The organism is Aeromonas sp. SG16 (assembly GCF_024436135.1).
GTDB lineage: Bacteria > Pseudomonadota > Gammaproteobacteria > Enterobacterales > Aeromonadaceae > Aeromonas > Aeromonas jandaei.
Window position 1 is genome coordinate 24,047 of record NZ_JANFNW010000006.1, and the last position, 113,431, is coordinate 137,477.

General features: G+C 60.4%; 105 protein-coding genes, 1 tRNA gene, 1 pseudogene and 1 riboswitch (1 of these 108 only partly in view). Of the genes and pseudogenes, 42 read left to right on the top strand and 65 right to left on the bottom strand.

The annotated features are described in order from the left end of the window. Window positions 1-107 precede the first annotated feature (107 nt). Window positions 108-183 (top strand) — tRNA-Ala (locus tag NOM67_RS14595). A 168-nt stretch (window positions 184-351) separates the two neighbouring features. Here the strand turns inward: NOM67_RS14595 and NOM67_RS14600 are convergent. Next, window positions 352-2,538: an ExeM/NucH family extracellular endonuclease gene (locus tag NOM67_RS14600; protein WP_255938239.1), complete on the bottom strand. Its 2,187-nt coding sequence runs from the start codon at window positions 2,536-2,538 to the stop codon at window positions 352-354. A 295-nt stretch (window positions 2,539-2,833) separates the two neighbouring features. Beyond that, window positions 2,834-2,922: riboswitch (cyclic di-GMP riboswitch) on the top strand. Between the two features lie 116 nt (window positions 2,923-3,038). Here NOM67_RS14600 and NOM67_RS14605 point away from each other — a divergent pair. Beyond that, on the top strand, window positions 3,039-6,065 hold the full coding sequence (locus NOM67_RS14605; RefSeq protein WP_255938240.1) for a glycosyl hydrolase family 18 protein: 3,027 nt from the start codon (window positions 3,039-3,041) through the stop codon (window positions 6,063-6,065). Window positions 6,066-6,205: 140 nt separating this feature from the next. Further along, the gene (locus NOM67_RS14610) at window positions 6,206-7,150 is read left to right on the top strand and encodes a chemotaxis protein CheV (protein WP_033112748.1); all 945 of its coding nucleotides are present in this window, start codon (window positions 6,206-6,208) and stop codon (window positions 7,148-7,150) included. Window positions 7,151-7,243: 93 nt separating this feature from the next. On the opposite strand, the gene NOM67_RS14615 is transcribed toward NOM67_RS14610, so the two are convergent. Beyond that, window positions 7,244-7,855 carry an arylesterase gene (locus NOM67_RS14615; RefSeq protein WP_156853050.1) on the bottom strand — a complete coding sequence of 204 codons (612 nt, stop codon included), beginning with the start codon at window positions 7,853-7,855 and terminating at the stop codon, window positions 7,244-7,246. Between the two features lie 56 nt (window positions 7,856-7,911). On the opposite strand from NOM67_RS14615, the gene NOM67_RS14620 reads away from it, so the two are divergent. Both NOM67_RS14620 and NOM67_RS14625 read left to right on the top strand, forming a co-directional pair. Then, a complete protein-coding gene (locus NOM67_RS14620; RefSeq protein ID WP_255938241.1) occupies window positions 7,912-8,607 on the top strand; it encodes an ABC transporter ATP-binding protein in 696 nt (231 codons plus the stop codon). Between the two features lie 36 nt (window positions 8,608-8,643). Continuing rightward, a complete protein-coding gene (locus NOM67_RS14625; RefSeq protein WP_255938242.1) occupies window positions 8,644-11,091 on the top strand; it encodes an ABC transporter permease in 2,448 nt (815 codons plus the stop codon). Between the two features lie 90 nt (window positions 11,092-11,181). Here the strand turns inward: NOM67_RS14625 and NOM67_RS14630 are convergent, their stop codons facing one another. Then, a complete protein-coding gene (locus tag NOM67_RS14630; RefSeq protein ID WP_104014027.1) occupies window positions 11,182-12,087 on the bottom strand; it encodes a TIGR01777 family oxidoreductase in 906 nt (301 codons plus the stop codon). A 266-nt stretch (window positions 12,088-12,353) separates the two neighbouring features. Between NOM67_RS14630 and NOM67_RS14635 the strand changes: the two genes are divergently transcribed. After that, window positions 12,354-13,883, top strand: a complete 1,530-nt coding sequence (locus NOM67_RS14635) for a cyclic diguanylate phosphodiesterase (protein ID WP_255938247.1) — start codon at window positions 12,354-12,356, stop codon at window positions 13,881-13,883. A gap of 74 nt (window positions 13,884-13,957) precedes the next feature. Here the strand turns inward: NOM67_RS14635 and NOM67_RS14640 are convergent, their stop codons facing one another. Further along, entirely contained in the window at window positions 13,958-15,139 is a 1,182-nt protein-coding gene (locus tag NOM67_RS14640) for a PLP-dependent aminotransferase family protein (protein ID WP_041209939.1), read from the bottom strand. Between the two features lie 350 nt (window positions 15,140-15,489). Between NOM67_RS14640 and trmB the strand changes: the two genes are divergently transcribed. The 6 genes from trmB to NOM67_RS14670 all read left to right on the top strand — a co-directional run bounded on the left by trmB (window position 15,490) and on the right by NOM67_RS14670 (window position 19,944). Next, the gene (trmB, locus tag NOM67_RS14645; protein ID WP_005335228.1) at window positions 15,490-16,203 is read left to right on the top strand and encodes a tRNA (guanosine(46)-N7)-methyltransferase TrmB; all 714 of its coding nucleotides are present in this window, start codon (window positions 15,490-15,492) and stop codon (window positions 16,201-16,203) included. Between the two features lie 48 nt (window positions 16,204-16,251). Then, entirely contained in the window at window positions 16,252-16,584 is a 333-nt protein-coding gene (locus NOM67_RS14650; protein WP_033112740.1) for a YggL family protein, read from the top strand. Between the two features lie 131 nt (window positions 16,585-16,715). Then, window positions 16,716-17,636: a glutaminase B gene (gene glsB, locus NOM67_RS14655; RefSeq protein ID WP_255938251.1), complete on the top strand. Its 921-nt coding sequence runs from the start codon at window positions 16,716-16,718 to the stop codon at window positions 17,634-17,636. 29 nt (window positions 17,637-17,665) lie between these two features. Beyond that, window positions 17,666-18,958: a sulfurtransferase gene (locus tag NOM67_RS14660; protein ID WP_255938253.1), complete on the top strand. Its 1,293-nt coding sequence runs from the start codon at window positions 17,666-17,668 to the stop codon at window positions 18,956-18,958. Between the two features lie 201 nt (window positions 18,959-19,159). Then, entirely contained in the window at window positions 19,160-19,369 is a 210-nt protein-coding gene (locus NOM67_RS14665; protein ID WP_033112737.1) for a YgdI/YgdR family lipoprotein, read from the top strand. Between the two features lie 173 nt (window positions 19,370-19,542). Beyond that, the gene (locus tag NOM67_RS14670; protein ID WP_033112736.1) at window positions 19,543-19,944 is read left to right on the top strand and encodes a DUF2541 family protein; all 402 of its coding nucleotides are present in this window, start codon (window positions 19,543-19,545) and stop codon (window positions 19,942-19,944) included. A gap of 89 nt (window positions 19,945-20,033) precedes the next feature. On the opposite strand, the gene mog is transcribed toward NOM67_RS14670, so the two are convergent. After that, window positions 20,034-20,564, bottom strand: a complete 531-nt coding sequence (mog, locus tag NOM67_RS14675) for a molybdopterin adenylyltransferase (RefSeq protein ID WP_255938256.1) — start codon at window positions 20,562-20,564, stop codon at window positions 20,034-20,036. A gap of 402 nt (window positions 20,565-20,966) precedes the next feature. Between mog and NOM67_RS14680 the strand changes: the two genes are divergently transcribed. From NOM67_RS14680 to folA, 4 genes are all read left to right on the top strand, one after another. Beyond that, window positions 20,967-21,302 carry a DUF3135 domain-containing protein gene (locus NOM67_RS14680; protein ID WP_198505853.1) on the top strand — a complete coding sequence of 112 codons (336 nt, stop codon included), beginning with the start codon at window positions 20,967-20,969 and terminating at the stop codon, window positions 21,300-21,302. Between the two features lie 233 nt (window positions 21,303-21,535). Beyond that, on the top strand, window positions 21,536-22,333 hold the full coding sequence (locus NOM67_RS14685) for a threonine/serine exporter family protein (RefSeq protein WP_042029862.1): 798 nt from the start codon (window positions 21,536-21,538) through the stop codon (window positions 22,331-22,333). After that, window positions 22,330-22,797 (top strand): threonine/serine exporter family protein, encoded by a 468-nt coding sequence (locus NOM67_RS14690; protein WP_156853061.1) that lies wholly within the window; start codon window positions 22,330-22,332, stop codon window positions 22,795-22,797. The genes NOM67_RS14685 and NOM67_RS14690 overlap by 4 nt, the downstream gene beginning before the upstream one ends. A gap of 18 nt (window positions 22,798-22,815) precedes the next feature. After that, window positions 22,816-23,307: a type 3 dihydrofolate reductase gene (folA, locus tag NOM67_RS14695; protein ID WP_215805465.1), complete on the top strand. Its 492-nt coding sequence runs from the start codon at window positions 22,816-22,818 to the stop codon at window positions 23,305-23,307. A gap of 54 nt (window positions 23,308-23,361) precedes the next feature. Here the strand turns inward: folA and NOM67_RS14700 are convergent, their stop codons facing one another. The 5 genes from NOM67_RS14700 to prfB form a co-directional block, all read right to left on the bottom strand. Beyond that, window positions 23,362-24,123: a phosphoadenylyl-sulfate reductase gene (locus NOM67_RS14700; RefSeq protein ID WP_370689169.1), complete on the bottom strand. Its 762-nt coding sequence runs from the start codon at window positions 24,121-24,123 to the stop codon at window positions 23,362-23,364. Window positions 24,124-24,130: 7 nt separating this feature from the next. Further along, window positions 24,131-25,855, bottom strand: coding sequence for an assimilatory sulfite reductase (NADPH) hemoprotein subunit (gene cysI / locus NOM67_RS14705; protein WP_255938265.1), 1,725 nt, complete (start codon window positions 25,853-25,855; stop codon window positions 24,131-24,133). Continuing rightward, entirely contained in the window at window positions 25,855-27,645 is a 1,791-nt protein-coding gene (locus NOM67_RS14710) for an assimilatory sulfite reductase (NADPH) flavoprotein subunit (RefSeq protein ID WP_255938496.1), read from the bottom strand. Before NOM67_RS14710 ends, cysI begins: the two co-directional genes overlap by 1 nt. Before the next feature lie 197 nt (window positions 27,646-27,842). Next, window positions 27,843-29,378 carry a lysine--tRNA ligase gene (lysS, locus tag NOM67_RS14715; RefSeq protein WP_033112728.1) on the bottom strand — a complete coding sequence of 512 codons (1,536 nt, stop codon included), beginning with the start codon at window positions 29,376-29,378 and terminating at the stop codon, window positions 27,843-27,845. Window positions 29,379-29,394: 16 nt separating this feature from the next. Continuing rightward, window positions 29,395-30,493 (bottom strand): peptide chain release factor 2 gene (gene prfB, locus NOM67_RS14720; RefSeq protein ID WP_104014039.1). Its coding sequence is split into 2 segments (ribosomal slippage): window positions 29,395-30,417 and window positions 30,419-30,493, totalling 1,098 coding nucleotides; the frame shifts between segments, so codons are not numbered across the junction. A gap of 255 nt (window positions 30,494-30,748) precedes the next feature. On the opposite strand from prfB, the gene NOM67_RS14725 reads away from it, so the two are divergent. Continuing rightward, window positions 30,749-32,620 (top strand): methyl-accepting chemotaxis protein, encoded by a 1,872-nt coding sequence (locus NOM67_RS14725; RefSeq protein WP_255938267.1) that lies wholly within the window; start codon window positions 30,749-30,751, stop codon window positions 32,618-32,620. A 198-nt stretch (window positions 32,621-32,818) separates the two neighbouring features. On the opposite strand, the gene gltS is transcribed toward NOM67_RS14725, so the two are convergent. Then, entirely contained in the window at window positions 32,819-34,018 is a 1,200-nt protein-coding gene (gene gltS, locus NOM67_RS14730) for a sodium/glutamate symporter (protein ID WP_042029850.1), read from the bottom strand. Window positions 34,019-34,459: 441 nt separating this feature from the next. On the opposite strand from gltS, the gene ansA reads away from it, so the two are divergent. Beyond that, entirely contained in the window at window positions 34,460-35,467 is a 1,008-nt protein-coding gene (ansA, locus tag NOM67_RS14735) for an asparaginase (RefSeq protein ID WP_005354141.1), read from the top strand. A 252-nt stretch (window positions 35,468-35,719) separates the two neighbouring features. On the opposite strand, the gene NOM67_RS14740 is transcribed toward ansA, so the two are convergent. Together NOM67_RS14740 and NOM67_RS14745 are read right to left on the bottom strand one after the other, a co-directional pair. Beyond that, complete coding sequence (locus NOM67_RS14740) at window positions 35,720-36,013, bottom strand: YeaC family protein (RefSeq protein ID WP_011707127.1); 294 nt, start codon at window positions 36,011-36,013, stop codon at window positions 35,720-35,722. Window positions 36,014-36,053: 40 nt separating this feature from the next. Next, window positions 36,054-37,487 (bottom strand): glyceraldehyde-3-phosphate dehydrogenase, encoded by a 1,434-nt coding sequence (locus tag NOM67_RS14745; RefSeq protein WP_255938311.1) that lies wholly within the window; start codon window positions 37,485-37,487, stop codon window positions 36,054-36,056. Window positions 37,488-37,698: 211 nt separating this feature from the next. On the opposite strand from NOM67_RS14745, the gene NOM67_RS14750 reads away from it, so the two are divergent. After that, window positions 37,699-38,499 (top strand): DUF2989 domain-containing protein, encoded by an 801-nt coding sequence (locus NOM67_RS14750; protein WP_255938313.1) that lies wholly within the window; start codon window positions 37,699-37,701, stop codon window positions 38,497-38,499. 7 nt (window positions 38,500-38,506) lie between these two features. Next, window positions 38,507-39,067 carry an NUDIX domain-containing protein gene (locus NOM67_RS14755; RefSeq protein ID WP_182927999.1) on the top strand — a complete coding sequence of 187 codons (561 nt, stop codon included), beginning with the start codon at window positions 38,507-38,509 and terminating at the stop codon, window positions 39,065-39,067. 392 nt (window positions 39,068-39,459) lie between these two features. On the opposite strand, the gene lipA is transcribed toward NOM67_RS14755, so the two are convergent. The 14 genes from lipA to leuS form a co-directional block, all read right to left on the bottom strand. Beyond that, window positions 39,460-40,425, bottom strand: a complete 966-nt coding sequence (lipA, locus tag NOM67_RS14760; protein ID WP_255938316.1) for a lipoyl synthase — start codon at window positions 40,423-40,425, stop codon at window positions 39,460-39,462. Next, window positions 40,422-41,099, bottom strand: coding sequence for a lipoyl(octanoyl) transferase LipB (lipB, locus tag NOM67_RS14765; RefSeq protein ID WP_033112719.1), 678 nt, complete (start codon window positions 41,097-41,099; stop codon window positions 40,422-40,424). Before lipB ends, lipA begins: the two co-directional genes overlap by 4 nt. A 63-nt stretch (window positions 41,100-41,162) precedes the next feature. After that, entirely contained in the window at window positions 41,163-41,426 is a 264-nt protein-coding gene (gene ybeD, locus NOM67_RS14770; RefSeq protein ID WP_005348100.1) for a DUF493 family protein YbeD, read from the bottom strand. 282 nt (window positions 41,427-41,708) lie between these two features. Beyond that, window positions 41,709-42,905: a D-alanyl-D-alanine carboxypeptidase family protein gene (locus NOM67_RS14775; protein ID WP_033112718.1), complete on the bottom strand. Its 1,197-nt coding sequence runs from the start codon at window positions 42,903-42,905 to the stop codon at window positions 41,709-41,711. Between the two features lie 187 nt (window positions 42,906-43,092). Continuing rightward, window positions 43,093-44,079 (bottom strand): septal ring lytic transglycosylase RlpA family protein, encoded by a 987-nt coding sequence (locus NOM67_RS14780; protein ID WP_255938320.1) that lies wholly within the window; start codon window positions 44,077-44,079, stop codon window positions 43,093-43,095. Beyond that, window positions 44,018-45,019: a lytic murein transglycosylase B gene (gene mltB, locus NOM67_RS14785; protein ID WP_255938322.1), complete on the bottom strand. Its 1,002-nt coding sequence runs from the start codon at window positions 45,017-45,019 to the stop codon at window positions 44,018-44,020. Before mltB ends, NOM67_RS14780 begins: the two co-directional genes overlap by 62 nt. Continuing rightward, window positions 45,019-46,122, bottom strand: a complete 1,104-nt coding sequence (rodA, locus tag NOM67_RS14790; RefSeq protein WP_041209958.1) for a rod shape-determining protein RodA — start codon at window positions 46,120-46,122, stop codon at window positions 45,019-45,021. The genes mltB and rodA overlap by 1 nt, the downstream gene beginning before the upstream one ends. Continuing rightward, window positions 46,115-48,037 carry a penicillin-binding protein 2 gene (gene mrdA / locus NOM67_RS14795; protein ID WP_041209959.1) on the bottom strand — a complete coding sequence of 641 codons (1,923 nt, stop codon included), beginning with the start codon at window positions 48,035-48,037 and terminating at the stop codon, window positions 46,115-46,117. Before mrdA ends, rodA begins: the two co-directional genes overlap by 8 nt. Before the next feature lie 99 nt (window positions 48,038-48,136). Then, the gene (gene rlmH, locus NOM67_RS14800) at window positions 48,137-48,604 is read right to left on the bottom strand and encodes a 23S rRNA (pseudouridine(1915)-N(3))-methyltransferase RlmH (protein ID WP_005335166.1); all 468 of its coding nucleotides are present in this window, start codon (window positions 48,602-48,604) and stop codon (window positions 48,137-48,139) included. Between the two features lie 21 nt (window positions 48,605-48,625). Then, window positions 48,626-48,967 (bottom strand): ribosome silencing factor, encoded by a 342-nt coding sequence (rsfS, locus tag NOM67_RS14805; RefSeq protein WP_033112713.1) that lies wholly within the window; start codon window positions 48,965-48,967, stop codon window positions 48,626-48,628. A gap of 97 nt (window positions 48,968-49,064) precedes the next feature. Continuing rightward, window positions 49,065-49,715, bottom strand: a complete 651-nt coding sequence (gene nadD / locus NOM67_RS14810) for a nicotinate-nucleotide adenylyltransferase (protein WP_156853070.1) — start codon at window positions 49,713-49,715, stop codon at window positions 49,065-49,067. Beyond that, complete coding sequence (gene holA, locus NOM67_RS14815; RefSeq protein WP_071913003.1) at window positions 49,709-50,746, bottom strand: DNA polymerase III subunit delta; 1,038 nt, start codon at window positions 50,744-50,746, stop codon at window positions 49,709-49,711. The genes nadD and holA overlap by 7 nt, the downstream gene beginning before the upstream one ends. After that, complete coding sequence (lptE, locus tag NOM67_RS14820) at window positions 50,746-51,228, bottom strand: LPS assembly lipoprotein LptE (RefSeq protein WP_156853071.1); 483 nt, start codon at window positions 51,226-51,228, stop codon at window positions 50,746-50,748. The genes holA and lptE overlap by 1 nt, the downstream gene beginning before the upstream one ends. A 97-nt stretch (window positions 51,229-51,325) precedes the next feature. After that, window positions 51,326-53,902 (bottom strand): leucine--tRNA ligase, encoded by a 2,577-nt coding sequence (leuS, locus tag NOM67_RS14825; RefSeq protein ID WP_156853072.1) that lies wholly within the window; start codon window positions 53,900-53,902, stop codon window positions 51,326-51,328. A gap of 145 nt (window positions 53,903-54,047) precedes the next feature. Here leuS and NOM67_RS14830 point away from each other — a divergent pair, with 145 nt between their 5' ends. The 3 genes from NOM67_RS14830 to NOM67_RS14840 all read left to right on the top strand — a co-directional run bounded on the left by NOM67_RS14830 (window position 54,048) and on the right by NOM67_RS14840 (window position 55,815). Next, on the top strand, window positions 54,048-54,536 hold the full coding sequence (locus NOM67_RS14830; protein ID WP_156853073.1) for a zinc ribbon-containing protein: 489 nt from the start codon (window positions 54,048-54,050) through the stop codon (window positions 54,534-54,536). 158 nt (window positions 54,537-54,694) lie between these two features. Next, on the top strand, window positions 54,695-55,093 hold the full coding sequence (locus tag NOM67_RS14835) for an AAA family ATPase (protein ID WP_255938327.1): 399 nt from the start codon (window positions 54,695-54,697) through the stop codon (window positions 55,091-55,093). Continuing rightward, window positions 55,054-55,815, top strand: coding sequence for an AAA family ATPase (locus NOM67_RS14840; RefSeq protein WP_255938329.1), 762 nt, complete (start codon window positions 55,054-55,056; stop codon window positions 55,813-55,815). Before NOM67_RS14835 ends, NOM67_RS14840 begins: the two co-directional genes overlap by 40 nt. An 83-nt stretch (window positions 55,816-55,898) precedes the next feature. Here the strand turns inward: NOM67_RS14840 and NOM67_RS14845 are convergent, their stop codons facing one another. From NOM67_RS14845 to fldB, 3 genes are all read right to left on the bottom strand, one after another. Continuing rightward, complete coding sequence (locus tag NOM67_RS14845; protein ID WP_156853075.1) at window positions 55,899-57,239, bottom strand: TldD/PmbA family protein; 1,341 nt, start codon at window positions 57,237-57,239, stop codon at window positions 55,899-55,901. Continuing rightward, window positions 57,239-58,639, bottom strand: a complete 1,401-nt coding sequence (locus tag NOM67_RS14850; protein WP_041209967.1) for a TldD/PmbA family protein — start codon at window positions 58,637-58,639, stop codon at window positions 57,239-57,241. The genes NOM67_RS14845 and NOM67_RS14850 overlap by 1 nt, the downstream gene beginning before the upstream one ends. Window positions 58,640-58,882: 243 nt before the next feature. Further along, window positions 58,883-59,401: a flavodoxin FldB gene (fldB, locus tag NOM67_RS14855; RefSeq protein ID WP_033112705.1), complete on the bottom strand. Its 519-nt coding sequence runs from the start codon at window positions 59,399-59,401 to the stop codon at window positions 58,883-58,885. A gap of 218 nt (window positions 59,402-59,619) precedes the next feature. Here fldB and xerD point away from each other — a divergent pair, with 218 nt between their 5' ends. Beyond that, a complete protein-coding gene (gene xerD / locus NOM67_RS14860) occupies window positions 59,620-60,519 on the top strand; it encodes a site-specific tyrosine recombinase XerD (RefSeq protein WP_156853076.1) in 900 nt (299 codons plus the stop codon). Between the two features lie 75 nt (window positions 60,520-60,594). On the opposite strand, the gene mscL is transcribed toward xerD, so the two are convergent. Beyond that, window positions 60,595-61,005, bottom strand: a complete 411-nt coding sequence (mscL, locus tag NOM67_RS14865; protein WP_041209969.1) for a large-conductance mechanosensitive channel protein MscL — start codon at window positions 61,003-61,005, stop codon at window positions 60,595-60,597. A 318-nt stretch (window positions 61,006-61,323) separates the two neighbouring features. Here mscL and NOM67_RS14870 point away from each other — a divergent pair, with 318 nt between their 5' ends. From NOM67_RS14870 to NOM67_RS14885, 4 genes are all read left to right on the top strand, one after another. After that, window positions 61,324-61,971, top strand: a complete 648-nt coding sequence (locus NOM67_RS14870; RefSeq protein ID WP_156853473.1) for a disulfide isomerase DsbC N-terminal domain-containing protein — start codon at window positions 61,324-61,326, stop codon at window positions 61,969-61,971. Continuing rightward, a complete protein-coding gene (gene recJ / locus NOM67_RS14875) occupies window positions 61,937-63,667 on the top strand; it encodes a single-stranded-DNA-specific exonuclease RecJ (protein WP_156853078.1) in 1,731 nt (576 codons plus the stop codon). Before NOM67_RS14870 ends, recJ begins: the two co-directional genes overlap by 35 nt. A 161-nt stretch (window positions 63,668-63,828) precedes the next feature. Further along, a complete protein-coding gene (locus NOM67_RS14880; protein ID WP_255938333.1) occupies window positions 63,829-65,010 on the top strand; it encodes a MerR family transcriptional regulator in 1,182 nt (393 codons plus the stop codon). 40 nt (window positions 65,011-65,050) lie between these two features. Further along, window positions 65,051-65,554: a GNAT family N-acetyltransferase gene (locus NOM67_RS14885; RefSeq protein WP_156853082.1), complete on the top strand. Its 504-nt coding sequence runs from the start codon at window positions 65,051-65,053 to the stop codon at window positions 65,552-65,554. 95 nt (window positions 65,555-65,649) lie between these two features. Here NOM67_RS14885 and lnt read toward each other — a convergent pair whose 3' ends face one another. The 5 genes from lnt to miaB form a co-directional block, all read right to left on the bottom strand. Then, window positions 65,650-67,194, bottom strand: coding sequence for an apolipoprotein N-acyltransferase (gene lnt / locus NOM67_RS14890; protein WP_255938336.1), 1,545 nt, complete (start codon window positions 67,192-67,194; stop codon window positions 65,650-65,652). 140 nt (window positions 67,195-67,334) lie between these two features. Next, window positions 67,335-68,219, bottom strand: coding sequence for a CNNM family magnesium/cobalt transport protein CorC (gene corC / locus NOM67_RS14895; protein WP_033112698.1), 885 nt, complete (start codon window positions 68,217-68,219; stop codon window positions 67,335-67,337). Between the two features lie 99 nt (window positions 68,220-68,318). After that, on the bottom strand, window positions 68,319-68,783 hold the full coding sequence (gene ybeY, locus NOM67_RS14900; RefSeq protein WP_041209973.1) for an rRNA maturation RNase YbeY: 465 nt from the start codon (window positions 68,781-68,783) through the stop codon (window positions 68,319-68,321). Next, a complete protein-coding gene (locus tag NOM67_RS14905; RefSeq protein WP_071913025.1) occupies window positions 68,780-69,829 on the bottom strand; it encodes a PhoH family protein in 1,050 nt (349 codons plus the stop codon). The genes ybeY and NOM67_RS14905 overlap by 4 nt, the downstream gene beginning before the upstream one ends. A 54-nt stretch (window positions 69,830-69,883) precedes the next feature. Then, on the bottom strand, window positions 69,884-71,317 hold the full coding sequence (gene miaB, locus NOM67_RS14910) for a tRNA (N6-isopentenyl adenosine(37)-C2)-methylthiotransferase MiaB (protein WP_033112695.1): 1,434 nt from the start codon (window positions 71,315-71,317) through the stop codon (window positions 69,884-69,886). Window positions 71,318-71,584: 267 nt separating this feature from the next. On the opposite strand from miaB, the gene NOM67_RS14915 reads away from it, so the two are divergent. The 5 genes and pseudogenes from NOM67_RS14915 (at window position 71,585) to NOM67_RS14935 (ending at window position 75,291) form a co-directional block, all read left to right on the top strand. Then, the gene (locus NOM67_RS14915) at window positions 71,585-72,748 is read left to right on the top strand and encodes an FAD-dependent oxidoreductase (RefSeq protein ID WP_156853084.1); all 1,164 of its coding nucleotides are present in this window, start codon (window positions 71,585-71,587) and stop codon (window positions 72,746-72,748) included. Between the two features lie 12 nt (window positions 72,749-72,760). Then, the gene (locus NOM67_RS14920) at window positions 72,761-73,162 is read left to right on the top strand and encodes a hypothetical protein (protein ID WP_156034031.1); all 402 of its coding nucleotides are present in this window, start codon (window positions 72,761-72,763) and stop codon (window positions 73,160-73,162) included. 100 nt (window positions 73,163-73,262) lie between these two features. Further along, entirely contained in the window at window positions 73,263-73,829 is a 567-nt protein-coding gene (locus NOM67_RS14925; protein ID WP_041209977.1) for an isochorismatase family cysteine hydrolase, read from the top strand. Window positions 73,830-74,017: 188 nt separating this feature from the next. Then, window positions 74,018-74,155 (top strand): annotated as a pseudogene (locus NOM67_RS14930) (excalibur calcium-binding domain-containing protein); the annotation flags it as partial. A 197-nt stretch (window positions 74,156-74,352) separates the two neighbouring features. Further along, window positions 74,353-75,291 (top strand): sensor domain-containing diguanylate cyclase, encoded by a 939-nt coding sequence (locus tag NOM67_RS14935; protein ID WP_255938345.1) that lies wholly within the window; start codon window positions 74,353-74,355, stop codon window positions 75,289-75,291. 87 nt (window positions 75,292-75,378) lie between these two features. Here NOM67_RS14935 and NOM67_RS14940 read toward each other — a convergent pair whose 3' ends face one another. Then, window positions 75,379-76,287, bottom strand: coding sequence for a LysR family transcriptional regulator (locus tag NOM67_RS14940; RefSeq protein ID WP_255938347.1), 909 nt, complete (start codon window positions 76,285-76,287; stop codon window positions 75,379-75,381). A gap of 115 nt (window positions 76,288-76,402) precedes the next feature. On the opposite strand from NOM67_RS14940, the gene NOM67_RS14945 reads away from it, so the two are divergent. After that, window positions 76,403-76,648: a hypothetical protein gene (locus NOM67_RS14945; protein ID WP_043850167.1), complete on the top strand. Its 246-nt coding sequence runs from the start codon at window positions 76,403-76,405 to the stop codon at window positions 76,646-76,648. After that, on the top strand, window positions 76,645-77,334 hold the full coding sequence (locus NOM67_RS14950) for an HAD-IA family hydrolase (RefSeq protein WP_370689168.1): 690 nt from the start codon (window positions 76,645-76,647) through the stop codon (window positions 77,332-77,334). Before NOM67_RS14945 ends, NOM67_RS14950 begins: the two co-directional genes overlap by 4 nt. Before the next feature lie 106 nt (window positions 77,335-77,440). Here NOM67_RS14950 and NOM67_RS14955 read toward each other — a convergent pair whose 3' ends face one another. The 4 genes from NOM67_RS14955 to NOM67_RS14970 all read right to left on the bottom strand — a co-directional run bounded on the left by NOM67_RS14955 (window position 77,441) and on the right by NOM67_RS14970 (window position 82,392). Then, the gene (locus tag NOM67_RS14955; RefSeq protein ID WP_005335120.1) at window positions 77,441-78,043 is read right to left on the bottom strand and encodes a nitroreductase family protein; all 603 of its coding nucleotides are present in this window, start codon (window positions 78,041-78,043) and stop codon (window positions 77,441-77,443) included. 184 nt (window positions 78,044-78,227) lie between these two features. Then, window positions 78,228-79,589 (bottom strand): C4-dicarboxylate transporter DcuC, encoded by a 1,362-nt coding sequence (dcuC, locus tag NOM67_RS14960; protein ID WP_255938351.1) that lies wholly within the window; start codon window positions 79,587-79,589, stop codon window positions 78,228-78,230. A 54-nt stretch (window positions 79,590-79,643) separates the two neighbouring features. After that, window positions 79,644-80,597 (bottom strand): ribonucleoside hydrolase RihC, encoded by a 954-nt coding sequence (gene rihC / locus NOM67_RS14965; RefSeq protein ID WP_305121682.1) that lies wholly within the window; start codon window positions 80,595-80,597, stop codon window positions 79,644-79,646. Further along, a complete protein-coding gene (locus NOM67_RS14970) occupies window positions 80,578-82,392 on the bottom strand; it encodes an adenine deaminase (protein ID WP_255938355.1) in 1,815 nt (604 codons plus the stop codon). The genes rihC and NOM67_RS14970 overlap by 20 nt, the downstream gene beginning before the upstream one ends. A 135-nt stretch (window positions 82,393-82,527) precedes the next feature. Between NOM67_RS14970 and NOM67_RS14975 the strand changes: the two genes are divergently transcribed. Both NOM67_RS14975 and NOM67_RS14980 read left to right on the top strand, forming a co-directional pair. Further along, entirely contained in the window at window positions 82,528-83,469 is a 942-nt protein-coding gene (locus tag NOM67_RS14975; protein ID WP_255938357.1) for a LysR family transcriptional regulator, read from the top strand. A gap of 268 nt (window positions 83,470-83,737) precedes the next feature. Then, window positions 83,738-84,214 (top strand): YMGG-like glycine zipper-containing protein, encoded by a 477-nt coding sequence (locus tag NOM67_RS14980; protein ID WP_255938359.1) that lies wholly within the window; start codon window positions 83,738-83,740, stop codon window positions 84,212-84,214. Window positions 84,215-84,280: 66 nt separating this feature from the next. Here the strand turns inward: NOM67_RS14980 and NOM67_RS14985 are convergent, their stop codons facing one another. The 5 genes from NOM67_RS14985 to NOM67_RS15005 all read right to left on the bottom strand — a co-directional run bounded on the left by NOM67_RS14985 (window position 84,281) and on the right by NOM67_RS15005 (window position 89,216). Next, complete coding sequence (locus NOM67_RS14985; RefSeq protein WP_255938361.1) at window positions 84,281-85,237, bottom strand: D-2-hydroxyacid dehydrogenase; 957 nt, start codon at window positions 85,235-85,237, stop codon at window positions 84,281-84,283. Window positions 85,238-85,368: 131 nt separating this feature from the next. After that, on the bottom strand, window positions 85,369-86,133 hold the full coding sequence (locus NOM67_RS14990) for a DUF3530 family protein (RefSeq protein WP_040066845.1): 765 nt from the start codon (window positions 86,131-86,133) through the stop codon (window positions 85,369-85,371). A gap of 134 nt (window positions 86,134-86,267) precedes the next feature. After that, complete coding sequence (gene efp / locus NOM67_RS14995; RefSeq protein WP_005335100.1) at window positions 86,268-86,834, bottom strand: elongation factor P; 567 nt, start codon at window positions 86,832-86,834, stop codon at window positions 86,268-86,270. Between the two features lie 45 nt (window positions 86,835-86,879). Next, window positions 86,880-88,076, bottom strand: a complete 1,197-nt coding sequence (gene earP / locus NOM67_RS15000; RefSeq protein WP_255938363.1) for an elongation factor P maturation arginine rhamnosyltransferase EarP — start codon at window positions 88,074-88,076, stop codon at window positions 86,880-86,882. 96 nt (window positions 88,077-88,172) lie between these two features. Then, window positions 88,173-89,216, bottom strand: coding sequence for a GMP reductase (locus NOM67_RS15005; protein WP_005348017.1), 1,044 nt, complete (start codon window positions 89,214-89,216; stop codon window positions 88,173-88,175). A gap of 395 nt (window positions 89,217-89,611) precedes the next feature. Between NOM67_RS15005 and NOM67_RS15010 the strand changes: the two genes are divergently transcribed. Beyond that, on the top strand, window positions 89,612-90,106 hold the full coding sequence (locus NOM67_RS15010; RefSeq protein WP_255938364.1) for a RimK/LysX family protein: 495 nt from the start codon (window positions 89,612-89,614) through the stop codon (window positions 90,104-90,106). A gap of 38 nt (window positions 90,107-90,144) precedes the next feature. On the opposite strand, the gene NOM67_RS15015 is transcribed toward NOM67_RS15010, so the two are convergent. The 7 genes from NOM67_RS15015 to NOM67_RS15045 form a co-directional block, all read right to left on the bottom strand. Further along, window positions 90,145-91,581 carry an ATP-binding protein gene (locus NOM67_RS15015; protein WP_255938365.1) on the bottom strand — a complete coding sequence of 479 codons (1,437 nt, stop codon included), beginning with the start codon at window positions 91,579-91,581 and terminating at the stop codon, window positions 90,145-90,147. Further along, a complete protein-coding gene (locus tag NOM67_RS15020) occupies window positions 91,578-92,264 on the bottom strand; it encodes a response regulator (RefSeq protein WP_071913053.1) in 687 nt (228 codons plus the stop codon). The genes NOM67_RS15015 and NOM67_RS15020 overlap by 4 nt, the downstream gene beginning before the upstream one ends. Before the next feature lie 83 nt (window positions 92,265-92,347). Then, window positions 92,348-92,980, bottom strand: a complete 633-nt coding sequence (locus NOM67_RS15025; RefSeq protein WP_104014076.1) for a tetratricopeptide repeat protein — start codon at window positions 92,978-92,980, stop codon at window positions 92,348-92,350. Between the two features lies 1 nt (window position 92,981). Continuing rightward, complete coding sequence (locus NOM67_RS15030; RefSeq protein WP_255938366.1) at window positions 92,982-93,842, bottom strand: SDR family oxidoreductase; 861 nt, start codon at window positions 93,840-93,842, stop codon at window positions 92,982-92,984. Between the two features lie 18 nt (window positions 93,843-93,860). After that, entirely contained in the window at window positions 93,861-94,514 is a 654-nt protein-coding gene (locus tag NOM67_RS15035) for a TenA family transcriptional regulator (RefSeq protein ID WP_255938367.1), read from the bottom strand. After that, complete coding sequence (locus tag NOM67_RS15040) at window positions 94,511-95,989, bottom strand: AMP-dependent synthetase/ligase (RefSeq protein WP_255938368.1); 1,479 nt, start codon at window positions 95,987-95,989, stop codon at window positions 94,511-94,513. The genes NOM67_RS15035 and NOM67_RS15040 overlap by 4 nt, the downstream gene beginning before the upstream one ends. Beyond that, window positions 95,986-96,657 carry a thermostable hemolysin gene (locus NOM67_RS15045; RefSeq protein WP_042029796.1) on the bottom strand — a complete coding sequence of 224 codons (672 nt, stop codon included), beginning with the start codon at window positions 96,655-96,657 and terminating at the stop codon, window positions 95,986-95,988. Before NOM67_RS15045 ends, NOM67_RS15040 begins: the two co-directional genes overlap by 4 nt. Before the next feature lie 133 nt (window positions 96,658-96,790). Here NOM67_RS15045 and NOM67_RS15050 point away from each other — a divergent pair, with 133 nt between their 5' ends. After that, a complete protein-coding gene (locus NOM67_RS15050) occupies window positions 96,791-97,438 on the top strand; it encodes a class I SAM-dependent methyltransferase (RefSeq protein WP_255938370.1) in 648 nt (215 codons plus the stop codon). 62 nt (window positions 97,439-97,500) lie between these two features. Here the strand turns inward: NOM67_RS15050 and NOM67_RS15055 are convergent, their stop codons facing one another. From NOM67_RS15055 to NOM67_RS15065, 3 genes are all read right to left on the bottom strand, one after another. Then, complete coding sequence (locus tag NOM67_RS15055) at window positions 97,501-98,856, bottom strand: FAD-binding oxidoreductase (RefSeq protein ID WP_255938372.1); 1,356 nt, start codon at window positions 98,854-98,856, stop codon at window positions 97,501-97,503. Between the two features lie 205 nt (window positions 98,857-99,061). Beyond that, on the bottom strand, window positions 99,062-100,453 hold the full coding sequence (locus NOM67_RS15060; protein WP_255938374.1) for an FAD-binding oxidoreductase: 1,392 nt from the start codon (window positions 100,451-100,453) through the stop codon (window positions 99,062-99,064). A 14-nt stretch (window positions 100,454-100,467) separates the two neighbouring features. Then, the gene (locus tag NOM67_RS15065) at window positions 100,468-101,403 is read right to left on the bottom strand and encodes an ABC transporter six-transmembrane domain-containing protein (RefSeq protein ID WP_104014082.1); all 936 of its coding nucleotides are present in this window, start codon (window positions 101,401-101,403) and stop codon (window positions 100,468-100,470) included. A 107-nt stretch (window positions 101,404-101,510) separates the two neighbouring features. Here NOM67_RS15065 and NOM67_RS15070 point away from each other — a divergent pair, with 107 nt between their 5' ends. The 3 genes from NOM67_RS15070 (at window position 101,511) to NOM67_RS15080 (ending at window position 104,279) form a co-directional block, all read left to right on the top strand. Then, entirely contained in the window at window positions 101,511-102,104 is a 594-nt protein-coding gene (locus NOM67_RS15070; RefSeq protein WP_041209997.1) for a TetR/AcrR family transcriptional regulator, read from the top strand. Window positions 102,105-102,190: 86 nt separating this feature from the next. Next, window positions 102,191-103,411, top strand: a complete 1,221-nt coding sequence (locus NOM67_RS15075; RefSeq protein WP_156853112.1) for a winged helix-turn-helix domain-containing protein — start codon at window positions 102,191-102,193, stop codon at window positions 103,409-103,411. Window positions 103,412-103,487: 76 nt separating this feature from the next. Next, the gene (locus NOM67_RS15080) at window positions 103,488-104,279 is read left to right on the top strand and encodes an ABC transporter substrate-binding protein (RefSeq protein WP_156853113.1); all 792 of its coding nucleotides are present in this window, start codon (window positions 103,488-103,490) and stop codon (window positions 104,277-104,279) included. A gap of 90 nt (window positions 104,280-104,369) precedes the next feature. Here the strand turns inward: NOM67_RS15080 and NOM67_RS15085 are convergent, their stop codons facing one another. From NOM67_RS15085 to NOM67_RS15125, 9 genes are all read right to left on the bottom strand, one after another. After that, complete coding sequence (locus NOM67_RS15085) at window positions 104,370-105,494, bottom strand: M20 family metallopeptidase (RefSeq protein ID WP_156853115.1); 1,125 nt, start codon at window positions 105,492-105,494, stop codon at window positions 104,370-104,372. 26 nt (window positions 105,495-105,520) lie between these two features. Further along, a complete protein-coding gene (locus tag NOM67_RS15090) occupies window positions 105,521-105,988 on the bottom strand; it encodes a YjiG family protein (protein WP_041210001.1) in 468 nt (155 codons plus the stop codon). Continuing rightward, on the bottom strand, window positions 105,985-106,716 hold the full coding sequence (locus NOM67_RS15095) for a nucleoside recognition domain-containing protein (protein ID WP_255938381.1): 732 nt from the start codon (window positions 106,714-106,716) through the stop codon (window positions 105,985-105,987). The genes NOM67_RS15090 and NOM67_RS15095 overlap by 4 nt, the downstream gene beginning before the upstream one ends. Before the next feature lie 254 nt (window positions 106,717-106,970). Continuing rightward, window positions 106,971-107,327 (bottom strand): fumarate reductase subunit FrdD, encoded by a 357-nt coding sequence (gene frdD, locus NOM67_RS15100; RefSeq protein ID WP_033112665.1) that lies wholly within the window; start codon window positions 107,325-107,327, stop codon window positions 106,971-106,973. 10 nt (window positions 107,328-107,337) lie between these two features. Then, a complete protein-coding gene (locus tag NOM67_RS15105; RefSeq protein WP_033112664.1) occupies window positions 107,338-107,736 on the bottom strand; it encodes a fumarate reductase in 399 nt (132 codons plus the stop codon). Between the two features lie 16 nt (window positions 107,737-107,752). Next, a complete protein-coding gene (locus NOM67_RS15110) occupies window positions 107,753-108,487 on the bottom strand; it encodes a succinate dehydrogenase/fumarate reductase iron-sulfur subunit (protein ID WP_005347973.1) in 735 nt (244 codons plus the stop codon). After that, the gene (gene frdA / locus NOM67_RS15115) at window positions 108,480-110,264 is read right to left on the bottom strand and encodes a fumarate reductase (quinol) flavoprotein subunit (protein ID WP_041210004.1); all 1,785 of its coding nucleotides are present in this window, start codon (window positions 110,262-110,264) and stop codon (window positions 108,480-108,482) included. Before frdA ends, NOM67_RS15110 begins: the two co-directional genes overlap by 8 nt. Window positions 110,265-110,774: 510 nt before the next feature. Beyond that, window positions 110,775-112,652 carry a methyl-accepting chemotaxis protein gene (locus NOM67_RS15120; protein WP_041210005.1) on the bottom strand — a complete coding sequence of 626 codons (1,878 nt, stop codon included), beginning with the start codon at window positions 112,650-112,652 and terminating at the stop codon, window positions 110,775-110,777. 153 nt (window positions 112,653-112,805) lie between these two features. After that, window positions 112,806-113,431 carry the 3' portion of a glycerophosphodiester phosphodiesterase gene (locus tag NOM67_RS15125; protein ID WP_156853117.1) on the bottom strand. It continues 58 nt past the right edge of the window, so the window shows 626 of its 684 coding nt (coding positions 59-684); its start codon lies off the right edge, out of view; the stop codon is at window positions 112,806-112,808.

Genomic DNA, 113,431 nt, shown 5'->3' on the forward strand with positions numbered 1-113,431 from the left:
GGTTATAGCTCAGCTGGGAGAGCGCTTGCATGGCATGCAAGAGGTCCGCGGTTCGATCCCGCGTAGCTCCACCAAATTCAGAGTGACGTCAGTCATTCACACACATCGGGGTTATAGCTCAGCTGGGAGAGCGCTTGCATGGCATGCAAGAGGTCCGCGGTTCGATCCCGCGTAGCTCCACCATCTTTCGTAAAGAAAGTAGAAAAGGCCACCGCATTGCGGTGGCCTTTTTGTTTTCTCAGGCATTTATTTTCCCCATACTTTCCTGCCTTTCATTTGTAAATCAAATGACCAAAACAGAAAAGCCCGCGGGTATCGCGGGCTTTTGGCTACTTTAAAGCGGGTTGCCGGTTAGCGCCGACGGCGCCAGGCCAGCGGCAGCAGGGCCAGCAGGCCGAGCCCCAGTGCACCACCGCCACTTGAGCCGTGGTCCGGTTTGCCGGAATGACCCTTCATTTTCAGATCGACGATGATGGGGTCGTGGTCGGAGGCGCTGAACGGATTGTCCGATTTCAGCAGGGTGCCAGTGTACTGGTTGCCGTACTCGAACAGGTTGCTCTCGAAGGAGTTGATGTGCCAGTCGGCCACATTCACCACCTTGCTGGCCAGCGCCGGATTGGCGAGAGCATAGTCGAGGGTACCGAGTTCGCTGTCATAGCTGTAGGAGATGGCCTTCTCCTTGTTGAACTTGACGTTGAGATCGATCAGGCCATAGCTGCGAGTCACCTCGCGACCGAGCTGTTCATAGGACTGGTCACCGATAAAGGTATGGGAGGCCGAAACAATCTTGCGCTCGCTGGCAGCCGGGTTGTAATCGGTCAGCACCCGGATCGGATCTTCTTTGGCGTAGGAGTTGAAGTCACCCACCAGCAGCACCTGTCCCGGCAGCTTGCTGACCGCTTCACCCAGCACCTTGGCCGCGCTCACGCGGAACTCGGTACACTTGCCTTGCAGGTCGGCCGGTTCTGTCTTGCCATCGCCGTTTTCATAGCAGCCCGAGCCTTTGGACTTGAGGTGGTTGACTACCAGCGTCAGCGGATTTTTGTTGCCCGTGACGGTAAAGCTCTGCACCAGTGAATCGCGCTGGCCTGCGGTTTTGGCCACGTCCCCCGTGGTATAGCGCTGCTCCGGCATGCGGATGACACTCGCCTCGCTGGCCGGGGTGAGCAGGGCAGGGCGATAGATCATGGCTACCATGATGGCGTCGCCACCGAAGAATTTCTCGCTGGTGAGCAGGCTTGCTGGCAGGCGGATATAGGCGTAGCGCTTGCTCGCATCCTTCTGTTGTTCGTTGAGGCGGGTCACCAGATTGTTGATAGCGGAGTTATCGCCAAAACCATTGTTCTCCATCTCCATCAGGCCGAGCAGGTCGGCATCCATCTCGGTGATGGCGTTGACGATCTTGGTGCGCTGCTTCTCGAAGTCGACCTGGCTCTTGGCGCCACGGTTGCACCCCTTGGCGCTGTCGGCATCTGCCTGATCTTTGCACAGCACGTTGAGTGCGCCGCCAATGCTGGAGTGGCTGGTGAAGTAGTTGAGTACGTTGAAGCTGCCGATCCGCAGATTGCTGCCACGGGCCCGGGCGGGGGCCGGTTGGCGGTCATCTTCCGGTGTGCGCAGCAGGGCGCCGGCGCTCAGGGTGACATCGCTCGGCACTACCAGACGGAAGGCATCCTTGTTGTAGACAATGACCCCCTCCAGCCCGGTCAGTTGATCACCGATACGCAGATAGCCCTGATCGGCATCCCAGCCCGGGAACCAGGGCAGTACGCCATCCTGCGCCTTGTAATCAGACTCGACCACCAGCCGGTTGCTGCCATTTTTGGCGGCCAGAGCGACCGCTTCCGGGCTACTGGCAACATGGAGCTGGGTCGGCTTGAGCAGCGGCGCCTTGTGGGATAGCTCGACGTTGTTGCGATAAACCTTGTAGTCGAAACCGTAGTTGCGGGTCAGGTGGAGATCGCTGCTGCTGTCGAGCCGTACCCGCATCCCTTCGTGGCGATTGAGTGCCTGCGCCAGCGTCTCCCCTTCATTGACCTGCAATACGCTGGTCGGCACCGTCAACCCCTGTGCTGTGACCTGCAGGCGGGCTTTGTTGGCCTCGAAGGTGGGTTTGAGCTGGGTGCCGCCGTAGTACTCCTCGACCCTGGCTTCGAGGCAGACTTCAGCCCCCGGCTTGAGGGCCGGGTAGTTGGTCGCAAGTTTGCTGTCATTGAGATAGACGAAGATGCCATCCGAGGTGGCCGGGTTGCCATCTCCCGCTGGATCAGTCAGATAGAAGCCTTTGGTCAGGCTCTGGCCGAGGGTGGTGACGACACCGCGCACCATGAAGGTACCCGGACTGATTTTTCCCGTGATGTTGCCGTTTTTATCGGTCACCGTGTCGGTCGCGAACTGGCTCCCTGAGCCTGTTCCCTGAATGGTCGGAATGGGGGTGAGTTGCGCCGGATCGGCGGGGCAGACGAAGGCGGCGTGGGCGCCGGGGGCTGCGAGGGCCAGCCCCACGGCCAGAGACAGCAGGGTGCGAGTACCTTTCATATGTGTTCCTTTTTTATTTGTGCCAGTGTTTCCATAGTCCTGGTCGCTGACCAGGGGCGCGCATTGTCACATTTTCGGCATGTCACACCAGTGAGCCAACGCACATTATAGGGATACAAATGAGATTGCATGGGTGTTTTTTGATCTGGCTAACACTCTGAAATTAATGACAAAACAATTACCAACGGGCGTGGTGGGAAAGTGTGATCCCGCTGGCAACCACATATTTTTCTCCGAGAATGAAGATTGAGACTCGGCTGCATGCTTTCTATACTCGGCTTGTTCCTCACGGAACCCAGGTAAAGGGCAAACCGGTTGAAATGCCGGGACGCAATACCTCCGGTCTTCCGATCAGACGATGATCCAGATAGCGGGGTTTCCCCGGGTGAAGAGGCAGTGTGCGGCGAGTCCATGGCCGGTAGTCTCCCTCCCTTCACGCAGGTTGCGCTTGTGCTTTGCCTTGGTCACCAATGCCAAGACAAAACAAGGAAGATAACAATATGCAACAGTTCCTGAGGCCCAGCCGGCTTGCCGTGCTGGTGGCCATCGCTGCCATGCCCGCCTGGGCGCAGGCAGCCTATCCCGCCTACAAGGCCGGTACTGCCTACAAAGCCGGCGACATCGTCAGCAATGCCGGCGCTCTATATGAATGCAAAGAGTTCCCCTACTCGGGCTGGTGCGGGGCATCACCCTATCACTATGAACCCGGTGTCGGGGTGGTCTGGGCGGATGCCTGGAAGCTCTACGGCGGTGAAGTGCCGCCACCGGCGCTCGGCGTGGCCGTCAGCTCTCCGGCTGCCGGTGCCAGCTTCAACGAAGGTGCCAGCGTGGCGCTGGCGGTGACCCTGAGTGGCCCGGTGACGGCGCTGGTTCGGGTGGAATACCTTATCGACGGCAAGCTTGCTGCCACGGCCAGCGCCTCGCCCTGGGGCGCCAGCTGGAGTGCTGCGGGCGTTGGGGCGCACGCCCTGAAAGCGCGGGCGCTGGATAAGGATGGCAAGGTACTGAGCGAGGCGGATTCGAGCTTCAACGTTGCTGCCGTGGTGGCGCCAGAGGCGCCCAAGGTGAGCATCAGCAGCCCGGCCAGCGGTGCCAAGGTGACGCTGGGTCGTAGCGTGGCGGTGAACGGCAACGTCACCGATGCCAACAACGATGTGGCCAAAGTCGAGCTGTTTGTCGATGGCAAGAAGGTAGGGGAAGACAATGCCGCCCCCTGGCAGGTCAACTGGACACCCGATGCCAAGGGCAGTGCCGCCCTCAAGCTGGTGGCCACTGACAAGACCAATCTGGTTGGCGAGTCGGCGGCAGTGAACGTCACTGTCGAGGAGGCCGCGCTGCCACCGTCCGGTGGCAACCTCTCCTGCGATATCCGCCAGATCTATCGTCCTGATGGCTACGAGTGCATGGGGGATGACCATGCCCGCCGGGTCATCGGCTACTTCACCTCCTGGCGCACCGGCAAGAATGGCCTGCCCGCCTATCTGGTGAGCGACATTCCGTGGAGCAAGATCACCCACATCAACTACGCCTTCGCGGCGGTAGACGAGCAGAGCCACACCATCAAGGTGGATGACTCGGCGACCAAGATGACCTGGGATGGCGTGCCGGGTGCCGAGATGGATCCGGAGTTCGCCTACAAGGGGCACTTCAACCTGCTGTCGAAGTTCAAGAAGCAGTATCCGGACGTGAAAACCCTGATCTCGGTCGGGGGCTGGGCCGATACGCGCGGTTTCTACACCGCTACCACCAAGGGCGACTGCTCGGTCAACACCGATGGCATCAATGCGCTTGCCACGTCGGCGGTGAGTTTTATCCGTCAGTACGGTTTTGACGGGGTCGATATCGACTATGAATATCCCACCTCCATGAAGGATGCGGGCAACCCCAACGACTTCCCGCTCTCCAACCAGTGCCGCAGCAAGCTCTTTGCCAACTACAAGGTGATGATGCAGACCCTGCGCAGCAAGCTGGATACGGCGGGCAGCGAGGATGGCCGCAAGTACATGCTGACCATCGCCTCGCCAGCTTCCGCCTATCTGCTGCGCGGCATGGAGAACTTCCAGGTCACCCAGTATCTCGACTATGTCAACCTGATGACCTACGACTTCCATGGTGCCTGGAACCACTTTGTTGGCCACAACGCCGCCCTGTTTGACAACAAGGCTGACGCCGAGCTGGCGCAGTGGGGCGTCTACACCCAGAAAGAGTTTGGTGGAATCGGTTACCTCAACGCTGCCTGGTCTGCTCACTACTTCCGTGGTGCGCTGGCTGCCGGCAAGATCAACGTGGGTGTGCCCTATTACACTCGCGGTTGGCAGGGGGTCAGCGGTGGCACCCACGGTCTGGGCGGCAAGGCAGCACTGCCGAGCCAGAGTAATTGCCAGCCGGGTACCGGTGGCGGCACCATTCCGTGCGGTAACGGGGCGGTCGGCATCGACAACATCTGGCACGATCTGGACAAGAACGGCAAGGAGATTGGCGGGGGCGCCGTCCCCATGTGGCATGCCAAGAACCTGGAGCACGCAGCCGATTTGGGGATCATCACCATGCCGAGCTACGGTCAGGCCTGGGGTCTGGATCCCAACAACCCGGCCCATGTGATGCAGGGCAAGTATGTCCGTTACTACGACGACAAGGCTCATGCCCCCTGGCTGTGGAACGAGGAGAAAAAGGTGTTCCTCTCCACCGAGGATGAGGAGTCCATGGGTCACAAGCTCGACTACATCGTCAATCGTGGTCTGGGTGGCGTGATGTTCTGGGAGATGGCGGGTGACTACGCCTACGATCCGGTGAAAAAAGAGTACGGCATGGGGGATACCCTGACCACGCTCGCCTACGACAAGTTTGCCAAGGCGACCAAGTACAACACCAAGCAGAACGATCTGGTAGCTCCGGCGGCCCAGCTCGACATCGCGGTGAGCCTCTCCGGCTTCAAGGAGGGTGATTCCAACTATCCGATCAACCCGACCCTGAAGCTCACCAACAACTCGACCCAGACCATTCCGGGCGGTGCCCGCATCGAGTTCCTGGTGCCCACCTCTACCTCTGACACCATCACCGACCAGAGCGGGATGGGGCTGAAAGTGGTGGAGAGCGGAGGCAACCAGAACTCCGATGGCATTGCCAACGAGAAGGATTTCCACAAGGTGGCTCTGACGCTGCCGACCTGGAAAGCCTGGACGCCGGGCAGCGATGTGGAAGTGGCGATGACCTACTATCTGCCGGCCGCTGGCGTGCCGAGTGGCATCCGTATCATCAGCGGCAGCCAGACCGCGGGTCTCAAGGCCGAGTTCCCGACCTTGCCGGAGGCCGTACTGGGCTCGGGCGGTGGTGAGGGCGGTGCGACCTGCAGCAGCCAGAATATCAATCCGGCAGCCTATAAGGCTTACCCGACCTGGCCGCAAGGGGATCATGCCAACGCAGGCGATCGCATCACCCACAACAAGGTGGTGTGGCAGGCCAACTGGTGGACCAGCAGTGAACCCAAGACCACCGATGGCAGCTGGAAGTCTGTCTGTAGTTATTGATTTTTAAATCAAGGAGATAAGTGAGGCTTAGGCCTCACTTTTTTTATCTGCATGGTCGATCTGGTTGAAAATGCGTCTGCCTTTCCTGGCAGGCAGCCTCTATAATAGAAGTCGATTAATAATCAGATGGATGTCAGCATATGGCGAGTATATTGGATTCAGTTGATCAACGAACCCAGCTGGTAGGGGAAAACCGCCTGGAGCTGTTGATGTTCCGTCTCGGCACCCGCCAGATGTTTGCCATCAACGTCTTCAAGGTGCGAGAAGTGGTCAAGCTGCCGCACCTCAACAAGATGCCGGGCTCTCACCACAATATCAGCGGGGTAGCCAATATCCGCGGCACCTCGATCCCGGTCATCAATCTGCGCAGCGCCATCGGCATGCGTCCCATGCCGGTCGATAGCGAATCCAACCTCATCATCACCGAATACAACCGCACCATTCAGGGCTTTCTGGTGGGCCAGGTAGCCAACATCGTCAACATGACCTGGAAGGATATCCTGCCGCCGCCGCGCTCGGCCGGGCGCGCCAACTATCTCACCGCCATTACTCGCATTCCGGAAGACGGGGTGGATCAGATTGTCGAGATCATCGATGTGGAGAAGGTGCTGGCGGAGATCATCACCTACGACATCAGCATCTCCGAAGAGGTGCTGGATCGGGATATTCTGCCCGAGATGCATGGCCGCAAGGTGCTTATCGTCGATGACTCCAGCACTGCCCGCAATCAGGTACGCGAGACGCTGGGGCAGCTGGGGCTCGAGGTTATCGAGTGTCAGGACGGCTTGCAGGCACTGACCCTGCTCAAGGGGTGGTGCGATGCCGGCAAGAAGGTGACCAACGAGATCCTGTTGATGATCACCGATGCGGAGATGCCGGAGATGGATGGCTACCGCCTGACCCACGAAGTGCGCAGCGATCCGCGCATGGCCGATCTCTTCATCACCCTTAATACCTCCTTGAGCGGCAACTTCAACGAAGCCATGGTCAAGAAGGTGGGGTGTGACCGCTTTATCTCCAAATTCCAGCCGGACCTGCTGGTCGGCGTGGCGCAGGAGCGGCTGCGTCAGGTACTGGAAAAGTAACCCGCCATACCGTTAGCAATGCGAAACATCCCGCCTCGGCGGGATGTTTGCTTATCTGCCGTCGTATATATAACACCGCCTGTTGCCAAGGTGTCAGCGGCTCATCAGTGGTTCCATGAAGCGGGCCACCTTGTCGCGGATCTGCGGTTGCGCCGCCGGGGTAGGGTGAATGCCATCGTTCATCATAAGTTCAGGGCGCAGCGCAATATCATCCATGAAGAAGGGGAGCAGGGGCAGCTTGTTGGTCTCGGCGAGTTCCGGGAAGATCTGCTCGAACTGGCGCAGATAGCGGGCTCCGTAGTTGCGGGGCAGCTGGATCTGGGTCAGCGCGACCTGAATCTGTTTCTCTTTGGCAAGGGCAATCATGCTGGCCAGATTCTGGCGGGTAATGGCAGGGGCAAAGCCGCGCAGGCCATCGTTGCCCCCCAGTTCGATCAGCAGCCAGTCCGGTTGATGCTGTTCCAGCAGGGCAGGCAGGCGCGCCAGTCCGCCCTGGGTGGTCTCACCGCTGACGCTGGCATTGATGAGGGTGTGCTCGCCCCCCTCGTTCTGCCATTTTTGTTCAAGCAGGGCAGGCCAGCTCTGCTTCTCCTGCATCTGATAACCGGCGCTCAGGCTGTCGCCGAGCACCAGCAGAGTCTGGGCCTGAACCGACGAGAGCAGGCTGCCGAGGCCAACGAACAAGGCAAACAGAATACGCACCATCAATTCAACTCCCGCTATGGATTGCCATCAAGGGATTGGGACAAAGGATATCGAGCATGAGTTCAACCCCCATTATTGTCGTCAAGGGCCTCGGCAAATCGGTCAGCCTCGGCCAGGAAAGCCTCACCATCCTTGAAGGGATCGATCTGCAAGTCAATAGCGGCGAGACGGTGGCACTGGTCGGCGCCTCCGGGTCAGGCAAGTCTACTTTGCTCGGATTGCTGGCTGGGCTCGATCTGCCGAGTCTTGGCTCCATCGAAATTCTCGGCAAGTCACTCGGCGAGCTGGATGAGGAGGGGCGGGCCAGATTGCGCGCCGAGCAGATCGGCTTTGTCTTCCAGTCATTCCTGCTGCTCCCGACCATGACGGCGCTCGAGAACGTGATGCTCCCCGCCGAGCTGCGCGGTGAGCGGGATTGTGAGCCAAGAGCCCGTGAACTGCTGGCGGCGGTAGGGCTTGGCGAACGTCTGCATCATATGCCGCCACGGCTCTCCGGTGGCGAGCAGCAGCGGGTGGCCATTGCCCGCGCCTTCATGACCCGGCCCAGCCTGCTGCTGGCCGATGAACCGACCGGTAACCTCGACAGCAAGACTGGTGACAAGGTGATCGAGCTGCTGTTTGAACTCAACCGCAAGCACGGTACCACTCTGGTGGTGGTGACCCATGACCAAGAGCTGGCCAGTCGGTGCCAGCGTCAGCTGGTGATGGCGGCAGGCAGGCTGGAGCGCGAGGTGTGTCATGCCGTGGTGTAACGCAGGGGGCAGGCGAGTGAGCGGAGGTGGTCAGGGATGATGCAGTGGCGATTGGGATGGCGACTGCTGCGCCGGGAAGGATGGAGCGGCGAGCTGCGCTGGTTTGTGTTGGCGCTGGCCCTGAGTGTGGCCTGTGTGCTCAGCGTGGCGCTGGTGGCAGATCGGCTGGAGGCGGGACTCAAGGCATCGGGCCGCGACTTTATCGGGGCGGATCGGGTGCTGCGCACCGCCACTGCGGTTCCGGATGGCTGGTTGCTGCAGGCACAAAAAGATGGTCTGGCGTTGCAGACCACGGTCAGTTTCAACAGCATGCTGTTTCACGGCGATGCGCTGCAGCTCGCCTCCATCCGGGCGGTGCCCGACGGTTTTCCCTTCTACGGCAAGCTGGAACTGACCCCGGCCCGGACTCCTGCCCCCGGTGAAATCTGGCTCTCCGCCCGGGTAATGCAGTTGCTGACGGCCAAGGTGGGGGATGAGCTGGAGGTGGGCAATACGGTGCTCAAGGTGGCTGGTCTGCTTGGCGAGGAGCCCGATCAGGGCTTCAGCCCCTTCCTGCTGGCGCCGCGGGCGCTCATCCACAGCGCCGACATCGAGGCGACCGGCGCCCTGCTGCCGGGCAGTCGTCAGCAGTGGCGCTATCTCTTCAAAGGGTCGCGAGAGGCGCTGGCCCGCTATGAACGCTGGCTGGTTCCTCAGCTGCAGGCCGGGCAGAAGTGGATCACCCCCGATGACAGTGAATCCCAGGTGGGCCGCTCGCTGGTCAATGCCGAGCGCTTCTTCCGGCTGGCGTCCCTCTGCGGCGTGCTGCTGGGCGCGCTGGCGATGGGCATAGCGGTACGTCACTTTGCCGAGCGCCAGACCAATATGGTGGCGCTGCTCAAGACCTTGGGGGCATCGCGCACCAGTTTGTGGCAACTGATGAGCGGGCTGTTGCTGTCGCTGACTCTGATCGGCGCCCTGCTGGGGCTGGTGGCGGGCACCATCATGCAGTGGTTCACTCTGCAACTGCTGGGTGAGTTGCTGCCACCGGATCTGCCGCCTCCCTCCTGGCGCCCCTTTGCGCTGGGTGTGGCGGTTGCCCTCTTTATCACCCTGCTGCTCGCCTTTATCCCCTTCTTGCGGCTGCTGAAAGTGCCGCCGCTGCGGGTGTTGCGTCGCGAGCTGGAGGCGGGGATCCCCCCCTGGCTGGCGCTGCCGGTTGGTCTGCTCGGCCTGTTTGCGCTGGTGTGGGGCTTCACCGCCGATGTTCGATTGGCCTTTGGTTTGGTGGGTGGCATGGGCCTGCTGATGGGGCTGCTGGCTCTGCTGGCCTCCCTGATGTTGCGGCTGGGGGGGCGGGTGAGCGGTCCGCACGCCCTGCGGCTGGCGTTGGCCCATCTGTCGCGCGAGCGGCGCAGCGGTCTGTTCCAGCTGGCCGGTTTTGCGCTGGCGCTGATGTTGTTTGGCTTGCTCTGGGCGGTTCGCAACGATCTGCTGGAGGAGTTCTCCGCCCGTTTACCGGCCGATGCCCCCAACCGTTTTCTGGTCAATGTGGCCGAGAACGAGCGGGAAGGGATCCTGAGCGAACTGGCGGGAGCCGGCGCCGTTACCTCCGACTTCTATCCCATGGTGCGCGGGCGCCTGACTCATATCGCCGGTGATGCGGTGGGGGAAGGGGCTCGCAGTGGTCGCGAAGGGGTCGATCGGGAGCTCAACTTTACTACCACGACGACCCTGCCAGCCGACAACAAGCTGGTGGCAGGGAAATGGCTCTCCGGCCCCGGCGAGGTATCGGTCGACAGCGAACTGGCCAAACGACTCGATATCAAGCTGGGGGACATGCTCGCTTTTACCATCGAGGGGCGCAGCTTCGGGGCACGGGTCACCAGTTTGCGCAGTATCAAGTGGGACAACATGCGGCCCAACTTCTACATGATCTTCTCACCCGATCTGCTGGCCCCCTTCTCCCGCACCTGGATCGGCAGCTACCGGCTGCCGCCAGAGGGGCGTTCCGCCGAGGTAGGGCTGATCCGCCACCATCCCACGGTGAGCCTGATTGATGTGGATGATCTCATCGTGCGGCTGACCCGGGTTTCGGAGCAGGTGAGCCGGGCGCTGGCCCTGATGCTGGGGCTGGTGACGGTGGCGGCGCTGCTGGTGCTGCTGACCCAGACTCAGGCCAGCATGGCCCAGCGGCGGCGCGAACTGCTGTTGATGCGCACTCTGGGGGCTGGCAGCACGCTGCTTGGCAAGATGTTGCGCTGGGAACTGGTGGCGAGCGGCTTGCTGGCCGGACTCTGTGCCGCCATGGTGGTGGAGTTGTGTACCTATGCTTTGCAGTTCTGGTGGTTTGATGGTCAGTGGCAGTTCCACTGGCGCATCTGGCTCGGATTGCCAACCATGGGGGCGCTGCTGGTCACCCTGGCCGGTCAGGGAATGCGGCGCCAGCTGCTGGCGGGCACCCTCAGCGACCGGTTGCGTGGTCTGGGTCAGGGACTATTGTAATCAGGCCCTCGAGAGTGCAGGTGCTGGAGACAATCAGCCCGACCAGTGGTCGGGCTGATTGCTGTGCGAGTTTTGGCTGTTCGAGAAGTGTTAGCGAGTCTCTCGCAACAGATCGGTCAGTGCCTGCGGCAGCTGCGGGTAGGTAAAATGGAAGCCGGCCTGTTGCAGATGCGCGGGCAGTACGTTTTGCCCGGTCAGCAGCAGATCGGCTGCTTCTCCCATCACCAGTTGCAGCAGCGGCGCCGGGACGAAGAAGAGGTGCGGGCGATGGAGGGTGCGAGCCAGGGTCTGGCTGAACTCCCGGTTGCTGACAGGATGAGGCGCCGTGCCGTTGAAGATACCGTTGCACTCCTCGTGCTCCAGCAGAAACAGCATGGCGCGCACCAGATCCTGCACATGGATCCAGCTCATCATCTGATTGCCACTGCCCATTGGGCCGCCAAGACCGAGCCGATAGGGGGGCAGCATTTTTGGCAAGGCGCCACCATCCATGCCGAGCACCAGCCCGATCCGCACGATGCAGACCCGGGTCTGTTTGCTGCCGGCTTCCTGCGCCAAGGTTTCCCACTGCTGACAGAGCTGGTGGGTGAATTCCTGATGGGGTGAGCGGCACTGCTCGTCGAGGGGCTCTGCCCCCTGCCTGCCATACCAGCCGATGGCGGATGCGTTGATCAGTACCCTGGGGGGCGTTGTGGAGAGTTTGATAAGGTCGACCAGCTGCTCGGTCAGCAGCCAGCGGCTGTCGCAGAGTAGTTGCTTGCGCTGCTCGCTCCAGCGGCCTGCGGCTATGGGTTCGCCTGCCAGATTGATCACCGCATCCACATCGTTGAGGTCATCGAGGCTGTCGAGGCTATCGATGATCTGGACATCGTGGCCAAGCAGGGAGTAGGCGCGACTGCCTTGTCGGCTCAGGACGACCACGTCGTGATTGACCTTGAGGTGGGCCACCAGACGGCGGCCAATAAAACCGGTTCCTCCGGTAATCAGAATCTTCATCGTTGCGCGCTCCTGCGGTCGTTTGTTCTACTCTAATGGCCCTGATCCCGATGGACAAGTTGCGTGCCAACCTCGGGCTGGTGGAGCAAGATGGATGAGCCTTTTCCCTGCTGCCGGGCAATACATTTAATCCTTGGCCTTTGTTGATGGATTTTTGTGATGTGAGAGGCTGTTACTGAATCGTTATCATTGCTACTGCTTGTGGCCAAGGCCCGGGCTGCCATCTGCTACCTCTGTAGCTACCTCCTGTATACGAAGAGTAAGCCATGCCATTTCATCGTCTGAAAACAAGCAAGCTGCGTGCAAGGCTTTTTGCTGCCCTGCTCGCGGGTGGTGCGTTACTGGTACTGGGGGAACTGACAGTGGCCTGGCAAACCATGTCGGAAGTGAACAAGGATGCCCAGCAGCGGTTGCAATATTCGCTGACCCTGTTTGACCGGACCGTGGATCATGCCCGTCAGGCTGCGATCAATGTAGAGGATATGCTGGGTAAACCCTGCAGGGATACGGCGCAACTGCTGCGAGAACAGGCGGCTATCGTCCCCGATGTCCGTTCCGTCAATCTGGCGCTTGGCAGCCGTATCTACTGCTCATCCCTTTATGGCGATTACGACGGGGTGTTCGACGAAAACAGTTATGTTGCGGGTCGTTTGCAGTTGCTCAAAGGCAATGTGGTTACCCCAGATCACCCTCTGCTGATATTTCGCCATGCAGCAGGTGAGGGGAGTGTGCTGGTTGGTGTCGATGGTTACTACCTGCGCAATATCCTCGATATCTCCAGCAAGAACTCGCCGATGGCGCTTATCGTCGGCACCCGTGCCATGTTTGGTAGCGGACAAGTCGCAGGGGTACCGCCTGCAACTGAGCCGGGCTATCTGGCCTTCTCTTCGAGCCGCTATCCCTATCAGGTGGCGACCCGGGTGACACGAGAGGATTATCTTGAGCACGCCTGGCGCCACTCCTGGGGCCATATCCTGCTCTACCCTCTGCTGGGGTTGCTGGTTGGCGTGGGGACATTCCGGTTGATGGGGCGTAGCAGCTCACCATCGGAGGAGCTCAAACGGGCATTGATCGAGGAGGAGTTTATTCCCTACCTGCAGCCGGTGGTCTCCGGTGATGACGAGCAGTGGCGTGGCTGTGAGGTGCTGATGCGCTGGCAGCACCCCAAACAGGGGATGATTCCGCCGGATCGCTTTATCCCGCTGGCGGAAGATAGCGGGCTGATTGTTCCCATGACCAGTCTGTTGATGGCCGAGGTGCGCGACCACTTCTCCCCTCATGCCGGCAAGCTGCCAGCAAAGTTTCATTTTTGCTTCAATATCAGCGCCAAACACTTTCAGGATCTCGACCTGTTGGCTGACTGCAAGGCGTTTCTCGACGCCTTCAAGGAGAATCCTGTTGATTTGGGGTTGGAGCTGACGGAGCGGGAGTTGCTGGTGGCCGATGAGACAACCGCACGGATGTTTGCCGAATTGCGCAAGCTGGGCGTGTTGATCTCCATCGATGACTTTGGCACCGGTCACTCCAGTCTGACCTATCTGCAACAGTTTCAGGTCGATGCCATCAAGATTGACCGGAGCTTTGTGGAGATGATTGGCACGGATGCACTCTCCAGCCATATCGTCGAGAACGTGATTGATCTGGCGAAACGGCTTGAATTGATCCTGATCGCGGAGGGGGTCGAGAAGCAGTCGCAGGCGGACTATCTGCGGGATCGCCATGTCGACTATCTGCAAGGGTATCTCTATGGTCGCCCCATGCCGATGGCGCAGTTTTGCAAGAGCTTGTTTGGCTGATTGTGGTTAAGTGAAGGCATAAAAAAACCAGCGAACTGTTCGCTGGTTTTTTTGTTTCAGTGCGGTGGCTTGGGTCAGAGCATCCGCTGGAGGGCGCGAGCCAGCCGCTTGACCCCCTCCTCAATGGTCGCTTCATCGACGCAGGAGAAGCTCAGACGCAGGGTGTTCTGAATTTCGGGGCGCACATAGAAGGGGGCGCCCGGCACGAAGGCTACCTTCTCTTTGATCGCCTCGTCAAACAGGGCCATGGCGCTGATATGAGCCGGCAGGGTCAACCAGAGGAACATGCCCCCTTCCGGTCTGGTGTAGCTGACACCGGGCGGGCAGTGACGGGTCAGTGCGGCTTCCATGGCGGCGCGCTGACGGCCATAGACCTCCTTGATCTTCTCCAGATGGGCATCGAGGGAGTTATCCATCAGGAAGCGGTGCAGCACCTGCTGGCTGAAGGCGTTGCTGTGCAGGTCGGTCGCCTGCTTGGCGATGGTCACCTTCTTGCGCAGCCACTCAGGCACCAGCATCCAGCCCAGTCGGAAGGCGGGCACCACGGTTTTGGAGAAGGATCCGAGCAGCACGGTATTGTTTGGCGCCAGCTTGGCAATCGGGGGCAGATGTTCGCCCTCGAAGCGCAGCTCGCCGTAGGGATCATCTTCCACCATCAGGAGCTCGTGGCGCACCAGTCGCTCTGCCAGCGCCTCGCGGTTGGCACGGCTGTAGGAGACGCCACTCGGGTTCTGGAAATTGGGTACGCCGTAGAGCAGCTTGGCATTGGAGCCACTTGCCAGCAGCGCATCCAGCGCCGCCAGATCCAGCCCGGCTTCGCCGAGGGTGATTGGCTTGAAATTCGGTTGATAGACAGAGAAGGCCTGAATGGCGCCCAGATAGCCCGGCTCTTCGATGATGAGATCCTGCCCCTCGTCGATCAGCACCTTGCCCAGCAGATCCAGCGCCTGCTGGGAGCCGCTGGTGATCAGGATGTTGTCCGGATTGACCTGCATGCCGTGGCGGGCCAGATAGCGGTCGGCAATGTACTGGCGCAGCGGCGCATACCCTTCGGTCGCCGCATATTGCAGGGCGGCAGCCCCCTGTTCGCGCAGCACATCCTGACAAGCCTGATCGATGGCCTTGACCGGAAACAGGTGAGGATTGGGCAGGCCACCGGCAAAAGAGATGATCTCCGGATTGGCGGCAACTTTGAGGATTTCACGGATAAAGGAAGGCTCGACCTTCTCGAAGCGCTGGGCAAAAAACGGCTGCATAGGCAATTCTCTCGGCATGTGGGCGGTCGCTCCATTCGACCGCCAGGTTATCCGTTTGTATCAGATTTCAGAAATGAGGCAATGATTGTCACAAAAATCGCTAAAAAAGGGCTGGATTGGCTCTACTGCGGATTATATTGGGCGGTTAGTCGGAGTAGTGATGCCAGTGAGGGGGCTGGGGATCGGCTGGCTGGAATATTTGTTGCTCGAAACACTTGCGCCTTGGGCCCATCTTGGGATAATTCGCTCCCCTGTTTTTGCGGTGCGATGAAATAGCGGGCCGCAAGCGATCCCCCGGCGGGATCGGACACCAGATGTATTACCCGGATTGATGAAATAACGAGACCATTATGCCTGTGACCCAAGATGTATTTAACGAAGACGGCAAGTTCATGCGCAAGATCCGCAGCTTTGTCCGTCGCGAAGGCCGCCTGACCAAAGGGCAGGAGAAGGCCCTGGAAGAGCTCTGGCCGGTCATGGGCATCGATTTCGAGCCAAAGCAACTCGATCTGGTCGCACTGTTTGGCCGTGAAGCTCCTGTGGTGCTGGAGATCGGCTTTGGCATGGGCGCTTCTTTGGTCGAGATGGCCAAGAATGCCCCCGAGAAGAACTTCATCGGCATCGAAGTGCACTCCCCGGGCGTGGGCGCCTGTCTGGGTACCGCTCAGGAAGCGGGGGTCACCAATCTGAAGGTGATTTGCCACGATGCGGTCGAGGTGCTGGAGCACATGATCCCGAACGGTTCACTCTCCTGCCTGCAGCTGTTCTTCCCGGATCCCTGGCACAAGAGCCGTCACCACAAGCGCCGCATCGTGCAGCCGGCCTTTGCCCAGGACATTCGCCAGAAGCTGGCCATCGGTGGCGTGTTCCACATGGCCACCGACTGGGAAAACTACGCCGAGCACATGCTGGAAGTGATGAGTGCCGCCGAGGGTTACGAGAACACCTCAGCGACCGGCAACTGGGTGCCGCGCCCTGACTGGCGCCCGCTGACCAAATTCGAGCAACGTGGCCATCGTCTGGGGCACGGGGTTTGGGATCTGATTTTCAAGCGTGTCAGCTGAGCTGGCACGTCAACACACCTAGCGTATCAACTAACTTGAGGAGCTATCATGGCCAATCGTAGCCGCCGCCTGCGCAAGAAACTGCGCGTCGATGAATTCCAGGAAATGGGTTTCGACATCAGTTTCAACTTCCCGGTCGGCACTGCCGAAGAGACCATCGATGCCGTAGTCGATGCGATGATCGATGAAGTGATCGAGCCCCGCAAACTGGCTTTCGCCGGTTCCGGCCACCTGGCCTGGGAAGGGATGATCTGCACCCAGCAGCTGGGCAAGTGCAGCGAAGAAGACCGTGCCGCCGTCAAATCCTGGCTGGAAGGCAAGGGGATGGAAGCTGTCGTGGTCACCGAACTGTTCGACCTCTGGTACGGCGAACCCGCCTGATACCAGACTCGCTGTGGCAGGCGAGCCGGTGTCGACTGCCTGCCGCAGTCAGATAGACAAATCCCGCCACCGGCGGGATTTTTGTCAGTGGGGATGGGATCTCCACACCCGCTTTAGTCATGGAATTGCTTATGGTGTTGTCATCCGAATTACTGGCCAGCATTCTGGAAGAGGTGCGCCCGTTGCTGGGGCACGGCAAGGTGGCCGACTATATTCCTGCGCTGGCGCAGGTGCCGGCCGACCGGCTGGGCATTGCGGTCTGTACCGTGGAAGGGGAGTTGTTCTCGGCCGGTGATGCCTTCGAACCCTTCTCCATCCAGAGTATCTCCAAGGCCCTGAGCCTGACGCTGGCCCTCACCCTCTATCAGGAGGAGGAGATCTGGGCCCGGGTCGGCAAAGAGCCCTCCGGCCAACCGTTCAACTCGCTGGTTCAGCTCGAGTTCGAGCAGGGGATACCCCGCAACCCCTTTATCAATGCCGGCGCTCTGGTGGTCAACGATCTGCTGGAGACCCGCCTCACTGCACCGCGTCAGCGTACTCTGGAGCTGGCTCGCCGCCTCTCCGGCAATCCGGCCATCATGGCGGATCAGGTCGTCGCCCGCTCCGAATATCAACACTCGGCCCGCAACGCCGCCATCGCCTATCTGATGAAGGCGTATGGCAACTTCGAAAACGAAGTGGACAAGGTGCTGCAGAGCTATTTCAATGCCTGCGCCATCCGCATGAGTTGTGTCGATCTGGCGCGAACCTTTATCTATCTGGCCAACCGCGGCTTGCCGCTTGGCGAAGCAACCCCGCTGCTGCCGGCGCGCACCACCAAGCAGGTCAACGCCCTGCTCGCGACCTGCGGCCTCTATGACGAGGCGGGAGATTTTGCCTACCGGGTTGGCATGCCGGGCAAGTCCGGGGTCGGCGGTGGTATCGTGGCCCTGATCCCGGGAGAATTGTGCGTCTGTGTCTGGTCGCCCGAGCTTAACAAAGCGGGCAATTCGCTGGCAGGGACGGCAGCGCTGGAGTTATTGGCCGAGCGTCTGGGCCGCTCCATTTTTTAACCTTGTTCACTATGAATCGAGAAATCACCATGAAACGACATCTTCGCTTCTTGCAGGCCGCGCTGGCGACCTTGCTGCTCTGGTGTGCCCTGCCCACCTTTGCAGCCGAGTTGCCACCGCTTTCGCTGGCTGATGCCAAGGCCAAACAGGCGGTCATCCTGGATACTCGCGCCAGCTACTTCTATCAGGGGTGGCCCATGGAGGGCGAGACGCAGGGGGGCCATGTGGCTGGCGCCGAGAACCTCTCTGCCGAGTGGAAATACCGCGATGCGGATTGGCCTGCCGCCCTTGCCACCAAGGGGCTGAAAGCCGATCGCCCGGTCGCACTGTATGGTGCGCCGCGCGAAGTGGCTGAAGTGGCGCGCATGCTGCGCATGCAGGGCATCAAGCAGCTGTTCGAGCTGCAGGGCTGGCAAAGCGCCCCGCGCGAACACCTGGCTCGCTGGCAACAGCTGGTCTATCCGCGCTGGTTGCTCGACCTGCAGGAAGGCCGGCCGGTAGCTGCAGCGCCCAAGGGGGACTGGAAGCTGTTTGAAGTGGATTGGGGTTCACCCAAGGCCTATCTGCTGAGCCACATTCCGGGGGCGGGTTATATCGATACCAACCGTCTGGAAGAAGAGCCGCTGTGGAACAAGGTCTCTGATGAGGCGCTCAAGGCGCTGCTGCTGGAGAACGGCATCCGCCACGACACCACCGTGATCCTCTACGGTCGCAACACCATGGCGGCTGCCCGTGCTGCGCATCTGATGATGTATGCCGGCGTGGAAGATGTCCGCCTGCTGGATGGCGGCCTGGATGCCTGGTTTATCCAGCACCTGCGCACCGAAACCGGCCTGCCCAACAAATATGAGCTGGTGAAGGATTTTGGCGTGGCCATTCCGGCTCACCCCGAGTACTACACCACGCTAAGTCAGGCGAAAGAACTGCTCAAGCAGCCCGATAGTGCGCTGGTCAGCGTGCGTACCTGGGACGAGTTTGTCGGCAACACCTCTGGCTACAGCTACATCAAGCCGAAGGGCGATATCCCGGGGGCCAAGTGGGGTCATGGTGGTGTCGATGCCAACAGCATGAGCGACTTCCACAACCCGGACGGTACCATGAAGCCGGCCCGCGAGATCCTCGCCATGTGGGATGAGTGGAACATCGAGCCGACCCAGCAGACCGCCTTCTACTGCGGTACCGGCTGGCGTGCCTCCGAAGCCTTCTTCTACGCCTGGCTGATGGACTGGAAGCGGATCAGCGTCTACGACGGCGGCTGGTATGAGTGGAGTTCCGATCCCAAGAACCCGACCGTGACCGGCGAGCGCAAGCCGACCAAGTAACGGGTAGAGATCGCAGAACAGGCCGGACAGTTGTCCGGCCTTTTTTATTCCGGCGCCTGACTCATCGCCGTCATAAAGGCTAACTCACTGATTTTTGATGCAGATCCCGTTCCCGAAATCGATGCAAACGGGGCCATGATGTTGAGCTAGGCTTCACTCATCATCCTCGTGGTGAGGGTGCAGAGGGAGGCAAAAGCGGCGATGAAACAACTGATGATGATCCTGATCTGTGCGCTGGGGCTGGTGGCATGCAGCTCCCAATACATCATGAGCACCAAAGATGGCAAGATGATCACCACCGATAGCAAACCCAAGCTGGACGAGAGCACCGGCATGTATCGCTACTACGATACCGAAGGGCGCGAAGTGATGATCAAAAAGGATGACGTTACCCAGATCATGGAGCGTTGAGCCAGCCATGAGATGACAAGGGCTGCCAGTGGCAGCCCTTGTTGTTTTTAAATTCATGCAAATTGCCGACATTCGCAGCAAATCACTATCAATTCGCTGCTTTTGGCCGCGGGGTACAGCTTCCGTTATGGTTGTTTCACTATCATGACGCTCCATTTTTTATTGGAGGTGTTATGTCCCTGCTCGCTCTCTGGCGTTCCCGTTTTTCCGTTCGTGCCCTGCTGGGAACTGTCCTGCTGGTTGTCGCTACTGCCAGCCATGCCGGTGAAGATCAATTCACCCTCGGCCGCACCATTTTGCTGGGGGCCGGTGATCATGGTGCCACCATTCCCATGGTGATTTGCCGCCAGACCAAATATATCAAGGTGAAGGCAGAGCGTGATTTGACCCTGGATCGAGTCGTCGTCACATATGGCGGTGATCGCACCAAGACGATCTATTTCGATCAGGATATGCGTGGTGATACCGAGACCGGCTGGAAATCCCTTGGCTCGCGCCGCTGTGTAAAGAAAATCGAAGTGTACGGTAATTCCGAGCGCAGCAAGGCCGGCGTGAAAGTATTTGGCCGTAAATAAGCGAAGCGATTTGTCGGTGTGAAAAACCGGATAAAAATAGTGGTGAGCAATGCTCGCCACTATTTTTTTATGGCCTTTTCGGGAGTGAGTTATTTCTTCGGCCGAAATGGCTTGATGACGGTTTCGTCGCACTCCAGATAGGGCCCTTCCATCAGATCGATGCAGTAGGGAATGGCGGGGAAGACTGCATCCAGACACTCGCGGATCGACTTGGGTTTGCCCGGCAGGTTGACGATCAGGGTATCGTCGCGCAGGCCCGCAGTCTGGCGCGACAGAATGGCGGTCGGTACAAACTTGAGGGATTCGGCCCGCATCAACTCGCCAAAGCCGGGCATCATGCGATCGCATACCGCTTCGGTCGCTTCCGGGGTGACGTCCCGTTTGGCCGGGCCGGTGCCGCCAGTGGTGACGATGAGGCAGCACTGCTCCTCGTCCGCCAGCCGGATCAGGGTCGCTTCAATCTGATCCTGCTCATCGGGGATCACCTGATAGACGGGCTCCCACTCCGATGTCAGATAGGCGTTCAGGGTGTCGATGATAGCCTTGCCGGAGAGGTCATCGTAGATGCCGGCACTGGCGCGATCGCTGACGGTAACGATACCGATTTTTGCCTTGCTCATGGTCTGCTCTTGGATATCCGAAAAAGTGGTAATTAAAATAACATAATCAGTGAGATAAGTTAAATCGCCAGAAAAGCTGAGCCTTCCGGACTACGATTATCCAGTGTCGAATGAAGCAAAATATCCAGCAACAATTCATTAATCAGCAATAAAAAACAAATCACATCAGACAAAATTTTATAAGTGGCAGGTGGGCCGGATTATAAAAATAATCGTTTGATCCTTAACACAATTAAAATAGAGAGAAGCGGCCAATACTGATAATACCCCGAAGGTCGTCATCAGGCGGATTGAACCCCTTATATCGGCATTGTATACAGAGAAAGAGATGCGTGTGGAATGAGTGCGAGATAGGGATGCAGCACAGGCTGTGCTGCCCGTTGGCGTTGCCTGGGAGGGCATATGGAGTTGCCTGATTTTGACACCCTGAAAGAACTGGCTGCGAGTGAACCCTCCCGGCTGGATGCCATTCTGGAGCAGCAGATTGAACAGCTGATGGCTCGGGCCAACCCCGATCAGCAGCGCCGTTTGCGTGGGCTCCAGTTCAAGATTGACGGTCAGCGCAGGTTGGCAAAAAACAACCTCGACAGTTGTATCCGCATTGCCAATATGATGCGGGACTCCTTTTATCTGATGGGCAGTGAAATGCGACAATTTCGCGAGGAGGAGATACCTCCGCCTGAAAGCGATGGCAGTGGTAAAATAATCCGGCTGATCGACTATAAACGGCCAAAATAATCTGGCGCTATATTTAACGGTGAAGTTTGATTTGATGGAGAGTGGCAAAATAAGAACCTGCCACTCTCTTTTTATTTGTTATGGATTTTTATGTTGCTGGTGATGAAATTGTGATGAGGTTTTATTTTATTGGGCCCAAATAGATTATTCAGGGAGTTGTGATAAGGGTGGATGAATAGCGATAAAAGTTAAGCTAATATGGCCAAAATTTATTGCTACGACTCGAAGGGATTATGAGAAGTATCACACCAAGACGGGTGCTGTCGCGGGAGCAACAGACAGAGATCACCCGCATTATCGTCAAGGTGGGGCAGATGCTGGCCCAGTTTGGTGCCGAGAGCCGGATCATCGAGCAGACCACAGTACGCCTTGGCATGGCGCTGGGTCTGGAGAGCGTCGAGATGGCCATCTCCTCCAGTGCCATCGTGCTCACCAGCCTCTATCAGGGCAGTTGCGTCACTACCACCCGGCGGGTGCGCGAACACGGCATCAACATGCAGGTGGTGTGCGAGATCCAGCGCATCTGCATCATGGCAGAGAAAGAGCTGATCGGTGCCCGTGAAGTGCGCCTGCGGCTCGAAGCTATCGTCCCCTTTCACTATCACCCCTGGCTGGTTGTGCCCATGGTGGGGCTCTCCTGCGGTGCTTTCAGCCTGTTGTTTGGCGGTGACTGGCCCATCTTCGTGGTGACCTGTCTCTCTGCCGCGATCGCGATGCGGGTGCGCCAGCTGATGGCCCGCCACCACCACAGTCCGCTCATCAACTTTGCCGTGACCGGCTTTATCGCCACCCTGCTTGCCTCCAGCGCTACCTTCTTTGGCTGGGGCAGTCAGCCCTATCTCGCCATGGCGGCCAGCGTGCTGCTGCTGGTGCCGGGTTTTCCGCTCATCAATGCCGTCTCCGACATGGTGAAGGGCTACTTCAACATGGGGTTGGCACGCTGGGGCACTGCGACCCTGCTCACCATCAGCGCGGCCATCGGCATTATTCTCGCCATGTCGGTGACCGGGATCTGGGGGTGGAAGGTATGATGGATCTGCTCTGGCTACTGGCCAAGGATGCCTTCTGGTCGGCCATTCCGGCAGTCGGGTTCGCCATGTTGTTCAACGTGCCGCCGCGAATGCTGAAGTACTGCGCCATGGGTGGTGCGCTGGCCCATAGTCTGCGAACCCTGCTTATCCACTACGGCATGCCCATCGAGTGGGCGACCCTGACCGCATCCACCACCGTGGGCTTTGTCTGCGTCTACTGGTCGCGCCGTTTGCTGGCGCCGCGCCCGGTGTTCAGCGTCGCCTCCATCATCCCGATGATCCCGGGCAGCTACGCCTTCAAGACCATGATCGCGGTGGTGGAGCTCAACATCAACGGTGTGACCATGACCCTGCTCCAGAGCGCGGTGGAGAACGGCCTCAAGGCGCTCTTTATCGTGGGGGCCCTCAGTTTCGGTTTGGCGATCCCCTCCTTGGTCGTGTACCGTAACCGCCCCATAATCTGACAGATGGTGAGAAGCCCAATGAAGATTTCCATGATTGCCGCCATGGCCCACGATCGGGTGATCGGCAAGGACAACCAGATGCCCTGGCACATGCCGGCCGATCTGGCCCACTTCAAGCGGGTCACCCTTGGCAAGCCGGTATTGATGGGGCGCAAGACCTTCGAATCCATCGGTCGTCCGCTACCCGGTCGCCGTAATCTGGTGATCAGCCGCAATCCCGACTATCAGGCCGATGGTATCGAGGTGGTGGGTTCCGTCGAGGGGGCGCTGGCGCTGCTGGCCGACAACGAAGTGGCGGAAGTGATGGTGATCGGGGGAGGGCACCTCTATGCCGAGCTGCTGCCCAAGGCCGATTGCCTCTATCTGACCCGCATCGAGCTGGAGGTGGAAGGGGATACCCGCTTCCCTGCTTTTGCGGATGAGCAGTGGCAGTGTGTCGAGCGTGAAGTTCACCAGGCCGACGAGAAGAATCCGCACCCCTATCGTTTCGAAACCTGGCTGCGCAAGTAACGTCTCATGGCACAAACAACAAGGGCACCTTCGGGTGCCCTTGTTGTTATGGGGTCAGATACCCGACCCGCCGTTTTCAGCGCTCTCTTCGTGCAGGCCGCACTCGCGCTTGAGGCCGAAGAAGCGGGTCTGCTCCTCGCTCATGCCGGGCTCCCACCTGGTGGTGGTGTGCACGTCGCCCACCGAGAGGTAACCCTGTTCCCACAAGGGGTGGTAGGGGAGGTCGAACTCTTTGAGGTAGTAGTGCACATCCTTGTTGCTCCAGTCGATCACCGGCAGGAACTTGAAGCGGCCGCGCTGGATGGCCAGTACCGGCAATCCTTGGCGGCTGCCCGATTGCTCGCGGCGCAGCCCCGAGAACCAGGCGCGGGCACCCAGCTCGTTCAGGGCGCGCTCCATCGGCTCCACCTTGTTGAGCTGGTTGTAGCGGGTGATCCCCTCGACGCCCTGCTCCCACAGCTTGCCATAACGCGCCTCCTGCCAGGCGGGGGTGAGCACCGCCCGGTAGGTTTGCAGGTTGAGCCCAAGACGCTCGGTCAGCTCGTCGATAAAGCGGTAAGTCTCGGGGAAGAGATAACCGGTATCGGTCAGCACCACCGGAATCTGCGGTTGCTCGCGGCTCACCAGATGGAGCATCAGCGCCGCCTGAATGCCAAAGCTTGACGACAGGATATGGCCACCCGGCAGGTTGGCCAGCGCCCAGCGTACCCGCTCGGGTGCGCTCATCTGCTCCAGCTCCCGGTTATGGGGAGCCAGTGCCTCAACCTGTTCGTCCCGGGTCAGGGTCAGCAGGTGGTCGAGATCGAGAGTCATGATATCCCCCTCAGGCGGCGTAGAAGTCGATGGCCGAGTTGACCACAGGTGCGACGATTCCGGCGCGGATGACGAAGTCGCCAAACCCTTCGCCTGGTTCGCGCTCGCTGGCCCAGCGACCGATCAGGGCGTCCAGCTCAGCTAGGATCTGCGGCTCTGTAATGTTCTCCCGGTACATGCGCGGGATGCGCGTCCCTTCGAGGTTGCCGCCCAGATGGAGGTTGTAGCGGCCGGGTGCCTTGCCCACCAGACCTACTTCGGCCAGCATGGCGCGGCCGCAGCCGTTGGGGCAGCCGGTGACCCGGAAGACGATGGCATCGTTCGCCAGCTCGTGCTTGGCCAGCAGCCCTTCAAGTTCGGTGACGAAAGCAGGCAGCATGCGCTCCGCTTCGGCCATTGCCAGCGGGCAGGTAGGCAGGGCCACGCAGGCCATCGACTGCTTGCGCTGCTCGCTGACACCGTCATCCAGCAGGCCGTACTGGCGTGCCAGCCCTTCGATACGGGCCTTCTCGCCAGCCGGAACGCCCGCGATGATCAGGTTCTGGTTGGCGGTCAGGCGAAAATCCCCCTGATGCACCTTGGCGATCTCCAGCATGCCGGTCTTGAGCGGCTTGCCCGGGAAGTCGAGCAGGCGGCCATTCTCGATAAACAGGGTGAGGTGGTGCTTGCCGTCGATCCCCTCGACCCAACCGAAGCGATCGCCACGGCTGGTGAATTCATAGGGGCGCACTTCACCAAACTGGATGCCGGCGCGGCTCTCCACCTCGGCCTTGAAGGCCTCGACGCCAACACGTTCGAGGGTGTACTTGGTCTTGGCGTTCTTGCGATTGACCCGGTTGCCCCAGTCGCGCTGGGTGCTGACCACAGCGGCCGCCACCTCCAGCACGTGGGAGAGCGGAATAAAGCCAAAGTCGCTGGCCTTGCGTGGATAGGTGCTGGTGTCGCCGTGGGTCATGGCGAGGCCACCGCCCACCAGCACATTGAAGCCCACCAGCTTGCCGTGTTCGGCAATCGCCACGAAGTTGAGATCGTTGGCGTGGATGTCCACATCGTTGTGAGGCGGGATCACCACAGTGGTCTTGAATTTGCGCGGCAGATAGTTGGAACCCAGGATCGGCTCCTCATCACCCCCGAGCTTTTCACCGTCCAGCCAGATCTCCACGTAGGCACGGGTTTTGGGCAGCAGGTGCTCGGAGATCTTCTTGGCCCACTCGTAGGCCTCCTGATGCAGCTCGGACTCCACCGGGTTACTGGTGCAGAGCACGTTGCGATTCACGTCGCCCGCAGTGGCGATGGAATCGATGCCGGTGCTGTTGAGAGTCTGGTGCATCAGCTTGATGTCGCGCTTCAATACCCCGTGAAACTGGAAGGTCTGCCGGGTGGTGAGACGGATGCTGCCGTAGAGGGTGTTCTCTTCGGCGAACTTGTCGATCACCTGCCACTGAGCCGGAGTAATGATGCCGCCGGGCAGACGGGCGCGCAGCATGACGTTGTGCAGCGGCTCCAGCTTTTGCGCCGCGCGCTCCGGGCGGATATCGCGGTCATCCTGCTGGTACATGCCGTGGAAGCGGATCAGCTGGAAGTTGTCGCCGTTGAAGCCGCCGGTGAGCGGATCCTGCAGATCCTGCTCTATGGTGCCGCGCAGAAAGTTGCTTTCGCGTTTCAGACGTTCGTTGTCGGCCAGCGGTCCTTCGACCGGTCCCGCTTTTGGGTGAGAAAGAGGTTGTTTGCTCATCAATAGACATCCCTTTGATAACGTTTGGCACGACGCAATTCGCTCAGATACTCTTCTGCTTCCTCACGACTCTTCTGGCCGTGTTCGGCAATCACATCCAGCAGGGCCTCCTGCACATCTTTGGCCATATGATTGGCGTCGCCGCACACATAGAAGTGAGCGCCTGCTTCCAGCCACTGATAGAGCTCCTGGCCCGCTTCGCGCAGGCGGTCCTGCACATAAATCTTGTGGGCCTGATCCCGACTGAAGGCCAGCGAGATCCTCGACAGCTGCCCCGATTTCACATAACGCTGCCACTCCACCTGATAGAGGAAATCCTGGGTAAAGTGCGGATTGCCGAAGAAGAGCCAGTTCTTGCCCAAGGCCCCGATGGCTTCCCGCTCCTGCATAAAGGCACGGAACGGGGCGATGCCGGTACCCGGGCCCACCATGATGATGGGGGTATCGGGATTGGCGGGCAGGCGGAAGTTGTCGTTGTGCTCGACAAACACCCGTACCTCGGCGCCCTCTTCAAGGCGATCAGCGAGGAACGAAGAGGCACCACCACTGCGCACCGTGCCGTCCTCTTGCGGATAGCGCACCACCCCGACGGTCAGGTGCACCTCCTCTTCCACTTCGCGCTGGCTTGATGCGATGGAGTAGAGGCGCGGGGTGAGGGGGCGCAGCAGGCCGATGAGCTGCTCGGCCGTGAGTGCGGTCGGGAAGCGCTTCAGTACATCCACAATCTGGGCTGAAGCGACCAGCGCATTGACCTGGGCCTTATCGCCGGCCAGATCTTTCAGCGCCGCGTTGCCTGATATGTCAGCAAGTCCTGTGATAAAGCCGCCGTGCAGCCGGGTCAGCTCAAAGTGGCCGGTCAGGGTTGCTCGCAAAGTGCCGTGGGCCGTGGCTTCATCGCCAGAGAGGCCGGTCAGGGCCAGTACTTCACTAACCAGCTCGGCATCGTTGTCGAACCAGACGCCGAGGGCATCCCCGGGTTGGTAGCTGAGGCCAGACTCTTCAAGGTTGATCTCGATGTGGCGGATATCCTTGGTGGAATCCCGGCCGGTGATCTTCTGCTTGACCGACAGGCGGGCAGGGAAGGGGTTCTCCTTGCTGTACTGGCTGTTGCCAACCGCCTGCTGCACCGCGCTGGCCACGCTGCTGCTGGCCGCTCCGGTGGAGAGGGTCGCGGCAATGGCATTGATGGCCTGCTCGCCCCAGCTCCTGGCGGCATCCTGATAATCCACATCGAGGCTGGCGAGTTCGTGAATGCGCTCGGCCCCCGCTTTGGCGAGGAAGTCGTCAAAATCTTTGCCGGTCTGGCAGAAAAATTCGTAGGAGCTGTCACCCAGCCCCAGCACGGCGAACTTGAGGCCCTCGAGTTTACCTATCTTGCCTTTCTTCAGCTGGTCGTGGAGGTCGACGGCGCTCTCCGGCGGTTCACCCTCCCCGTAAGTGCTCACTACCACCAGCAGGTGGCTCTCTTTCTTGAGCTGCTTGGGTTTGTAGTCTGCCATCGACGCTAGGGTTACCGGTAGGCCACGGGCCTCTGCCTGCGCCTTGATGGCACTGGCGACACCTTTGGCATTGCCTGTCTGGGAGCCGTAGAGAATGGTCAGGCTGCCACTGGGCGCAGACACAGCCGCACCGGTCACGGCAGGCTGCAAGCCGGTCTGGGAGAGCCCGTAGAGATAACCGCTCACCCAGGCAAGCTGCTGGGTATTGAGGGTGGCGAGCACCTGGCTTAGCTGGCGTTGCTGCTCGTCGGAGAGGGGAGTCAGGTTGATCAGGGAGTCCTTCAATTGCATCACACACGTCTTCCATGGTCTGAGTTGTGGTCAGGTTAAGGTGTGTGATGGATAGCAACAAAGAATAAAAATATAACCTTTATTCCATTATTGCATTTAGAAAGGTATGCAGTGGCAAACGGGATAAAAAAACGCCCCGCAGTTGCGGGGCGTTTTCAAGCTATCGCGCTCGGGATGGATCCCGGCGGGCATGAACCTTACTTCTGCGGACGCAGAGCCGGGAACAGGATGACGTCGCGGATGGTGTGGCTGTTGGTGAACAGCATTACCAGACGGTCGATACCGATACCCTGACCGGCAGTCGGCGGCAGGCCGTGCTCCAGCGCGGTAACGAAGTCGGCGTCGTAGAACATGGCTTCGTCATCGCCTGCGGCTTTCTGGTCAACCTGAGCCTGGAAGCGCTCGGCCTGATCTTCTGCATCGTTCAGCTCGGAGAAGCCGTTGGCCAGCTCGCGGCCACCGATGAAGAATTCGAAGCGGTCGGTGACATCCGGGTTCACGTCGTTGCGGCGGGCCAGCGGAGAAACGGCAGCCGGATACTCGGTGATGAAGGTCGGTTGCAGCAGCATGTGTTCAACGGTCTCTTCGAAGATCGCGGTGATCACGTGGCCCAGTTCCCAGCTCTTCATCAGCTCGATCTTCAGGCGCTTGGCGACGGCAGTCGCCTTCTCCAGAGTGGCCAGATCGTCACGGGTGACATCCGGGTTGTACTTCAGGATGGAGTCAACCATGGAGAGACGCTGGAACGGCTGACCGAAATCGATGGTCAGACCCTCTTCGCCCTCTTTGGCGTAACGGATCTTGGTGTCGCCCAGAATGTCCTGTGCCAGAGTGCGCAGCATCTCTTCGGTCAGGTCCATCAGGTCGATGTAGTCGGCGTAGGCCATATAGAACTCGAGCATGGTGAACTCTGGGTTATGGCGAACGGAGATACCTTCGTTACGGAAGTTGCGGTTGATCTCGTAGACACGCTCGAAACCACCAACCACCAGACGCTTCAGATAGAGTTCCGGAGCGATACGCAGGTACATGTCGATGTCCAGCGCATTGTGGTGGGTGATGAACGGACGGGCAGAAGCACCACCCGGGATGACCTGCATCATGGGGGTTTCCACTTCCATGAAACGCTTGTCGTTCAGGAACTTGCGGATACCGGCAACCACTTTGGTACGGGTTACGAAGGTCTTGCGGGACTCTTCGTTGGCGATCAGGTCCAGATAACGCTGACGGCAGCGAGCTTCCTGGTCGGTCAGACCCTTGTGCTTCTCGGGCAGCGGACGCAGCGCCTTGGTCAGCAGACGGATGTCGGAGACATGGATGGAGAGTTCACCGGTCTGGGTCTTGAACAGAGTACCTTCGACACCCACGATGTCGCCCAGATCCCACTTCTTGAACTGCTCGTTGTAGAAACCTTCCGGCAGGTCGTCGCGAGTGACGTAGACCTGGATCTTGCCGGCCATGTCCTGCAGGGTGGCGAAAGAAGCCTTGCCCATGATCCGGCGGGTCATGATGCGACCGGCAATCTTCACCCGTTTACCCAGGCTCGTCAGCTCCTCGGCGCTCTTGTCGCCAAACTCTGCCTGCAGATCGCCGGAGAGGCTGTCACGACGGAAGTCGTTGGGGAAAGGATTGCCCTGGGCGCGCAGGGCGGCCAGCTTGGAACGACGCTCAGTCATCTCGTTGTTGAGTTCGAGTGTTTGATCGACTTCCGGAGTGATGGTTTGTTCAGACATGGTGATTCCTGCTTGTTTACAGACCTGATTTCAGGCTGGCTTCGATAAACTTGTCCAAGTCACCGTCGAGCACCGATTGGGTATTACGGGTTTCGACGCCGGTGCGCAGATCCTTGATACGGGAGTCATCCAGCACATAGGAACGGATCTGGCTGCCCCATCCGATATCGGACTTGGTCTCTTCCAGGGCTTGTTTTTCAGCATTCTGCTTCTGAATTTCCAGCTCGTAGAGCTTGGCTTTCAGCTGCTTCATACACTGGTCTTTGTTTTTGTGCTGGGATCGGTCGTTCTGGCACTGTACCACGACACCGGTCGGGACGTGGGTAATACGCACCGCGGATTCGGTACGGTTAACGTGCTGACCACCGGCACCTGAGGCGCGGTAGACGTCGATACGCAGGTCGGCGGGGTTGATATCGATTTCAATATCGTCGTCGATTTCCGGGTAGACGAACACAGAACAGAAAGAGGTGTGGCGGCGACCGCCAGAGTCGAACGGGGACTTGCGTACCAGACGGTGCACGCCGGTTTCAGTACGCAGCCAGCCGAAGGCATATTCGCCGGTGAACTTGATGGTGGCGGACTTGATGCCGGCCACGTCGCCCTCGGAGCATTCGATCAGCTCGGGCTTGTAACCGTGGGCATCGCCCCAGCGCAGATACATGCGCAGCACCATGTTGGCCCAATCCTGCGCTTCGGTACCACCGGAGCCGGATTGAATATCGATATAGCAGTCGGAGCCGTCGTGCTGGCCGGAGAACATGCGGCGGAACTCGAGGTCCACCAGCTTGGCTTCCAGCTGTTCGGATTCGGCGATGGCTTCGTTGAAGGTCTCTTCGTCTTCCCCTTCCACGGCCAGGCTGACCAGCATCTCGACGTCATCCACGCCCTGGGTCAGGGTGTCGATGGTGCCGACTACGTTTTCCAGCGCTACGCGCTCTTTGCCCAGCGCCTGTGCGCGCTCGGGTTCATTCCATACATCCGGCTGTTCCAGCTCGGCATTGACCTCTTCCAGACGCTCTTTCTTGGCGTCATAGTCAAAGGTACCCCCTAAGAAGCTCGGTCCGCTCAGACAGCTCCTTAAGTTTATTTAAAACGGGATTAACTTCGAACATCGTGAAAACTCTCAGGATCGATGTGATTTGAAAACGGGTCATTCTAGCCAATTGTGGAAGGAATAAACAGGGTTGCCTGAGTTTACGCGCGCTAGGTGAGCAATTTCTGATGCAGTTTTCCGCGCGTCAGGAGAAAATATCGCCCGTCGATCCATTTTCCTGTTCAGTTTTGGAGCAGGGGGTCGCTAATGACTACTAGCGTTCGGTGTACATACGAGATAACTGCTTCCTAACCTCAAATAAGAAGAACAGATGATGAAAAACCTATCACTCAAACAGAAGATACTGTTGTCGGTGGTGATTGCCCTTTCGTTGGTGATCCTGATGCTCTCCTGGCAGAGCTATAGCAGCCAGAAAAACCTGTTGCTGCAGGGCAGCCAGGAGCAGGTTCAGCGTCTTGGCAACCAGCAGGCCACCAGCGTCAGCGACTGGCTCGCAGCCCGCCGCGACGTCATTCAGGCGCTGGGCAGCAAGGCGGGAGCCGAACCCCTCAACGCCCTGCAACAGGCACAGGTTTCCGGCCGCTTCCAGCTCACCTATTTTGGCGAGAGCAGTGGCAAGATGAACGACTCCGACCCCTCCATCAACCGCAGTGGCTATGACCCGCGCTCCCGTGGCTGGTATCAGGAAGCCATGGCCAAGGGGGGTCTCATCGTGACCAAACCCTATCTGGATGTGGCCTACAACATCATGGTGGTGACCCTGGCCCAGCCGGCTCAGGGTGGCGTAGTGGGGGGCGACCTTTCCATCGCTTCGCTGGTGGAAGACGTCACCAAGATGAAACTGCCGGCCGACGGCTTTGCCATCATGATGCACAAGGATGGCACCGTCATCGCCTACAAGGATGCCGCCAAGGCGATGAAGCCGGCCACCGAGATCGACAACGATCTGACCAATGCCCTGATCGAACAGAGCAAGGCGAGTCAGGGGCTGGTGCCTGCCTACTTCGAAAACGAAGGGCGTGACAAGCTGCTGTGGGCGACCGACATTCCCGATACCGACTGGGAGCTGGTACTGGTGCTGGACAAGGATACCCTTGAGGCGCCGCTCTCCTCCCTGCTGATGACCCAGCTCGGTCTGGCGCTGCTGGTGCTGGTGGGCAGCATCCTCGCCATCTCCTGGCTGGTCAGCATGCTGCTTGGCCCGCTCAGCAAGGTATCCCAGGCACTGGCTCGCATCGCCGATGGTAACGGTGACCTGACCCAGCGTATCAAGATCGACGCCAACGATGAAGTGGGTCAGCTGGCCAACAGCTTCAACCGCTTCGTCGGCAGCCAGCACCAGCTGATCGCCAATATCCGCCAGCTGGCCAACGAGTTGAACGCCGATGCCGAGCGCAGTCTGGTGACCAACCAGGCCGCCGTGGACGAGCTGCAGCGTCAGCAGCAGGAGGTGACCATGGTTGCCACTGCGGTCACCGAGATGGCGAGCGCCACCATGGAGATCGCCGGTAACGCCGAAAACACTGCCGCCGCTGCCCAGCAATCGACCATGAGCAGCGAACAGGGCAAGAAGCTGGTGCACAAGACCCGCGCCTCCATCAACAATCTGGCGCAAGAGGTGGGGCAGGCCACCGAGGTTATCGGCGAGCTGAGCCGTCATGCTCAGGCCATCTCCGGCATTCTCTCCACCATTCAGGGCATTGCCGAGCAGACCAACCTGCTGGCACTGAACGCCGCCATCGAAGCGGCTCGTGCCGGTGAGCAGGGCCGCGGCTTTGCCGTGGTGGCCGATGAGGTGCGGGTGCTCTCCAAGCGTACCCAGGACTCCACCCAGGAGATCCACGCCACCATCGAGACCCTGCAGCAGACTACTGCCCGCGCGGTAAGCCTGATGCAGACCAGTCAGGGGCTGGCGGACAACAGCGTACAGGATGCCGATGCTGCCGCCGCTGCGCTGGAGGAGATCACCCAGGCCGTATCGCTCATCTCCGACATGGCTGGCCAGATCGCCACCGCTGCCGAGGAGCAGACTCAGGTCACCGGCGAGATCACCCAGAACACCACCGCCATCAAGGATGTGAGTGACGAGATCACCGCCGCCGCGATGCGCGATCTGGATCAGGCCGAGAGCCTCAAGGGGCGGGCGACCGACCTCAACAAGCAGGTCTCGACCTTTATCCTGTAAGTTCTGAAGCGCGGCAGCACGGCCGCCCGAGAAAGCCCCGCACTCTGCCGAGTGCGGGGCTTTTTATTTATCTATCTCGCAGGTATGGCCGAACTAATGAAGTGCAGAAAGAGTGACGAGTTGAGGTCGCCCGCATGCAGAAATGGCAGAGCCCACCAAAGGTGGGCTCTGTTCTTATACGTCTGACAGGAAGGGGTATTAGAGGAATGGCATTGCCATAAACAGCTTGATCACCATGGCGTTGATGATGTCGATAAAGAAGGCGCCCACCATGGGTACCACCAGAAACGCCAGGTGGGAGGGGCCGAAGCGCTGGGTGATGGCCTGCATGTTGGCAATCGCGGTCGGGGTAGCACCCAGACCAAAGCCGCAGTGGCCTGCCGCCAGCACGGCCGCATCGTAATTTTTGCCCATGACCCGGAAGGTGACGAAGATGGCGTAGAGCGCCATCGCCACGGTCTGGGCGGCCAGCAGGATGAAGATGGGCAGCGCCAGGCTGGCCAGATCCCACAGTTTCAGGCTCATCAGTGCCATCGCCAGGAACAATGACAGGCTGACGTTGCCCAGCAGCGATACTTCGCGATCGCTTACTTCATGCCAGTTGAAGAGAGTGAGCAGGTTGCGCAGCAATACGCCGACAAACAGCACGCAGACGAAGATGGGCAGCTCCAGCGCACTCCCCTTGAGGTAGGCGGAGAGCAGCTCGCCCCCTTTCAGGCTGATGGCGATAAGGGCCAGGGTCTCGATCAGGCTGAAGGTGGTCAGCGGGCGCTCCATATCGGGCATCTCGAAGCCTTGCGGCGCGTCATCGCGGTTGTGCTCCTCGCCGGGCACCTCCACTTTTTTGACCAGATAGCGGGCTACCGGGCCACCGATCAGACCACCCAGCACAAGACCAAAGGTGGCGCAGGCGATGGCCAGCTCGGCGGCGGACTGCACCCCGTACTTCTCGGAGAAGGTGGCACTCCAGGCCGCGCCGGTACCGTGACCGCCGGAGAGGGTGATGGAACCGGCCAGCAGCCCCATGTGGGGATCAAGGCCCAGCATGGTGGCCAGCGTGACCCCCAGACTGTTCTGCACCAGCAGCAGGCCGGTGACCACCATCAGAAAGGTGACCACCGCCTTGCCGCCGCGTTTCAGGCTGGCGAGATCGGCAGAGAGACCGATGGAGGCGAAAAATGCCAGCATCAGCGGGGTTTGCAGGCTGGTATCGAATTGCAGTTCCAGCTGCATGGTGGAGCGCAGCAGCAGCAGGATCAGGGCAACGACCAGACCGCCAGCGACCGGTTTGGGGATGTTGAAGGTGCGCAGCAGTCCGACACGGGTGACCAGCATGCGGCCAAGCAGCAGTACCAGAGTGGCAGCGACCAGGGTTGCGTAGGAATCAAGTTGTAACATTCAGTACTCCCATGTTGATTGGCTGTGCCTTCGGGGTGAAGACTCACAGATTCAGCCGGGATAAAAACAGTGTGGCTTATGTGCCAGCAAAGAAGGGGAAACATCTCCCCGCCCCAGCAAATATGGGGCTTGTGCGGGCCTGAAATGCTCAGGCATCCAGATGAGATTTTAGTAAAATCCGGCGGATTGTAGCAAAAAGCATCGTTTAATTCCATCTTTGTCGTATTAATGCTCGTTTTAGTGTCTTATTGTGAAATTTAACACCATTGAGGTATGGCAACTAAACGCCGAAAAGGCGCAGAGAACGGCTGTCATTTGAGGCGTCAGTCTCTATAATTCGCCGGTTTCCAGCCCGCGGCGGAAACGGACGGGATTCGAGCAGTTGGTTCGCCCCGCATGGTTTATCATTCGCGGGTTTCCGGCCCACAGAGAGGAGAGGGTGTGAAGAAGTCCATCTACATCGCCTACACAGGCGGCACCATAGGGATGCAGCGTTCCGACCACGGTTATGTGCCGATGGCGGGCTTTATGGAAGACTGTCTGGCGCGGATGCCCGAGTTCCATCGTCCCGAGATGCCGGATTACCATATCCACGAATATGCCCCTCTCATCGACTCCTCCGACATGACCCCGGCGGACTGGCAGCGCATCGCCGAGGATATTCGCGACAACTACGACAAGTACGATGGTTTCGTCATTTTGCACGGCACCGACACCATGTCGTTCACCGCCTCGGCGCTCTCCTTCATGCTGGAGGATCTGCACAAGCCGGTCATCATCACCGGCTCCCAGATCCCGCTGGCCGAGCTGCGCTCCGACGGTCAGCAAAACTTGCTCAACGCCCTCTATATCGCGGCCAACTACCCGATCCACGAGGTGACGCTGTTCTTCAACAATCAGCTCTATCGCGGCAACCGCAGCAAGAAGGTGCACGCCGATGGCTTCCACGCCTTCGATTCGCCCAACTATCCGCCGCTGCTCAATGCCGGGATCGCCATTTCGCTGGAAGCGGGCGAGCTGGGCGTGCCCTCCGAGCGGCCGCTGGTGCTGCACGACATCACCCCCCAGCCCATCGGCGTGGTGACCCTCTATCCGGGTATCTCCAGCGAGGTGATCGCCAACATCCTGCAACAGCCGGTGAAGGCGCTGATCCTGCTCTCGTTCGGGGTGGGCAATGCGCCGCAGAACCCGGCCATGCTGGCGCTGCTCTCCGAGGCATCGGCCCGCGGCGTCATCATTGTCAACCTGAGCCAGTGCCTGCACGGCAAGGTCAATATGGGGGGCTATGCCACCGGCAACGCCCTGTCGCGGGCCGGTGTCATCTCGGGCTTTGACATGACCGCCGAAGCGGCGCTCACCAAGCTGCACTTCCTGTTGAGCCAGGACTTGCCCTCCCACCGGATTCGCGAGTTGATGCAGCAGTCGCTGCGTGGGGAGCTGACTCCCTGAGCGTTGCGGCCCTCACCCTAACCCTCTCCCGGCGGGAGAGGGGATAGATCGAGGTGCTGTTGGCCACGAGGCTTGCCATGAAGATCGCCGGCAGGTGGCCCGCTTACTCTCCGCAGGCTGTGAGCCTGCTCCTTTCTCCCCAGGCGGGAGAAGGGGTGGGGATGAGTCATCCTGCATAGATAGGAAAAAGAGGGGAGCCATGATGGCTCCCCTCTCTGTTCTGGCCGCCGTGAGCGGCCTGCCGGGTCAGGCTCAGTGGTTGAGGTCGACCCGGACTATCTCTTCCTCGTCGCGATACTGACGTTTGAGCTCGCTCTTGCTCTTCATCACGATCTCGCCGTCGCGGCCGATGTTCATGTGCTCCGGGTTGTCGAGGTGCATCGCCTGCCAGGCCATCACGGCTTGCAGCGACGTGGCCTTCTGCTCGTCGGTAAGGGGCTTGCCATCGGGCCACTTGCCCAGCTCGACTGCGGTCTTGAGCCGCTCGTACACCTCTGCGGGCATCTGCCTGATTGCTTGCAAAAACTCACCCTGTTGAAACGACATCCGGCCTTCTCCTTGCACATTGAGTCATGACGAATCGGGATCAGGCAGGCAGATCCTGGCGGACTACGCCAGCCATCTGCTCCATCACCCGCACTACCTGACAACTGTACCCGAACTCGTTGTCATACCATACGTAGAGCACGCAGTGATCCCCCTCGGCGATGGTCGCCTGGGAGTCGACGATGCCCGCATAACGGGAACCCACCATGTCGGAGGAGACCAGCTCGGTGCTGGCGCTGAAGTCGATCTGGCGATGCAGGGCCGAGCTTAGCGCCATCTGTTGCAGATAGGCGTTGAGGCTCTCCCGATCGGTGGCCTGCTCCAGCGACAGATTGATAATCGCCAGCGAGACATTGGGGGTCGGCACCCGGATGGCGTTGCCGGTCAGCTTGCCCTTGAGCTCGGGCAGCGCCTTGGCCACCGCCTTGGCGGCGCCGGTGCTGGTCATCACCATATTGAGAGCGGCGCTGCGACCGCGGCGCTCGCCCTTGTGATAGTTGTCGATGAGGTTCTGATCGTTGGTGTAGGAGTGGACCGTCTCCACGTGGCCGTGGCGGATGCCGTACCGCTCCTGCATCACCTTGAGCACCGGGGTGATGGCGTTGGTGGTGCAGGAGGCGGCGGAGATGATCTTGTCATCCGGCCCAATCACCTCGTGGTTGACCCCGAACACCACGTTCTTCATCTCCCCCTTGCCGGGAGCGGTCAGCAGCACCTTGCCGGCACCGCGCGCTTTCAGGTGCTCGGAGAGACCCGCCTCATCGCGCCAGACCCCGGTGTTGTCGACGATCAGCGCATCGTGAATGCCGTAGGCGGTGTAGTCGATGTCGGCCGGGCTGTTGGCGTAGATCACCTGAATGAAGGTGCCGTTGGCTATGATGGCGCTGCGCTCCGCATCCACCTCGATGGAGCCGTTGAAGGGGCCGTGCACCGAGTCGCGGCGCAGCAGGCTGGCGCGTTTCTCCAGATCTCCGTCGCGACCGCCACGCACCACGATGGCGCGCAGGCGCAGCGGATTGGCGGCGCCGGTGCGCTCGATGAGCAGGCGGGCCAGCAGGCGGCCGATGCGGCCAAAGCCGTAGAGCACCACGTCGGTCGGCTGCGGCATCTGGCTGCGGCCAAGGGCCGGTGCCAGTCGCGCTTGCAGATAGTCCTCGATCCCCGCCTCATCCTGATGATCCTGCCAGTAACCGACCGCCAGCTTGCCAAGGTCTACCTCGGCGGCGGTGGGTTTGAGGGCAACGATGGCCTGGAGCAGGGGGAAGCTTTGCTGGATGGGGAGGGGAGCGCCCTGGTGGCGGCGAACGACCCGGTGGGCCTTGAGGATATCGATGGTGGAGGCGTTTTGCAGCGGGCGGCCGTAGAGGGTGATCTCGACCCCTTGTTGTCGGTAGAGGCGACCAATCAAGGGCTGCATGGCTTCGGCGAGCTCCTGGCTCTCCTGCCACGTTTGCAGATAGTGCTCGTGGGTCATTGACCAGATCCTTTATTTCACGTTGTTGGTGCAAATAGAAAATTCGTCGAATGCAGATCAGTGTAGGGGTGTCGATTTCGTTATAGTATTCTGCAATCGCGGCCTTATACGGCGCGCGCATTGTAATGGATATGTAACCGGTTTGCTAGCCGAAGGTGGCCACATAAGGCTCCAGTTGTTGCCAGTCACTGTTATCAACCAGATGTGAGCCATGATCCCCACTGCCCTGCGACAACCTTTCTTTATCCTCTCGGCCGGCCTTGCCGTCGCCGGTTGCGATAACGATCGGCTCCACACCATCTGCAGCAATCACCCCGAGCTCTGTCAGGATCTGGTGGACGACGGCTGGTGCCGCTACGAACGCACCGCTGTCATCCGCAGCCGCTTCTACCTGCAAGAGGAGCAGAGCGATCGCCGCAGCTACGAGCTGATGCGCAGTCTGGAGCGTTACATCAAGTGCGCCGAGCACTCCACCAACATCGAGTACAAGCGGGCCCGCGAGCAGAAAAGCCCGCGGGTGGAGGGGATGCTGGCCGCCGGCGATCAGCTGGCCCGGCTCGATGCGGCGACCCGCAACTCGCAGGATCCCTACCTGCTGCTCTGGCACTGGACCAACAACAGTGACGAGCGGGCTCGCCAGCAGTTTCTGGCGCAGGAGGGGAGCAAGGGGCTGGAAGAGCCCGATCTGCAGCTGGTGCTGGCCGGTATCTATGCCAAGAGCGAGCCGGACAAGGCCATCGCCATCCTGCACCACGGCCTCTCCCTCTATCGCGAGGGGGAGCAGGTCAACAGCCGTCTGCTCACCTCCCTCAGCACCCTCTACATGGGCCAGAAGCAGTATGAGCAGGCCTATCTGTGGGGCAAGGTGAGCGAAGCCTTCCCGAACAACCCCGAGGTCTCCGCCAAGCGTTTTGGCCTCTACTACAGCCTGAGCAAGCCCCGTCAGGATGCCCTCGATGCCCAGGCGGCCGAGATCGTCCGGCAACTGCAAGGCGGCAGCTACCGACCCTGAGGAGATGATGAGTAACCCATCCGGGGCCAGCGTCTGGCCCGAGCCCTTCGACCTCTCGTTTGTGCATGGCGAGATAACCACCGATGGCCGCACCCTGGAGCGCCTCACGGTGCGCGCCGTGGTGCTGCGCGGCGACGAGCTGCTGCTGGTTCACTCCCGGGTCAACGGCGATCTGATGTTCCCCGGTGGCGGCATCGAGGCGGGGGAGAGCCACCATGTGGCGCTGGCCCGCGAGCTGCTGGAGGAGTGCGGCGCCGAGCTGCTGGACGTTGGCGCCCTGCTTGGCGAGACCCGCGAGTATCGCGCCGCCCGCGAGCTGGGGTTCGATGCCTACTGCATCCGCTCGCTCTACTATCTGTGCCGGATTGGCGAGCAGCTGGTAGCGCCGCAGCCGCAGCCCTACGAGATCCGGCTTGGCTTTGTGCCGGGCTGGTTTGCGATCGATGAGGCGCTGCAGACCAACAAGACCCAGCTGGCGGGGCCATGCCCCCAGTGGACGGCGCGGGAAACCCGGGTGCTGGCCCAGTTGCAGCGCTGGCATCAGCAGGGGCGCTTCGAGGAGGAGTGACCATCAGGAGTGACAAGGGGGCGCTATGCCTCTCTTTGTCGTTTATATCGGGGGTGGCATCGCGCCTTGCCTGCTCGTATAGCGGACGGTTTCACGGCTCAGATTGTTGCAAATAAACCGGTTGGAATTTTCCATATGTTGCACTGATGAGACAATTTGCCTTGCCGATGCGTCGGGCTTGCCGGCCATGATGGCCAGAAAGCAGTGCCCGATCTGCCGTCATACCAGCTAAACAGATGCTTGCGGGTGGTGTCGGCGGTCTTGATAGCGCAGCATCAGCCAGCAGAGATGAACCATAAAAAGAGCTGAGCCATAAAAAAGAGCGCCTCGGGGCGCTCTTTTTGTTGCTGCTGGCGAGAGGAGGGGTTGTTTGGCCCCTCTTTGCTGCGAGGTTATTTGACCTCTTCGCCCTTGGCTTGCAGATCCGCGTGGTAGGAGGAGCGCACGAAGGGGCCGCAGGCAGCGTGGGTAAAGCCCAGCTCCATGGCGACATCTTTCAGCTCGTCGAACTCTGCGGGCGGCACGTAGCGCTTCACCGGCAGGTGGTGGCGGCTCGGTTGCAGATATTGACCCAGGGTCAGCATATTGACGCCGTGGGCGCGCAGATCTTTAAGCACCTCGACGATCTCTTCGTTGGTCTCGCCAAGGCCCATCATCAGACCGGACTTGGTCGGTACGTGGGGGTGCATCTCCTTGATGCGGCGCAGCAGCTCCAGCGACCACTTGTAGTCGGCACCCGGGCGGGCAACGCGATACATGCGCGGGGCAGTTTCCAGGTTGTGGTTGAACACATCCGGCGGGGTCTCGCGGAACACCTCAAGGGCCTGCTCCATCCGGCCGCGGAAGTCCGGGGTCAGGATTTCGATGCGGGTCTGCGGGCTGTGCTCGCGGATCTCGCGGATGCAGTTGGCGAAGTGCTGGGCACCGCCGTCACGCAGATCGTCGCGGTCCACCGAGGTGATCACCACGTACTTGAGGTTCATCTCCTTGATGGTCAGCGCCAGCTTCTTCGGCTCTTCCGGATCGAGGGGGAGTGGACGGCCGTGGGCCACGTCACAGAAGGGGCAGCGACGGGTGCAGATGGCGCCCATGATCATGAAGGTGGCGGTGCCATGGTTGAAGCACTCCGCCAGATTGGGGCAGGAGGCCTCTTCACATACCGAGTGCAGCTTGTTCTTGCGCAGGGTGCTCTTGATGTGCTCGATCTTCTGGCTGGAGGGAGGCAGCTTGATCCGCATCCAGTCCGGCTTGCGAAGAAGTTCCTCGTTGGGATCCGGCATGAATTTCACCGGGATCAGGGCCATCTTGTCGCCATCGCGCAGCTTGACGCCCGGCTCCATACGAACGGGTTTGCTCATGATTCACTCTCGGTGTTTGTTATTGTTTGATAGCCAATCAGGCGGGCCAGCTCGGCCACCAGAATGGATTGCGCCTCGGCCACGCTTTGCGGGCCGCCCAGGGCGCTGGTCTGGGTCATGGCCATGCCCGCATAGCCGCACGGATTGATGTGCAGGAAGGGGGTCATGTCCATGTTGACGTTGAGGGCCAGCCCGTGGAACGAGCACCCCTTGCGGATGCGCAGGCCGAGCGAGGCCAGCTTGGCCTCCATGCCGAGGTCGTTTTTCACATAGACCCCGGGAGCATCAGCCTTGGCGTAGGCCGCGATATCGCTTTTCGCCAGGGTGTTGATGATGGCCGTCTCCAGCGCAGTCACCAGCTCGCGCACCGAAAACTTGCAGCGGCGCACATCCACCAGCACGTAGAGCACCAGCTGGCCCGGGCCGTGATAGGTCACCTGACCGCCGCGATCGCTCTGCACCACCGGGATATTGCCCGGGTTGAGCAGGTGTTCGGCCTTGCCGGCCTGACCCTGGGTGTAGACGGGATCGTGTTCGACCACCCAGAACTCGTCGGGGGTGTCGCCGGTGCGGTTGTCGGTGAAGGCTTTCATGGCGTCCCATACCGGCTGGTAGGGGCGGCGACCCAGATGTCTGACGATAAGCGTGTTCTGGGCGGGGATCCCGGATGACATGGCTTCCTCACGGCGGCTCAATGGCCAAAAACAGTCGCCCCGCAGAACGGGGCGAGAGAGACATTACAGTACGTACTTCACCAGCTCGATCTTGCCAAGGGCGGTGTACATCGCTTCGATGTGCTCCTTGCTCTGGGCGGTCACGGTCACGCGAACCGAGTGGTAGTTGCCCTTGGAGCTGGGCTGGACGGTCGGGCTGTAGGTGCCGGGGGCGTGCTGCTGCAGCACTTCAACCACCATGTCCGGCAGCGCCGGGTCGGCAATGCCGAGTACCTTGAACGGGAATTTGCAGGGAAACTCCAGCAGTTCGTCAAACTTGGTATTCATTTACTCACCTTTGGGTGTCTTCATGGCGTCGTCACGGGATGACGCACTCTTGTTTGGCGCTTGGCCGATGGCCCGCGAGGGCCGCCATCTCAAGTCTATATGGGCATGGCCCGTGCCGGGATCAAGGCCCGGATCGTCAGACATGAGTGGGGGTGGTGCTTTTTACCACAAATCGGCATGGGGCGGAACCTGCAGTTTACAGGGTTATTCACTGGCTGGAGCCACCAGAAACAGCAGCGGCGCCTGTTGGCGCCGCTGTATGGTGAGGATTGTGCGTCCCGATTACTTGAACCAGCTGGAAACCAGCATCACCAGGTAGTCCCACAGACGGCTCATCAGGCCACCCTCTTGCACATCTTCCAGAGCAACCAGCGGCACCTGCTTGATCTCCTTGTCGCCCTGTTTCAGGAACACGGTACCGACGCGCTGACCCTTGGCCAGCGGGGCTTTCAGTTCGCTCTCAAGCTGGAAGTCTGCTTTGAGGTTGTTGCCCTGACCGCGGGTGACCAGCACGGAGATATCCTTGTCGACGCCCAGTTTCACTTCCGGCTTGTCGCCCATCCAGATCTTCTGGGTGACCAGTACGGTGCCCGCCTTGTAGGGGGTCAGGCTCTGGAAGAAACGGAAGCCGTAGGTGAGCAGCTTCTTGCTCTCGGCGGCGCGGGAGGCCTCGCTGTTGGCACCCAGCACCACGGCGATCAGGCGCATGCCTTCGTTGTTGGTGGCGGAGGAGACCAGGTTGTAGCCGACCTGGCTGACGTGGCCGGTCTTGATGCCGTCAACTTGCAGGGACTGGTCCCACAGCAGACGGTTGCGGTTGTGCTGGGTGATGCCGTTGAAGACGAAGGACTTCTGGGAGTAGATCTTGTACTCCTCCGGCAGGTCGCGGATCAGTGCCTGACCCAGACGGGCCATGTCGTGAGCGGTACTGTAGTGACCTTCCGCATCCAGACCGTGCGGGTTCATGAAGTGGCTGTCTTTCATGCCGAGCTTGGCGGCCCAGCTGTTCATCAGGCTGGCGAAGGAGTCGGTGCTGCCGGCCAGGAATTCGGCCATGGCGACGCAGGCGTCGTTGCCGGACTGGATGATGATGCCCTTGTTCAGGTCATCGACGGAGACCTGCTTACCCACCTCGATAAACATCTTGGAGGAGTCGGAGTAGTTCTTGGACCAGGCGTTCTGGCTGATGGTCACCATGTCGGTGCGCTTGATGTTCCCCTTCAGCAGCTCCTGGCCGATGATGTAGGAGGTCATCATCTTGGTCAGACTGGCGGGCGGCAGGCGCTCTTCGGCGTTCTGCTCGGCCAGCACCTGACCGGAGTAGTAGTCGATCAGAATATGGGCCTTGGCGGAGATCTCGGGTGCGGCGGGAACAACAACCGGGTTGCTGTTCGGAGTAGGAGCCGGCATCGGGGTATTGGCCTGAGCGGTGGCGCTGATCAGTGAGGCCAGAAGAACTGAACGGGCAAATTTGGACATCTTGAAATTCCTGCGATCCAGATGGGGATAAAATGCGGGCCTAACTATACCAGATGCGCCCGCAGGTTATAGCCCGACATGGCGATCAGAACTGGTTTTTTATCCATCACTTAACGCCAGCACGCCATAAAACGACGTGATGGCGGTAAGTAAGCGGTTAGTCACACCCGCAGCAAAAGGGTAACGATCAGGGAACGATAAAGGCCTGTTCGAGGCCACCCTGACGCACTTTTTCCAATGTTGCGGCTTGCTGGTCGGTCGCAACAGGGCCAATCAGCACCCGGAAAATGGCACCATGGCTATCGATCCGGTAGGGGAGGCCATAACGCTGGGTCATCACCTTGCCCATCGCCTCGGCCCGCTGCTGGGAGCCGCTGGCCAGCACCTGGATCATCTTGCCGTCACCGCTGCTGGCAGGGGCTGCCGCCTTGGCCGGAGCCGGTTTGGCCGGTGCCGCTTTGGCTGGCTTGGCGGCGGGTGCCTTGACGGGCGCCGCTTCTGCGGCCGGTGCAGCCATGGCGAGCTCGGTCGGTTGACCGATGAAGCCATCCTGTGACATCGCCTGAGGTGCAGCGGCGGCAGCCGGGGCGGTCGGCGTCATCTCGATGGGTTTCATCGGCTCCATGATCACCATCTGATCCGGGGTGTCGTTGATGAGTTCGAGCCGCACCCGCGCCTCGCCACCCTCGATCATCTCGAGCTGTTTGGCGGCGGCGGGGGAGAGGTCGATGAGGCGGCTGCTGTCAAACGGGCCGCGATCGTTGACCCGCACTATGGTCTCCAGCCCGTTGTCCAGATTGGTGACCCGCACGTAGCTTGGCAGCGGCAGGTTGCGATGGGCGGCGCTGAACAGCTTGCTGTCCTGTACATCGCCATTGGCGGTCTTCTGGCCATCGAGGGAGGGGGAGAGCCAGCTGGCAGTGCCCTCTTCGCTGTAGTGCTTGATATCGCGCCACACCTCGAATTTCTCCTGGCCGCGCCAGTAGTCCCGGTTGCCGCTGGTGCTCAGGGGCTCGGGGCGCGGGATGGCGCCGGTGGCTTGCGGGATCTCGATAACGGGCGGTTTGCTGGCGGGCGGCAGATCGACCGGGGCGGACTGTTCCGGCTGGCTGCTACTGCAGGCGGCCAGCAACAAGCTCAGGCTGAGCGGGAGGAGTTTGTGACGAAGATGCATACGCTTCCTGAATGGCTTGGCTAAGTTGATACACCGCCATCGCGTAGAGCGGGCTGCGATTGTAGCGGGTGATCACATAAAAGTTATGCCGTGCGACCCAGTATTCCGGTCCATCGGCTTGATCAAATGCCAGTAACTTGACCGGCGTCTGCGGGGCCAGCGGCGTGGCGAGCTCAATCCCTGCCGCCGCCAGTTCTGACCACTGTTGTGTCAGCTCGGGCTCTCGCCTGAGCAGGGGATCAACCGCCATCAGCCCGATCTGGGCCGGCTCGACCACCGCTTCACCCCAGCGCCACTGGTGGCTGGCGAAGTAGTTGGCCACGCTGCCGATGGCATCGGCCGGATTGGCGAAGAGATCCCGTTTGCCATCGCCGTCAAAATCGACGGCGTAGTGGCGATAGCTGGAGGGCATGAACTGCCCCATCCCCATGGCCCCGGCATAGGAGCCCTTGAGGGTATCGAGTTGCCACCCCTCCTCTTTGGCCAGCAACACCAGCTGGGCAAACTCCTTGGCAAAGAAATCGCTGCGCTCGGGGTAGTGAAACCCCAGGGTGTAGAGGCTGTCCAGCACCGGATGACGGCCCATCTGGCGACCGTAGAAGGTCTCGATGCCGATGATGGCGACGATAAGCGAGGCCGGTACCCGATAGGTCTGCTCGGCTCGCGCCAGCGTGGCGGCATGCTGCTGCCAGAACTGCAGGCCATCCCGGATGCGATCCGGGGTGACGAACAGCGGCCGGTAGCGGTGCCAGGGTTTGGCCTCCCACGGTCGGCTGATGGTGTCGAGCACCTCCTGCCTTAGCCGGGCGCTGGCCACCGCCGCCTGCAACTCGGCCAGTGGTACCTGCTGCTGTTCGGCAAGCCGAGCGAGCACGGCAGGTTCGACGGCCGCCTCTGCCGTAAGGGCAACGAGCGAGAGCAAAAAACCAGCCAGACGCATCAGGCAAGCAGTCTTCTATGAGTCTGGATGGACATCAGTATGCCAAAACCGGCCATCAGGGTCACCATGGAGGTGCCGCCATAGCTCACCAGCGGCAGGGGCACCCCTACCACCGGCAGGATACCGCTTACCATGCCCATGTTGACGAACACATAGACGAAGAAGGTGAGGGTGATGGCGCCACCCAGCAGCCGTTCAAAGCTGTTCTGGGCCTGCATCGAGATAAAGAGGCAGCGGCTGATGACGTAGAGATAGAGCACCAGCAGCAGCGCTACCCCCACCAGACCGAACTCCTCGCTGAATACCGCGAAGATAAAGTCGGTGTGGCGCTCGGGCAGAAACTCCAGCTGGGACTGGGTGCCCTGCAGCCAACCCTTGCCAAAGACGCCGCCGGAGCCGATGGCAATCTTGGACTGGATGATGTGGTAGCCGCGGCCGAGCGGGTCTTTCTCCGGGTCGATCAGCATCATGACCCGCTGGCGCTGATAGTCGTGCATCAGGAAGAACCAGAGCACCGGCATAAAGGCCGCGATCAGCAATACCGCCAGTCCGATCAGCCACCAGCTGAGCCCCGCCAGAAAGATGACGAAGAAGCCTGAGGCAGCCACCAAGATGGAGGTGCCAAGGTCAGGCTGGGCGGCAATCAGCAGGGTCGGCAGCAGCACCATGATGAGGGCTATCACCACGTGGCTGAGTTTGGGGGGCAGCGAGTGACGGCTGAGCCAGGCGGCGACCATGATGGGCATGGAGAGCTTCATCACCTCGGAGGGCTGGAACTTCATAAAGCCCAAGTCGAGCCAGCGCTGGGCCCCCTTGCCGATATGGCCGAATACGTCCACTGCGATGAGCAGCAGTACCACCCCGACAAACAGCGGCACCGACCAGCGGGCGTAAAGGGAGGGCGGCAGCTGGGCCATGCCGATCATCAGGGCGAAGGCGAGTCCGCCGCGCACCAGCTGGCGCACGATGGAGTCCATATCCTGGCCGGAGGCGGAGTAGAGCACCACCATGGAGAGGGCGATGACGGCCAGCAACCCCAGCAGCAGGGGAAGGTCGATGTGCAGCTTGTACCAGATACTCTGCTGGCGGGCTGAATTACTCATTGGTAGCAACCTCACTCGGTTTGGACGGCTTTTCCGGTGCCGGTGGCAGTTGTGGTTCGGGCGGCAGCAGGAAGGCATCCATCATCTGGCGTGCGATGGGGGATGCGGCACGGCCACCACCACCACCAATGGAGTTCTCCAGCACCAGCGCAACGACCGCCTTGGGGGCTTCAAAGGGGGCGTAAGCGACGAATAGCGCATTGTCGCGATGCTCCGCCTTGACGGTTTTGATGTTGTAGACCTGGTTCTCTTTCAGACCGACCACCTGAGCGGTGCCCGACTTGCCACCCGAGGAGTAGGGGGCCTTGGCAAACGACAGGCGACCACTGCCTTCGCTGCCATGGTTGACGCGCCACATCCCCTCTTGCGCCACTTTCCAGAAGCTGTCGTTCTTGAGCTTGAGGGCGATGTTGGGGTTGACCGGGGCATCGACCACGCCCGCCTGCGAGGCGGTGCTCTTGAGCAGGTGCGGGGTAACGTCGTGACCGTTCTGGGTCAGGATGCTGATCGCCTTGGCCAGCTGCAGCGGGGTGGCGCTCCAGTAGCCCTGACCGATACCGATGGAGATGGTGTCCCCCTGATACCAGGGCTGGCGCCAGCGAGCCATCTTCCAGTCCCGCGACGGCATCACCCCCTTGCTCTCCTCATAGAGGTCGACACCGGTGTACTGACCGAAGCCGAACTTGGTCATGTAGCTGTGGATCTTGTCGATGCCGACCCGGTAGGCGAGATCGTAGAAGTAGGTGTCGGCCGATACCTCGATGGCGCGATAGACATCGAGCCAGCCATGACCCCAGCGGCGCCAGTCGCGGAACTTCTTGGTGGTACCGGGAATGGAGAAGCTGGGGCCACCGAAGTAGCGATAGCCCGGGGTAATGGCCCCTTCGTTGAGGCCCATGATGGACATCATGGGTTTGACGGTGGAGGCGGGAGCATAGATGCCCTGGGTGGTGCGGTTGACCAGCGGCCGCGCCGGATCGTTGAGCAGCGCCGAGTAGTTGGGGCCCGAGATACCGGTCACGAACAGGTTGGGGTCGTAGCTCGGGCTCGACTCCATGGCCAGAATGGCGCCGGTTTTGGGATCCATCATCACTATGGCACCGCGCTGGCCGGCCAGCAACTGCTGGGCCTTGAGCTGCAGCCGCACATCGATGTTGAGGTAGATATCCTTGCCCGGAACTGGGGGCTGGAACTTGAGGGTGCGGACAATCCGGCCGCGGTTGTTGACCTCGACCTCCTGATAGCCCGCCACGCCGTGCAGCTCATCCTCGTAATACTTCTCCACCCCCTGCTTGCCGATATCCTTGGTGGCTGCGTAGTTGGCGAGCTTGTCTTCCTTGTCGAGGCGCTCCACGTCGCGGGTGTTGATCTTGGCCACGTAGCCCAGCGCATGGGTGAGGGTGTCGCCAAACGGGTAGTAGCGCTTGAGGTAAGCCTCGATGCTGGCACCCGGGTAGTTGTGCTGGTTCACCGAAAAGAGCGCCACCTGATACTCGGTCAGCTTCTCGTAGAGGGCGACCGGCTTGAAGCGGCGCTGGCGCTTCACTTCGGCCAGAAACTTCTCTTTTGTCCCCTCCGGCAGGCCCAGCAGGGCGACCAGCTCATCGGCGGTTTTGGCCAGATCCGGCGTCTCTTCAGGGACAATCTCCAGACTGTAGACGGGGCGGTTTTCCGCCAGCAGCACGCCGTTGGTGTCATAGATGAGGCCGCGCGGCGGCGCCACCGGCACCACCCGGATGCGGTTGGAGTTGGAGCGGGTCTGGTAGGTGTCGTAGGACTCGACCTGCAGGTAATAGAGATTGCCCAGCAGCACCAGCATCAGCACGACGATGCCGATGTAGGCTACCAGAGTGCGCCGGAAGAACAGATTGCCCTCGGCACTGTGATCGCGCATCTCGATGCGTTGTTTCAGCATGCCTTTACCTCAGAACCATTGGGGCAATAACAGCAGGAGCGGCATTGTTCACTCTCTGTGATTCGCATGTGTGTCGGGGAGGGTGAGCCACATCCTGGCTCACTCCCTGTGATACGGGTGATTGGTGGTAATGCTCCAGGCACGGTAGAGGCTCTCGGCGACCAGTACCCGCACCAGCGGGTGGGGCAGGGTCAGCGGCGAGAGCGACCAGCTCTGCTCGGCGGCTGCCTTGCACTCCGGTGACAAGCCTTCCGGCCCGCCTACCAGCAGGGCGACATCGCGGCCATCGAGCTTCCACGCCTCCAGCTGGGTAGCCAGCTGCTCCGTGGTCCATGGCTTGCCCGGAATGTCGAGGGTGACGATGCGGGAGCGCCCCGCGGCAGCCAGCATGGCCTCCCCCTCTTTTTGCAGAATGCGGGGAATATCGGCATTTTTGCCCCGTTTGCCGGCGCCAATCTCCACCAGCTCGAACGGCATATCTTTCGGGAAGCGGCGGCGATACTCTTCAAAGCCATGCTCTACCCAGGCGGGCATCTTGGTGCCCACCGCGATCAACTGAATCTTCATGTCGGTACTTTGCTGCTCTCGTTATTGCGTGTTCACTTGAGCGGCACCGCCCCACAGTTTTTCCAGCTGGTAGAAGTCACGATGTTCATCCTGCATCACATGCACGATCACCGATCCCATATCTACCAGTACCCACTCTCCGCTCAGCTCGCCTTCCACGCTCAGCAGGTCGAGCCCGGCATGACGGGCTTCACTGGCCAGATGGTTGGCGATGGCGCAGACGTGACGGTTGGAGTTGCCGGAGCAGACGATCATGGTGTCAGTGATGCTGGATTTGCCGCGTACATCGAGGGTGATGATATCGCGGCCTTTCATGTCATCAATCTTGTCGATGATAAAGGCGTGAAGTTCTTGGCCTTGCAATGAGTCTCTCCTGTATTCCGGCGCCTGACAGCGTGAGGGCGGCGGATTATATCATGGTCACTCCCGTTTCCTACCGGAACGGGACAGCTGGGGTGTCTTACCGGCAGATGGCGCGGTAGAGCCCCTGTTGATCAATATAGTGCGCAACCGGCTCGGGCAAGAGGTAACGGGGATCTTCTCCCGTCGCCAGCAGCTCGCGCAGCCGGGTAGCAGACAATTCAATGGGTTGGTTGCTGGCCAACCAGATATGGCCTGCCCGTTGCCGGTGCAGTGCGGCTACCTCTTTGACCTGATGACGGGCCAGCAGTTCAGCCAGTTCGGCCGGATAATCGGGTTGCCAGCCGGGGCGGGTGCTCACCACCAGATGGGCGTAGTCGAGCAGCTCCCGCCAGCGGTGCCAGCCGGGCAGGCCAAGCAGCGAGTCCATCCCCATCAAGAAGCAGAGCGGCGTATCTGGCAGCTCCTGACGCAGCTCAATCAGGGTATCGATGGTGTAGGAGGGCTTGTCACGCCAAAGTTCCCGCTCATCCACCACGAAGTGGCGGTTCTCTGCCGCCGCCAGCCTGACCATGGCCAGACGCTGCTCGCTGGAGCAGTGCGGGTTGGCGCGGTGGGGCGGTATATGGTTCGGGATCAGCCGTACTTCCGCCAGACCAATGGCATCGCGCGCCTCGATGGCGGGGCGCAGATGGCCGATATGGATAGGGTCGAACGTGCCCCCCAGCAGGCCAATAGGCGCCTTCAGCATGGCGCACTCTCCATCGCCAGCGGCAGGGGCGTACCGTCACGAAAGCCGAGGGCTATGGTCTGCAGCATCAGCCAGGCCTGCTCGGTATCAAAGCGGCGCTGGGCGTCATCAAGTTGCGCCATCAGCTGCCACAGCTGCTGCAGCTTGGCGAAGGGAAGCCGGGTCAGCGCCTGTTGAATGAGCTGCTGGCGGCTCTGCCAGATGCGCAGGCGGCTGAAGTGCTCCCCCAGTGGCTGGCCGTTGCGCATCGCCAGCGACAGCTCGGTCAGCTGCTCCAGCTCGCGGCAGAGGGTCCATGCCAGCATCCCCGGCTCGGTGCCTTCGGCCCGCAGAGCGGCCAGAATGCGCTGGGCCCGGTTCACTTTTCCCTCCAGCAGGGTATCGACCAGCTGGAACGGGGTGAAGTGGGCGTGGCGGATGATGGTCTCCTGCAGATAGGTGACGCTGATGGGCTGTGGCGGCGAGAGCAGGGTCAACTTCTCGATCTCCTGGCTCGCGGCCAGCAGGTTGCCCTCGTAGGAGTGGCACATGAAGTTGATGGCATCCGGCAGCGCCTTGAGGCCAAAGCGCTGGAAGCGGGCGCTCATCCAGCGTGGAAAGAACTTGGGCTCCGGATGGTTGACCGGCACATAGGTGCCGATCTGGTAGAGCTTGTCGAACCAGGCTGCCTTCATCTGGGTCTGGTTGAGACGACCGCCGCTCAGTACCAGCAGCAGGTCGGGGTGGAGCTGCTTGCCAATGTCGCTGATGCGGGCAGCGAGATCCTTGTCGACCTTGGCGGGCAGTTCCAGTTCAATGATTTGGCGGGCAGAAAAAAGGCTCATCGCCTGACAGGCGTCGTAGACCTGATTCCAGTCCAGCCCCTGCTCCACCACGAAGGTGTGGCGTTCATCGAATCCCTGTTTGCGGGCGACCTGACGGATGGCGTCGATGGCTTCCAGTCGCAGCAGGGGTTCGTCACCAAAAACGAGATAGCAGGGCCGAAGCCCTGCTTTGAGGTGGTCACCAAACTGTTCCGGGTAGATCCGCATCAGAAGCTGACCTGACTCAACTGCCGGATCACCTGGTTGGCCGCCTGCTCCTGCATCTCGCGGTTGAGCTGCTCCTGCTCACGGGAAGAGGCGAGCGCGGCATCCGGCTTGTTGAGGAAGCTGCGGTTGAAGTTGATGGGGAAAACCTGAGTCGGTTTGCCCGGCACCGAGACGGTGAACTGGGTGCTGAAGCCCATTACATACTCGGTATCGACACCCTGTGCGTTGACCGAGGCGACCTGATTGCTGGCTCCGATAGCACCTAGGGTCAGTACCGGGATACCTTCCTTGTCGGCCAGGGTAACCCCTGATGCCTTGAGGCGGGTGGTGACCATCCGGTAGAAGTCGCTCTTGTTGTCGCCCACGACCTTCATGGTCTTCAGCTCGGCCGGAATGCCGGTGCCACGCATGTGAAAACCGCAGCCTTGCAGCAGCAGGGCTGCCAGCATGATAGCCATCCAGCGGGTGAAGATGGTGCCCATAGAAAATCCTCTTTGCATTAAGGGAAAGCGGCGGGCGCAGGGCCCGCCGTTATCATCCGTTTGCTGTCACAGATTGGCAACGCTCGTTGGCGATCAATCAGTTGGCGACAATGTTGAGCAGCTTGCCCGGTACATAGATCACCTTGCGCACGGTCAGACCGTCGGTGAACTTCTGCACGGAGGCGTCGGCCATGGCCAGCTTCTCGACATCAGCTTGGCTGATCTCGGCCGGTACGGTCAGTTTGCCGCGCATCTTGCCGTTGATCTGTACCACGACCAGCTTCTCGGTCTCGACCATGGCCGCTTCATCGGCAACCGGCCATGCAGCGTGATCCACGTCGTCGCCCTTGCCCAGCATCTTCCACAGCTCGAAGCCGATGTGCGGGGTGATGGGGTAGAGCATGACCACCACCGCTTCCAGCGCTTCCTGCATCAGGGCGCGATCCTGCTCGTCGTTGCCCAGCTTGGAGAGATTGTTCATCAGCTCCATGATGGCGGCGATGGCGGTGTTGAAGGTCTGACGGCGACCGACGTCGTCGCTCACCTTGGCGATGGTCTTGTGCAGTTCGCGGCGTACCGCTTTCTGCTCGTTGGAGAGGGCAGCCAGATCCAGCGCGGCAACGGCGCCACCGGAGACGTGCTCGAAGGTGGTGCGCCACAGGCGACGCAGGAAGCGCTGGGCGCCCTCTACGCCGGAGTCGGACCACTCCAGGGTCATCTCGGCCGGAGAGGCGAACATCATGAACAGACGGACGGTATCGGCGCCGTAACGCTCGACCATCAGCTGCGGGTCGATGCCGTTGTTTTTGGACTTGGACATTTTGGTCATGCCGGAGTGGATCACTTCGCGGCCTTCGTTATCGATGGCCTTGGTGATGCGACCCTTCTCGTCACGCTCTACCTTGACGTCGGTCGGGCTGACCCAGACGTTACCGCCTTTTTCGTCCTTGTAGTAGAAAGCGTCGGCCAGCACCATGCCCTGACAGAGCAGACGCTTGAACGGCTCGTCGCTGTTCACGAGACCCGCGTCACGCAGCAGCTTGTGGAAGAAGCGGGCGTAGAGCAGGTGCATACAGGCGTGCTCGATGCCGCCGATGTACTGATCCACCGGCAGCCAGTGGTTGGCAGCAGCCGGGTCCAGCATGCCCTTGTCGTAGTCCGGAGAGCAGTAGCGCGCGTAGTACCAGGAGGACTCCATGAAGGTGTCGAAGGTATCGGTTTCACGGAACGCTTCCTGACCGTTGTAGGTGGTCTTGGCCCACTCGGCGTCAGCCTTGATCGGGCTCTGAATACCATCCATCACCACATCTTCCGGCAGCAGCACCGGCAGCTGATCTTCCGGCGTCGGCACCACGGTACCGTCAGCCAGAGTCAGCATCGGGATGGGAGCACCCCAGTAGCGCTGACGGGAGACCCCCCAGTCGCGCAGACGGAAGTTGACGGTGCGCTTGCCCTTGCCCAGCGTTTCCAGCTTGTTGGCGATGGCATCAAAGGCGCCCTGGAAGTCGAGACCGTCAAACTCGCCGGAGTTGAACAGTACGCCCTTCTCGGTGTAAGCGGCTTCGCTCACGTCGACGTCGCCATCAACCGGCTTGATGACCGCCTTGATGTCGAGGCCATATTTGGTGGCGAATTCGAAGTCACGCTGATCGTGGGCCGGAACCGCCATCACGGCGCCGGTGCCGTAGTTCATCAGCACGAAGTTGGCGACCCAGACCGGTACCTTGCGGCCATCCAGCGGGTGAATGGCGTAGAGGCCGGTGGCCATGCCCTTCTTCTCCATGGTGGCCAGTTCAGCTTCGGCTACCTTGGTGTTCTTGCACTCTTCGATAAAGGCGGCCAGTTCCGGATTGTTTTCGGCGGCCTGCAGGGCCAGCGGGTGGCCAGCGGCGATACCGACATAGGTGACGCCCATGAAGGTGTCCGGACGGGTGGTGTAGACCTCCAGCTGCTCAGCCTGACCCTCGATGGCGAAGCTGATGTTGACCCCTTCGGAGCGGCCAATCCAGTTGCGCTGCATGGTCTTGACCATCTCCGGCCAGCCTTCGAGGTTGTCGATATCGTTCAGCAGCTCTTCGGCGTAGTCGGTGATCTTGATGAACCACTGGGGGATCTCTTTCTGCTCCACCGGGGTGTCACAGCGCCAGCAGCAGTTGTCGACAACCTGCTCGTTGGCTAACACCGTCATGTCGTTCGGGCACCAGTTGACGGAGGAGGTCTTCTTGTAGACCAGACCCTTCTCGTAGAGCTTGGTGAAGAACCACTGCTCCCAGCGGTAGTAGTCCGGCTTGCAGGTGGCGACTTCACGATCCCAGTCATAACCCAGACCCAGCATCTTCAGCTGGTTCTTCATGTATTCGATGTTTTCGTAGGTCCAGGGGGCCGGCGCCGTGTTGTTCTTGATGGCGGCGTTTTCCGCCGGCAGACCGAAGGCATCCCAACCGATGGGTTGCAGCACGTTCTTGCCATTGAGGCGTTGATAACGGGAGATCACATCACCTATGGTGTAGTTGCGAACGTGCCCCATGTGTAGACGACCAGACGGATAGGGGAACATGGAGAGGCAGTAGAACTTCTCTTTGTCTACTTTCTCCACGGCCTTGAAGGTTTTCTTGGCATCCCAGTGCTTCTGCACTGCTGGTTCGATAGATTGGGGAACGTATTGCTCTTGCATTGGTGACATCCGGATCTGTGAAATGAATAGATAAATCAGCTGGGAAATCGCAATAGAATACCCATATCCTGCGGCGGCAACAACCGCCAGCATCCGTCAAGCCTGAAGCCGGGCCAGAAAGGGATTTAGCAGAGGAGTAACAGCCATGGACAAACGTCAAAAAGGGTATGAAACCTTCATTGCCGAACTGCAAAAGCAGTGGCAAGAGACAGAGCAGTTCCAGGGGGAGCGCCTCAACCGGATGATTGCCAAGGTGCAGGCCTATCTGGAGGCAGCAAGTGACCTCACTCAGGACGAGTTGGCGCTGATCGCCGAGTATGTGAAGCGGGATCTGGGGAACTATGACGAGGGGCGCAAGGATGAGCAGGTGGAGGAGTCTGCCTTTATGCTGGCGCTCAAAGATACTGCCTGGTCCTGGTTGGCGGATGTGACTGACCGCGCCCAGGTGGAGTGGCGCGAGCTGGCCGACGAGCTGGAGCACAAGGGCGTCTATGAGGCGGGCGACTGGGTGGGGCTCGGGGTCATGGTGTGCGACCAGTGTGGCTGGCGCCATACAGTGCTCCATCCCGAGCAGCTTGATACCTGCCCCGAATGCGGCTGCGCCGAATATCATCGCGAGCCGCTCTCGCCCTGATCCCGTCGTTTTAGTAAGGCAGCTTGCAAGAGGCACCTCAGGGTGCCTCTTCTCATGCGGCTGAGGGGGCTGCTTTCCCGAGCGGATCACAGTAGCCTTGTGGCCCGGCGGGGTTGGCTCGCCTTCAGGGCGTTTATCAGGTGCAAGGAGTCATCCCCATGTTGAGCGAGATCTGGATCCGGGGCTATCGATCGGTGCGCAAGCTATCCATGCCCCTTGGCAGGATCAATCTGGTGCAGGGGGCAAATGGCTGCGGCAAGAGCAACCTCTACAACGCCATTCATCTGTTGGCGAGCGCAGCCAGCGGAGAGTTGGCGCGAGCCATCTGCGCCGAAGGGGGCATCAGCCAGACCATGTGGGCAGGAGGCCTGCGCCCTGGCGATCGGGCTGATGCCCCCAGACGCATTATTCTCGGGATGCAGGCAGATCTGTTCGGTTATGAGCTGCAGATAGGTTTGCCCCCACCGCCGGTCAGCCCCTATTTCGCCTTCGATCCCGAGATCAAGCAGGAGGAGGCGTGGCTGGGGATCGCCGCTCCCCCTCCAACCGGTTGCTGATGCGGCGCAATCAGGCGGTCAAGGTGCTCGGCATCGACGGCGACAAGGTGGACTATGCCCCCGGCATGCTGCCCCACGAGTCGGTCTTTGGCCATCTGGCCGAGCCGGAGCGCTATCCCGAACTTGCCAGATTGCGCCACCTGCTGAATCAGTGGCGCTTTTATCACCACTTCGATATCGCTCCCGGCTCCCCCCTGCGCAGTCCGCAACCGGCGATCCGCACTCCGGTGCTGAGTCATGACGGGCGGGATCTGGCTGCGGCCTTTGCCACCATCGTCGAAATTGGCGATGCCCGATTGCTGCACGATATTCTCGCCCGTGCTTTCCCCGACGCCAGCTTCCACGTGGGGAACAGCGAAGCGGGGCTCGAGATGATGATGATGCGGGAGGGGCTGCGTCGTCCGCTGCGGGCGCGCGAGTTATCCGATGGGACCCTGCGCCTGCTCTGCCTGACGGTGGCCCTGCTCAGCCCGCGCCCGGCGCCGCTGGTGGTACTGAACGAGCCGGAGAGCAGCCTGCATCCCGATATGCTGCCGGCACTGGGCCGGCTGATTGGCGAAGCGTCGCGCCACTCCCAGCTCTGGGTGACTACCCATAGCCCGGTGCTGGCACAGGCGATCGAAGCCCATGCGCCGTGTCGCCACATCCCTTTGCAGATGATTAACGGGGAGACCTGCCAGCATGATCCGGCTCGTCGCGAGTGGCGATTTGACGAGGATTAAAGGGTCTGAAATTGCGGGGCAAGAGATGAAAAAACGGCGCCCCGGGCCATGCGTTGACCCGGGGCGCCGTTAGTCAGGCAGGATTATTTGCCAGCGACGGAGAGTCCGCCAAAACGGATAAGCGGGGCGTAGAAGCCCTTGCCATCGTTGTGGTGCAGAGTATCGCCGACCGCTTCCAGCTCACCCAGCAGGCGGTAGAAGTTGCCCGCCACTGTGATGCCGCGTACCGGCTGCAGGCGCACTCCGTCGCGACAGAGGAATCCCGATGCGCCAAAGGAGAAGTCACCGCTCACCGCATCGGCCCCCGAGTGCAGGCCATCGAGTTTGACCAGCTCCAGATAGTCGCCGCTCTGCACCTCCGCTTCGCTGTGAGGGCCGGCGCCAAACACCAGATGGCGAGCGGTCACATCGAGGGAGCTGCGGGCGCCGCGGGCGGCCGAGCCGTTGCTGGCCACACCAAAGTGACGGGCGGTAGCGCTGTTGTGGAGCAGGGTTTTCAGCTCACCGTCGCCAATCAGCAGCAGATCCGAGGTGGCCGCCCCCTCGCCATCAAACGCCTTGATGTTCATGCCGCCCGGCATATAGACCCGGCTCTCCAGAGTGAGCCAGCGTGACGCCACGCTCTGCCCCACCTTCTCCCGCCAGGGGTTGATCCCCTGCTGGGCCCACTTGCCCGACAGCACCCCCTGAAAGCAGCCAAACAGGCTGGCGAAGCAGTTGGTACTGAAGATGACGCTGTAGCGACCGCTTGGTACCGCCTCGCCCGGTAGCAGGTCGCTGGCGACGGCGTAGATCTGCGCGATGAGCCGCTGGCTATCCAGCTCGTCGAAGCGACGGCCATACTGCCCCTGCGAGTGCATCGACTGGCGGCCATCCCGTTCGACCAGCGCCGAGGTGTAGCAGCCAACGCTGAACTCGCCGTGCTGGCAGAGGGTGCCCTGACTGTTGGCGAGCCAGAGCTGGCTCTCCCCTTCAAAGAAGCTGTTGTAGGGGGCGCCGCTCACATCGGGCATGGCCTGCATGTCAGATTCGAGGCGCAGGGCCAGGGCGATCTTCTCCTCAACCGGCGTGGTATCGGGCTGGTTGATCTCGGCGCAATCTGTGGTGATCCGGCTATTGGCCACCGAGATGCGCTGATCCGCATCCACCTTGGCAAAGCGGCTGGCATCGAGCGCATCCTGCAGCATGGCATCGAGCGCCGCCTCATCGAGTGCTTCCGAGTAGGCGATGCCGACCCGGCCCTCCCTGATCAGACGAATGCCTAGCTGCTGACTGCTGGTCACCTTGTATTCGCCGAGTTCGCCCTTGTCGGCCTTGAGGGAGAAGGCCTTCTCCTGATTGGCGATGATGTCCGCTTCGGCGTTGAGATCGGCCACCTTGTCCAGCAGGCGGGTGAGCAGTTGATTCATGTCGATGGTGCTCATCAGGCATTACCCCCTACCAGAATATTGTCCACTTTCAGCGCCGGCTGGCCCACCGAGGTGGGGACCGAGCCCGAGACCGAGCCGCACATGCCGGCGGCCAGCGCCAGATTGCTGCCCACCATGGAGATCTCTTTCAGCACCTGCGGGCCGGTGCCGATCAGGGTGGCCGACTTGAGCGGTCTGGTGATTTTGCCGTGCTCGATGAGGTAGGCCTCCTGCACGTTGAAGTTGAATTCACCGGTGCCGGGCTGTACCGAGCCGCCCCCCATCTTTTTGGCGTAGATGCCGTGCTCCACCGTGGCCAGCATGTCGTCGAGGCTGTGGTTGCCCGGTTCGATATAGGTGTTGCGCATGCGCGAGGTGGGGGCGTACTTGTAGGATTCGCGCCGACCCGAGCCGGTGCGGGCGTAACCTGTCTTCAACGCCCCCATTCTGTCCACCAGAAAACCTGTCAGCACACCGTCCTTGATGAGCTGGGTATGCTGGGTTGCCATCCCCTCATCATCGACGTTGATGGAGCCCCAGACGTTGCCTTGCAGCCCTTCGTCCACCGCATTGACCACCGGATTGGCGATAAGCTGGCCCATCTTGTCGTGGAACACCGAGGCCTTTTTGGCCACCGAGGTGGTCTCCAGCAGGTGGCCGCACGCCTCGTGGAAGATGACGCCGCCAAAGCCGTTCTCCATGATGACCGGCAGGGTGCCGCTCGGGCAGGGGGCTGCGCCTAGCTTCACCAGCGCCTGACGGGTGGCGGTGAGGGCCAGTTCGCGCGGATCGATGCGTTCGGCATGTTCCCAGCCCATCAGGGCGCCGGGGGCCTCATAGCCGACGCTCTGCTCGCTCCCTTCCCGGGCGATGGTCTGGGCCATGATGCGGTTGTAGTGGCGGCGATCGGCGACTTGCAGCCCTTCGCTGTTGAAGATCTCCACCTCCTGCTCCCAGCCCAGCACGTTGCCGGAGAACTGGCTCACCTTGTCGCTCTCGGCGCGGGCCACCGCATCCATGGCGTGCAGATAGGCGATCTTCTGCTCCAGCAGCTTGTCGGCCGACAGGGGCAGGGCGACCGGGTTGCGATCGGTCAGGCGGGTAAAATCGAAGGCGGTGGCGGTCACCACCGGGTCGCGGCGGTCTTTGGCCGCCAGCAGGGTGACGATGCGCAGCAGCTCGTCGCGGCTGGCCAGATTGGTGTAGCCGTAGAGTACCTTGTGGCCGTAGCAGAGGCGCACGCCGATGCCGAAATCGAGGCCACCGCTGATGTTCTCTATCTGGCTGGAGAGCAGGCTGAGCTGGCTGCGGCGCTTGCGCTCGACAAACAGCTCGGCGAAATCGGCCCCGAGTGCCAGTGCGTGATCGAGCACGTCGCGGGCGATGGCGGGGGCCAACAGGGAGAGTGGCGTCATAGGATCTCCTTTTCTGGGCGGGTCTCAGCCTTCGTGACCCGGATTCGAGCGTGATGGTGTAGCTGCCCCATTGTTGCAGAGCGTTACTCAAATGTCGCTATGGCGTCAGCGGATGATACCGATTGAAAAAATCGATGCGATAACTGCGACCGCATTGGCGGCAAAGGAGGATTTAAGAGAGCGGAGAGAAGGGGGAGGAAGCCGGCATCCGCACAGGCTGGGATGCCGGACAGGCCGCTCGGGTCAGAGCAGCTCGTGAATTTCGGTCAGGATCTGGTCGACCCACTGCTCGATGCGGGAGTCGGTCTGGTCATACTGGTTGGCATCGTCGAGGGCCAGGCCGACGAAGTGGCGGCCATCATCGATCAGCGCCTTGGAGGCATCGAACTCGTAGCCTTCATTGGGCCAGTAACCCACCAGCTTGACCCCTCTGGGCACCAGCTGATCGTGCAGCATGCCGAGGGCATCCTGGAACCATTCGCCATAACCCAGCTGGTCGCCGAGACCAAACAGGGCGACGATACGCCCCTCCAGATGGAGGTCGCCAATATCTTCCCAGCGGGACTCCCAATCCTCCTGCAGCTCGCCGAAATCCCAGGTGGAGATGCCGAGGATCAACACCTCGTAATCCTCCATCAGGCGCAGGGAGACATCCTTGATGTTGTGGATATCCACCAGCTCGGGGCCGATAAGGGCGCGGATCTTCTCGGCAGCCATCTCGGTGTAGCAGGTGGTAGAACCGTAAAACAGACCAATCTTCATCGCTCTTTATCTCTTTTGGCGCTTTCTCGCTTGCTCGTGTGGGCTGCACCTGTTGGCAACACGATGGGCAACATAAGGGGGAGGGCGCCAGTCTAGCAGATTGGCTGCGCTCCTTCACCGCCCGATATCACGGGCAAATCAGGTCGCGGCAAGCGGCTTGCACATTCGGCAAGCAGAGGCGTTACAATGGGCCACTGTTCTTCTGACTGCGACCGACCATGAGCAAGCCCGAGCCACATCCCCTGATTGAACCCTTTCTCGATGCCCTCTGGTTGGAGCGGGGCCTCTCCGACAACACGGTCAGCTCCTATCGCACCGATCTGGAAAAATTCTCCCTCTGGCTCGACGAGCAGGGGAGCTCCCTGCTGCTGGCGGGGATGGACGAGATCCAGCACTACCTCGCATGGCGGGTCGATCATCAGTTTGCCGCCAGCAGTACGGCCCGCTTTCTGTCGGCCCTGCGCCGTTTCTATCAGTACCTCAATCGCGAGAAGCTGCGCAGCGACGACCCCACCGTACTGCTGGAGGGGCCCAAGCTGCCCAAGAAGCTTCCCTCCGATCTGAGCGAAGCGGAAGTGGAAGCGCTGTTGACGGCGCCGCTGGTGGATGATCCGCTGGAACTGCGGGACAAGGCGATGCTGGAGCTGCTCTACGCCACCGGTTTGCGGGTCTCCGAACTGGTGGGATTGACTGCCGAGCATGTCAGCCTGCGGCAGGGGGTGGTGCGGGTGGTCGGCAAGGGCAACAAGGAGCGGTTGGTGCCCATGGGCGAGGAGGCGATGTACTGGCTGGAACGCTACTACCGGGAGGGAAGAACCCTGCTGCTCGGCGGTACCAGCTCGGATGTGGTCTTCCCCTCCAAACTGGCCCGGATGATGACCCGCCAGACCTTCTGGCACCGCATCAAGCTCTATGCCCAGCGGGCCGGGATCAACGGCGAGTTATCCCCCCATACCCTGCGCCACGCCTTTGCTACCCACCTGCTCAACCACGGCGCCGATCTGCGGGTGGTGCAGATGTTGCTGGGCCACGCAGATCTCTCCACGACCCAGATCTACACCCATGTCGCCAACGAGCGGCTCAAGGCGCTGCACGGCGAGCATCACCCGCGGGCCTGAGCGGGTTGGGTGGCCAACAAAACAAAAAACCGCCTGCGGGCGGTTTTTTTATGAATACACGACGGGAAGTGACGCTTATTTGCCCTGCTGGGCTTTCAGCAGGTCGCGGATCTCGGTCAGCAGCTCCTGATCCTTGGTCGGTGCTGCGGGGGCGGCTGCTTCCTCCTCCTGCTTTTTCTTCAGGGTATTGATGGCCTTCAGCCCCATGAAGATGGCGAAGGAGATGATCAGAAAATCGATGATGGTCTGGATGAACTTGCCGTAGGCAATGACCACGGCAGGAGCGCTGCCTTCGGCAGCCTTCAGGGTGACTGCCAGGTCGCTGAAGTCCACGCCGCCCAGGATCAGGCCGATAGGCGGCATGATCACGTCACCGACGAAGGAGGAGACAATCTTGCCGAAGGCGGCACCAATAATGATACCGACCGCCATATCGATCACGTTGCCTCTGGATGCAAAGGCCTTGAACTCTTGTATCAGACTCATTCTTTCCTCCGAAATTAAGCACGCTAGCGTAGCGGCCGCGCCTTGTTCTGGCGGCGATCCGCTATCGGGAGCAGGGTAGCAAGAGCACATGCCACCTGTTCTCCCTGACTAGCTTGCTGAGGTTGGCTCTGCTTGGCAATCAGGGGGGCGTGATTTTTTGGTTCAACCTGATATTAATTTTTCGATAAATAGCAGGTTGAATGCTGAACTGTGCTGCTGTACTTTGTTGAGTCCATTCATTCATGCCACGTGAGTAAAAGAGTGAAGTATTTACTACTGGGAATGATGCTTTTGTGCACATTTACTGCCAAAGCGGGGATGGATCCCCAGGCCTTGAAAGCAGCCATATCCACCAGGCTGGGGATATCCGTATATACGGTGGATCAGACGCCTATTGCGGGCCTGTATATGCTAGGCACCTCCAAGGGGGTGCTCTATAGCGATGCCAAAGGGGATTATCTGGTACAGGGGGTCATGCTGGACATGACTCGGGACATGAAGAACCTGACCATCTCCGGCATGCGCACTCAGCGTCGACTGGGATTGGCGCAGGCAGCCCATGATCCCATTGTGCTCAAGGCCCGGGATGAGCGTCATCGGGTCGCGTTGTTTCTTGGCGAGAAGGATGCGGCACGGCGTCAGCTACCCGGGACTCTGCAACATCTGCAGGCATCCGGGGTGAGCATCGCGATCTATCCGGTCATTGACCATGCCGAGCGAGCCACCGACTGGTGCAGCGATCCCCTGCTGCAAAATTCGCCCTTCAAAGCTTATTTGCCTCAAAAGGAATGTAGTGAGACCCTTATCCAAAATATTGGCCTGAGCCAATGGTTGGGGGTAAAGGTACTGCCGGCCTGGATCTCCTCTGAAGGAGATCTGGTGCGGGGTTACCAGAGCCCTGAACAACTGCTCAAGATACTGGATAATTTTGATGCCTCTGCACATTCGTCGTCGTCCGCGAGTTGATGATTCCCATCTGCCCGCCAACCTGCATCCGCTGCTTCGCCAAATCTTCGCCAGCCGTGGCGTAGACGATCCCGTCCTGCTCGAGCGCAGTGCCAGCTCGCTGCTGCCACCCCAGCGCCTCTATGGCATGGAGCAGGCGGTGCCGCTGCTGGCCGATGCGCTGGCCGCCCAGAAGCGGATCCTCATCGTCGGTGACTTTGACTGCGATGGCGCCACCAGCTCGGCGCTGTGCGTGCTGGCCCTGCGCGCCATGGGCGGCCGCCATATCGATTTTCTGGTGCCCAACCGCTTCGAGTTCGGATACGGCCTTACCCCCGAGATCGTCGAGCTGGCGGTGGCCCGCGGCGCCGAGTTCCTGATCACGGTGGATAACGGCATCTCCAGCATCGCCGGGGTGGCGGCGGCCAAGGCGGCCGGCATGCAGGTACTGGTTACCGATCACCATTTGCCTGGTCAGGAGTTGCCTGATGCCGATGCCATCGTCAATCCTAACCAGCATGGTTGCGACTTCCCCTCCAAGTCGCTGGCCGGGGTCGGGGTCGCCTTCTACCTGATGGCGGCGCTCAATACTTACCTCAAGCAGTCCGGCTGGTATGAGCGGCTCGGCATCGTAGCCCCCAATGTGGCGGATTACCTCGATCTGGTGGCCCTCGGTACCGTGGCCGACGTGGTGGCGCTCGACGGCAACAACCGCATTCTGGTGCATCAGGGTTTGCAGCGGATCCGGGCGGGCCGCTGCCGCCCCGGCATTCAGGCGCTGGTCGATGTGTCGGGTCGTGACGGTCGCCGCCTTACCGCCGCCGACCTCGGTTTTGCGCTGGGGCCGCGCCTCAACGCAGTGGGGCGCCTCGATGACATGTCGCTCGGGGTCGCCTGTCTGCTCTGCGATGATCTCAATCTGGCGCGCCAGCTCGCCTCCGAGATGGACAGCCTCAATCAGGAGCGCAAGGAGATCGAGCAGGGGATGCAGCAGGAGGCCCTCGCTACCCTGGAGCAGATCCGGTTTCGCGATGGCGAGGTACCGTCGGGCATCGTGCTGCACCGCAACGAGTGGCATCAGGGGGTGGTGGGGCTGGTGGCCTCCAAGGTGAAGGAGAAGTACTACCGCCCGGTCATCGCCTTTGCAGAGAGCAGCGACACCGAACTCAAGGGCTCTGGCCGCTCTATCCCCGGGGTGCATCTGCGTGATGCGCTGGAACTGCTCGACACCCGCCACCCGGGGCTGATGGGCAAGTTTGGCGGTCACGCCATGGCTGCGGGGCTGACCCTGCCCAAGGCCAATATCGAGGCATTCGGTCGGGCGTTTGAGGCGATCATCAGTGAACTGGTGACCCCCGAGCTCTTGACCGGGGTGCTGCTCACCGATGGCGAGCTCTTGCCGGACGAGCTCAATATCGAGCTGGCGGAGCTTATTCGCGCCTCCGGCCCCTGGGGTCAGGCCTTTCCCGAGCCGCTGTTCGACGGCGAATTCGTGCTGGTACAGCAGCGGCTGGTGGGGGAGAAGCACCTCAAGATGATGCTGACTACCGATTCCGGTCACGCAGTGGATGCCATTGCCTTTGGGGTCGATCTCAAGCGTTGGCCCGATGCTTCGGTGAAGCGGGTGCGGCTGGTCTACCGTCTTGACGTCAACGAGTGGCGCGGTAACCGCAGCGTGCAGCTGCTGGTGGAGCATCTGGAGGCCGCCGGCTTCTGAGCCGGTAGCATTGCTGCTTTGTCGCTGACATCGTTGACGACGGCCACCCTCGGGTGGCCGTTTTTGTTGGCGGCGCTCTGGAAAAGGGCGTTGACCTGTCTATAGCTTCACGGTTTAAGCTTCCCTTCATCGGGTCACAGACCCCTCAGCGAGTTGTTGTCATGAAAATATCCGAGCTGGCCCGGCGCTGCGGCCTGGCCCGCTCCACCCTGCTCTATTACGAGAAGCTGGGGGTGATTGCGGGAACGAGGGGCGCCAACGGCTATCGCCACTACGACGATGAAGATCTGCAGCGGTTGCAGATGGTGCAGGCCCTGCAGGCGGGTGGGCTCAGCCTCAAGCAGTGCCTCACCTGTCTGGCTGGCGAGATAGATCAGGCTGCACTGCAGGCCAGGGTCAGGGAGCTCGATGATGAGCTGGCGAGGATGCAGCGCGCCCGGGATCTGCTGGCGGATCTGGCAGGGCTGCGCCCGCACTCCGGTGAGGAATTCAAGGCCTGGCAGCTGCAACTGCAGCGCGAGGCACCGGAGGCCTACTTCGCTTGGGTGATGAAACAGGGTTTTAGCGAGAAGGATCGCTACCACTTGCAGTGGCTCAGCAAAGACATGAATGAACATGATCGTTACATCAAGGACTTTATCCAGCTGCTGGATGGCATGAGTTACTGGGGGCCGGGGGATCGCCTCTTCACCCAGCAGCAGTTTGCCGCCTTGCCCATCCGGCCGCGCCGGATCCTCGACATGGGCTGCGGACGGGGTGCCTCGACCATGGCGCTGGCTCAGGTGACCGATGCCGCCATTGTGGCCATCGATCTGGAAGAGGAGGCTCTGGCCGCTGTGGCCAACTCTGCCCGTGCGGCGGGCTTTGAGCATGTCTCCACCCTCTGTGCCAACATGGCGGCACTGCCGGACGATCTGGCACCGGCCGACCTCATCTGGGCAGAGGGGAGCGCCTATGTGATGGGCGTTGCCAATGCACTGAAGGCGTGGCGTCCGCTGCTCGCGAGCCCGCAGGCTTGTATCGTGCTGAGTGATGCGGTCTGGTTGACCGATAACCCGCCCGAGGAGGCATTGGCATTCTGGCAGCAGGATTACCCCGCCATGCAGACGCTGGCGGGCCTGCTTGAAACGATACAAGCGGCGGGTTATCGCTGTCTGTCGCACACCCAGTTGCCGCAAAAGGCCTGGCACAACTATCTGAATCCCATCGAGGCCAATCTGGCGCGCTATCGTGACGAGCTGGGGGAGAGTCCCGCATGGCAGGACTTAAGTCGGGAAATAGCTATCCACCGCCAATATCTGGGCAGTTACGGCTATGTGATCTGCTGTCTGCAGGTCGCCTGATCAGGCCATCTATTTTAAAGAGAACAAACGGAGAACACCGATGAACATTATTATTCGGCCCGAAACGGGGGCCGATCATGACGTCATTGAAGCAGTGACCGTGGCCGCATTCCTCAATGCCCCCCATACCGCTCACAACGAGCAGCTGATCGTGCGCGCCTTGCGCCAGGCCGGGGCACTCAGCCTGTCGCTGGTGGCAGAGCTGGGGGGCCAAGTGGTCGGCCACCTCTGCTTTTCGCCGGTCACCATCAGTGATGGCAGCGAGCGCTGGTATGGCCTTGGCCCCATTTCCGTCTCTCCCGAGCTGCACGGCAAGGGGATAGGGTCACACTTGATGGAAGCGGGTCTGGCCGAGTTCAAGAGGAAAGGGGCTGCAGGCTGCGTGGTGCTGGGGGATCCCGGTTTCTACGGTCGTTTCGGTTTCGTGCCCGAGCCGGAGTTGACGCTGCCCGGCGTGCCACCCGAGTACTTTATGGCCATGTCGTTTGGTGCAGCCAGTGCCCGTGGTGAGGTAAACTACCACCCGGCTTTCAATCAGGGATAACAAGATTGAATTGCGGTCAAAGGCCGTAATGTCTGGATAAAAAATGAGGCGCCTTATGGCGCCTCTCGTCTTTATGATACGACTTTAACATGCGCTCAGAGCTCGCGGGCCCAGGGGTGCGCCTTGGGGCGCAGCGCCAGGGCCAGACCCAGCAGCAGCACGGTCATGCCGTAGAGGGGCCAGTTGCCAAAGCGCATATAGGGGGTGGCACCGTGAGCCGGGCGTACTTCGCTGCGCAGTACACCTGCTTCGAACTGCGGGACCTGGCCGATGATGCTGCCATCGATCTCGGTAACGATAGTGATGCCGGTGTTGGTGTCGCGCAGCAGCGGACGAGCCAGCTCCAGCGCCCGCATCCGGGCGATCTCCATATGCTGCCAGGGGCCGATGCTGGTGCCGAACCAGGCGTCGTTGGAGACGGTCAGCAGGAAGTCGGTATCCGGGTTGACGTTGCGGCGCACCTCTTCCGGGAAGATGATCTCGTAGCAGATGGCGGCGGCAAACTTGAGCCCCTTGGCGATCAGGTTCGGTTGCACCTCGTCACCCCGGCTGAAAGAGGACATCGGCAGGTTGAAGAAGGGGGCGATGGGGCGCAGCAGATCTTCAAAGGGCACGAACTCGCCGATGGGCAGCAGGTGGTACTTGTTGTAGCGGTTGGGGTGGCCGTAGAAGTAGGACTCCTTGCCATCCGCATCCTGTACCCCCATGCCGAGCACGGTGTTGTAGAAGCGTTGCTTATCCTCGTCGTAGTGGATGATCCCTGCCAGCAGGCCGGTCTCGTTCACCTTCATCGCCTTGTCGAGGTTCTCCAGATAGGGGCCCATGGTCTTCTCGAGGGCCGGGATCGCCGATTCCGGCCAGACGATGATGTCGGCATCCTGATTGTCGCGGCTCAAATCCTGATAGGTGCGTACCGTGGGGGCCAGCGCCTCCGGATCCCACTTGAGGGACTGGGCGATATTGCCCTGCACCAGCGCCACCTTGACCGGTTCGCCACGGGTTACCCAGTTGAGCTGCATCAGGCCATGAGCGCCGGCAGCCAGCAGGGCGGGCACCGCCAGCCACAGTGGCGAGCGGGACTTCCACACCAGCCAGATGGCGGAGGCGGAGAATAGCAGTGCCAGGGTGATGCCCTGTACCCCGAGAATGGGGGCGAAACCCTTGAGCGGGCCGTCGATCTGGGTGTAGCCAAACCAGAGCCATGGGAAGCCGGTCATCACCCAGCCGCGCAGCCAGTCGGCCAGCAGCCAGAGTGCCGGGAAGGCGAGCAGCCAGCGGCTCCAGTGACGACCGCTGAAGAAGCGGGCAAAGGCCCAGCAGGCCAGCGTCGGATAGAGCGCCAGATAGGCTGACAGACCAGCCAGCAGCACGAAAGCGACCGGCAGCGGTATGCCGCCAAATTCGGTCATGCTGACGTGGATCCACCACAGACCCGGCAAGAACAGCCCCATGGCGTAGCCAAAGCCGCGCCAGGCCGCCTGTTTGGGGCTGGCCTTGTCCAGCAGGGCGTAGAGGCCGAGCAGGGAAGGTATAACCAGCGGCCAGTAGCCGAAGGGGGAGAAGGCCAGCACAGCGATGGCACCAGAGGCCAACGCACTGAGGCTTAACAAAATTTTTGAAGTAACAGGGGATAATCTCACGGGCGATGGTGCTCGTCTTGGTCTGCAACTGGGTCGAATGGCCGGTATCTTACCCTGTACGGTTGCCAACGGCGAGCCTCCTGCCGTCCGGATAGCACAACGCCCCGAGGTCGGGGCGTTGTTCAATGCACTCAGGCGACTTACTGGGGTTCAGATTGCGCCACTGCATGGTTCTCGGGGATCTTCACCTGCAACTGCTGCAGGCGGCGCTTGTCGGCGTGCATCACCTTGAACAGGTAGCCGTCCAGCTCGATCTCCTCGCCCTTCTTGGGCAGGTGGCTGAAGGCGTGCATCACCAGACCACCGACCGTATCCACCTCTTCATCGCTGAACTTGGTGCCGAAGAAGTCGTTGAAATCCTCGATCTCGGTCAGGGCGCTGATGGAGAAGACCCGTTTGCTGAGGCGGCGGATCTCGTCCGGCTCGTCCTCGATGTCGTCAAACTCGTCGTCGATCTCGCCAACGATAAGTTCCAGTATGTCTTCAATGGTCACCAGACCGGAGACGCCACCAAACTCGTCGACCACGATGGCCATGTGGTAGCGCTCTTCGCGAAACTCCTTGAGCAGGCGATCAACGCGCTTGCTCTCGGGGACGATCACCGTGGGGCGCAGGATCTTCTCGAGCTGCAGCGGCTCGCTGGCATGGTGGCCACCGAAACCGAAGGGGAGCAGATCCTTGGCGAGCAGAATACCCTCGACATGATCCTTGTCCTCGTTGATCACCGGGAAGCGGGAGTGACCCGACTCGATGATCACCGGCAGGATCTCGTCGATCGGCTGGGACTTCTCGATGGTGACCATCTGGGAGCGGGGGATCATGATGTCGCGTACCCGGAGATCGGCGATCTCCAGCACCCCTTCGATCATGTCCTTGGTGTCCTGATCGATAAGGTCACGCTCTTCGGCATCGGCTATCACTTCCACCAAATCATTGCGGTCTTTTGGCTCGCCCTGGAAGAGTTGGCTGAGCTTGTCGAGCCAGGTTTTCTTCGGCGAGCCGGTACTAGGGTGATCGTCGGTCATTTTTTCTCTTGGTTACTCATTGAATATACGGGGATTTCACTTCAGCTATATGAGGATGGCAGCCATCTGTTTCAAGCCGATGAACCGCCATGCTGCACATTACTCTTCGTCGCTCTGATAAGGGTCGGCAAAGCCCAGCTCCTGCATGATGTCGCGCTCGAGCGCTTCCATCTCTTCGGCTTCCTCATCCTCGATATGGTCATAACCTAGCAGATGCAGACTGCCGTGCACAACCATGTGGGCCCAGTGGGCCATGAGGGGTTTGCCCTGCTCCTGTGCCTCGCGCTCAACCACCTGACGGCAGATCACCAGATCGCCCAGCAGCGGCAGCTCCAGACCGGGTGGCGCCTCGAACGGGAAGGAGAGCACGTTGGTAGGCTTGTCCTTGCCGCGATAGGTGAGGTTGAGTTCGTTGCTCTCTGCCTCGTCGACGATGCGCACCGTCACTTCGGCCTCCTGCTGGAAGCCGAGAATGGTGCCGTCGAGCCAGCCCTGCAGTTGGGCCTCGCTTGGCAGGCCGTCGGTGCTGGCACTGGCCAGTTGCAGATCCAGGGTTACGCTCATTGCTCACTCTCTTTGCTGGTGTTTGCTTGGCCGGCAACTTTCTCGGCTGCCTGCTTGGCGTCGAAGGCCTCATAGGCCTGCACGATGCGGGCCACCACCGGATGGCGCACCACGTCGGTAGACTGGAAGAAGTTGAACGACAGACCATCAACGCCCTGCAGCACTTCCAGCGCGTGGCGCAGGCCGGACTTGGCGTTGCGCGGCAGGTCGATCTGGGTGATGTCGCCGGTGACCACCGCCTTGGAGTTGAAGCCGATCCGGGTCAGGAACATCTTCATCTGTTCGGTGGTGGTGTTCTGGGCCTCATCGAGAATGATGAAGGCATCGTTGAGGGTACGGCCGCGCATGTAGGCAAGCGGCGCCACCTCGATGATGTTGCGCTCCATCAGTTTCTCGACCCGCTCAAAACCCAGCATCTCGAACAGGGCGTCGTAGAGCGGGCGCAGGTAAGGATCGACCTTCTGGGAGAGATCGCCGGGCAGGAAGCCGAGCTTCTCGCCCGCTTCCACCGCCGGACGGGTCAGCAGAATGCGGCGGATCTCCTGACGCTCCAGCGCATCCACCGCCGCCGCCACCGCCAGATAGGTCTTGCCGGTACCAGCTGGGCCTATGCCGAAGCAGATGTCGTGGCGCACGATATTGGCGATGTACTGGGCCTGATTGGGGCTACGTGGCTTGATGAGACCGCGCTTGGTCTTGACCGTCACCTCCTTGCCATAAGGGATGGAGGGGGCCGGTTCGTCATCCTGCTCCAGCACCCGCGACTCCAGAATGGCCAGATGAACCATGTCGGGAGTGATGTCGGTTACCTTGCCACCCTTGAGGGGCTGGGTTTCCACATATAGGTGCTTGATGATGACGGCGGCGGCATCCACCTGGGCCTGCTTGCCCAGCAGCTGGAAGTGGTTGTCACGGTAGCTGATCTCGATGCCGAGGCGGCGCTCCAGCTGCTTGATGTTGTCATCGAAGGGGCCGCAGAGACTGGCAAGACGCTGGTTGTCGGCGGGTTCGAGATGCAGGTTCAGGGTCGAGAGGTGTCGGCTCACAATATCCTCGTATCAGGGCGCTCCCCATCCGCCGGGCGGATGGGGAGGGGGAGATTAATGGGGAGTGAAGGCGGCCACGCCCAGCTCGTCCGGCACGTTGTCGGGACGACGGGCCAGAATGTCGCTCGGGGCGGTGGCGATGCGCAGGTTCATCTCGCTCTCGCCACGGATGAATTTGCCGCGCAGGGAGTTGGGCAGCACTTCGGTGATCTCCACGTCGGCAAAACCGCCAATCAGGGTATGGGCCCCTTCGAAGTTGACCACCCGGTTGTTCTCGGTGCGACCGCACAGCTGCATCGGGTCGAGCTTGGAAGGCCCTTCCACCAGAATGCGCTGGGTAGTGCCCAGCATGGAGCGGCCAATCTGCATCGCCTGATTGTTGATGACGTGCTGCAGGCGGGCCAGACGGGCTTTCTTCACTTCCATGTCGACATCGTCGGGCATGTCGGCGGCCGGCGTACCCGGGCGTGGACTGAAGATGAAGCTGAAGCTCATGTCAAAGCCCACATCCTCGATCAGCTTCATGGTGGCCTCGAAATCCTCATCGGTTTCGTTCGGGAAGCCAACGATGAAGTCGGAGCTGATGGTGATGTCGGGACGGGCGGCGCGCAGACGACGGAGCTTGGATTTGTACTCCAGAATGGTGTGCGGGCGCTTCATCATGGTCAGGATACGGTCGGAACCGCTCTGCACCGGCAGGTGCAGGAAGCTGACAACTTCCGGAGTGTCCTTGTAGACCTCGATGATGTCGTCGGTGAACTCGATGGGGTGGCTGGTGGTGTAGCGGATACGGTCGATGCCGTCGATGGCGGCCACCAGACGCAGCAGCTCGGCGAAGGTGCAGATGCCGTCGTCATGGGTCGGGCCACGGTAGGCGTTGACGTTCTGGCCGAGCAGGTTCACTTCGCGCACCCCTTGCTGGGCGAGCTGGGCGATTTCATAGAGCACGTCGTCGAGCGGACGGCTCACCTCTTCACCGCGGGTATAGGGCACCACGCAGTAAGTACAGTATTTGGAGCACCCTTCCATGATGGAGACGAAGGCGGTCGCCCCTTCGGCGCGCGGCTCGGGCAGGCGGTCAAACTTCTCGATCTCGGGGAAGCTGACGTCCACCTGGGCGCCACGCCCCTCCTGAACCTGTTTGATCATGGTGGGCAGGCGGTGCAGGGTCTGCGGGCCGAACACGATATCGACATAGGGAGCGCGTTGGCGAATGGCATCGCCCTCCTGGGAGGCCACGCAACCACCGACGCCGATCACCAGACCGGGCTTGTTTGCCTTGAGCTTTTTCCAGCGGCCCAGCTGGTGGAACACCTTCTCCTGCGCCTTTTCGCGGATGGAACAGGTGTTGAGCAGCAGCACATCTGCCTCTTCCGGCTCCTCGGTAAGCGTGTAGCCATTGCTGGCATCCAGCAGGTCGGCCATCTTGGACGAGTCGTACTCGTTCATCTGGCAGCCCCAGGTTTTAATGTGAAGTTTCTTGCTCATTGCTACTCTTGACTGGTTTTGAATTTGGCATGGTCAAAGGACCGGGCATTTTACTCCGCAATCGTGAGACTGCCTAGCGAATATCCAGTCCGGCCCCTTTGCCAGCGGGGGCGCCACGTGCGGGAGAAAATCGGCTTTCCCCTTGATTTGACGCAGCAATTCTCCACCCCCTTCACTGTTTATCCCGCCCCCTTGCGGTATCATGGCGCCATTCGGTTTGGCCCCGTCCACCCATGAACGGGGCGCCCCTTTTGCAGGAATAAAGTTATGGAACAGTGTGATATCGCCATCGTCGGCGCCGGCATGGTGGGGGCGGCTACCGCCTGTCTGCTGGCGGCCCAGGGCCTCTCGGTGCGGGTCATCGAAACCCAGCTGCCGGAGCAATACGCGCCGGAGCAGCCGCTGGATCTGCGGGTCTCCGCCATCAGTCAGGCCTCGGTGGCGCTGCTGGAGCAGGCCGGTGCCTGGCACCATCTGCAGCAGATGCGGCTCTGCCCCTATCGCCGGCTGGAGACCTGGGAGCTGGACGGCTTTGGCACCCGTTTCAACGCCGCCGACCTCGGCCTGCCCCAGCTCGGTTACATCATCGAAAACCGGTTGGTACAGCTCGCCCTGCTCAAGCGGATGGAGGATTTTCCCAACATCCAGACCCACACCCCGGCAGCGGTGACCAGCCTGCGCCAGAGTGCGGATGAAGCTGTGCTGACTCTGGACGACGGCACCGCGCTGGCGGCCCGCTGGGTGCTGGCTTGCGACGGCGCCGAATCCCACACCCGCAAGCTGGCCGGCATCGGGGTATCGCGTTTCGAGTACCGCCAGCACTGCATGCTGATCAATATCGACACTGATTTCCCGCAGGAAGATATCACCTGGCAGCAGTTTACCCCGAGCGGCCCGCGCGCCTTCCTGCCGCTGACCGGCCAGCACGGCTCCCTGGTGTGGTATGACAGTCCGGTCCGGATCCGGGCGCTGGCGGCCATGAGCAACGAGGCGCTCGCCACCGAAGTGCGCCGCCACTTCCCGAGTCGGCTCGGCGGCTTTACCGTCACCGGCAAGGGGAGCTTCCCGCTGGTGCGCCGTCACGCCAACGACTACCACGCCGGTCGGGTGGTGCTGCTCGGCGATGCCGCCCACACCATCAACCCGCTGGCGGGGCAGGGGGTTAACCTCGGCTTCAAGGATGTGGCCTGCTGGGTCGACTTGCTGCAAGGTGCTGGTGCCGACTGGCATCAACTTGTGCTGGCCGAGCGCTACGAGCGGCGGCGCCGCCCCGACAACCTGCTGATGCAGTCGGGGATGGATCTCTTCTACGGGGTGTTCAGCAACGAGATTGGCCCGCTCAAGCTGGCTCGCAATCTGGCCCTCAATCTGGCGGACAAGGCGGGCCCCCTGAAGGAGATGGCCCTGCGCTACGCGCTCGGACTGGTGTAAGCGGAAGCAAGGATGCAAATGGAGAGCTGCTACTTTATCAACGGTGACTTGGAGCTGGCCAGCGAGCAGGATCTGCAACCGCTGGTTGACGCGCTGGTGCAGGGCGGGATGGATTGTCTGACCCTCCATCAGGAAGGGGGACTGTGGCACGGGCGTCTGGAGCTGTTCGCCGGAGAGGGCAATTACAGCGAGCCACGACAACTTGTAGCGCACCTGCTCGCCATTTTGGCTGAGCTGCCGGAGCCGGTTTTGCCGCTTTGGCAAGGTTGTCTGCGCAAGGAGATGGATCTGGGTTACCAGTCAGGCACAGCTCCCATCCTGCAAAACCGGCTGCCGGCCTCACTGCTGCTGGGGCTGGCTGAGCAGGGGCTCGATCTGGTGGTGACCCTCTATCCGGGGGAGGTGCAGGCATAAGCGTACTGGTCATGCCAACGAGGTCGCTGAGACAGGCTGTGCAGGCGCGAAAAAGCGAGTATAACGGGTCGGCTATCAACCACGATTTGGGAGAGAAGGGATGAACAAGGCACTACTGGTGATCGATTTTATCAACGACATCGCCCATCCTGACGGTCGCATTGCGACCACGGCCGACCATGTGATGGAGCAGAACGCCATCGCGCATGCCAATGAGGCGATGGCTTATGCCCGCGCCCACGACTGGCTGGTGGTGCTGATCAAGGTCGGTTTCGACAGCCGTTATCAACTGCAACCCAAGGGTTCCCCCATGTTTGGCCGGGCCCATCAGCTTGGCGCCCTCTCACTTTGCGACAGCGGCACCGATTTTCATGCAGACCTCGATGTGCAGGCCGGTGATCTGGTGCTGGCCAAACCCAGAGTGAGCCCATTCTATGGTACTGCGCTGGAACCCGCCCTGCGGGCCAACCACATCGACCACCTCTATCTGTGCGGCGTAAGCACCAGCTGGGCCATTCAGTCGGCAGCCCGAGATGGTCACGATCGCGACTACGCCATCACCATTCTGGAGGATGCCTGCGCGGCGGCGGATGCCACCGAGCACCACACCTCGCTGCGGATGCTGAGCCGTATCGCCGAGGTCATCAAGGTGTCCCAGCTCGACTGACCCTTTGGCAGCAGGCTGCGCTTGCTCACTGTTTTGACATTTATGTCTGCGGCCCTCTGTTGGGCCGCAGCTGTTTTCGCTTCTCGGCCAAGTCGGTGACTTCCGCGCCGGCTACTCCTGTCAGTAGTGGTAAGTGCCGTATGGGGCCAACTACCGACACGACTGCATCGCTGCCAACCAGAAGTTATCAGTGCGATGGTCGCCAATATTGCTCCCAGATGACCTCTTGTGAGGAGGCGACCTGGTTTTTGCAAAATTGCCCTGATACCAAAATGGATGGAGAGGGAGATGGCATCCCCTGTGAAAGTCAGTGGTGCGGGAATTAAATACTATTTCTAAATAAAAAATTGATGATTTGTTCTTTTTTTGTCCGGTTTGGGAGCTGGCCTGAAACCTTGCCGGATGGTGTGACATGGTGACATTTGGTCTCAGTTGGCTAAGTGAGAATTGGGTGCTTTACTCTACCTGCTGACTTAATTGTTAATAGCTGGCGAGGCGCCACTTTTGCCACAGGATGGCCACCATGATTGATAACATGCTGGGGGGGATACGTCGCTTTGCCGAGCGAGCTCAGGATCTGGTTGCATTGCTGGATTCACTGGATGACCAGTTTGCAGTAATAGACGGCAACGGGGTGATCCATTATACCAACCTCGCCTGGAATCGATTCGCCGAGCAAAATGGCATGGCAAAGGGGTATAACTGGCTTGGCGTCAATTATTTAAGCGCTTGCGATGGCTCTGCTGAACCTTCGGCGCTGAGCGCTATCGAGGGGTTGCGACGGGTCATGCTGCGCCAGCAGGAGAGCTTCTATCTGGAATATCCCTGCCACAGCCCGGATACCCAGCGCTGGTTCATGATGCGCATTGTTCCGGTCAAAGGGATAGATGCCGAGTTTTATGTCATCACCCATTCCAATATTACCGAACGGAAATTGCTGGAGCTCGAGGTCGCCAACCTTTCCCTCCATGACCCGCTGACCGGGCTGGCAAACCGCAGATTGTTCAACAACTTCCTGCACAACGAGTGGCGCCGCAGCGTGCGCGAACATACCCCCCTCTCTCTTATCATGCTGGATCTCGATAACTTCAAGGCGTGCAATGACCATCTTGGCCATCAGATGGGGGATGGCTCCCTCCAGCTGGTGGGCCATCTGTTGCAATCCTTTTGCCAGCGTCCGGCGGATCTGCCCTGCCGCTTTGGCGGTGACGAGTTTGCTCTGATCCTCGGTAATACCAACAGAGAGGCTGCACAACGGATTGGCGAGGAGATCCGCCAGGCCATCCACGATCTCGACATCGTGGTGGCGGACAATATCCAGCTCAGCGCCAGCATTGGCATTGCCACCTACACGGCAGAGCAACCGCTGGAGGGGGAAGGGGAGTTGCTGGCCGCGGCCGATGCGGCGCTCTATAGCGCCAAGGGGGCGGGTAAGAACCGTAGTTATTGCACCAACTGTTGAGCCTGACCGCCGCTTTTGTTGTTAATGCGCCCCCTTTTGGGGGCGCACTGTTTTGGCTGGTTATTGAGCAACCCATAGCCGTTGCCATCATCGCTCGGGTGTGGCCGAGATTGGCGTAGGGTGCGCGGCGATCACCAGCTTGACGAAGCTGTCGCGGATGGGATCGGCAAACAGGGGATTCCATACCAGACTGACCTCCCACTCGGAATTGGGGCCAGAGAGAGGATAGAGGGTGACGTCAGGGCCGGCGATAAAGCTGACGCTGCGCGGCAGGATGGCGTTGCCGATCCCGGCGGCGACCAGCGCAACCAGCGTCTGGATATCTTCGGCCTCCTGGATCATCCCGGTCAACCGGTTGACGCCGAGAAAGCTGGCGATCTGCTGGCTGAGGCCGGGGCAGCGGTGGCCCACCATCTGCAGCAGCGGCTGGCTGGTCAAGGCCTGCTGGAGATCAAACGCAGCCGGATCTGGCTGGGTCATCCGGGTTGGCACTGCCAGCACCAGCCGATCAATCAGCAACCTGTGCTCGCGCAACTGCGGCAGCTCGGGGCGGCGCATAAAGCCAAGCTGGAGTTGACCGGAGAGCAGCTGCTCCTGCTGGATGGCAGAGGGCATATCCTGCAGATGCACCATCACATCGGGCACCAGCTGCTTGAAGCGGGCGACCAGCGAGGGGGCCAGCGCAAAGCTCGACAGACCAAAGCCAATCTTGAGCCGACCGGCAACTCCGCTCGCCACCGCCAGCGCATGGCTCTCGAACTCCCGCCCGTGTTCGACCAGCGCACTCGCCTGGGTCAGCAGCTGGGCGCCGACGGCGGTCAGTTCTGCGCCGTGACGACCGCGATTGAACAGGGTGCTGCCGAGGGTCTGCTCCAGTCCCTGGATCTGCTTGGTGAGGGCGGGCTGGGTAATGAAGAGGCGATTGGCCGCTTCCCGGTAGTTGGCGGTCTCGGCCAGCATCACGAACGCCTGCAGTTGTTTGAGGTCGAATTTCATTCCGTTTGATTATCGAAAGTGGCCATTTACTCATTATAAATTATCTAAACGCCCTGTTCTAATGGCGCTGAAAGGGGAGTCGAGTCCCCTCCGGTCTGGAACAAGGAGTCATATCATGTCGACCCAACGCTATCTCTTTTTGATCAAAGGCTCTCTGGTGCTGGCCCAACCGCTGGCTGCGCCAGAAACGGGGGAGCTGCTTGCCAGCCTGCTGCAACAGGGGTTTGTGGTCGGCCCGCTGCAGGTGTGGGCAGGCAGCGCCGAACAGGCGCTCGCCTGTTATGAGCGTGCCGCCCAGCAGCAGGCTTTTGCCGATGCGTTGCAGGGAGCTGAGCCAGAGCTTACGGGAGTATCGGCATGATTACCGGCATGAGTCGCGAACCGGCCGTTTGTACAGGCGGCACAAAAACCGTGGCGGTCGCCGCCCTGCTGCTCGATATGGATGGCACTCTGGTCTGCTCGACCGACGATGTGGAGCTGGTATGGCGGATCTGGTGTCGTGAGCATCAGCTCGATCCCGAGCCGGTGCTGGCGATGTGTCACGGCATGCGCTCGCGGGAGGTGATCCGGGCGCTGGCCCTGCAACTGGATATGGAGCGGGAGGCGGCGCGGCTCGACGAGCTGGAGATGTTGCACACTGGCGGCGATGCCATCGCCGGGGCTGGTGAGTTGCTGCGCCGTTTGCCGCCACAGCGCTGGGCCATCGTGACCTCCGCCAGTGAGCGGGTTGCCCGTCACCGCCTGCATTGTGCCGGTTTGCCGCTGCCCAACCTGCTGGTGGGGGCCGAAACTGTGGTCAATGGCAAACCCGATCCCGAGCCCTATCTGCTGGGGGCTGAACGGCTTGGTGTCTCGCCCGCTCGTTGTCTGGTGTTCGAGGATGCCCCGGCCGGTATCGAGAGCGCCCTGAACGCAGGCTGCGCCGTGGTGCAGGTGGGGGGCGATGCGCCGCTCAATCCGGCAGTGGTGGCGGTGATCCGCGACTGGCGCGAGGTGAAGGTGGAGTTGGGGGAAGATGACTCTCTGCTGGTGACACTGCCCGCCTGAGCGATGGAGATAATGGATTGTGGCTGCATATGCGCTATGAGCCATCCGCACTCTATGTTGCAATAAAAACGCCCCCGAGATGCGGGGGCGTTTTGCTATCTGGCCGTTATTTGAAGACGCGGAAGCGGGTGGCGTCGTCGATAAAGGTCTTCTCTCCGGCCGGTTGCTTGATGCTGCCAAAAGGCATCTGGGCGCGCAGCAGCCAGCTGGCGGGCAGGTTCCACTCCTTGCGTACCGCCTCGTCGATAAGCGGGTTGTAGTGTTGCAGGGAGGCGCCGACCTTCTCCTGCGCCAGCGTCGTCCAGACCGCAAACTGGGCGATGCCGGTGGCATGTTCCGACCAGATGGGGAAGTTGTCGGCATAGAGGGCGAATTTTTGCTGCAGATCCTTGATGACGTCGGTGTCCTCAAAGAACAGCACTGTGCCAAAGCCTGCCCGGAAGCTGCCATCCACCTTGGCCTCACTCTGGGCGTAGGCCTCCGGCGGCACGATCTTTTTCAGCTCGGCTTTGACGATATCCCACAGCTTGTGGTGCTGGGCGCCAAACAGGATGACGGCGCGGGAGCTCTGGGAGTTGAAAGAGGAGGGGCTGTGCCTGATGGCATCCTGGATCAGGGCCGTCAGCTGCTCCGGCGTATGGGAGACCTGGTCACCCAGGGCATAGATGGTACGACGTGCTTTGATCTGCTCGATAAACGGACTGCTCATAACATCTCCTTTGCTTGATAGTCACCGGGCGCCAGCCTTGTGGCCAGCCATCCCCTGTTGTTCAAGCTATAGACTATACCACCCGATTATCTTCCGGGCGTTTACATGCAGTGGGTTCACTTTCAACCGGGGGTAAAAAACCGTCTGCAGGCGACCGGATTGATCGCCTGCAGATGGAGCTGGTTTAGCTGAACAGCAGGTAGGAGAGGGTCATGCAGCAGATGATGCCCGAGATGATGGGCACCGAGGTGCGCTTGATGATCTCGATGGGGTTGCTGCCGGTGATCGAGGCGATGACGATGATCACCGCGGCGACCGGCGACATGGAGCGGATCAGGTTGGCGGTGAGCTGCATCGGCAGGGCCACCGCCACGCTGTTGACCCCGACCTTCTCGGTGATCTCGGGAATGATGTTGATAAAGGAGTAGAAGACCGCCAGACCGCTGCCGCTGATAAAGCCGATCAGCGCCGCCGTGCCGGAGAAGAAGAACATCAGGATGGAGCCGACGCCGTCGATGTGCTTCACGCTATCGACCAGGGTATCTATGATGCCGATGGCTTTGAGCCCCTCCACCAGCATGCTGGCCGCCACGATGAGCGAGACCACCTGAGCCAGACCTGTGCCCATGCCGGTAAAGAAGATGGCGAACTCCTTGCTGGTCTCCTTGATATTGCCTTTGCGCAGCAGTTCCACCCCTATGGTGAGCAGCAGGCAGACGAAGGTGATCTCCACCAGCCCGAGGGAGATATGGGTGAAGCAGATGCCAAACAGCAGTACCAGCACCAGTGGCAGCACCGGAAAGAGGCCGTAGTAGGCGGGCGGCAAGCCGGTGGGCACGGCGAGCGACTCCTCTTTTTCCTCCAGTCCGCCGCGCGCCTGCTGGCGCCTGTCCATCGCCTTTTGCCAGAAGTAGTGCACCACTGCCATCAACGCCAGCGTCGGTAGCGAGATGGGAGCGTGGTAGGAGACGATGTACTCCACCAGCGGGATGCCCAGCTTCTGGGCGGCCAGCACGTTATCGGCCCCCAGCGGGCTGGGCATGATGGTGGCAGTGGTGGCAATGACGGCCCCCGCGGTAAGGGAGGACATGTTCGATGCCTTCAGTACCGGATAGAGGGTCGCCATCAGCAACACCGCCAGACTGGCAGCGCTCGGCACCACCAGCGAGAGCAGGTTGCCCAAAAGGAAGATCACCGGCACCAGCAGGTAGGGGGAGCGGATGCGGCTCAAGGGGCGGGTCAGCAACATGACGGTGACGTCGTTGGCGCCGATGTGGCTCATGTAGCTGGAGAAGCCGAACAGCACCATGATGGTGAGGCCGACATTGCCCATCTGGCTGATGAAGATCTGCTTGATCTGGACGAAGGGATCAAGCCAGCTGAGGCCGCTGCTCTGCGCCGCAGGCAGCAGGGGGTGGCCCAGTCCGACGGCGGCAAACATCAGCAGTAACCCGGCGCCAAACAGCACTATCTTGGCATCGTAGTTTTTGGCGATGAGATAGCCGCAGATGACCAGGATCAGGGTGCTGACAATTATTTCCAGCATGTTTCCAACACTCTCTTCTTGATGTGAATGGGCCAGCGAGCTGGCGGTTCGGGATCAGATGGCGCGGGCAAGGGTCTCCATGCACCAGGCCCTGAATCCGGGCACGTCGATATCGAGGCACACCTCGGCGTTGGGCGCTCGCTTGAGCCGGTTGTTCATATCCACCGAGGTGGTGCCGAGGGTGTGCTCACCCCGGGTCTCGATGGCCACATGGCAGGCCCGGGTGATAAAGAGGTCAGGGCGCACCAGATAGGCGATGGCGCAGAGATCGTGCATCTTGAGCCCGGTCTGCATGCTGCCACCGCGATAGTGGCCGAACAGGGCGTGGAGCATGGCGCCGGTGCGGTTGAGGGCGGGCAGCGCCGCAATCATCTCGCCGGTCAGGGTGGCCCGGCTGGTAACATCGAGTCCGCACATCACGATGGGCAGACCGCTGCTGAAGACGATGTGGGCCGCCTCGGGATCCACGTAGATATTGAACTCGGCATTGGGGGTGTGGTTGCCCCGACCGGCCGAGCCGCCCATCAGCACGATCCGCGCGATCTTCTCCCGACACTCGGGATGCAGGGTGAGCAGCAGGGCGATATTGGTCAGCGGCCCGATGGGCACCAGCGTCATGGGCTGTTCGCTGGCGAGCAGGGTGGCCTTCATGGCTTCGACGGCATGCATCGGCAGCGGCTGTTGGTCGGGCTCGGCAAACTCGTAACCATCTAGGCCGGAGTGGCCGTGGATGTGGCTGGCGTTGTCGAGGGGGCGCACGAGGGGCTGGCTGGCCCCCTGTGCCACCGGTACCTCTTGGCCGAAAAAGTGCAGCAGGCGCAGGGCGTTGCGGGTGGTCTTGCTGACATCGACATTGCCGGCGACCGTGGTGATGAGCGCCAGCTCGATCCCGGGGTGAAACAGGGCGGCGGCGATGGCAACGGCATCGTCGATGCCGGGGTCAGTGTCCAGAATAATGGCGACAGGGTTCACGCTGTTCTCCTCGAGGTTAATCGGCTTGGCGGGCATCGGCTTGGCTGGCATCGTGGGGCCAGCAGCAGATAAAGGGATCGACAATCTCGCGGGTCAGACCATCGGTGAGGCCGAGATCGGTCAGATGGGGCCCCGCATTGCAGGCAAGACAGGTCCCCTCGATGGCCTTGAAGACCCGGTAGGGGGGCTCCCACTCCACCACCTTGCCGCTCACTTCGCGCAGGGCGTAGAAGCTGGCGGCCAGCTCGCTGGCTGGCAGGTCGGAGAGCATGCCGGCGATGGGCATGGCAACGTGGGCCAGCACCTTACCCTGCTGGACGACCGCCATGCCGCCCCCGCTGGTGATCAGGGTGTTGGCGGCCAGCATCATCTCTTGCGGGTCGCGCCCCAGCACCACCAGATTGTGGGAGTCGTGGGAGTAGCTGGTGGCGATGGCCCCTTGCAGTTCGCCCCACCCCTCCAGCAGAGCCAGCCGGGTGCCCCCCTGATGGCGACCATGGCGGTGTTGCACCGAGATGAGGCTAAATCCCGCTGGCACAATCACCTGACCATCCCGAACCTCAACCTCGGTTTCACTCCACTGGGTGAAGCGAGCCCCCTTGATGGTCTTGAAGCGGGCACGACCCGCAGCCATCCCGGGCACCCGGATGATGAACTCCTCCAGCGTGCGCAGGGGGATCTGCATGGTATCGCGCGGCGCCTGACAACCAGCGACAGGCTCGGAGGGTTTGAGAATGGCGCCATGGCGAGCGACCCGCTGGCCGCGGCTGTAGACCCAGACCGGGTTGAGATCGGTGAGGTTGTCGAACACCACCAGGTCGGCGTTGCGGCCAGCGGCAACCAGCCCCAGATCGTTGCGCTGCAGCCGGATGGCGGCATTGAGGGTGGCCATTCGCAGCACGTCGGGCACCGCCAGCCCCAGCTCTGCCAGCAGTTTGACCAGCGCAATCATACCTCCCTTCTCCAGCAGCATGTCGGGCGGCACATCGTCGGTACAGAGGGTGATTTGGGAGGAGAGGTGGGGCAGCTGTTTCAGCGCCGCGACGATCTCCGGCAGCAGGTAGGGGTGGGAGCCGCGCAGCTGCAGGGTGAGCCCGGCCCGCAATTTTTCCAGAGCATCGGCAGCCGAGGTGAGTTCGTGATCCGAGCTGACCCCGGCAGCCAGATAGGCTTGCAGCCGGTGACCAGTGAGGCCCCGGGCGTGTCCCTCAATCAGGGCATTGCGTTGCAAACCGGCGTGCAGAATGCCGGTCATCCGCTCGCTGCCGCCCAGCACCCCCTGCATGTCCATCACCTCGGCGATCCCCGCCACCTCCGGCCACTCCAGCATGGTGGCCATCTCGGGGCCGTGGAAGTCGGCGCCCGACATCTCGAGACCCGGCGTCGAGGGAACGCTGGAGGGGGCGGCGCAGATGACCCGCAGCGGCAGGTTGCGGCTGGCGTCGATGGCGTAGCGCACTCCCGCCAGCCCGAGCACATTGGCCAGCTCGTGGGGATCCCAGAAGATGGTGGTGGTGCCCTGCGCGACCACCACATCGGCGTAGCGCTCCGGCGTCAGGTGGGAGCTCTCCACATGAACATGGCTGTCGATAAGACCGGGCGAGAGATAGGCGCCGGCCAGATCGTGGGTCTCGCGTGCCTGCTGGAAGGTGCCGACCGGATGGACGCTGGCGATCAGCGGGCCGACCAGCCCCACGTCGACGGGGCGGATCTCGCCGGTCACCATGTCGATCAGGTTGGCGTTGGTCAGCAGCAGATCGAAGGGGGCTTCGCCGAGGGCTGCCTGCACGGCGCGGCGGCGCAAGTTGAGGGATGCATCTTGTTCACACATGAAGGAGATGGCCTGACAAGGGGAATAATGGGCCCACTTTAGGGAGGGGATTGGCCCGTGCATAGCGCAAAGAATTTATAACTGGATAAGAAAGGGTTATGCTGCTGCAAACGTTTTTCTCCGGTTGTCGATTTCATGTCCGAACCTTGGCGCCGTCTGCCTGCGCTCTCTCTCAAGCAGATCCAGTATTTTGTCACGCTGGCCCAGCTGCGCCACTTCACCGAAACGGCCAATCAGATGGCCATCAGCCAGCCTGCCCTGAGCAGTGCCCTGCGCCAGATTGAATCTGTACTCGGCGGCAAACTGTTTCACCGCACCGCGCAGGCGGTCACCCTGACCGAACAGGGGGAGGCGATCCTGCCTCATGCCAAGGGGCTACTCAATGTGGCCCATGCCGCTTTTGCCGATATGCAGCAGGTGATGGTCGAAGGGGGCGATGGCACCCTGCGCATCGGTCTGATCCCGTCGGCCTGCACCCTGATGTTTCCGCTGGCGGCCGCCCGTCTGCAGCAGCAGTTCCCGGGCTTGCGGGTCGAGTTTCAGGATCATACCAACGACGGTCTGTTGCAGGCGCTGGCCGAGGGGGCTCTGGATGCGGGGATTGGCGTGCTGGATGGCGAGTTGCCCGATTCGCTGGAGGTGACGCCGCTGCTGGACGATGCGCTGGTGGCGGTGATTAACCGGCAGGATCCGCTGGCAGCGGCGGAGGCCATCAGCTGGCAGGCGCTGACCCGCCGCGACATCGCCCTCTTTGCCAGAGGCAACGTCAGCCGGCAGGTCAACGGACTGGCCCAGAGCCAGCTGCCCGGGCTCAAGCCCAGATACACCACAGATTATGTCGAGACACTCTACGGCCTCGTGCGCTCCGGGCTGGCGGTTGCCATCCTGCCCGGGCTCTATGCCGCGAACCAGTGCGATCCCCAGCTCAAGGTCGTGGCGCTGCACGAACCGGTGCTGAGCCGCACCCTGGCCCTGATGTGGGCGAAGGGGCTCTCCCGTTCAACCCGTATTGATGAGGCGCGCGCGCTGCTGCGTCAGGTCATCATGGCGCAGTACGCCGCATCCTCCTCTCGCTAACCGGCTGCAGGATTGGTGACAGGAGCTGTCCGATGGCCGCTTGACCCTGATGGGCGAAAGCGGTGGCAACTGCCTTTGGCTGCTCGCCTCCACTTCTGATATTTCACCAGTTTCCCCTTCTGATTCAATTCGTTGTATCGATGGCTCCGCCTGCATTCCTGATTTGACGCGACTTGAGCTGCATAGGTGGCGATTGTCCCCCATCTGGCGCTGGCCCCGCTGCTTTGTATAGTGCCGGTGGAATTAATCAGGTTTGACAGGAGTACCCATGGAGATGAATTCGCGCGCGCTTCGCGCACTGGCCCTGTTGGGCGCCTTGCTCGCTGGCAGTACGACCGTGCACGCCTCCGAGACCCTCAATACCATTCTCGGTGGCGGCGCAGGCGGGGTGGCGGGCACCATGATCGGCAAGGAGTTGGGGGGCGATACCGGTGCGCTGGTTGGTGCGGCCATTGGCGGCGCAGCTGGTGGTGCGGCGACGGCCAACAAGGGCAACAAGAATGAAGCGGCCCTTGGCGGTGCGGTGGGGGCGCTGGGTGGTGCCGCCATCGGCAAGAGTGTCGGTGGCGATACCGGCCAGCTGATCGGCGCCGGCGTTGGCGGGGCGAGCGGCTCGGCCATCGGTGCCAAGACCGGCGATGGCCACCAGAGTCAGGATCGCTATTACGATGATGATGACCACCATCACAAGCACCACAAAAAGCACAAGAAGCATAAAAAACACAGATGGTATGACGACGATTGATCGCCATCTGTCGTGAATGGTGGGAATGAAACAACGGGGCCAGTGGGCCCCGTTTTGCATGTTTGCTCAGACCAGCCGGTGCTGGCGGCGACCGGCGGCAAAGGCGTTGATGTTGTCGATCAGCTGGTCGGCCAGCCGCTGCATCGACTCCTCGCTGGCCCACGCTACATGGGGGGTGAGGATAAAGTGGGGGTATTGCAGCGCCTTCATCAGGGGATGGTCGGGGGGCGGGGGTTCGACGCTCGCCACATCGAAACCGGCACCGCCGAGGCGGCCGTTGGCCAGCGCCCGCAGCAGCGCCTCTTCATCCACCAGACCGCCGCGGCCGACGTTGATCAGCAGGGCGCCCGGTTTCATCAAGCCCAGCTCCCGCTCGCCAATCAGGTTGCGGGTGTAGGGGGTGAGCGGGCAGTGCAGGCTGATCACATCCGAGCTTTGCAGCAGCTCGTCGAGGGGCAGGCGATCTTCGTCGTGGCCGCCACCGATCTGGCTCTGGGCGTAACGTACCGTCATCCCCATTCCCTTGGCCCGCTCGCCGAGCGCCTGACCCAGAGTTCCCTTGCCGATGATGCCAAGCTGCTTGCCGTGCAGATCCATGATGTTGTGATCGAAGAAGCAGAACTGACCGCTCTGTTGCCAGCGCCCCTCCAGCAGCGACTGGCGCCAGCAGAAGAGGTTGCGCGACAGGGCCAGCATCAGCGCCACGGCGTGTTCTGGCACCGAGGGGCCCGAGTAGTTGCGGATGTTGCATACCCCGACGTTGGCCGCGCGGCACGCCTCCAGATCCACGTTGTCACTGCCGGTAGCGGCGAGCGCGATGAGTTTGAGCTCCGGCAACTGGGCCAGTTCGGCGGCACCGATGCGCACCTTGTTGATGATGGCGATGCTGGCATCTTTCAGCCGTTCGACCACCTGTTCCGGGGCCGTGCTGGGATAACTCTGCCAGTGGTGGGGAAAGTCGGGATGATGCAGGGTGATGCCCGCATCCAGGGTATCGCTGTCGAGAAACACAATCTGCTGCATGTACCTTCCTGCCATATTCGGGTTTGAACCGTCATGATGCCAAAAAGGGCGCCATCAGAGCCAGTGTACCGCGCCATGGCGGGTGGGCTTTCTCCGGCAGATGTGATGTTGCGCGTGCTTTGTGGCGCGGGTCAGAGCCAGCCCAGATGGTTGAGCCACCCCTGAATGCGGGTGGGGGTTTCGCCCAGTTCCATCAGGGCGTAGGGGCGATAGTTGAGCTTATGGCTGCGTCGGCTCTCGGTTTGGCGCGCCTCGGCCGCCAGCAGCGGCCAGCGGCCGCCATCCTCCTGATAGAGATCCAGAGTAGGGATGGTGCCCTGCGCTATCTCTTTTGCGAGGATCTGGTTGCTCTGCTGGTCGGGGAAGAAGCCATCAAGCAGCACCAGCGCATCGGGGGCGGGCAGCTGTTCGCTGGCGATGAGGTTGGCTGTCCAGGCGGCGCCGGTGCCTTGCGCCAGGATCAGCTTGAAGCCCCCCTCCTGCAGCTTGGCATCGGCCAGCTTGCTGATCCGCTCGGCCAGTTGCTTGCGAAAGGCATCGCTCTCCTTGGCTTTTTTCTCGGCGGCGGGGTCTAGCTCGGTTTGCTGGGGAGAGGGGAGCAGCAGCAGGGTATCAAAGCCCAGCTGGCTGAGGGCTCGGGTCAGTTGCCAGAGCTGACCGCTGCGCTGCCAGTCGGGCAGCAGGATGGCGAGACCCACATAGTTGTCGCTGTCGTGCTTGGCAAACAGCACCGTCTGTTTGTCGATCTGGGTAGCTTCGGGTTGCCCTTTCCAGTCGCTTGCTTGCCAGTGATCGAGGGGGAGTGGCTCCGCGATGGGCGGTGCAACGTCGCTCGCCTGCGCGACATGGCCAGCCAGCATGGTCAATAACAGCAGTGATAAGGATAATCTGGCCATAGTGTGCTCCCCCGGTTAATCGGGTTAGCGGCAGCGGTGCGATTTTCTTAAGGGAGGCGGTGTTGTGGTCGCGAACAGGCAATAAAAAAGCGAGCCGGAGGCTCGCTTTTTTGCAATCAATTCAACGTGGTCAATTAGTTGACGCGACGCTTGAATTCACCGGTGCGGGTATCGATTTCGATCTTGTCACCGATCTCTACGAAAGCGGCAACAGCCAGCTCGTAGGTAGTGCCTTTCAGACGGGCAGGCTTGGTCACTTTACCGGAGGTGTCGCCACGGGCAGCCGGCTCGGTGTACTCAACTTCGCGCACGATGGTGGTCGGCAGTTCTACGGAGATGGCTTTCTCGTTGTAGAAAGTCACTTCACACAGATCTTCCATGCCGTCTACCAGGTAGTTCAGCACGTCACCCAGGTTGTCTTTCTCTACGTCGTACTGGTTGTACTCGGTGTCCATAAAGACATACAGGGGGTCGGAGAAGTAGGAGTAGGTGCACTCTTTACGCTCCAGCTGAACAACGTCCAGCTTGTCGTCGGCCTTGAAGACAGTCTCGGTGGCGCTGCCGTTCAGCAGGCCTTTCAGCTTCATTTTGACCACGGCGGAGTTACGGCCGGATTTGTTGAATTCAGCCTTCTGGACCACCATCGGCTCGGTGCCGATCATGACTACGTTACCAGCGCGGATTTCCTGAGCGGTTTTCATGTAAAAAATTCCTGTTCGTGAAACGGACGGATAAAAACTGCCAGATTATATACGGCTTTCCAGAAATTTCACCAACCTCGTGACGAGATCCCCATCCCGGAGCAGCTTCTGTGACCAGAGTCGCCCATGTCGCTGCCAAATCGCGCTGTATTGCGGCCATTGGGCCCAGAGTGCGCGGCAATCTTCACCACGGTTGAGAGCCAGATTGAAGCGGCGCAGCCATTGGGCGCAATCGGCAGGCAGATCAGCAAGATAGTGGTCGAGGAACTGCTCCAGCTTGACCAGATGGGCCTCCTCCTCCTGTTGGTAGATATGCCAGAGGAAAGGACGAACTGCCCACTGGGCCCGCACGAAGGAGTCCTCCCCGCGTACCAGATTGAGATCGCAGCTCCACAGCAATCGATCGTAACCGGCCTGATCGGTCATCGGCAGCAGCTTGATGGTGAGGTTGCCCGAGTGGAGCAGATCCCCCGCTTGGGCCGCAGGGATGGCATCTGCCAGACCGGCGCCGGTGAGTACATCGTTGAGAGAGCGCCCCAGCGGCAACAGCAGGGTGACGGGAGTGGCGCTCTGGCACCAGCTCTCGACCAGGCTTTGCAGCGCATCGCTCTCGTAGGTAAAGAGGCTGACCCGCAGCTCGTGCTCTTGTCTGGGCTGCAAACCGAGGCTGGCCCAGTAGGCTGCCAGTCCCGCATCATCTTGCTGCCACTGCTCCCGTTCGGTGATGAGGTCGTGCTCGCACAAAAGGCCGCCGGTTTTAGCGGTAAAGCCCGGGAAGAAGAAGTATTTGTTGAGGCTCTGGTTGCCAACTCGCTGTGGCGAGGCGAGGCCGTGGCAATCCTCGACCCAGCTCTCTGCCGAGAGGTACTCCAGATTGATCCAGCAGGGGGGCTTGGGTTGGCTCGCCATCAGTTCTATGAAGGGGGTGGGCAGTTCGCAGGCAAAGGCTTCGATCACCACCCTGGCCGGGGTCATGTCGGTCGGCAGGGTCTCATGCCAGTGCTGGATATAGATCCCATCGACCCACTGACCATCCTGCGCCGGGTCGAGCCCGGGGCAGATGCGGGCGAAACTTGCCAGATCGTCCACCCAGAGCCGCACCTGAACCTCATCGCCATGTGCCGCAATATTCCCCTCCCGTTTTAGCTGGCGGGCGAGTCGCCAGGTGACGCCGATGTCACCGAAGTTGTCGACGACGCAGCAGAAGATGTCCCAGTCAAACGGGGGCAGGGGAGTGGTCATGGCTCGGGGTTCCAAATGCAAAAAAACCGGTGCGCAGGGTAGCACACCGGTTGACTGGCTTCTAACCGTCAGCGCGTGACGGCGGTCTGTGGCAGGTTACTCCTTGCCGTAGACGTTGTTCTCTTGCTCGCGTACCCGGATGAAGGTGGTGCGTTTGGTCAACTCTTTCAGCTGGCTGGCGCCAACGTAGGTACAGGTGGAGCGCACGCCGCCCAGAATGTCGCGCACGGCGTTCTCGACCGGGCCGCGGTAGGGCAGCAGCACGGTTTTACCCTCGGAGGCGCGGTATTCGGCGACGCCACCGGCGTGCTTGTCCATGGCGCTGGAGGAGCTCATGCCGTAGAACTTCATGAAGGGTTCGCCGTCTACATCGACGATCTCGCCACCGCACTCTTCGTGGGCTGCCAGCATGCCACCCAGCATCACGAAGTCGGCGCCGCCGCCGAACGCTTTGGCTACGTCGCCCGGGCAGGTACAGCCGCCGTCACCGACGATCTGGCCGCCGAGGCCGTGGGCCGCATCAGCACACTCGATGATGGCGGAGAGCTGCGGATAACCGACGCCGGTCTTGACGCGAGTGGTACAGACCGAGCCCGGGCCGATGCCGACCTTGACGATGTCGGCGCCGGAGAGGATCAGCTCTTCGACCATCTCGCCGGTCACCACGTTGCCCGCCAGAATGACGTGGTTGGGGCAGGCTTCACGAATCTTGCGCACGAACTCGACGAAGTGCTCGGAGTAGCCGTTGGCCACATCGACACAGATGAAACGCAGCGCTTCGGACATGGCGAGGATTTGGCGGGTCTTGGCGAAATCTTCAGCCGAGGTGCCGGTGGAGACCATCACATGGCCCAGCAGCGCCGGATCGGTCTCGTTGACGAAAGCTTGCCACTGCTCAAGGCTGTAGTGCTTGTGTACCGCGGTCATCATCTCGAAACCGGCCAGCGTGCGCGCCATGGCAAAGCTGCCGACGGTATCCATGTTGGCGGCGATAACGGGTACGCCTTGCCATTGGGTCTGAGTGTGTTTGAAGGTGAACTGACGGGTCAGGCTTACTTGGGAACGGCTCTTGAGAGTAGAGCGCTTGGGGCGGAACAGGACATCCTTGAAACCGAGCTTCAAGTCTTCTTCGATACGCATTACAAATTCCTTATTGAGCCTTGTTGAAAGTCACTTTTGCAGTGGCAAATTTTCGGCAGGCGCAAAAAAACCGGTGGTTTTCAGGCCCTCCGGTTTACAACAGTGTAGGCAAAAATCCCTTCAGAACAAGACTGATAATTCGCTCATTGTTGTGGTAGCCTTTGGCGTCACAACCTGAGGTTGGCCACAAGCTTCATCCAGCACCTTATCTTGCCTCCCGTTTACCTCTTTTCTCCCTGTTTTCAACCCTATGCAATCGGCGTCGTTGCTGCCACCGACTGTCGTCTGCCGTTGCGGTTTACCGGGCAGCTTGCGGCTGGTCATAACAAATCGGGTTGACCCCCGGGTTGGCTGTGATAGATCTGGGCGCAATATCGACAATGCGAGAAATCGTGATGGGCAAAAGATTGTTGAGTGCCGCCATCCTGTGGGGGCTTTGTGGCCGCGCACTGGCGGCAACACCGACCAGCTATGGCTGGGTTGAGAAGGGCCTCATCATGCCGATCGGTGTGGCGGTGAAGATGAAGCTCGATACCGGTGCGCTCACCTCCTCTCTTGATGCGCGCTCCCTCGTCCACTTCAAACGGGATGGCAAACCCTGGGTGCGCTTTATGCTGGATGTGACCGATGCCGACAGCGGTGAGCGAGTCAAGCAGCAGTTCGAGCGTCCGGTGGAGCAGAGCGTGACCATTCGCGGCGCTGGGGGCATCGAGCAGCGGCCAACCGTCACCATGTCCATCTGTCTAGGGGATAGGGTGTACGAGGAGTGGTTCACCCTGCGGGATCGCAGCGACATGATCTATCCGGTGCTGCTTGGCCGTCGCCTGCTGGCGGATCTTGGCCCGGTGGATGCCGGTCGAACCTTTACCGTGCAGCCAAATTGTCATTGATAGCAAACAGCCCGCATCGCGGGCTGTTTGCTTATCGCTCATCTTGCCAGCGGAAGCGGGAGGAACACACTCACTTCCAGCCCCCCTTCCGGCCGGTTGTGGACATCAAGCTCGGCGCCGTGCAGCTGGGCGATGCGCGAGACAATCGCCATGCCAAGGCCGACGCCATCCCCCTGCTGGGGATTGACCCGAAAGAAGCGCTCGCACAGCCGTGACAGTGCCGCGGTCGGAATACCGGGGCCGTTGTCGCGGATATCGACCCTGACCCTGTGCCCCTCCTGCTGCACATTGACGGTGATCTCGCCCCCGGCCTGGGTGTAGCGCAACGCATTGTCGATGAGGTTGCTGAACAGCAGATCGAGCAGGGTACCCTGACCCATCACCATCAGATTCTCATCCCCCTCCAGCGAAAGTTGCTGATCCTTTTTCAGGGCAATGGGGGCCAGCGTTGCCAGCGAGGTTTGCAGCAGCTGGCTCAGGTTGAGCTCGCCCTGCACCACCCCTTGCTGGTTGTCGATGCGAGCTTGGGTCAGCAGCTGGCGGATCAGCCGGTCGCTGCGATCGAGGGCCTGCAGCATCTTGTGCATCGATTGCTGGCGGCTCTCCTCATCCTCGGCGCTCAGGGCATTTTCACTGTGGATCCGCAGCACCGCCAGCGGGGTGCGCAGTTCGTGGGCTGCCTCGTTGGTGAACTGTTTCTCCCGTTCGATGGTTTCGGCCAGCGCATGCATCAGGCGGTTGATCTCGTTGGTGAGCGGAGTCAGTTCGTGGGCGCTGGTCTTGAGGTTGAGCGGGCTCAGGTTGGCGGGGTGGCGCTCGCTGATCGCTTGCGCCAGCAGGCGCAGGGGGGCCAGACCGCGGGTGATGAGCCACCAGAGCAGCACCAGCAGAAAGGGGAGGGTCAGCAGCAGGGGCAGCATGGTAAGAGCCGCCATCTTGCTGGCCAGTTCACTGCGCTCGTCATCCCGCTCGGCCACCACCAGCCAGGTGCGGCCATCCTCGTTGTAGAGGGTGAAGGTGCGCCACTGATGGTGATCCTTTTTCACCGTGCTGAAACCGCGAGTGAGCTCGACCAGTGGCTGATCCGGGGCACTGGGGGAGCGCAGCAGCATGACCCCCTTGTCGTTGAGCAGCTGGAAGTAGAGGTTGCGCTCGAACTCGTGACCATAGGGGGTGAGTTCCCGATCCTCACCGCTCAGATTGAAGCTGGGATCCTTGGTCCACTCGTCGGGGTTTTGCACCTCCCAATCCTGATAGATGGTGCCATTGGCTGGTAGCGCCCCTTGCTGGGCCAGATAGCGCTCCAGCAGCTGGTCGGTGATGCGGGCGGACTGGGCCAGCCGTGCGTCGAACAGCTCCTCCATCTCGTGGCTCGCCTCCAGATAGCCGATGACGGCGCTGATGGTGAGGCTGAGCCCCACCAGCGTGAGAATGCCGGTGAGCAGAAAGCGGCGGATGGAGCGCGGTTTTTTCATCGGGGGGCACTCCGGCTGGCCTGATCAAGCTGGGGAATGATGTAACCGACACCGCGAATATTGCGAATCAGGTCGCTGTAGAACTTCTTGCGCAGGTGGTGGATATGCACCTCCACCGCGTTGCTTTCGGCCCCCTCGTCCCAGCCGTAGAGGCTCTGCTGCAGCTGCTCCTTGCTGAGCACCCGGCCGCTCTGGCTGATGAGCTCTTGCAGCAGCTTGTATTCGTGGGGGGTGAGCTTGACCGGTTCGCCCCGATAGGTGACCTGCTGCGCCTCGGGGTAGATGAGGATCTCCCCGTACTCCAGCACGGCCTGCACCTGCCCCTTGCTGCGGCGCACCAGCGCGCGCAGGCGAGCGTTGAGCTCCTGCAGGGCGAAGGGTTTGACCATGTAGTCGTCGGAGCCGGCATCCAGTCCGATGACCCGATCGTCGAGGGCATCGCGGGCGGTGAGGATCAGCACCGGCAGCTGGTGCCCTTCGCGGCGCAGCTTGCGCAGCAGGCTGAGGCCGTCGATATCGGGCAGGTTGAGGTCCAGAATGAGGGCGGCAAACTCGTCGCTCTTGAGTGCCGTCAGGGCGGGCAACCCCTGCTGCAGCCAGTCCACCGTATAACCGCTGTGGCGCAAGGCATCCTGCATGCCATCACCCAGCATCACATCATCTTCAACCAGCAGGATCCGCATTGTTATTCCCCTTGAAACGACTCTGCCCACCAGTATGCAAGCTGGTGGGCAGAGTTTAAATAGATCTCTGATACGGCAGGACTTTACAGCTTGGCGAGTCGCTCGCGGATCTCCATTTTGCGGCCCTCGTCCGCCACTTCCCGGCCCGGGCGCGCTGGAGCTGCCATCGCCTTGTCGAGATAGGTTTTGGCCTCAGCCTTGCGGCCCTGATCCAGCAGGAAGTCGCCGTAGAAGAAGTTGGGGTCGATGCCGGTCGGGTTGATGGCCAGCGCCTGCTTGAGCAGCTGCTCCGCCTTCTCGTCATCGCCGAAGCCGACCGGCCAGCCGGGCACCTGATAGTAGAGGGAGCCCAGGCTGGTATAGGCGGAGCCATCCAGCGCCTTGGGATCCTGCTTGATGGCCAGCTCCAGCTTGGCCTTGGCCTCTTTCACCAGCCCCAGCGCCCCCAGCCCGCCCTTGGCACCAGCCCAGGTGCTCTTGACGATGGCCGACCAGATGAGCAGGTCGGTGCGAAATGGCTCCTTGGCACTGGCCGCTTCGGCCTGGGTGCTCAGGGTTTCGAGGCAGCTCTCTTTCGCTTTGCCGCTCTGCTGGTACTGGCAGACGGCCCACTGTTGCTGAATAGGGGCGAGGGCGTCTGTGGCTGCCTGGGCGCAGGTCGAGCCAAGCAGGAGGGCGATGACGCAGGAGGTGGCGGATTTTAGCGCAACGTTCATATCAAAGTTCCTTTTTGGTCGGGATGGGGCGTGAGAGGTCGGGCTGCAGCGCCGCGCCGCTCTCGGCCATGCCCGGCTGTTGGCGGGCATAGCGTTTAATGATGGGCAGCTGTTTGGCCAGCGCCTTGTCGACGATGCCGGGCAGCAGGGCATTGAGTCGTACGAACAGCTTCTCCGGCCAGCCGAGCCAGCTGCGGCGGGTCTCGTTGCACAGGGCGATGATCGCCTCTTCCGCTACCTCCTGCGGGCTGTCGGTCTGGGTGCCGAGCGCCGCATTCATCTCGTAGGCCGCTTCGGAGTTGAGTTTGGTACGGGTGGCGCGGGGGGCAAAGTGGAGCACCTTGATGCCGCTGCCCTCCAGCTCCCGCCCCAGCGCCTCGCTAAAGCCGCGCAGGGCGAACTTGGTAGCGCAGTAGACGCTGTAGCCCGGGTAGCCGATGCCGCCAAACCCTGACCCCATGTTCATGATGATCCCCGGTTTGCGCAGGCGGGGCAGCAGGGCGCGGGTCAGCTGGATCGGCGCCTCGATATTGAGCAGCAGCTGGCGTTCGACCTGCTCGCTGCTCTGATCTTCCAGCCAGGCAAACTGGTTGCAGCCGGCGTTGTTGATCAGGATGTCGAGCCCGTTATCCAGCGCCGGGTGTTGCAACAACTTGGCCCGCTCGTGGGGCACGCCAAGATCGGCGATCACCACCTGATGGTGCTCGGGGTGCGGCAGCGACTTGCACAGGCGCTCCAGCGCCGGAGCGCGGCGGCCGTGCAGCAGCAGATGGGCGCCCTGGGCGGCCAGCTCCTGGGCCAGCTCCTCGCCAATCCCGCCGCTGGCGCCGGTGAGCAGCACCGTTTTTCCTTCAAGTTTCATGATGCGGATTCCTTCTGGTCACGGCGTGGCGGTGAGGTTGTAGAGCATCTCGCCGTAGAGGCGATAGACCACCTTGGTGGAGTGGATGATGGCGGCCTGATCTGCCGGGCTCTCGACCTTATCCATCAAGGATTCAAAGAACTTGAGGTGCTCCTGATCCAGGGTGCCGTGGGAGCTGAGATAGCTCATCGCCTGCGGGGGCAGCCCGAGGCCGCTTTTCAGCTGGTCGGCCACAGTGAGGGCGATGGCGACGCTGGTGCCTTCCAGCACCTGGACCATGCCGAAGAAGCCCATGGGGTTGCCGCGCTGGATCTGGTCGTAGAGGAAGGCGACCATCAGCTCGATGGGCAGGCCGGGCTGGCCATGACGCACCGCCTCGGCATCGCCGCCACAGGCGCGGATGTCATTGAGGATCCACTCCTGATGGCCGTACTCCTCGTCGATGTACTCGGCAATGGCGCCGCGTACCCACTCGTACTCCTGACCCAGCTTGCCGCCGGTTGCCATTAAAAGCGGGACTGTGTGGCGCACGTGGTAGTAGGCCTGCGCCAGAAAGGCGAGATAGGTGTCGCGACTGATGTCACCACGGCGGCAAGCTTCAATGATGGGGGCCTTGAAAAGGTGCTCGCGCTCACTGGCAGTGGCTTGTTGCAGAGTCTGATAGAAGCTCATGAGGATTCTCCTGTGGTGCCGGTTGCAAGGCACTGGCTGATCTGTTGGGCAAACTGGCGATAGGTCTCTTCCCGGCGCACCCGCCCGTTGGCGGTGAGCAGCCCGGGATGCTGGTCAAGTGCCACCGGCAGCCAGTGGTGCAGGCGGGCGTAGTCGGGGAGACGGCGATTCAATACTTCGATCTGTTGTGGCAGCTCGGCCTCTTTGCCCGGCAGGGGCTGGATCAGCGCCACGTTGGCGGGCTGGCCATCGCCGAACACCACGATACGGGCGATGGCTGGGCAGAGCTGGGCTTCAGCCTCGACCCACTCGGGGGAGAAGTTGCGGCCAAAGGCGGTGATCTGGACATTCTTCTTGCGCCCGGTGATATGGAGGTAGCCCTCTTCATCGAGGCGGCCCAGATCTCCCGTGGCAATCAGCTCGGGGATTGACTCATCGCTACCCAGATACCCCAGCATGGCGCTGCCGCGTACCAGGATCTCGCCATCGTCACCGATGGTGACACAGGTATGGGGCAGGGGGCGGCCAACGCTGCCCGGCTTGTCAGTACCCATGGTGTTGAGGGCCACCACCGAGCAGCACTCCGAGAGGCCATACCCCTCGTAGACCGGCAGACCAAGCTGGCGGGCATGGGCGATAAGATCGGGGGCAACCTTGCCACCGCCGACGGCGATAAAGCGCAGACCGCGCAGCTGCTGGGCCAGCACCGGGGTACTGGTACAGAGCGCCAGCAACAGGCGCAGCAGCTCGGGCACCAGCACCAGACTGTGAGTTGACCACCGCAGCAGCGCCTCCCCCAGCATGGCGGGATTGAGCGAGCTGGAGCCGGTGAAGCCGAGTTCGCCGAGCGATGGGATGCGGCTGCAGGCACCGGTCAGCAGCGGCACATAGAGGCCGGTGAGGTTCTCAAGCAGGGTAGCCAGCGGCAGCAGGGTGAGGTGTTTTTCCACCTTGGCTGGCGCGACACGCTCGGCCAACGACTCGCACACCGCCATCATGCTGGCCAGCGAGAGGCAGACCCCTTTGGGCTGGCCCGTGGTGCCGGAGGTGTAGGTGATCTTGGCAGTGCCCTGTGGCAATACCGGGAGGTTTGCCGGTTTGCGGCGCCAGAGCGGCAGTTCGCCGCTGACCAGCAACAGCGGCTCGGCAGCGTGCCATCCCTGATGGGCCGGGCCAACCAGTGCATCGGCGCCGCTGCTCTCCAGCAGCCACTCTTGCTGTTCAAGGCTGAAGAAGTGGGGCACCGGGATCACCACGATCCCGGCTTTGGTGCAGGCCAGATCCATCAGCGCCCATGGCAAGCCGTTGTCGAGTTGCAGGGCAAGGCGCTTGATGCCGGCTTGCTGCAGCTTGCCAGCCAGATGCTGGATCTGCTGCCAGAGGCTGTGGTAGTCGAGCCGCTGCTGGCTGCTCAGCAGCGCAGGTGATTGCGGATTCTCGCGGGCATGTTTGGCGATGGCGTCGAACAGGCTCATTGGGCGCACCTTTTCTCACTGGTCAGGGTTGCATCGGTAAAAAGCACTGGCATGGGGGCCAGCAGGTTGAGCAGCAGGCTGCTCTGGGCGAGCACTGCCCGCCCCTGATTGATATCTCCCACCATCACCTTGGGCTGGCAGCGGTAGTACTCGCCCCATGCTGCGGCGTCGGCACCGACCTGATGGGCCTGGGCGGGGGCCAGTTCGACCGGATTGAGGCGCAGGCGGGTGAAGCTGTTGCGCAGCTTGGCGGTGCCGGTAAAGACCACATAGTCGAGAGCGTTGTCACACAGCATGCGGCAGAGGGCGGCAAACATCAGGCGGGCATTGCCCGGCTCGCGACAGGCGAGGTTGCCCACCTCGATGATGCGCTGGCGGTCGGGACGAACACCAAGGCGAGTCTCGATGGAGGCTTCGATCGGTTGCTCCAGATACTGCTCCAGATAGAGGCGATGCTCGCCGGCCTGGCTGCTGGCACGGTTGAGGCCACAGGCACCCACCAGCGTCCCGTCGGCGCGATAGAGTCCGATCAGGCAGGGCAGAAAATGGGGAATGCGGGCATTGAACTCCAGGGTGTAGGCATCCTGGATATAGGCTTGCAGCGCCATGACCTGCTGCTCTGATTCGGCCAGGATCAACCGGTAGGGGGCTTGGATCTCGGTGGTCATGGGGAGGCTCCTTCTCTTGCGATGGATTCAGAGTAAAAGCCCAAACTTAAGAAACCCTTAAGCGGCAAAAAAAAGTTGTCAGCATCCGGTACGGCAGGCAAGCTGCCCCCCTGTCGCCATCCCGAGGTATTCCATGTCATCGACTGCCTGCTGCCCCCTGTGTGCCAGCCATCACTCCTATCCCCTGCCGGTGGCGGGCAAGCGCTATCACCGCTGTCGCCAGTGCGAGCTGGTCTGGCTGGATGCGGGCGATCATCTGGATGAGGCGGCGGAGAAGGTGGTCTACGACGGCCACGACAACCGGGTGGATGATCCCCGTTATCGCACGTTTTTGATGCGGGCCTTTGGCGAGGTGCTGGCGCGGGTGCCGCTACCTGCCAGCGGCCTTGATTTTGGCTGTGGTCCCGGCCCTGCGCTGGTGGCGATGGGGCGTGAAGCGGGTTACGACATGGTTGGGTATGACAAGTTCTATGCCGACTTCCCCGAGTTGCTGACGCGTCAGTATGACTTCATCACCAGTACCGAGGTGATCGAGCACATTGCCGAACCGCGCGCCGTGCTTGACCGGTTGTGGGGCTGTCTCAAGCCCGGCGGCATGCTGGTGCTGCAAACCCAGCGGGTGCTCGGTGACGAGCGGTTCAAGAACTGGCGTTACCGCCACGATCCTACCCATATCGTCTTCTTTGCCGAGGCGTCGTTTCGGGTGCTGGCTGCTCGCTGGCAGGCCGAGCTTGAGTTGCCTCATGCCGATGTGGCGGTATTGCACAAAGGCACGCCCTGAGGCGTGCCTGCTGATGGATGGTTTTAGGAAGTAATTAAATGCCTTGCATTTAGCGTTATCAGCTATTTAGCCAGCATGATGCTCAACAATTTGTCATCTTGCTTGTTGTATAGCTTGGAGACCAGCTCGCCAAACAAGAAGGCAACGTTAACGCCCTGTCCGCCGTTATATCCAAGGGCATAATAAATATTCTGATTCGTACCGGTGACGCCGATCATTTCATTCTTGGTTGTGGTTTCTGCAATGATCCCGTCCCAAGTTTTTTCAATTTTTATCCCTTTTATTGATGGATAGAGCTCACCAATACGCTTGGAGATTTGAGCTTCAATCTTTTTCAAATCACCGGGGTACTGCAGGTCATCCCCCTCATTGTATTCGACGCTGCCACCACCAATAACAATGCGATGGTCAGCGGTCATGACCATGTGGTAAGTGGCATCACTGTCCGTTCCGGCATATTGGTCGTCATACCATGAGATGTTGTTTTTCCAGCCAATACTGTTGTATTGCGCATCCGTCAGTGGGGCCGTGACTGCCACTTGAGTGTGAGAGGGTTCAATATCATCAGGCTTGAAGCCAAGCGTTTTCCCGGCATAGGCATTGGCTGCAACGACAATACTCTTTGCGGTAACTTCATAGCGTTTGTCATTGACCTTGACTGGCAATGAAATCAGTTTGCCGTCTTCTTCATATTCCAGCACCGGGCTGTTTTCATAGATGACGACCCCGGCATCTTCCGCCAGTTTCTTGAGCGCGGCGACCAGCTTGCCCGGGTTGACCATGCCGCCATTGGGATCATATACCGCACCGACCAGCTCTGGTGAGCCGAGCATATTCACGGCTTTCTCTTTGCCCCAGAATTCAATTGGCATGCCCAGTTTTTTGGCCTGAGCCACATACTCTTTGGCATCATCCAGATTTTCAGGGTTAAAAATTCCCAGCGATTGGCCATTGAGTACGTATCCCGGGTCAATGCCGGTCGATTCGGCCAACCGCTTAATCCGGTGCATGCTATTGACGGTGATGTCATAAATCTCTTTATGATTCGCTTTGTGATCACCCATCACAAAGCCGCCTTCGCTATAGGTTTGCGCCAACACCAGAGCGCCATTACGGCCAGATGCGCCATTGCCGACCCGCTTTGCTTCCAAAATAACCACAGTGCTGGCCGGATTGGACTTCTTGATATGGTATGCGGCAGATAATCCCGTATATCCACCGCCGATGACGGCGACATCCACATCAATGTCTTTATTGAGGCTTGAGTTTACGGTAGGCAAGAACTGAGCCCAGTAACTCTGGTTGTCATCATAAAATCTGGCGATATTTTCCTCGCTGGCGAAGACGTTGGTAGCGAGTGTGCCACTCAATGCGATCAGCGAAAAAATAGCGCCTTTTAATACCGGAAATGCTCGCATATTGATTCTCCATTGATAGTAATAAAATTCGAGCAAGATTGAGCTAATTCAGTATCAGCCAGAAATGCGGGCGCCTCTTGTCAAACGTCCGGTTGCTGCTGCCAACCTTGGCTGTCCGCTCTATCCCCCCGCAGTGTGTCGGGCAGCCATGGAAAATGGATGTCTGTGCAGCGGTCAAACCGCAGGTTGGCAGACGCATATCGCGTTATGGCTCCAGATAGTCGCGATCTTGCCAGTGATAGAACATCAGGGTGGATTTGACGCCGATTGACTTGAACGGCTCTGGCGGCAGCCACATCGGCAGCGTCTGCTCCGCGTGGTTGAACCAAGGGTGAGCCTTGCCTTGATAGAGGCTGGCCACGATGTCGCCAAACAGGAAGGAGAGGTTGATGCCGTGGCCGTTGTAGCCGAGGGCGTAGTAGATGTTGTTGTGATCCCCCATTACCCCCACCGCTTCAGTGCTGTCGCCGGTCATGCCGAGCACCCCGTCCCACACCTGCTCAAATTTGATCCCCTTGAGGGCCGGATAGAGGGTCACCAGCTCGGTCATCATCATCTCGCTGACCCGATTGAGATCGCCCTTGTAGTTGAGGCCGTCGTTGAAGACGTACTCGGCATTGCCACCGCCGATGACGATCCGGTTGTCCGGGGTCAATACAAGATGAAACAGGATGTTGCGGGTGTCATAAAAGGGCATCCGGCTCTGCCACTGGATGGCGTTGAGCTGATCCCGGGTAAGTGGTTCGGTCACGGCGCTCTGGGCGTGTACCGGAAAGACCCGGCCGCTGAAGTAGCCAAGTTTTGAGGTATAGCCGTTGGTCGCCAGCACTATGCTGTCGGCGGTCACCTTGTACTTGTCGGCCACGTTCAGTTCGATCTGCTTCCCCTCCTTGATCCCCAGCACCGGGCTCTGTTCATAGATGGTGACGCCCGCCTGCTCCACCGCCTTGTGCAGGGCGTTGACCAGCTTCATGGCGTGTACCTGACCGCCATTGGGGTCGTAGACCGCCCCTACATAGCGGTCGGTGCCGAGTTTCTCTTCGGTGGTGTCGGCGTTCCAGTATTGCAGCGGGATGCCGAGGCGATTGGCGGTTTTTACATAGTCGCGGTACTCGGGAATATCCTCCTCATCGAGGATCGCCTCCACATAACCATCGAGCCTCATATCGGCATCGATGCCGGTCGATTCAACCAGTGCCTGCAGCTTGTGCATGCTGGCGACCGTCAGATCATAGTGGCGCTTGCTCGCTTCCCCCTCTTCATAGAGGTCCATCACCTCGGAGCCCGGCAGCACCATGCCGCCATTGCGGCCTGAGGCGCCGCTGCCGACCTGTTTGGCCTCGAAGATGGCAATCTTGAGCGACGGATTGGCCTTTGCCAGATGCCAGGCGCTGGAGAGGCCGCTGTAGCCGCCACCTATGATGGCGATATCCACCTTCAGATCTTGTGCCAGCGGGGCACTCTCCTCTGCCGGTTTCTCCTTGAACCAGTAGCTGGTGTTGGGCTCAAAGTCGCTCATTTTGGGGCCGCAGGCGGCGAGGAAAAAACAGCTGATACACATGGTCAACGCTCGTTGGCAGAGGGTGGTCGGGTTCATGGTTTGCTCCGGGTTCAGATTGCTTGTTCGGTGTTGCTGGCTGGTTGCGCCGTATTGACCCGGCGTCCGATATCCCGCAGCCGGGCGAGCTGGTCGGCAAGACCGGGCCCTTCATCCAGGCTGCTGACAAAATTCCACAGGTAGGTCATCACAGCATAGACATGGCCTGCGGAGACCTGGGGTTGGGCCATCAGCATGGTGATGGCGAGCAAAAAGAGCAGGGCCGCGCTGACGCCGACCGCCAGAAAGGCGAGCGCCTCCCGATCCGATACCCGGATTCGGATCCATGCGAGGGTGCGGTAGTGACGGGCCAGCCTGATTTGCTCGGCGTGCGTCACCAGCTTGACCTCGTGCTCCAGCCGGTCGTTGAGGCGCTCATGCAGCAACTGGTTCTTGCGTGAAAAACCGGGCAGCAACAGACCGAACAGCAGCAGAACCCCCATACAGGCGATACCGACCCAGAACTCGATCACCGTCAGCATGATGGCGGCACCCATGATGGAGACCAGGCTGGTGGCCAGGATCGGGATATGTTTCTCGAAGAAGTCGACAAACTCCCGTGCCAGGGTGACCCGCGCCACTATGGTGGATTGCCCCTCCTGCTGCTGACGCTGGGCCAGGATCACCGGCACCGCCAGCGCTGCATAGATATGGGTGAAGGTGCGGGTATCGACCGCCCGGCGCAGGGCGCCGATGAGCCAGAACAGCAGCACGATGAGGGCATAGCTCGAGGCTTGCCACCACAGTCCCTTGACGATGGCGTCGATGGCAAAGCCGGCGAACAGGGGGTAAGCCACCAGCAGGATGTTTTCGAGGGCGACCAGCGAGAAGGTGCCCGCCAGCTTGAGGGGATTGGCCCGTGCAATCGCCCCCAGCGAACGACCGGCCGAGTGTGGCAACGGCGTGGCCTGCTCGTTGCAACTGGCTGCCGAAGTGGTTGGTGTTGTCATGGGTTATCTCCTAAGATGTCGGAAATGCTAACTTTGAGCAAGTGCTCAAAGTTTGTTTGAGCAGTCGCTCAAAGTCAAGCGGAACGATTGATATCGCAGGAGGTAAGATGGCACGCCCATCAGCAGAACAGCGCAAAGAGATGATCATCGAGGCCGTACTGGCCCTGTTTCGGGAGAAGGGAATGGCCGCCTCTTCTACCCGTGATGTGGCCGAGCGCACCGGTCTGGCGCGCAGCCACGTCTACCACTACTTCAAGGATTGGAAAGAGCTCTGTCTCTGCGCCGTGGAGCGCTTCACCAGTCAGGAGATAGCCGAGCTGCGGGAGTGGCTGTTGCCGCTGCCGGCCCGCGAAGCGTTGCCACTGTTCGTGCGGGACAACCTGCCGACCAGTCAGGATGCCTCCTGGGCCATCTATCTCGATGCATGGAACGAGTCGCTACGCGACCCGGTATTTGCCGAGAGTTACCGCAAGACCATTCAGGCATGGCGCGAGGTGCTGGAGCAGATCCTGCAAAAGGGGATCGACAGCGGCGACTTCATGGCCGCTGATACCGGACGACTGGCGCGCCAGATCACCTCCCTCATCAACGGCTATGCCGATGACCTCATTCTGGAGCCAACTCCCGAGACGGTAGAAGCCACCTATCAGGAGATCATGGCGGTGGTGAACCGGCTGGTACTGCCAAACAACCCGGCATAAAGCTGGGGGAGGGCCATCAACTCTTCCCCATGTTTATTTGGCTGCTGTTCGGGCATGCTGGAGGTTGGTTACCAAGGAGTGGTTTGATGTCTATTCCCCATTTATCGCTACAGGATGCCCGTCATTTACAGCTGGCGGCGCAGGGGCTGCTGGTGCCGCGCCGCGGCAAGGCTGCCCCGGCCGATCTGCTGGCGACCATCCGCCACATGGCGCTGCTGCAGATAGACACCATCTCGGTGGTGGCGCGCAGCCCCTATCTGGTGCTCTTTAGCCGCCTTGGCCAGTACGAGCCTCGCTGGCTGGAGCAGTTGCTGGCCGACGGCGAGATCTTCGAATATTGGGCCCACGAGGCCTGTTTCGTTCCCCGCGAGGATTACCGGCTGCTGCGCCACCGGATGCTCGACCCTGCCGCCATGGGCTGGAAGTTTTCGGCCAACTGGCTCGCTACCCATCAGCAGGAGATCGGCCAGCTTATCGAGCGCATTCGCCACCATGGCCCGGTACGGGCGGCTGACTTTGAACGCACAACCGGCAAGGGGAACGGCTGGTGGGACTGGAAGCCGGAGAAGCGCCATCTGGAGGTGCTCTTTACCACCGGTCAGCTGATGGTGCGGGAGCGGCGCAACTTTCAGCGGGTCTATGACCTGGCCGAGCGGGTGCTCCCCGAGTGGCGTGATGAGCGGGATCTGCCGAGCGTCGAGCAGGCGCAGCGGGATATGGTGCGCGCCAGCTGCCGGGCGCTGGGGCTGGTCAAAACTGGCTGGGTGGCGGATTACTACCGGTTGCGGCGTGGCAAATATGACGCCTTGCTCCATCAACTGGCGGACGAGGGGGAGCTGTTGCCGGTACGTGTCGAGGGATGGCAGCACGGTGCTTTCGTGCACGCATCTCTGGCCGATGAGCTGGCAAGGGCGCAGGCGGGTAGCCTCAAGGCAACCCATACCACCGCCCTGTCGCCGTTCGATCCACTGGTATGGGATCGCAAGCGAGCCAGTGAGTTGTTCAACTTCGACTATCGCATCGAGTGCTACACCCCGGCGCCCAAGCGTCAGTACGGCTACTTCGTGTTGCCGCTGCTGCATCGTGGCAAGCTGGTGGGCAGAATGGATGCCAAGGCCCATCGCCAGCAGGGGATCTTCGAGATCAAGAGCCTCTATCTGGAAGCCGGGGTGAGAGTGACCCGCCAGCTTGCGCAGGATCTGGCGAAGGCTCTGCAAAAGTTGGCCGAGTGGCACCAGACGCCGGCGTTGCACTATGGCGCCATTCCGGCGCCCTTGCTGGCTATGTGGCAATCCGGTTTTGCGTAAGGCGGTAAGGCTGTAGCACTGGACTAATCTGCACAGTAACGCGTCATAAGATGATGGCATGAGCGGGGAGAGAGGGATGAGACGAACCCGATTGCTGCTGGCAGGGCTGGGCCTTGCCATGCTGATACCGGCGAGCTTTGCCAGAGCGGCAGAGAAGCCGGTACAGATCTGTCTGGGGGAGGGCAACGAGTGGGCCCCCTTTACTTACTGGGAGCGCAAGGATGGGGTACCCGATACCAGCCGGCTGACCGGCTCGGCCACCACGCTGGTGCTCGATGCCATCAAGGAAAATGGCTTGTCCTACCAGATCCGCTATCTGCCTTGGGCGCGGGTGCAGCAGGAGCTGGCGGATTATCACCAGAACGGCTTGTGCGAGCTGACCTGGGATGCCAGCTACAAGCCGGAGCGTGCCGAGTTCGCCTTCTACAGCGTGCCGCTCTACTACACCCATCTCGGTTTCTTCTATCTCAAGCGCCGCTATCCTGAAGCGCCCGATCTGCAGACGGTCAACAGCTCGCGGGTGTGTGGCGTGATTGGCTATAACTATGCCCCCTATGGGCTCGCGCAGGAGCCACGCCGGGTCAAGCAGTTGCAACAGGCGCTCGACATGCTGGGGCGGGATCGCTGTGACTTCTTGCCAAGCGAGATTGAGCCGCTGGTTGGCGGGTTAACCCTGGGCATCTACCAGAGCGAACCCGGTCTGCTCAATCTCGCCCTGCCAAGTCGCAAGGGATTCTATCTGCTGGTCAGCAAGGGATCGCCTCGTGCCTACGAGCTGGTTACCCGCATGAATCAGACGTTGGTGGCATTTCAGGAGCAGGGTCATGCGGAGGAGGTGATGCGCCGCTTCCTGCCGCCGATGGAGTAAGCGCCAAGAAGGCTAATCACTCAGATTTATCAGATGAAAAAGAGCCAGCCGGTGCAAACCGGCTGGCTCTTCCGTTTTATGGGAAAACCATCAGGCTGCGATGCGGGTCAACACCTTCACCAGCAGTTCGATGCGAGGGCCAATGCTGGCCAGATCGAGATACTCCTCGTCACTGTGGAAACCGGCACCAATGGGGCCCAGACCATCCAGCGTGGGGATGCCGAGGGCGGCAGTGAGGTTGGCATCTGAGCCGCCCCCTACCTCTTGCCAGCGAATGGGCAGCCCCAGTTCGGCGCCGCACTCTTCAACCAGCGCCATCAGCGCCTGAGTGCCCTCTGACGGTACCATTGCCGGTTTATGCGCCTCGCGGGTCAGCTTGATGGTGACCCCTTCCAGATGTGGGCGTTCGGCCAGGGTCAGCAGATGATCGTTGACCTGGCTGTACTCTTGATTGTCCCAGAAGCGCACATCCACCACCGCGCTGGCGTGGGCCGGTACTATGTTGGCGCCGTTGCCCCCCTCGACGATGCCGATGTTGAGGGTGGTGCCGCTCTCGAAGTTGGTAAGGGCATTGATGGCGAGGATCCAGTGGCCCAGCTCGGTGATGGCGCTGCGCCCCTTCTGCGGCTCGTTGCCGGCGTGAGCCGCCTTGCCGGTGAAGTCGATGCGATAGCGTGCCATTCCCTTGCGAGCCTTGACCAGCGAGCCATCGGCCCGGGCCGCTTCGGCCACCAGCACCTGCTTCGCCTGTTTGGCCACTGTAGCCAGCCAGTCGCTGGAGTGGAGGGAGCCGATCTCCTCGTCCGGATTCATGCAGACGCAGATGCTCAGGCGATCGCGCACCTCGCGGGGCAGTGCACGCAGGGCATAGACGATGTTGAGCAGGCCGGATTTCATGTCGGAGACACCGGGGCCGTAGGCGCGCTCGCCATCGACACTCATCGGGCGTTCGGCTGCGGTACCGACCGGGAAGACGGTATCCATATGACCGATCAGCATGATGTCGATCCGCTCGGCCTGCGGCTGGTTGCGGATCTCCAGCCCGACCCCGGCGATGCCGCAGTCGACCCGCTTGATCTGCCAGCCGCCCATCGCCTCGTATTTGGCGGCCATCAGGTCGGCCACTGTGGCAATGCCCGGCTGGTACAGAGAGCCGCAATCCAGATTGATCAGGGGGGCCAGCTCAGCCAGATATTGATCCAAAGAAAAAGTCATTGTTTGCTCCGCTATCAGATCCGGGGTCACAGGATGATGTTCATTACCAGCATGGCGCCAAAGGCGTTGAGCACCGAGATGGCGATCATGACCGGGATATAGCGCCCTTCGGTACCGATACAGCCGAGGATGCGGCCCATGTACTGCACCTGTGAACCCATCAGGTAGATGGCTGGCGCCAGAATGGCGATGTGAGTGCCGTTGAGGATGCCCTGATCGAACAGGGTGATGACCACACCGACTGCGCCACCCATCGACATCCAGGCGCCGATCAGCACGGCTGCCGCTTCACCGGGCAGGCCGAAGATGGCCATGACGGGGGAGAAGATGGCGCCCATGGCGTCCAGCGCGCCGGTGATCTGCAGCGCTTTGATGATGACAAAGGCCATCAGCACGTTGGGAACGGTGGAGGTGGTGGCGATGACCCATCCCTTCTTGGCCCCTTCGACGAAGATATCGGTGACGATGGGTTTCTTGACGTTGGCCTGGCTCATTTGGCTTGCTCCTGGGTGGTAAGGGTCTGATCGCGTTTGCTGTTGTCGGCACTCTTGCCTTCGGTGAGGTTGAGATAGACCCGGAACAGATTGGCGCCAATGAACTTGAAGACGAACATCACGGCGACTGCCAGCCCGATGGAGGAGCTGACCGCCGGGCTGCCGTCAGCCAGGGTCAGGGTGAAGAGCACGGCACCGGAGGAGAAGAAGTTGACTATGGTGGCGCCAGCGGAGAACTGGAACATGGTGAACACGTCGGTCTCGCGCTTGGTGATGAGCCCTTCATCCTTGAGCTGGCGAGTCATGGCGGCTCCGGCATCGGTACTCTGCAGCGAGGCGATAAGGGCGAGGCCGGTGTTGCCCGGGATCCCCATCAGCGGGCGCAGCAGCGGAGTCAGCAGCTTGCGGGCGGCATCCAGTGCACCGTAGTGCTCCAGCACATTGATCATGCCGAGTGCAAACATCACGGTGGGGATCAGGGTCAGGGCGAACAGGAAGCCATCGCGAGCACCGTTGCCTCCCTTGCCACGCATGTCGGTCATGGCCGTTTTGATGCCATCCCCGTTCTCGCTGACGCTCTGCACCATGGTGCCGAACGAACCGTTCAGCGTGGTGAAGTCAAATACCCCGTACCACTGGTTGGACTGCAGCAGCCCGGAGAAGAAGACAACGGCAAAGGCCAGTGCCAGATAACAGCCGATCGTCACCGGACGGTTTTTTTCGCTCATAGATAGCTCCACATGAATAATTATTTAATCCGATGAATTATGGTTGATACGGCTATCAATTATTTGATGGGGGTCAAGGAGCCTTGCTGATATGCGGGGTGACGTTGGTGATATGTGAGGATGATCGTCCTCTGAAAAGAAGAAGATCCGGTTTTTGTTTAATTTGTTGAAAAAGTCAGCGGCAAGGATGCATGGGGATGTTGCAATAAAAAACCGGGCACTTGGCCCGGTTTGTTCAATCAGTTGCGCGGTGATTACTGGAGTACCAGCACCATCAGCAGACCGACGGTAATGGCAGATACCAGGAAGGCAAAGCCATAGAACACATAGTGGTGCAGCTTGGTGGTGTGGATCCCCAGATCATGCAGACCGTGGTAGATACGGTGCATGCCGTGCCAGATCGGCAGGGCGATGATCACCAGCAGGATGCAGGCACCCCACCAGGAGCTGGCGAATGCCAGAACGCGGTCATAGCTCATGGTCTCTACGTCCATGATACCCATGGGTACCAGCAGACCGGTGATGAGGACAATGACCGGCAGCAGCATGGCAACGACCATGCCACCCGCACCAAACAGACCCCAGTAAATTGGCTCGTCAGAACGTCTCATTGTTTTCTCCTCAGGCCACGATGATCAGGACAAGCAGGGATACCACAGCCAGCGCCACATACTGGGCGATGACGATCGGTTTCTCCGGCACCAGGTCTTCACCACGGAAGATACGCATGGCTTTCGGCGCCAGAGCGAACCAGGTCTTGGCATGGAACAGGCAGGCTGCCAGCGCAATCACGTGGAACAGGATGGCGATCGGGCTTTGCAGGGACTCCAGCCAGCCGTTAAACGCTTCCTGACCCTGTACCAGACGCATCAGACCCCACATCAGCACAACAGCGTAGATGGAGACGAAGATACTGGTGCCTTCGCGGATCATGTAACCGGTGTAGAAGGCGTTCTTCAGCCACCAGTCTTTCTTCATTTCGCGGACGTAAGGTTTACGTTTGCTTTCAGTGTTGTTCATGGTCTCAATCCTGCTCTCAATCTGGCTTGAACATGGCGATCATGTAGTCCTTGGCACTCTCTACCTTGCCAAGCTGGATGGCCGCTGCCGGATCGACGCCCTTCGGGCACACTTCGGAGCAGTAGCCCACGAAGGTACAGCCCCAGACGCCTTCGTCCTGGCTGATGATGCGCATACGCTCTTTGGCGCCGGCATCACGGTTGTCGACGTTGTAGCGATAGGCCAGAGCCAGTGCCGCCGGACCGGTGAACTTCTTGTTGATGCCGTACTGCGGGCAGGCCGCGTAGCAGAGACCACAGTTGATGCACTGGGAGAACTGCTTGTACTTCGCCATCTCTGCCGGAGTCTGGATGTATTCGCCATCGCACAGGTTGCGCGGCTCGCTCGGGATGATGTAGGGCTTGATGCTCTCCAGCTTCTCGATGAAATCGGACATGTCGACCACCAGGTCGCGCTCGATCGGGAAGTTGTTGAGCGGCTCGATGGTCATCTTGCCCGGCAGATAGTCGCGCAGGAACGCTTTGCAACCCAGCTTGGGAACACCGTTGACCATCATGCCGCAGGAGCCGCAGATCGCCATCCGGCAGGACCAGCGGAAGCTCAGGGTAGAGTCCAGGTGATCCTTGATGTATTGCAGCGCATCCAGCAGAGACATCTCTCTCTGGTAGGGCACCTGGAAGGTCTGCATCCAGGGCTCGTTATCCTGCTCCGGACGATAGCGCAGGATTTCAATTTCAATCATCTCAGCCATTCTTCTTAGCCTCGTCTTGTTTCTCACCCTCGGAGCCGTACACGCGTTTTGCCGGCTGGGACTTAGTGATCTTCACATCGGAGTAATCGATGGAGGGCGTTTCGCCATTGTTGTAGAACGAGAGCGTGTGCTTGAGGAAGTTCACGTCATCACGCTCTTCGTAACCATCCAGACGCTGGTGGGAACCGCGGGACTCTTTACGATTGATGGCGGAGTGAGCCATGGCTTCTGCCACGTCCAGCATGTAACCCAGTTCGATGGCGTACAGCAGGTCGGTGTTGAAGACAGAGGACTTGTCGTTGATCTTGACCTTCTTGTAACGGGCTTTCAGCTCGTTGATCTTGTCGATGGTGCCCTGCATCAGCTCTTCGGTACGGTAGATACCGACACCGGCTTCCATGGAGGTGCCCAGTTCGTTGCGGATGTCTGCCGGGTTCTCGGTGCCATCGATGTCGAGCAGGGAGAGATGCTGCTTGACCAGAGCCTCGGCCTTGGCGACCAGCGCTTCGGTATTGCCATGCTTCTGGGTCTTGGCGAATTCACCGGCTTGTTCACCAGCCAGCTTGCCGAATACCACGATCTCGGACAGGGAGTTGGAACCCAGACGGTTGGCGCCGTGCAGACCAACAGAGGCACATTCGCCAGCGGCGTAGAGGCCGGCCAGACGGGTGGCACACTTGTTGTCAGTCTCGATACCACCCATGGTGTAGTGGGCAGTCGGACGTACCGGGATGGGCTCTTTGGCCGGATCCACGTTGACGTAGGCTTTGGCCAGTTCGCAGATGAACGGCAGACGCTCTTTCAGGTACTTCTCGCCGAGGTGACGCAGGTCGAGGTGAACCACATCGCCCATCGGGCCCTGGATCACGCGGCCTTTCTGCTGCTCTTGCCAGAATGCCTGGGAAACGCGGTCGCGCGGACCCAGTTCCATGTATTTGCTCTTCGGCTGGCCGATCGGAGTTTCCGGGCCCAAGCCGTAGTCTTGCAGGTAGCGGTAGCCATCCTTGTTGAGCAGGACGCCACCCTCACCACGACAACCTTCGGTCATCAGGATGCCGGTACCCGGCAGACCGGTCGGGTGATACTGAACGAATTCCATGTCACGCAGCGGTACGCCGTGACGATAGGCCAGCGCCATGCCGTCACCGGTCACGATGCCGCCGTTGGTGTTGTAACGGTAAACACGACCAGCACCACCAGTTGCCAGAATCACTGATTTGGCCTGGATGAAGCGGGTGATGCCGTTCTGGATGTCAAAGGTCAGAACGCCCTGAACGCGACCATCTTCCACGATCAGGTCGAGGCAGAAGTGCTCGTCGAAGCGCTTGATGCTCGGGTATTTGACGGAGGTCTGGAACAGGGTGTGCAGAATGTGGAAACCGGATTTGTCAGCGGCGAACCAGGTACGGGGAACCTTCATGCCACCAAAAGGACGCACGTTGGCTTTGCCATCCGGCTTGCGGCTCCAGGGGCAACCCCAGTGCTCCAGCTGGATCATCTCTTTGGTCGCATTGTTGACGAAGTAATCGACAACGTCCTGCTCACACAGCCAGTCACCACCGGAGACGGTGTCGTTGAAGTGGTTTTCGAGGGAGTCGTCATCGCGAACGACACCGGCGGCACCACCTTCGGCTGCCACGGTATGGCTACGCATCGGATAGACTTTGGAAATCAGGGCGATATCCAGGTCTGGCTGTGATTCGGCTATAGCGATAGCGGCGCGCAGGCCAGTACCGCCGGCACCGATGATGGCTACATCGGTCTTGATAATATCCACATCTGCCTCCTTAGGGATAGATTTGCTGGGCACGATTTTGCTCTATGAAAAAAATTCAGGCTTGATGCAAGTCAAACAGCTTGGTTTTATTCCATTTTTCGTAGTTATTTTTTTCTAAAACACCCTGATCCCTGGATGAAAATGTCGTAATTTTCGTCATTTTTTGGTGTTATTGAGCAGTAAAACACCTTGCTACGAAGACTTTAACTTCCGGATTATACGTAGTTTTCTTTCAATAAAATGCGAATCACCTCTCTTTTTAGGTACTCACGAAAAAAATTTTAAGTTTTTTATTAAAACTTTTTAATGATAATTATTGGCATTTAAATATATGCATAAAAATTACTAATCCTTTCCTCAGCTGAAAAAGTGGAATATATCCAATGGGGGCTACTGCATGGCGGGGGTGACAGGAAGGTGAGGAGGCGGCGGTAATGTTAGATTACTCACTGATAATTAAGCGATATTTAAAAAAGTAAAGGGGCCTGTACGGCCCCTTTCTTATCATCGTCAGATCCGGAACATACCGACCTGATTACTCAATTCACCCGAAATATTTTTAAGTTGTTCAGAGAGATGGCGTGAGCTGTCGGCATCTACGGCCAGTTCGTCCGAGACATCTTTCACCGCCTGAATGTTGCGGCTGACCTCGTCAGTAACGGCTCGTTGCTCCTCGGCGGCGCTGGAGATCTGGGTCGCCATGTCGGAGATCTGGTTGATGGAAGCGGTGATCTGCTCCAGCGCCTGGGTGGCGTTGTTGGCATCATCCACGCTGTTCTGGGCCAGCAACTGCCCTTCATGCATGGTGCTGACCGCACCCTGGGTATTGCGCTGCAGGGTTTCGATCATGCTGCGGATCTCGACGGTGGAGCTGTGAGTACGCTGTGACAGCACCCGCACCTCGTCCGCAACTACCGCAAAGCCACGACCCTGTTCGCCGGCGCGAGCAGCTTCAATAGCGGCGTTCAGTGCCAGCAGGTTGGTCTGTTCTGCGATGCCCTGAATGGTGGAGAGGATGGTATTGATCTCCTGCGCGTTTTTCTCCAGCTCTTGAATGATGTTGGAGGCCTGCTCGACCTGAGTCGCCAGATCGGTGATGGAACGCTGGTTGCGGGCGATGACCTGCTTGCCATGTTCACAGCTGCTGCTGGAGGAGCGCGCCGCTTCGGCAGTCTGCTCGGCGTTGCTGGCTACCTCGACGGCTGTGGCCGACATTTCGTGAACGGCCGTTGCAATCTGGGAGATCTCGTTTTGCTGGCGAGCCAGCCCCTGATTGGCCTTCTCTGCCATGTTGTGTGAGGACTTGGCCTGCTGGTTGAGTTGGCCGGAGGAGTTAGATATATCCTGCACCATCACATGGATCCGCTCGATAAAGGTGTTGACGTGTTTGGCGACTACGCCGACCTCGTCTTCACGCTCGATCTTGATGCGGCGAGTGAGATCGCCATTGCCACGGGAGAGATCGGCAATCGCTTCACCCAGGGTTTTCAGCGGAGCCAGAGAGCCATTGATGGCGACATAGGAGAAACCCGCCACGATGATGATGGTGAGCAGGCCTTGCAGAAGTGCTGAAGTGACCATGCGTTTGACCGACTGATAGGCCACTGCTTCATCGACCACAATGCCGTAGTACCAGTCGGTATTGGGGATCTGGTTCAGGTCAAACACGCTCAGTTTGCCGCTGATATCCATCTCTGAGATGGTGCCGTCATGAGCAATGCGATTGACCCCGGAGGCAGTCAGCTCGGGGGAGAGGGCGGTGGCTGGTTTCAGGGTCAGTGAAGCATCCGGGTGGGCAATGATGGTGCCGCTGCTGTCGATAAGTACCGCGTAGGTGCCTTCGGTATTGACCGCCAGAATGTCGGAAACCAATCCGCTGATGGATACGTCGCCGGCAATGACGCCTTGGGTATTACCACGCTGGAACGGTTCGGCGATGGTGATAATCAGCTGCCCGGTGGAGATATCTGCATAGGGTGCAGTGATGGTCATTTTACCTGCGGCCATGGCGTCCTTGTACCAGGGGCGCTGGCGCGGGTCGTAGCCGGCGGGCAGATCGGTCGGCTTGCTCTGGATCATCTTGCCATCATTTGTGCCCACATAGACGAGATCAAACCCGCCCGCATTCATGGACTGGGCCAGATGGCTGATGGGGTTATCCTCTTTGGCAAACGCCTCCTTGGTGGAGCTGACCATATTGACGCGGGCATCGAGCCAGCGGGAGATCCCCTTGACGTTGGCGGCTGAACTTTCGTCGATAAAGCTCCAGATCAGTCGCTGGGTTTCGCTGCGCAGCTGCGAGGTGTTGTACCAGACCTGCAGGCCGGTGATCACCAGAATGATGATCCCGATAGCCAGAACAAGTTTGTTTTTAATGGATAAGTTCATAGTTACTTCCTTGTGAGCGTCAGTCTGAAGTGTGTTCGAGCGAATTATTGTTATGTGCCATCTCTTATCGGCCGAAGTTGGACTCTTTTTATCCCGGTCTACGACTTAAAGTTAGCGGTTAACCTCACGCTTATCCATCCGGATGCTGGTTGCTCACTGTGTTAAAAAACGGTCGGGCCGATTGGTGAATATGCCGTCGACCCCCATGGCAGCCAGCTGTTGCTGGTCGGCAAGGTGATCGACCGTATAGACCAGTACCTTTAATCCACGGCGATGTGAATCATCGACCAGCGCAGCGTCAATGAAATCAACATCGCAATTGATGGACCAGGCTCCCAGCTGTTCGGCAAAGTGTGCCAGTTCTAGTGGCAGATTGGTCGTAAGAGCGCCAATCCGGATATCGGGTCGCAGGGTCGCAAAGCGAGCCAGCTCTGGATGGTGGAATGAGGAGACCACCCATTGGTTGGCGGTGAAGCCGAGCTCGTTCTCGGCCCGTTTGGTAAGCGCTGCGACGGCATCGGCGGTATTGGCTCCCTTGAGTTCGATATGAAGCTCACAGCTGCCGTCAATCAGGCTCATCACCTGCCACAAGGTCGGAATGATCTCCCCCTCACCAGCATCGAGCTGCTCCAGATAGGAGCGGGATTGCTCGGTCAGAACGCCCTTGCCGTTGGTACAGCGCTCAAGCCGCCGATCGTGGAATACCCACAACTCGCCATCGGCCGCCTGCACGTCGATCTCGATAGCGGTGACCCCCAGTTCCAGCGCTTTGGCCATCG

Bases quoted from the DNA above. Each gene is read 5' to 3' on its own strand.
- rlmH (WP_005335166.1), bottom strand. From the start codon at position 48,604: ATGAAGATTCAGTTGATCGCGGTGGGCACCAAGATGCCCGCCTGGGTA.
- NOM67_RS14780 (WP_255938320.1), bottom strand. From the start codon at position 44,079: ATGCATCTTCGTCACAAACTCCTCCCGCTCAGCCTGAGCTTGTTGCTG.
- NOM67_RS14725 (WP_255938267.1), top strand. From the start codon at position 30,749: ATGAAAAACCTATCACTCAAACAGAAGATACTGTTGTCGGTGGTGATT.
- NOM67_RS15050 (WP_255938370.1), top strand. From the start codon at position 96,791: ATGTCATCGACTGCCTGCTGCCCCCTGTGTGCCAGCCATCACTCCTAT.
- NOM67_RS15065 (WP_104014082.1), bottom strand. From the start codon at position 101,403: ATGACAACACCAACCACTTCGGCAGCCAGTTGCAACGAGCAGGCCACG.
- NOM67_RS14665 (WP_033112737.1), top strand. From the start codon at position 19,160: ATGAAACAACTGATGATGATCCTGATCTGTGCGCTGGGGCTGGTGGCA.
- NOM67_RS14745 (WP_255938311.1), bottom strand. From the start codon at position 37,487: ATGACCCACGAGCACTATCTGCAAACGTGGCAGGAGAGCCAGGAGCTC.
- miaB (WP_033112695.1), bottom strand. From the start codon at position 71,317: ATGAGCAAGAAACTTCACATTAAAACCTGGGGCTGCCAGATGAACGAG.
- NOM67_RS15105 (WP_033112664.1), bottom strand. From the start codon at position 107,736: ATGAACAACACTGAAAGCAAACGTAAACCTTACGTCCGCGAAATGAAG.
- NOM67_RS14950 (WP_370689168.1), top strand. From the start codon at position 76,645: ATGATTACCGGCATGAGTCGCGAACCGGCCGTTTGTACAGGCGGCACA.
- NOM67_RS14970 (WP_255938355.1), bottom strand. From the start codon at position 82,392: ATGTGTGAACAAGATGCATCCCTCAACTTGCGCCGCCGCGCCGTGCAG.
- NOM67_RS15090 (WP_041210001.1), bottom strand. From the start codon at position 105,988: ATGAGCCAGGCCAACGTCAAGAAACCCATCGTCACCGATATCTTCGTC.
- NOM67_RS15030 (WP_255938366.1), bottom strand. From the start codon at position 93,842: ATGAAACTTGAAGGAAAAACGGTGCTGCTCACCGGCGCCAGCGGCGGG.
- folA (WP_215805465.1), top strand. From the start codon at position 22,816: ATGAAGATTTCCATGATTGCCGCCATGGCCCACGATCGGGTGATCGGC.
- NOM67_RS14915 (WP_156853084.1), top strand. From the start codon at position 71,585: ATGGAACAGTGTGATATCGCCATCGTCGGCGCCGGCATGGTGGGGGCG.
- NOM67_RS14880 (WP_255938333.1), top strand. From the start codon at position 63,829: ATGAAAATATCCGAGCTGGCCCGGCGCTGCGGCCTGGCCCGCTCCACC.
- NOM67_RS15025 (WP_104014076.1), bottom strand. From the start codon at position 92,980: ATGAACGTTGCGCTAAAATCCGCCACCTCCTGCGTCATCGCCCTCCTG.
- earP (WP_255938363.1), bottom strand. From the start codon at position 88,076: ATGACCACTCCCCTGCCCCCGTTTGACTGGGACATCTTCTGCTGCGTC.
- NOM67_RS14670 (WP_033112736.1), top strand. From the start codon at position 19,543: ATGTCCCTGCTCGCTCTCTGGCGTTCCCGTTTTTCCGTTCGTGCCCTG.
- holA (WP_071913003.1), bottom strand. From the start codon at position 50,746: ATGCGGATCTACCCGGAACAGTTTGGTGACCACCTCAAAGCAGGGCTT.
- rihC (WP_305121682.1), bottom strand. From the start codon at position 80,597: ATGCCCGCCAAGCCGATTAACCTCGAGGAGAACAGCGTGAACCCTGTC.
- NOM67_RS14605 (WP_255938240.1), top strand. From the start codon at position 3,039: ATGCAACAGTTCCTGAGGCCCAGCCGGCTTGCCGTGCTGGTGGCCATC.
- NOM67_RS15085 (WP_156853115.1), bottom strand. From the start codon at position 105,494: ATGACTTTTTCTTTGGATCAATATCTGGCTGAGCTGGCCCCCCTGATC.
- NOM67_RS14600 (WP_255938239.1), bottom strand. From the start codon at position 2,538: ATGAAAGGTACTCGCACCCTGCTGTCTCTGGCCGTGGGGCTGGCCCTC.
- lptE (WP_156853071.1), bottom strand. From the start codon at position 51,228: ATGGGCACCATCTTCACCCGCTGGATGGCTATCATGCTGGCAGCCCTG.
- NOM67_RS15035 (WP_255938367.1), bottom strand. From the start codon at position 94,514: ATGAGCTTCTATCAGACTCTGCAACAAGCCACTGCCAGTGAGCGCGAG.
- mscL (WP_041209969.1), bottom strand. From the start codon at position 61,005: ATGAGTCTGATACAAGAGTTCAAGGCCTTTGCATCCAGAGGCAACGTG.
- NOM67_RS14870 (WP_156853473.1), top strand. From the start codon at position 61,324: ATGGATCCCCAGGCCTTGAAAGCAGCCATATCCACCAGGCTGGGGATA.
- NOM67_RS14775 (WP_033112718.1), bottom strand. From the start codon at position 42,905: ATGTCCAAATTTGCCCGTTCAGTTCTTCTGGCCTCACTGATCAGCGCC.
- NOM67_RS14980 (WP_255938359.1), top strand. From the start codon at position 83,738: ATGGAGATGAATTCGCGCGCGCTTCGCGCACTGGCCCTGTTGGGCGCC.
- lipA (WP_255938316.1), bottom strand. From the start codon at position 40,425: ATGAGCAAACCCGTTCGTATGGAGCCGGGCGTCAAGCTGCGCGATGGC.
- ybeD (WP_005348100.1), bottom strand. From the start codon at position 41,426: ATGAATACCAAGTTTGACGAACTGCTGGAGTTTCCCTGCAAATTCCCG.
- NOM67_RS15055 (WP_255938372.1), bottom strand. From the start codon at position 98,856: ATGCGAGCATTTCCGGTATTAAAAGGCGCTATTTTTTCGCTGATCGCA.
- mrdA (WP_041209959.1), bottom strand. From the start codon at position 48,037: ATGCTGAAACAACGCATCGAGATGCGCGATCACAGTGCCGAGGGCAAT.
- NOM67_RS14615 (WP_156853050.1), bottom strand. From the start codon at position 7,855: ATGGTGCGTATTCTGTTTGCCTTGTTCGTTGGCCTCGGCAGCCTGCTC.
- NOM67_RS14925 (WP_041209977.1), top strand. From the start codon at position 73,263: ATGAACAAGGCACTACTGGTGATCGATTTTATCAACGACATCGCCCAT.
- NOM67_RS14975 (WP_255938357.1), top strand. From the start codon at position 82,528: ATGTCCGAACCTTGGCGCCGTCTGCCTGCGCTCTCTCTCAAGCAGATC.
- NOM67_RS14620 (WP_255938241.1), top strand. From the start codon at position 7,912: ATGAGTTCAACCCCCATTATTGTCGTCAAGGGCCTCGGCAAATCGGTC.
- NOM67_RS15015 (WP_255938365.1), bottom strand. From the start codon at position 91,581: ATGAAAAAACCGCGCTCCATCCGCCGCTTTCTGCTCACCGGCATTCTC.
- NOM67_RS15040 (WP_255938368.1), bottom strand. From the start codon at position 95,989: ATGAGCCTGTTCGACGCCATCGCCAAACATGCCCGCGAGAATCCGCAA.
- leuS (WP_156853072.1), bottom strand. From the start codon at position 53,902: ATGCAAGAGCAATACGTTCCCCAATCTATCGAACCAGCAGTGCAGAAG.
- NOM67_RS14625 (WP_255938242.1), top strand. From the start codon at position 8,644: ATGATGCAGTGGCGATTGGGATGGCGACTGCTGCGCCGGGAAGGATGG.
- NOM67_RS14940 (WP_255938347.1), bottom strand. From the start codon at position 76,287: ATGAAATTCGACCTCAAACAACTGCAGGCGTTCGTGATGCTGGCCGAG.
- NOM67_RS15120 (WP_041210005.1), bottom strand. From the start codon at position 112,652: ATGAACTTATCCATTAAAAACAAACTTGTTCTGGCTATCGGGATCATC.
- frdD (WP_033112665.1), bottom strand. From the start codon at position 107,327: ATGAGACGTTCTGACGAGCCAATTTACTGGGGTCTGTTTGGTGCGGGT.
- ybeY (WP_041209973.1), bottom strand. From the start codon at position 68,783: ATGAGCGTAACCCTGGATCTGCAACTGGCCAGTGCCAGCACCGACGGC.
- NOM67_RS14685 (WP_042029862.1), top strand. From the start codon at position 21,536: ATGAGAAGTATCACACCAAGACGGGTGCTGTCGCGGGAGCAACAGACA.
- NOM67_RS14835 (WP_255938327.1), top strand. From the start codon at position 54,695: ATGTTGAGCGAGATCTGGATCCGGGGCTATCGATCGGTGCGCAAGCTA.
- NOM67_RS15045 (WP_042029796.1), bottom strand. From the start codon at position 96,657: ATGACCACCGAGATCCAAGCCCCCTACCGGTTGATCCTGGCCGAATCA.
- NOM67_RS14755 (WP_182927999.1), top strand. From the start codon at position 38,507: ATGAGTAACCCATCCGGGGCCAGCGTCTGGCCCGAGCCCTTCGACCTC.
- NOM67_RS14990 (WP_040066845.1), bottom strand. From the start codon at position 86,133: ATGGCCAGATTATCCTTATCACTGCTGTTATTGACCATGCTGGCTGGC.
- NOM67_RS15075 (WP_156853112.1), top strand. From the start codon at position 102,191: ATGTCTATTCCCCATTTATCGCTACAGGATGCCCGTCATTTACAGCTG.
- NOM67_RS14985 (WP_255938361.1), bottom strand. From the start codon at position 85,237: ATGCAGCAGATTGTGTTTCTCGACAGCGATACCCTGGATGCGGGCATC.
- NOM67_RS14935 (WP_255938345.1), top strand. From the start codon at position 74,353: ATGATTGATAACATGCTGGGGGGGATACGTCGCTTTGCCGAGCGAGCT.
- NOM67_RS14850 (WP_041209967.1), bottom strand. From the start codon at position 58,639: ATGACGCCACTCTCCCTGTTGGCCCCCGCCATCGCCCGCGACGTGCTC.
- gltS (WP_042029850.1), bottom strand. From the start codon at position 34,018: ATGTTACAACTTGATTCCTACGCAACCCTGGTCGCTGCCACTCTGGTA.
- NOM67_RS14920 (WP_156034031.1), top strand. From the start codon at position 72,761: ATGCAAATGGAGAGCTGCTACTTTATCAACGGTGACTTGGAGCTGGCC.
- NOM67_RS14635 (WP_255938247.1), top strand. From the start codon at position 12,354: ATGCCATTTCATCGTCTGAAAACAAGCAAGCTGCGTGCAAGGCTTTTT.
- dcuC (WP_255938351.1), bottom strand. From the start codon at position 79,589: ATGCTGGAAATAATTGTCAGCACCCTGATCCTGGTCATCTGCGGCTAT.
- xerD (WP_156853076.1), top strand. From the start codon at position 59,620: ATGAGCAAGCCCGAGCCACATCCCCTGATTGAACCCTTTCTCGATGCC.
- NOM67_RS14710 (WP_255938496.1), bottom strand. From the start codon at position 27,645: ATGCAATTGAAGGACTCCCTGATCAACCTGACTCCCCTCTCCGACGAG.
- mltB (WP_255938322.1), bottom strand. From the start codon at position 45,019: ATGCGTCTGGCTGGTTTTTTGCTCTCGCTCGTTGCCCTTACGGCAGAG.
- NOM67_RS14830 (WP_156853073.1), top strand. From the start codon at position 54,048: ATGGACAAACGTCAAAAAGGGTATGAAACCTTCATTGCCGAACTGCAA.
- NOM67_RS15070 (WP_041209997.1), top strand. From the start codon at position 101,511: ATGGCACGCCCATCAGCAGAACAGCGCAAAGAGATGATCATCGAGGCC.
- NOM67_RS15095 (WP_255938381.1), bottom strand. From the start codon at position 106,716: ATGAGCGAAAAAAACCGTCCGGTGACGATCGGCTGTTATCTGGCACTG.
- NOM67_RS14630 (WP_104014027.1), bottom strand. From the start codon at position 12,087: ATGAAGATTCTGATTACCGGAGGAACCGGTTTTATTGGCCGCCGTCTG.
- NOM67_RS15005 (WP_005348017.1), bottom strand. From the start codon at position 89,216: ATGCGTATCGAAGAAGACTTGAAGCTCGGTTTCAAGGATGTCCTGTTC.
- rodA (WP_041209958.1), bottom strand. From the start codon at position 46,122: ATGAGTAATTCAGCCCGCCAGCAGAGTATCTGGTACAAGCTGCACATC.
- lysS (WP_033112728.1), bottom strand. From the start codon at position 29,378: ATGTCTGAACAAACCATCACTCCGGAAGTCGATCAAACACTCGAACTC.
- NOM67_RS15060 (WP_255938374.1), bottom strand. From the start codon at position 100,453: ATGAACCCGACCACCCTCTGCCAACGAGCGTTGACCATGTGTATCAGC.
- NOM67_RS14845 (WP_156853075.1), bottom strand. From the start codon at position 57,239: ATGAGCACCATCGACATGAATCAACTGCTCACCCGCCTGCTGGACAAG.
- nadD (WP_156853070.1), bottom strand. From the start codon at position 49,715: ATGCTGAAGGCGCCTATTGGCCTGCTGGGGGGCACGTTCGACCCTATC.
- efp (WP_005335100.1), bottom strand. From the start codon at position 86,834: ATGAAAACCGCTCAGGAAATCCGCGCTGGTAACGTAGTCATGATCGGC.
- NOM67_RS14885 (WP_156853082.1), top strand. From the start codon at position 65,051: ATGAACATTATTATTCGGCCCGAAACGGGGGCCGATCATGACGTCATT.
- NOM67_RS14660 (WP_255938253.1), top strand. From the start codon at position 17,666: ATGAAACGACATCTTCGCTTCTTGCAGGCCGCGCTGGCGACCTTGCTG.
- NOM67_RS14955 (WP_005335120.1), bottom strand. From the start codon at position 78,043: ATGAGCAGTCCGTTTATCGAGCAGATCAAAGCACGTCGTACCATCTAT.
- NOM67_RS14945 (WP_043850167.1), top strand. From the start codon at position 76,403: ATGTCGACCCAACGCTATCTCTTTTTGATCAAAGGCTCTCTGGTGCTG.
- cysI (WP_255938265.1), bottom strand. From the start codon at position 25,855: ATGAGCAAACAACCTCTTTCTCACCCAAAAGCGGGACCGGTCGAAGGA.
- NOM67_RS14690 (WP_156853061.1), top strand. From the start codon at position 22,330: ATGATGGATCTGCTCTGGCTACTGGCCAAGGATGCCTTCTGGTCGGCC.
- NOM67_RS14640 (WP_041209939.1), bottom strand. From the start codon at position 15,139: ATGCAGCCGTTTTTTGCCCAGCGCTTCGAGAAGGTCGAGCCTTCCTTT.
- fldB (WP_033112705.1), bottom strand. From the start codon at position 59,401: ATGAAGATTGGTCTGTTTTACGGTTCTACCACCTGCTACACCGAGATG.
- NOM67_RS15010 (WP_255938364.1), top strand. From the start codon at position 89,612: ATGGGCAAAAGATTGTTGAGTGCCGCCATCCTGTGGGGGCTTTGTGGC.
- NOM67_RS15110 (WP_005347973.1), bottom strand. From the start codon at position 108,487: ATGGCTGAGATGATTGAAATTGAAATCCTGCGCTATCGTCCGGAGCAG.
- recJ (WP_156853078.1), top strand. From the start codon at position 61,937: ATGCCTCTGCACATTCGTCGTCGTCCGCGAGTTGATGATTCCCATCTG.
- NOM67_RS14610 (WP_033112748.1), top strand. From the start codon at position 6,206: ATGGCGAGTATATTGGATTCAGTTGATCAACGAACCCAGCTGGTAGGG.
- corC (WP_033112698.1), bottom strand. From the start codon at position 68,219: ATGACCGACGATCACCCTAGTACCGGCTCGCCGAAGAAAACCTGGCTC.
- NOM67_RS14750 (WP_255938313.1), top strand. From the start codon at position 37,699: ATGATCCCCACTGCCCTGCGACAACCTTTCTTTATCCTCTCGGCCGGC.
- NOM67_RS15080 (WP_156853113.1), top strand. From the start codon at position 103,488: ATGAGACGAACCCGATTGCTGCTGGCAGGGCTGGGCCTTGCCATGCTG.
- lipB (WP_033112719.1), bottom strand. From the start codon at position 41,099: ATGTCATCCGGGATCCCCGCCCAGAACACGCTTATCGTCAGACATCTG.
- NOM67_RS14680 (WP_198505853.1), top strand. From the start codon at position 20,967: ATGGAGTTGCCTGATTTTGACACCCTGAAAGAACTGGCTGCGAGTGAA.
- trmB (WP_005335228.1), top strand. From the start codon at position 15,490: ATGCCTGTGACCCAAGATGTATTTAACGAAGACGGCAAGTTCATGCGC.
- mog (WP_255938256.1), bottom strand. From the start codon at position 20,564: ATGAGCAAGGCAAAAATCGGTATCGTTACCGTCAGCGATCGCGCCAGT.
- NOM67_RS14650 (WP_033112740.1), top strand. From the start codon at position 16,252: ATGGCCAATCGTAGCCGCCGCCTGCGCAAGAAACTGCGCGTCGATGAA.
- NOM67_RS15020 (WP_071913053.1), bottom strand. From the start codon at position 92,264: ATGCGGATCCTGCTGGTTGAAGATGATGTGATGCTGGGTGATGGCATG.
- glsB (WP_255938251.1), top strand. From the start codon at position 16,716: ATGGTGTTGTCATCCGAATTACTGGCCAGCATTCTGGAAGAGGTGCGC.
- NOM67_RS14740 (WP_011707127.1), bottom strand. From the start codon at position 36,013: ATGTCGTTTCAACAGGGTGAGTTTTTGCAAGCAATCAGGCAGATGCCC.